This is a genomic window from Streptomyces sp. NPDC042100, assembly GCF_055582325.1.
In genome coordinates this window covers 1-110,819 of the sequence record NZ_JBVJDK010000008.1, presented here as the reverse complement: position 1 = coordinate 110,819, position 110,819 = coordinate 1, and the positions used below count along the sequence as shown (strand labels likewise).

The window sequence follows — 110,819 nt, the reverse complement described above, 5'->3', positions numbered from 1 at the left end:
CAAGCCGCTGCTCGACGTCCGGCCGGAGTACCTGAACGCCAGCCTCGACGAGGTGGAGCGGAACTACGGCTCCTTCCGCGCCTATCTGCGCCAGGGCCTCGGCGTGGACCACCAGGAGCTCAAGGAGCTCAAGCGCGAGCTCCTGGTGGGCTGACCGGGGCTCAGTCCTGGACGAGCGGCAGCAGCTCGGGCAGGTGTCCGTCCGACGCCCGCGCCGTGCGCTGCCGTTCGTCCGGCACCTCCCCGTACAGCGTCGTACGGGGCTTCGCCGGGCGGCCGGCGGTCTCCGCGATGGCCTCCAGGTCGCGGATCGAGCGGTAGGAGCCGTAACTCGACCCGGCCATGCGGGAGATGGTCTCCTCCATGAGGGTGCCGCCGAGGTCGTTGGCGCCCGAGCGGAGCATCTCGGCCGCGCCCTCCGTGCCCAGCTTCACCCAGCTGGTCTGGATGTTCGGGATGTGCGGGTGGAGCAGCAGCCGGGCCATCGCGATGACGGCCCGGTTGTCGCGGACGGACGGGCCGGGGCGGGCGATGCCCGCGAGGTAGACCGGCGCGTTGGTGTGGATGAACGGCAGGGTCACGAACTCGGTGAAGCCGCCGGTCTGCCGCTGGATGCGGGAGAGCGTGCGGAAGTGCCCGAGCCAGTGCCGGGGCTGGTCGACGTGCCCGTACATCATCGTGGACGAGGAGCGCAGGCCCAGCTCGTGCGCGGTGGTGATCACCTCGATCCAGGTGGCCGTGGGCAGCTTGCCCTTGGTGAGCACCCAGCGGACCTCGTCGTCGAGGATCTCGGCGGCGGTGCCGGGGATCGAGTCGAGCCCCGCCTCCTTCGCCGCCGTCAGCCACTCGCGGATCGAGAGCCCGGTGCGGGAGGCGCCGTTGACGACCTCCATCGGCGAGAAGGCGTGCACGTGCATCCCGGGGACGCGCTCCTTCACGGCCCGCGCGATGTCGAAGTAGGCGGTGCCGGGCAGGTCCGGGTGGATGCCGCCCTGCATGCACACCTCGACCGCGCCGACCTCCCACGCCTGCTGGGCCCGGTCGGCGACCTGGTCCAGCGAGAGGGTGTACGCGTCGGCGTCGGTGCGGCGCTGGGCGAAGGCGCAGAAGCGGCAGCCGGTGTAGCAGACGTTGGTGAAGTTGATGTTCCGCGTGACGACGTACGTGACGTCGTCGCCGACGGCGGCGCGGCGGACGTCGTCGGCGATCCGGGTGAGCGCGTCGAGGGCCGGGCCGTCGGCGTGCAGCAGGGCCAGCGCCTGGGGGTCGGTGAGCCGGGTGGGGTCGTCGGCGGCGACGGCGAGGGCCTCGCGGACGTCGGTGTCGATCCGCTGCGGCACCATGCCGGGCGCGGCGGCCTCGCGGAGCGCGTCCCAGTCCCCGTAGACCTCGTCGAAGTCCTCGCGGCGGTCGCCGGTGCGGCCCTCGGTGTCGATGGTGCGGTGCAGCTCGGTGCGGCCGGCGGCGGTGAACGCCTCGTCGGGCTCCTGCCAGGGCAGGCCCCGGACGACGGCGTCCGGGTTCGCGAGGCCGGTCTCCGGGTCGGCGAGGGCGCGGACGTGCGGCAGCAGCCGGGGGTCCAGCCAGGGCTCGCCCCGGCGGACGAACTCGGGGTAGACGCAGAGGCGTTCGCGCAGCTCGAAACCGGCGGCGCGGGAGCGTTCGGCGAGCTCCTCGATCTGCGGCCAGGGGCGCTCGGGGTTGACGTGGTCGATGGTGAGCGGGGAGACACCGCCCCAGTCGTCGACGCCGGCCGCCAGGAGCCGCTCGTACTCGGCGTCCACCAGGTTCGGCGGCGCCTGGAGGCAGGCGCTCGGGCCCATGATGAGGCGGGCGACGGCGACGGTGGCGACGAGGTCGTCGATCTCGGCGTCGGGCATCGCGCGCATCGCGGTGTCGGGCTTGGCGCGGAAGTTCTGGATGATCAGTTCCTGGACGCCGTGGTAGGCGCGGGCGACGCGGCGCAGCGCGAACAGGGACTCGGCGCGCTCCTCGTAGGTCTCGCCGATGCCGAGCAGCAGCCCCGAGGTGAAGGGGACGGAGGAGCGGCCGGCGTCCTCCAGGACCCGCAGCCGGACGGCGGGCTCCTTGTCGGGCGAGCCGTGGTGGGGGCCGCCGGGCTCGCTCCACAGGCGCTCGGCGGTGGTCTCCAGCATCATCCCCATGCTGGGGGCGACGGGCTTGAGCCGCTGGAAGTCGGTCCAGGACAGGACGCCGGGGTTGAGGTGCGGCAGGAGTCCGGTCTCCTCCAGGATCCGGATCGCCATGGCGCGGACGTACGCGAGGGTGTCGTCGTAGCCGTGCGCGTCGAGCCACTCGCGGGCCTCGGGCCAGCGGTCCTCGGGCTTGTCGCCGAGCGTGATCAGCGCTTCCTTGCAGCCGAGTTCGGCGCCTCGGCGGGCGATGTCGAGGACCTCGTCGGGGGTCATGAACATCCCGTGGCCGGCGCGGCGGAGTCTGCCGGGCACGGTGACGAAGGTGCAGTAGTGGCACTTGTCCCGGCAGAGCCGGGTGAGGGGTATGAAGACGCTCTTCGAGTACGTCACGATGCCGGGCCGCCCGGCGGCTTCGAGCCCGGCGTCCCGCACCCGCCCGGCCACGCCGACCAGCTCCGCGAGCTCGGCCCCCCGCGCCTGGAGCAGCACCACGGCCTCGGCGACGTCGAGCGCCACCCCGTCCCTGGCCCGCCGTAGCGCGCGCCGCATCGCGTTCTCGGTGGGTCCTGCGGTGCGTCGTGCCTGGTGATCCGTCATGGACCGAGCATACGAGCGGGGGCGGTGGGGGGACATGGGCCGTGGGGGGCGGGGCGGGGGCGGGGCCTGGCGGACCGGGCGGGGCGGGGCCAGGCTGGGCCGGGCCGGCCCGGCAGTCAGTCGGTGTCCTTCGGGTGCCGGGGGGACGCGTACACCAGGTGGACCGTCCGGCGGGGCTCGTCGACGAGGCAGCGCACCCGGCCGCCCGCCGTGACCTCGTACTCCCACTGGGGATGCTTCGGCGTCACGGGGCGGGCACCTCGCCATGGTCCTCGTCGGGGAGGGCGCGGGTGAGCTGGACGGTGAGGGCCGGGTCGGCGAGGACGCGGGCCGCCGCCCGCCATTCCACGATCGTGCGGTGGAGGGTGGCGTGCACGTCCAACTGCGCGGCGTCGTGGGTCGCGTCCACGAGGTCCCCGACGAACTCCCCCAGCTCCTCGGCGGACAGGTGCCGCACCCACGGGAAGACCGCGGGGAGGGCGCGCCCTATCACCCGGGCGCCACCGTCGGCGGCGAGGAGCCGCGCCGTGACGTCGGCGGTCTCCTCGCGGTCCTGGTCGTAGCCGGCGGTGGTGAGGTAGAGGTCCTGGCCGTCGCGACGGGTGACGAGCAGGCGGTCCGCGCTGTCGAGCCTCTCGGCGACCCGCTTCGAGTTCCTGGAGAGCTCGGAGAAGGAGACAGTGGGGGTCAGCATGGACCGACCGCACTTCGGAACGTATTCCGAAGTCAATCGCTCACAGGAACGCCGCGTACGCGTCCAGCGCCCGCAGCACCTCCCCCTCCCCGCCCGGCGGGAGCTGGACCACGACCTCCTCGCAGCCCAGGTCCGCGTAGTGGGCGAGCTTGCCGGGGTTGGGGTGGATGGCGAACGGGACCGTCTGGAGGGCCTTCGGGTCGCGGCCCGCCGCCTCCCACACCTCGCGCAGCCGCGGCAGGGTCTCGGTGAGGCCGCGGCCCCCGATGGGCATCCAGCCGTCCGCGTAGTCGGCGATGTGCGCGAAGAGCTTGGGTCCCGCCGCCCCGCCGACCAGCACGCGGGGCGCGCCGCCCGCCGGTTTCGGCCAGGCGTGGGAGGCGCGCACGGAGAGGCCCGACTCCCCGGCGTACGCGGTGGGTTCGGGTGCCCACAGGGCCCGCATCAGGTGCACGGCCTCGCGGGTGCGCTCGCGCCGGGTGGACCAGGTCACGCCGTGGTCGTCGGCCTCCTCGCGGTTCCAGCCGAAGCCGACGCCGAGGGTGAAGCGCCCGCCCGACAGGTGGTCGAGGGTCGCGATCCGCTTGGCGAGCGCGATCGGGTCGTGCTCGGTCACCAGCGTGACGCCCGTCCCGAGCAGCAGCCGCTCGGTGACGGCGGCGGCCTGCCCGAGCGCGACGAACGGGTCGAGCACCCGCCCGTACTCCGGCGGCAGCGGCCCGCCGGCCGGGTACGGCGTGGTCCGCTCGACGGGGATGTGGGTGTGCTCGGGCAGATAGAGCCCGGCGAAGCCGCGCCGCTCCAGCTCGCGGGCGAGCCGCACGGGGGTGATGGTCTCGTCGGTCAGGAAGATCGTGGTCGAGATCCGCATGACGGCACGGTAGGGGCTGCCGCCCGGAATTCCGAGGGGCGCGACGGGACGCCTTCGGGGGGCGGGGAGGGGCGGCTCTGGGAGGGGGCGGCTCTGGGGAGGGGCGGCTCTGGGAGGGGGCGGCTCTGGGGGGGGCGGCTCTGGGGGGGCGGCTCTGGGGGGGGCGGCTCTGGGGGCGGCGGCTCCCCGGCGGATCCCCGGGGGGACTCCCGGGCGCGGCAGGAGCCGGGTCCGGCATGAGCCGGGTCCGGCCGGGCACCCGGCCGGCAGGCCGCCCGGCTTCGTTCGGCCGTGACCGTTTCTCGTTGTTCCGCCGTTCACCGGAGCGGAGGACAGTCGGGGGCATGACGGAGACGACCAGACGCGCGCTCCTCGTGACGGGGGCCGCGGGCGCGCTTACCTTGGGGACCGTGAGCTTCGCTCGGGCCGACGGCGGCGGGGGCCTCGACCGCACCGTGACCGGGAGCCTTCCGCCGGGCTCCCCCGACTACGTGTACCTGCCCGTCGAGCTGCCGCGCGGCGTGCGCGAGCTGCGCGTGGCGTACACCTACGACCGGCCGCCCGTGCCCCCCGGCACCCAGGGCAACGCCCTCGACATCGGGCTCTTCGACCAGCGCGGCACCGCGCTCGGCGGCCGGGGCTTCCGCGGCTGGTCCGGCGGCGCGCGCAAGGAGTTCTTCGTACGGGCCGACGACGCCACCCCCGGCTATGTCGCGGGGCCGCTGCGGCCCGGGCTGTGGCACGTCGTCCTCGCCCCCTACACCGTCGCCCCGCAGGGCCTCGCGTACACCGTGACCGTGAGCCTGACGAGGGGGGCGGACGCGCCCGCCGTCCCCGCCGCCTACCCGCCCGAGCGGGCCCGGGGGCGCGGCCGGGCCTGGTACCGGGGCGACTGCCACCTGCACACCGTGTACTCCGACGGGCGCCGCACCCCGGCCGAGGTCGCCGCCCTCGCGCGCGCGGCGGGGCTCGACTTCCTCACCGCCACCGAGCACAACACCCATGCCGGGCACGGCGCCTGGGCCCCGCACGCCGGGGACGACCTGCTGGTCCTGCTCGGCGAGGAGGTCACCACCCGCAACGGGCACGTCCTCGCCCTCGGCACCGATCCCGGCACCTTCGTCGACTGGCGCTACCGGGCCAGGGAGAACCGTTTCGGTCACTTCGCCCGCGAGATCCGCCGCTCCGGCGGCCTCGTCGTCCCCGCCCACCCGCAGGCCACCTGCGTCGGCTGCGCCTGGAAGTTCGGCTTCGGCGACGCCGACGCGGTGGAGGTGTGGAACGGCCCCTACACCCCGGACGACGAGGTCGCCCTGGCCGGCTGGGACGCGGCCCTCGCGCGCGGGCGCTGGACGCCAGCGATGGGCAACAGCGACGCGCACCGCGACCCCGACCGGGTCGGCACCCCGCAGACCGTGGTCCTCGCGGAGGAGCTGAGCCGGGCGGCGGTCCTGGACGGGCTGCGGGCCGGGCGGAGTTACGTCGCCGAGTCCTCGGCCGTCTCCCTCGACTTCGGCGTCACCGACGGGCGCGGGCGCACCGCCGGGATCGGCGAGCGGCTCCCGGTCCGCGCCGACGAGCCCGTCACCGTCCGCCTCCGGGTCACCGGCGTCCCGCCCGGCGGGACGCTGCGCCTCGTCACGGACCAGGGCGTCCTGCACACCGTCCAGGACACGGACACCGCCGAGTGGACGACGACCGCCGCCTACGCCACGTACGTCCGCGCCGAGGTCCGCCATCCGGCCACCGCCCCGCCCCTGCCGGGCGCGCTCGCCGCCTTCACCAACCCGGTCTTCCTGGGCCGGGCGGGGGCTACCGGCCGGTGACGGGCCGCCGCGCCGCCATCGGCCCGTAGCCGCCGCGCTCCCACACCCGCTCGCGGAAGCCCTGGAGGGAGAGCGGGACCCGGTCCTCGCCGGGCACGCCGTGGAAGGTGACGGTGCCGCAGCGGTGGCAGTACCAGCCGTGCGACCACAGCTCCTCGGCCCGGCCCCGGCCCCGGGTCCGCAGGGCGAACGCCGCCTCGCGGCCCAGCAGCACGACCGCGACGAAGACGACGACGCCCAGGGCGGCGGCCGCGACGGTGCCGAGGAAGGCGAGGTCGGGGCCGGTGTCCTGGGGGAAGCCGGCCCCGGCGCCGTCCCCCTCGGCGCTCTCGGCCAGCCGCCCGCCCAGGAACGCGCCGAGGCCGACGACCGCGGCGAGCATCCCGAGGCCGCCGAGCGCGCGGCTCGGGCGCCTCGGCAGCGGTGCGAGCGCGTCGGCGAGCGCGGTGGTGGCGGTGCGGCTCACGGTGTGCGGGTCGCCGTCGGCGTCGCGCTCGCGGCTGGTGACGGTGGTGCGGCCGGCCAGGTACACGGCGGGCACCGCCTGCGTCAGGTCGTCTCGCCCGCAGCCCGGGCAGGTGTGCGTGGTCCCGTTCATGGCTCCCCCTCGGTCCGCGCCGTTACCGCGAGGGTGACGGGTCCCTGTCACCCTCGGGTCGCCGTCGGGTCACCGTCCGGTACCGCCGCCCGTAGCGCCCTCAGGCGCGGTACTCGGTGAGGTCGATCGAGTGGATCCGCAGCGCGTGGCCGAACTCCGGGTGGACCGTCTCCCGCTCCAGCGTCATGCCCAGCTTGCGCATCACGTTCTCCGAGGCCGTGTTCGCGGGGCGCGCGATGCTGATCACCCGCTCCAGGCCGCGGTCCTGGAGGGCGAACTCCAGGGCGGCGTGCGCGGCCTCCGAGGCGTAGCCCTGGCCCCAGTACTGGCGGCCGAGGCGCCAGCCGATCTCGACCTCGTGCTCCGCCTCCGGCAGGAAGTGCGGGACGGACAGGCCGGTGAAGCCGATCAGTTCGCCCGAGCCGAGGAGCTCGACGGCGAAGAGCCCGAAGCCCTCGTCGTCCCACTCCTCCTCCCAGCGCTCGATGTTCCCCGCCGTCGTCTCCAGATCGCGTACGGAGCCGTCGCCGATCCACTGCATGACCTCCGGGTCCGCGTTGATCTCGGCCATGGGCACGAGGTCGTCGTCGGTCCAGCGGCGCAGCAGCAGGCGGGGGGTGAGGATCTCGGTCATGGCTCCATCATCCCGCGCGGCCCCGCCCGTACGACATCCTGGGCCCATGCTGACGCTCCTGGAGACCTACTACGACGCCGTTCCCCGCTCCGCCGCCCGCGCGGAGGCGTTCGGGCCGCTGACCCTCTTCGTACGGGACGGGGCCGGGTGGCCGTACTACGCGCGGCCCGCGCTCGGCCACGAGGGCCCGGTGCCCGTGGCCGCCGTGGACGCGGTACGGGCGCGGCAGCGGGAGCTGGGCGCGCCCGAGGCCTTCGAGTGGGTGGCGGAGACGACGCCGGGGCTGCGGGCGGCGGTCGAGGCGAGCGGGCTCGTGGTGCGGGAGCACCCGCTGATGGTCCTCACGGAGGGCGCCGAGCCGCCGGGCGCGCTGCCCGAGGGGGTCGTCGTGCGCATGGTCGGCGCGGCCGATCCCGCCCTGGAGAGCGCGGTGGCCGCCCCGTACGCCGCGTTCGGCGCCACGCCCACGCCAGGTGCGGCCGGTCAGGTCGGGGAGCGGATCGCGGCGGGCCTCACCCGGCTCGCGGCGGCCTTCGACGCCTCCGGCACCGCGCTGGCCGCGGGGCAGCACCAGGCGGTCGGCGCGGTCTCGGAGGTCGTCGGGGTCGGCACCCGTCCGGAGGCCCGGCGCCGGGGGCTCGGGCTCGCGGTCACGGCGGCGCTCGTCGCCGACGCGCGCGCGGCGGGGGTGACGACCGTCTTCCTGAGCGCCACGGACGCCTCGGTGGCCCGGATGTACGCCCGCGTCGGCTTCCGCACGGTCGCGACGGCGCTCATCGCCGAGCCGGCGGAGGAGGAGCCGCAGGAGGAGCAGCAGGAGCAGCACGAGCAGGCGCGTGCGGAGGGCTGATGCGGCCGCTCCGAAAGAGATCTCCCGGGGCGTGTCACATTCCCCGTCCCCCGATCCGTCACTGCGGTGAAGGCAACGGAGGGACCGGCCCCGCCGGTTCCGTGGACTCCCAGGAGCGGACCATGCAGCACGCGATCAAGCCCCGGATGACCAACCCCGCCCACCTGCTCTCCGACACCGGACCGGCCATCGCGGGCCTGCTGAAGGCGACCCGGGCGGGCAGGGTGCCGGAGTCCACCCTGGAGCTCGTGCACCTGCGGGCCAGCCAGATCAACAACTGCGGGTTCTGTGTGGACTACGGGGCGAAGAGCGCCCGGAAGAACGGGGTGAGCGACGAGAAGCTGTTCGCGGTCGCCGCCTGGCGCGAGGCCCCGTACTTCTCCGACGAGGAGCGGGCCGCGCTCGCGCTCGCCGAGTCGGCGACCCGGCTCGCCGACAGCCCGGACGCGGTGCCGGACGCCGTGTGGGACGCGGCGGCCGACCACTTCGACGAGCAGCAGCTCGCCTCGATCGTGCTGATGGTCGCGCTCACCAACTTCTTCAACCGGATCAACGTCACGACCCGGCAGCCGGCGGGCGCGGCGTTCTGAGGGCCGGTTCGCGCACCATCCGCACGTCGATCGGGTCCTCGGACTCGACCGTGAAGCCCGCCCGCTCGTAGAGCCGGCGGGCGGGGCTGCCCTGGACGACGGTCAGCCGGACGGGGGCGCCCTCGCGGTCCGCCCGGTCGAGCAGCGTCCGCAGCACCGCCGTCCCGAGGCCCCGGCCCTGGGCCTCGGGGGCGAGGTAGAAGTGGAAGAGGCGGAAGGGCCGCCGGCCGGGGCCGGGCTCGTCGGGGGCGAAGGCCACGCAGCCGGCGAAGGCGCCCGCCACCTCGATGACCGAGGTGTGCTCGGGCCGGAACTCGTCGCGCAGCCGCTGCCGGACCCGGTGCTCGTCGTAGCGGCCGAGCCGTTCCAGGTCGGCGCGCATCACGACGGCCTTGAGCTCGGCGACGGGCTCCCGGTCCGCCGCCGACGCGGGGCGCGTCCGCCAGGCCCGGTCCCCGTCGCCGTCCCCGTACCGCTCCCCGTCCATGCCCGTGCCCGCACCCGTGCCCGTTCTCATGCGCGCATCCTAAGGACGGGCCCGGCGGGGCCTCGGGGCCGCCCCCGGCCCGTAACCGGACCCTGTCCGTCCGCGTTGGAGCGGACATGAAGAAGATCCTCACCGCAGCCGCCCTGACCGGACTCGCCGTGGCCGGCGGTCTCACCGCCGCCGCCGGGACCGCCGCCGCCGACACCGGGGGCGCCAACCTCCCCTCCGTGATCCCGCTCAGCGGGGTCCTGATGCCGCAGGGCAAGGGCGGCGCCCCGGCCGAGATGCCGGCGCCGAACAAGCTGGTCTCGGGGCTGCTGCCCGGCGGCCACTGACCGCCCCCGGGAACGACGAAGGTGGCGGGACCCCCCACGGGCCCGCCACCTCGTCGTTTCCGTCAGCCGACGGTCGCGGAGTCCATCAGTCCGCGACCACCAGCGACGGGGTCTCCTTGGTGAGCACCTCGCCGCGGAAGAACGCGGGGCTGCGGCGCTGCATCACCAGCATGATCACCACGCCGAGCAGCAGCAGCCCGACGCCGATGACGAAGACGGAGCCGACGCCGAAGACCGCGGAGCCGGAGCCGTAGGCCGGGTCCCACATGTCGTACAGCGTCTTGGCGAAGACGGCGGTCAGCATCAGGCCGCCGAGGGCCGGCATGAGCCCCTTGAAGGCGAAGTCGCGCACGGAGCGGAAGAGCTCGCCCCGGAAGTACCAGACGCAGGCGAAGGCCGTCAGCGCGTAGTAGAAGCAGATCATCAGGCCGAGCGCGTAGATCGTGTCGACCAGGACGTGCTCGCTGACCAGGGTCATCACGGTGTAGAACACGCCGGTGGCGACACCGGCCACGATCGTCGCCTTGCCCGGGGTCTTGAAGACCGGGTGCACCTTGGTGAAGGACTTCGGCAGGGCCTCGTAGGTGGACATGGCCAGCACCGTGCGGGCGACCGGGATGAAGGTCGTCTGGAGGCTGGCGGCGGCCGAGGCGAGCACGGCGACGAAGAGCAGGATGCCGAGGGCGGGGCCCATCACGGGGCCGGCCAGGGCGGCGAAGACGTTGTCGGAGGTCTCCGGGTTGGCGAGGCCGAGGCCCTCGCCGCCGGAGCCGACGGCCATCTGGGCGGCGATGCCGGTGGCCAGGTAGGAGCCGACCAGGACGACCATCGCGATGAGCGCGGCGCGGCCGGGGGTCTTCTCGCTGCCGGTGGTCTCCTCGTTGGAGGCCATGCAGGCGTCCCAGCCCCAGTACATGAAGATCGACAGGGAGAGTCCGGCGGTGAACGCGGCGAAGGACTGCACCGCGAAGGGGTTCATCCAGGACCAGGAGAAGTCGACCGAGGTCTCGAAGGAGCCGGCCTTCGACAGCGCCATCGCCACGAACAGGCCGAGAACGACGAGCTGGAGGCCGACGAGGGTGTACTGCAGGCCCTTGGTGGCGGTCATGCCGCGGTAGCTGATCGCGGTGGCGGTGGCGATCAGGGCCAGGCAGGTCAGGATGTGGACGGCCTTGTTGTCGTCCAGGGCGGCGATCGACGGATCGCCCGTGATCTCGCCGGCGAGCAGCCAGAAGTACGAGGTGGCGACGCCGGCCAGGTTGGACAGCACGATGATCGTCGCGATCACCAGGCCCCAGCCGCACATCCAGCCGACCTTGGGCCCGAAGGCCTTCACGGTCCAGGTGAAGGAGGTGCCGCAGTCGGGCATGACCTTGTTCAGCTCGCGGTACGCGAACGCGACGAGGAGCATCGGCAGGAAGCCCGCGAGGAAGACGGCGGGCATCTGGAGGCCGACCTCGCCGGCGGTGGAGCCGAGGGTCGAGGTGAGGCAGTAGACGGGGGCGACGGTGGAGATGCCGATGACGGCGCTGCCCATCAGCCCGACGGAGTTTCCGCCGAGGCCCTTGGTGCGCACCGCTGGGGTGTCGGCGGTGCCGCCCGAGGTCGCGGCGCCCCTTACCGTGTCTCCGGCCTGGGGCCGTACATCCACCTGAGTCATGAACAGGACGTTAAATGCTGCGGTTTCCACATCCGGAAGATCGTCGTCCGCTCATTTGATCGATCATCGCCTTGCAATCTGAGGGCGAATCCCGGCGGTCGCCAATGATTGAAAGATCGACCACCCGGCCGGACCGACCAAGCGGTAGGTCCGGCCCGAGTGTCCGATATGCGGGAACCGCAGCACTGTCCGAAATGTCCGATTCAAAAATTTCCCGAGGAATTTTCCGAAGGTCTCCGGAAACGGGAAGGTGCCGGAAGACCCCCGGTCCGCCCCGAAGGTCCCGGATCCGCCCGGACGGCACCGGAACCGGGGGATCCGGCCCCGCCCGGACGGCGCCGGAGCCCCGCTCAGCCCGGCCAGACCACCGCCTGCGTCTCGCTGTACGCGTGCAGCGCGTACGAGCCCACGTCCCGGCCGACCCCGCTCTTCTTGAAGCCGCCGAACGGCGCCTCCATGTTCCGGCCGATGGTGTTCACCCCGACGCCGCCCGCCCGCAGCCGGGCCGCGACCCGGAAGGCACGGGCCACGTCACCGGACCAGACGTAGTCGATCAGCCCGTAGTCGCTGTCGTTGGCGAGCGCGATCCCCTCCTCCTCGTCGTCGAAGGGCACCACCACGACCACCGGGCCGAAGATCTCCTCCCGGACCACCCGCATCTCGTTGGTGCAGTCCGCGAGCAGCGTCGGCGCCACGTAGAAGCCCCGGTCGAGCCCCGGGCCGGACGGGCGCTCGCCGCCCGCCACCACCGTGGCCCCCTCCTTGCGGCCCAGTTCCACGTACGCCTCGATCCGGTCCCGGTGCGCCGCCGAGATCACCGGGCCGACCACCGTGCCCCGCTCCGCCGGGTCGCCGACCTTCATGAAGCCGAGGTAGCCGGTCAGCTTCTCGACCAGCCGGTCGTGGATCCCGCGCTGGGCCAGCACCCGGGTCGGCGCGGTGCAGATCTGCCCGCTGTAGAAGGAGAAGGTCGTGCCGATCCCCATGACCGCCGCGTCCAGGTCGGCGTCGTCGAAGACCAGCGCGGCACCCTTGCCGCCGAGCTCCATCAGCTGCCGCTTCAGGCCCCGGCCGCAGACCTCGCCGATCGCCTGGCCGACCGCCGTGGAGCCGGTGAAGGAGACCATGTCCACCGCCGGGGAGTCCACGGCCGCCTCGCCCACCGCCGGGGCGGAGCCGGTGACCAGGTTGACCACCCCGTCCGGCACCCCCGCCTCCGCCAGCGCGCGGACCATCGCGAACACCGACAGCGGGTCCTGCGGGGCCGGCTTCACCACCACCGTGTTGCCCATGGCGAGCGCCGGGGCGATCTTGCCCGCCGGGTTGGCCCAGGGGTTGTTGTACGAGGTGATGCAGGTGACCACGCCGACCGGGCGGCGCACCGCGACCGCCCCGAACACCCCGGCCTTCCCCATCGGGCCCGCCTCGTTGATCTGCGGCGGCAGCGCCTGCTCGACCGGCTCCAGGGCGCCGCGCGCGTACCGCCGGAAGCGCGAGGCGCCCACCGCCACCTGCATCCCGCGCGCGGTCGCGGTCGTCGCCCCGGTCTCCGCGCGGGCCAGCAGCGTGTTCGCCTCGGCGTCGCGGGCCATCAGGTCGGCGGCCCGGTCCAGGATCGCGGCCCGCTCCTCCGGCCGCGTCCGCGACCAGGTGCCGAAGGCCTCCCGGGCCGCCTCGGCCGCCGCGTACACCTGCGCCCGGGACGCCTCCGGGGCGAGGCCGACCAGCCCCTCGGTGGCCGGGTCGGTCACCTCGTAGTGGCCGCCGTCGGGCTCGACCCACTCGCCCCCTATGTACAGCCGCTCCGTGATCGTCACCTGGTGCTCACCGTCCTCGTGTCGCGGCCCGAGCGCAGCACCCGGCCCGGGATGGCGCCCGTCACCTCGTCGTCGCGTACCGTCTCGACCCCGTTGACCCGCACCGACACGATCCCGACCGCCCGCGAGTCCAGCCGAGGGCTGTCCCCGGGCAGGTCGTGGACCAGGGTCGCCGGGCCCGCGTCGATCCGCTCCGGGTCGAAGAGGACCAGGTCGGCGTGGAAGCCCTCGGTGATCCGGCCGCGCTCCACCAGCCCGAAGAGCCGGGCCGGGTCGTCGCTGAGCATCCGCACCGCCCGCTCCAGCGGCACCAGCTTCCGGCCGCGCAGGCAGTCGCCGAGGAAGCGGGTGGTGTACGGCGCCCCGCACATCCGGTCCAGGTGGGCGCCCGCGTCGGAGCCGCCGAGCAGCACGTCCTCGTGCTCCCAGGTCGTGCGGCGCAGCTCCCAGGAGGCCGGGTCGTTGTCGGTGGGCATCGGCCACAGCACGGTGCGCAGCTCGTCGTTGGCGCAGATCTCGACCAGGCACTGGAAGGCGTCCTGGCCGCGCTCGGCGGCGATGTCCTTGACGACCCGCCCGGTCAGGCCCGCGTTCTCCTTGCTGTACGTGTCGCCGATGACGTACCGGCCGAAGTCGGCCAGCCGCCGGAAGACCCCCGCCTCCTTGGAGTCGGCGCGGCGCAGCAGCTCGGCCCGGACGGCGGGGTCGCTCAGCCGCTCGATCCGCTCGGGCACCGGCAGGCCGAGGACCTCGCCCCAGCCGGGGATGAGGTTGAGGGCGCAGAAGGTGCCGAGCGACATGTTCATGGGGGTGAGGATCGGCATGGTGAGGGCGACGATCCGGCCGCCGGCGGCGCGGGCCCGCTCGGAGGCGAGGAGCTGGCGCGGGACGCGCTCGGGGACGGCGGCGTCGACGGTGAGGACGTTCCAGTTGAGCGGGCGTCCGGCGGCGGCCGTCATCGCGACGAAGAGGTCGATCTCGGCGTCGGAGAACTGGTCGAGGCAGCCCGCGAGGATGGCCTCGATCTGGGTGCCCTCGTGCTCGCCGACGGCCCGCGACAGCGCGACCAGCTCGGCGGGCAGGGCGTGCCGGGAGGCGACCGGGGCGCCGTCGCCGTCGGAGTGGGTGGCCGACTGGGTGGTGGACAGGCCCCAGGCGCCGGCGGCCATGGCCTCCTTGAGGAGGGCGACCATCCGGGCCAGCTGCTCCTCGGTGGGCTGCCCGCCGACCGCGTCCGGGCCCATCACGTACCGGCGCAGGGCGCAGTGGCCGACCATGAAGCCCGCGTTGACGGCGGTGCGCCCGTCGAGGGCGTCGAGGTACTCGGAGAAGGAGGACCAGCTCCAGTCGACACCCTCCTCCAGGGCCTTGAGGGCCATGCCCTCGACCTTGGACATCATCCGGCGGGTGTAGTCGGCGTCCTCGGGCCGGTCCGGGTGGAGCGGGGCGAGGGTGAAGCCGCAGTTGCCGCCGGCGACGGTGGTGACGCCGTGGTTCATGGAGGGGGTGGCGTAGGGGTCCCAGAAGAGCTGGGCGTCGTAGTGGGTGTGCGGGTCGACGAAGCCGGGGGCGAGGACGAGTCCGGTGGCGTCCTCGCTGGTCCTGGCCTCTTCGGCGACGGTGCCGGGCTCGGCGACGACGGCGATGCGTCCGTCGCGGAGGCCGACGTCGGCGGTGAAGGCGGGGGCGCCGGTGCCGTCGACGACGGTGGCGCCCTTGATGAGGTGGTCGAGCATGACCGTCCTTTCTGGAACGCGGGCGCGCCCCGGTCGGGGGCCGCGCAGCCGGCCGCGGCTGCGATCACCTCCGGCCGGGGCCGGTACGGGGCGGCGGTCCGGGAAGACGCCGCCCCGCGCTGGGCGTGCCGGTCGCGGTCTAGGAGCCCGCGCCCTGCCGGAAGCGGGTGGTGCGGTGGACCGGGTCCGTGTCGATCTGGGGGATCACGTGCTCGCCGATGAGCTTGATGGAGTTCATCGTGTCCTCGTAGGAGATCCCGATCGGCAGGCCGAAGGAGAGCTGGTCGGCGCCGGCCCGCTCCCAGCGGCGGCACTGGGCGAGCACCTCCGACGGGTCGCCGCAGATCATCAGCTCCTCGGCGATGAGGAGTTCGATGATCTCGGCCGAGTACTCGGGCAGCAGCTCGGGCCACTCCGGGACGCCCTCGGGGCGCGGGAAGGTGTCGTGGTAGCGGAAGAGCAGCGACTGGAGGTAGTTGAGGCCGCCGCCGACGGCGATCTCGACGGCCTTCTCGTGGGTCTCGGCGCAGATGGCGGTGGAGGTCACCATGACGTTGTCGTTGACGAAGTCGCCGACCGCCTTGGCCTCCTTGATCGCGTTCTTGTAGGACTCGACGACCCACTCCATGTCGGAGACCTTCTGCACGCTGAAGCCGAGGACGCCGAGCCCCTTCTTCCCGGCCATGGCGTACGAGGCGGGGGAGCCGGCCGCGTACCACATGGCGGGGTGGGACTTGCCGTACGGCTTGGGGAGGATCTTGCGCGGCGGCAGCGACCAGTGCTTGCCCTGGAACCCCTCGTACTCCTCCTGGAGCCACATCTTGGGGAACTCGGCGATGGTCTCTTCCCAGATCTCCTTGGTGTGGTTCATGTCCGTGATGCCCGGGAAGAAGCCGAGGATCTCGTGGGAGCCGGCGCCGCGCCCGGAGCCGAACTCGAAGCGCCCGCCGGAGAGGTGGTCGAGCATGGCGACCTTCTCGGCGACCTTCACCGGGTGGTTGACCTGGGCGAGCGGGTTGAAGATGCCGGAGCCGAGGTGGATGCGCTCGGTGGCGTGGGCGAGGTAGCCGAGGTAGACGTCGTTGGCGGAGAGGTGCGAGTACTCCTCCAGGAAGTGGTGCTCGGAGGCCCAGGCGTACTTGAAGCCGGACTTGTCCGCCTGGATGACGTACTCGGTCTCCTCGATGAGGGCCTTGTGCTCGGCTTCGGGATCGGTCTCGGCCCGCTTGCCGACGTATCCCTGTACGAAGATCCCGAATTCCACGGAAGTTCACCGTCCTCGTGAGTTTCTGACGCATCGTCAGATCAGCGATGTGCCCGACTGTCGCACCGCTCGGTGGGTGCGTCAATACCTGATGGTGCGTCAGAAAAGGCTGACCCCGGCCAGCCAGCCGCCGTCGATGACGAAGGGCTGGCCGGTGATGTACGCGGAGTCCGGGCCGGTCAGGAAGAGCGCCAGGTCCGCCACCTCCTCCGGCTTCCCGATCCGCCCGAGCGGCACGAGCGTGCGGTAGAGCTCGGCGGTGGCCGCCGGATCGACGCCCTCCGGGTTGCTCATGGCGGTGTCGATGGCCCCCGGGCAGACCGCGTTCACCCGGATCCCCTTCGCCGCCAGCTCCAGCGCGGCCACCCGGGTCAGCCCCAGCACCGCGTGCTTGCTGGCCGCGTAGGCGCCGACCCCGGCCATGCCGGTCACCCCCGTGTACGAGGCGGTGTTGACGATCGTGCCGCCGCCGGCCGCCGCGATCCGCGGCGCCACCGACTTGATGCCCAGGAAGCAGCCGGCCTGGTTGACCCGCACGATCGCCTCGAACTCGTCCAGCGGCGTCGTCACCAGCTCGTTGAAGCGCAGGATGCCCGCGTTGTTCACCAGGCCGTCGATCCGCCCGAAGCGCTCCTCGGCCGCGGCCACCGCCGCCGCCCAGCCCGCCTCCTCGGTCACGTCCAGGTGGACGTAGAGCGCCCGCTCCTCCCCCAGCTCCTTGGCCAGCGCCTCGCCGGGGCCGTCCAGCACGTCCCCGAGGACCACCCGGGCCCCCTCGGCGGCGAACAGCCGCGCCTCCTGCTCCCCCTGCCCACGCGCCGCGCCGGTGATGACGACGACCCGCCCGTCCAGCTTGCCCATGTGATGGCCCCTCCCGGATCACTAGGTGAGGTGCGGTGCGACCTCCGTGGCGAAGGCCCGCATCTGGTCGATCAGTTCGGACCGGCTCCGGCAGCGGAAGCGGACCTGGAGCTGGTCCACGCCCATCTCCCCGTAGGCGCGCAGCGACTCGGCGAGCGCCTGCGGCTTGCCGGTCAGGGTGCGCCGGCCGGTGTCCCAGGCGGGCTGCCCCACGTACAGCGGCTCGGCGATCGCGCCCACCGTGAGCGGCGCCCCGATCCCGGCCGCCGCCCGCAGCTCCCGCAGCCGCGCGATCTGCTCGGCGAGCTTGCCGCGCGGGTCGCCCTGGGGCAGCCAGCCGTCGCCCTTGAGCGCGGCCCGGCGCACCGCCGCGGGCGAGGAGCCGCCGACCCAGACGGGGATCCGCTCCTGCGCGGGCCGGGGCCGCTGCCCCAGGTCCCGGAAGGAGAAGCGCTCACCCTCGAACACGGGGAACTCCTCGGGCCCGAGCGCGGCCCGCAGCGCGTCCAGGGTCTCGTCGAGCACCCCGCCGCGCCCGGCGAAGTCCACCCCGAGCGTCTCGAACTCCTCCTGGAGGTGCCCGGCGCCGACCCCGAGCACGAGGCGCCCGCCGGAGAGGTGGTCCAGGGTCGCGTACGCCTTCGCCGAGACCAGCGGGTGGCGCAGCCCGACCAGGGCCACGTGCGAGAGCAGCCGGACCCGCTCGGTGGCCGCCGCGAGGAACGAGAGGGTGGCCACCGGGTCGTACCAGACCGTGCTCATCGCCCCGGCCATCCGGCGCGGCACGGCGACGTGCTCGCAGCTCGCGATGTAGTCGAAGCCGAGCTCGTCGGCGGCGCGGGCGACCGCGAGGAGGTCGGCGGGGCCCGCCGCCGCCTCCCAGGGCTCGGCGTAGATCGTGCTCTGGGACTGGACGGGCAGCTGCATCCCGTAGACCACCATGGGGGCTCCTTCATCCGGTCCCGGCCGGTCTCGTCCGGGCCTCGTCGGGTCGATCTGACGACTCGTCAGTTGCAATGCCGGGGCCCATGCTGGCTTCTGACGCTTCGTCAGGCAAGGGGTGCGACGACCGGTCCGCGCCGGACCGCCGCCGGGTGCGCTTTTGTCCAAGACCCCGCGCGGGCCCGGGCCGCACGCTGGACACGGCGGTCCCCCCGCCCCTGTCGCGGCCGCACCCGGCCCGCCCCCAGCCCCCGCCCGGTCCGCCTCCCTCGGCGGGCCGGGCGGGCCCTTGTCCGGACCCGGCGGGAATTGCCAGACACCCCCTAAGGGCGCCAGAGGCCGTCCGGGGTGAGCCCCAGCAGGTCGATCGCGTTGCCGCGCACGATCCGCTCGACCACGTCCGGCGCCAAGTGGCCCATCTGCGCCTCGCCGACCTCGCGGGACTTGGGCCAGGTGGAGTCCGAGTGCGGGTAGTCGGTCTCGTAGAGGACGTTGCCGACCCCGATGGCGTCCAGGTTGCGCAGCCCGAAGGCGTCGTCGAAGAAGCAGCCGAAGACGTGCTCGGCGAAGAGCTCCGACGGCGGGCGCAGCACCTTGTCGGCGACCCCGCCCCAGCCCCGGTTCTCCTCCCAGACCACGTTCGCGCGCTCCAGGATGTACGGGATCCAGCCGATCTGCCCCTCGGCGTACATGATCCGCAGGTTGGGGAAGCGCTCGAACTTGCCGCTCATCAGCCAGTCGACCATCGAGAAGCAGCAGTTGGCGAAGGTGATGGTGGAGCCGACGGCGGGCGGGGCGTCGGCGGAGGTGGACGGCATCCGGCTGGAGGAGCCGATGTGCATGGCGATGACCGTGCCGGTCTCGTCGCAGGCGCGCAGGAAGGGGTCCCAGTGGTCGGTGTGCACCGAGGGCAGCCCGAGGTGCGGGGGTATCTCGGAGAAGGCGACCGCGCGCACGCCCCGGGCCGCGTTGCGGCGCACCTCGGCGGCGGCGAGCTCCGGGTCCCAGAGCGGGATCAGGGTCAGCGGGATGAGCCGGCCCGCCGCCTCGGGGCCGCACCACTCCTCGACCATCCAGTCGTTGTAGGCCCGCACACCGAGCAGACCGAGTTCACGATCGGCGGCTTCTGTGAAGGTCTGGCCACAGAATCGGGGGAAGGTCGGGAAGCAGAGCGCCGACTGGACGTGGTTGACGTCCATGTCGGCGAGCCGCTCGGGCACGGAGTACGAGCCCGGCCGCATCTGCTCGTAGGTGATGACCTCCAGCCGGATCTCGTCGCGGCCGTAGCCGACGGCGGTGTCGAGCCGGGTCAGCGGACGGTGCAGGTCCTCGTAGACCCACCAGTCGCCAATGGGCCCTTCGTCCCCTTTGGCGCCCATGACGGGGGCGAACTTTCCGCCCAGAAAGGTCATTTCCTTCAACGGGGCGCGGACGATCCGGGGGCCGGTGTCGCGGTAGCGGGACGGGAGCCGGTCCTGCCAGACGTGCGGGGGCTCCACGGTGTGGTCGTCCACCGAGATGATCTTGGGAAAGCTCTCCATGCGTTTCACGGTAGCGTCGATCTGACGGTTCGTCAGCTCCCGGGGCTCCGTCCGCCCGTGGATCGGCCGCCCCGATGCTGACGCGCGCCCCGCGGACAAGGCAGACTGTCTTGGGCGAAACCAGCGGTACGGGCAGGGGGAGCTAATGGACCGTGAGGACGGGCCGCGGGTTCCGGAGCAGCGCACTCCGGCGACGGGTTCCGACGGGACCGGCACCGGGCCGGCCGAGGAACCTCGCTCCCGCGTGCCCGGAGACGGGCGGGCGGGCGCCGGGGCGACCGGTACGAACGGCGCAGACGGCACGGACAGCGCGGCCAGCGCGGACGGCGCAGAGGGCACGCACGGCGTAGGCGGCACGCACGGCGCGGCGGCCGGGACCAGCGGCGGTGCGGGCGGCGTGCCCGTCCCCGCCCCCGTCCCCGCCTCCCTCCGCTTCGGCGTGCTGGGGCCCGTGCGGGCCAGCCGGGGCGGGGAGGCGCTGGCCACCGGCTCGCCGCAGCAGCGGGCCCTGCTCGCCGCGCTGCTGCTGCGCGACGGGCGCACCGCCACCGCGGGCGAGCTGATCGACGCCATCTGGGGCGAGGAGCCGCCCTCCCAGGCGCTCGCCGCCGTCCGGACGTACGCCTCCCGGCTGCGCAAGATCCTCGACCCCGGCGTGCTCGTCAGCGAGTCCGGCGGCTACGCCCTGCGCACCACCGTGCCGGGCCTCACCCTCGACCTCACCGAGGCCCACGAGCTGGCCGCCGAGGCCGAGAAGCTGCGCGGCGCCGGCGACCGGTGCGCCGCCCGCGAGCGGCTCGACGAGGCCCTCGGGCGGTGGGAGGGCGAGACCCTCGCCTCCGTGCCCGGACCGTACGCGGAGACCCAGCGCACCCGCCTGGAGGAGTGGCGGCTCCAGCTCCTGGAGACCCGGCTCGACCTGGACCTGGAGGTCGGCGCCCACGCGGAGGCCGTCTCCGAGCTGACCGCGCTCACCGCCGCGCACCCGCTGCGCGAGCGGCTGCGCGAACTGCTGATGCTCGCGCTCTACCGCTCCGGGCGGCAGGCCGAGGCGCTCGCCGTCTACGCCGACACCCGCCGGCTCCTCGCCGACGAGCTCGGCGTGGACCCGAACCCGGAGCTCTCCCGGCTCCAGCAGCGCATCCTCCAGGCCGACGCCGAGCTGGCCCGGCCGGTGGAGGAGCAGCCCCCGGCCGCCGCGCCGCTCGCCCGGCCCGCCCAGCTGCCCGCCACCGTGCCGGACTTCACCGGCCGCGCCTCCTTCGTACGGGAGCTGGGCGGCCGGCTCGCCAGCGCCGAGGGGCACGTCATGGCGGTGTCGGCGCTCGCCGGGATCGGCGGCGTCGGCAAGACGACCCTCGCCGTGCACGTGGCCCACGAGGCCCGGCCGCACTTCCCCGACGGGCAGCTGTACGTGGACCTCCAGGGCGCCGGTTCGCGCGCGGCGGCGCCGGAGACCGTCCTCGGGGCCTTCCTGCGGGCGCTCGGCACCCCCGACTCCGCGATCCCCGACTCGCTCGACGAGCGGGCCGCGCTCTACCGTTCCACGCTCGACGGGCGCCGGGTCCTGGTGCTGCTGGACAACGCCCGGGACGCGGCCCAGATCCGGCCGCTGCTGCCCGGCACGGCGGGCTGCGCCGCGCTCGTCACCAGCCGCATCCGGATGGTGGACCTGGCGGGGGCGCACCTGGTCGACCTGGACGTGATGTCGCCGGAGGAGGCGCTCCAGCTCTTCACCCGGATCGTCGGCACCGAGCGGGTGCAGTCCGAGCGGGAGGCCGCGCTCGACGTGGTCGCCGCCTGCGGCTTCCTGCCGCTCGCCATCCGGATCGCCGCCTCGCGGCTGGCCGCCCGGCGCACCTGGACGGTCTCGGTGCTGGCCGCCAAGCTGGCGGACGAGCGGCGCAGGCTGGACGAGCTCCAGGCGGGCGACCTCGCGGTGAAGGCCACGTTCGAGCTGGGCTACGGACAGCTGGAGCCGGCCCAGGCCCGCGCCTTCCGGCTGCTCGGTCTCGCCGACGGGCCCGACATCTCGCTGGCCGCCGCGTCGGCCGTCCTGGACCTGCCGGAGTGGGAGACCGAGGACCTCCTCGAAGCCCTGGTCGACACCTCCCTCGTGGAGTCCGCGGCGCCGGGCCGCTACCGCTACCACGACCTCGTGCGCCTCTACGCGCGCGCCTGCGCCGAGCGCGACGAACAGCCCCCGGCGGAGCGCGAGCTGGCGATGTCGCGGCTGCTGGACTTCTATCTGGCCACGGCCTCCCGGGTGTACGCGCTGGAGCGCCCCGGCGACCGGCTGGTGGACCACCTGGAGGCCACCGCCTACGAGGGCCTGGTCTTCACCGACCGGCACGCCGCGCAGGACTGGCTGTACGCCGAGGCCAACTGTCTGCTGGCCTGCGTCCGCCAGTCGGCGGCGTCGGCGGGGACGGTGCGGCGGGCGGTGGACCTGCTGTGGGCGGCGCTCGACCTGGGCGAGTCCGGGACCAACGCGCGGGAGTTCGAGGCCATCGCCTCGGGCGTGCGGGACGCGGCGCGCGGCTTCGGCGACGCGCGCGCCGAGGGCCGGGCGCTGATGGCGCTGGCGGGCGTCCACCACACGGCGGGCCGCTTCGAGGAGGCCGACCGCGACGCCACGCTGTCGCTGCCGCTCGCGGAGGCCGCCGGGGACCCGCTGCCGGCCTGCTGGTCGGCGAACGCCCGGGGCATCATCGCCCTGTACCAGAGCCGCTTCGAGGAGGGCGAGGTCCATCTCGCCCACGCCATCGAGCGGTTCCGCGGCATCGGGGACCGGCCGGGCGAGGCCAGCGCCCTGTGCAACCTGTCCCGCATCCAGCTGGCCACCGGCCGGACCGCGCGGGCCATCGCCCTGGCCGAGGAGGGCACGGCGATCTACGACTCGATCGGGCACTCGCTGCGCGGCGCCAACGGGCGGTACGCGCTGGGTCTCGCGCTCACCGAGGCCCGGCAGCTCGGCCCGGCGGTGGACCGGCTGCGGGAGGCCCTGGAGGTGTTCCGGGACAGCCGGCAGCGCCTGTGGGAGGGCATGACGCTGTTCCGGCTCGCCGAGGTGGACATCGCCGCGCGCCGGCCGGCGCAGGCGGCGTCCAACGCCGAGATGGCGCTCACGGTGCTGCGGGGCATCGGCGGGGAGTGGCGCCGCGCCAACGTGCTGACCGTGCTCGGGCGGGCCCTCAACGGCATCGGCCAGCAGGGGCGCGCCCAGGTCTGCTGGCGGGAGGCGCTGGAGGTCTTCGACGGGCTCCGCTCCCCCGAGGCGACCGAGGTCCGGGCGCTGCTGGACCTGATCAACGCGGCCTGACCGAGCCGCCCGCCGCGCGCCCCGCCGGGCGCGCGGAACCGTCCGCACCGCCCCGGCCTGCGCGTTCATCGTTCGTTTATCGCCGAACGGCAGTCTTGCCCTGTCGATCCGTCGCGTCGGGGGGCAGACGGGTCACCGGCAAGGCCGTCACCGCTGGGAACTAGGGTGCGGCCATGAAGGATCCGTCCGGCTGGTTTCACGGGGGAACGGCCGGACGGATCACGTGCCGCGTCCCCACCCTTCAGGCAGGAGCAGACGAGATGAGCAACCCGATAGAGAAGAACCCGGTCGCCAAGCCTCAGGACATGCACGCCACGGGCGGCACCGAGAGCGGGATCGTCACGAAGGACATGCACGCCACGTCCGAGCCGGCGGTCGACGCGATCACCGCCAAGGTGACGGCCAAGCCCGAGGGCGAGATCACGACCATGGACATGCACGCCACGTCCGAGCCGGCCAAGCCGGCCCTCTAGACCGCACGCCACGGGGACGGTTCCGGCGACGCCATCGGGGGAGTCGCCGGGGCCGTGGTCGTCCGCAGAGCAAGGCCGCACCGGTTCGGGGGACGCCCCCGGGTCGGGGGGATCCGTGGGGCACGGTCCGGTGCGGCAGGGGGGCGGACGACCAGGGCGGAGGGGCCGGGCCACCGGTCCGGTCCCTCCGTCGCACGTCACGGGGGACGCGCGGACGTCCGACCTGACGAAGTACGCGAGCGCACCTCGTACTCGCGTTCGACGTCCGCGATGATCGATCACGTCCGGGACGACAGGCGGTGGGGACCGCCCGACCGCCCGGACGAGGCACGCCACGCGCGCGCAGGGGGGAGGGCCCGGCCCGGTCACAAACCGGGCCGGGCCCCTTTGCGTTCCCGTCGCGCTCCCGGCCGCCGCGGGGCCCCGCCCCACCAGCGCCCCGTCAGCGCCCCCGCAGCACCCCCTTCAGGACCTTGCCGCTCGCGTTGCGCGGGAGTTCGCGGACGAACTCGACCTCGCGCGGGACCTTGTAGTTGGCCATCTCGCGGCGGGACCAGGCGATCAGGTCGTCCGCCGTCAGGGTCGAGCCGGGGCGGCGGACCGCGTAGGCCTTGCCGACCTCGCCGAGGCGGGGGTCGGGGACGCCGACCACGGCCACGTCGGCGATGTCCGGGTGGAGGTCGATCAGCTGCTCGATCTCCGCGGGGTAGGCGTTGAAGCCGCCGACGATGAACATGTCCTTGATCCGGTCGGTGATGCGCAGGTTGCCCGCCTCGTCCAGGACGCCCACGTCGCCGGTGTGCAGCCAGCCGTCCGCGTCGACGGCCGCCGCCGTCGCCGCCTCGTCCTCGAAGTAGCCGCGCATCACGTGGAAGCCGCGCACCAGCACCTCGCCCGAGTCGGACAGGCGCAGCTCGGTGCCGGGGACGGCCCGGCCCGAGGTGCGCGCGATCACCTCCGGCGGGTCGCCCCGGCGGCACATCGAGACGAATCCGCTCGCCTCGGAGAGGCCGTACGCGGTGAGGACCGTGCCCACGCCCAGCTCGCCGCGCAGCCGCTCCACGAGCTGGAGCGGGACCACCGCCGCGCCGGTGACGACCAGCCGCAGCGAGGACAGGTCGTGGCCGCCGCGGGCCGGGTGGTCGAGCAGCGACTGGTGGAGGGTGGGCGGGCCGGGCAGGACGGTGATCCGCTCGGCGGCGATGTTGGCGAGGACGGTGTCCACGTTGAAGACCGGCTGCGGGACCATCACCGCGCCCCGCAGCAGGCAGGCGATGACGCCGGCCTTGTAGCCGAAGGTGTGGAAGAAGGGGTTCACGATGAGGTAGCGGTCGCCCTCGCGCAGCCCGACCAGCTCGCTCCACAACGCGTAGCAGCGCAGGGTCTGTTCATGGGTGATGACGGCGCCCTTGGGACGGCCGGTGGTGCCCGAGGTGTAGATGATGTCGGAGGGGTCGGAAGGGGCGATGGCGGCGGCCCGGGACCACACCTCGGCGGCCGGGACGTCGTTCCCCTCCGAGAGGAAGGACTTCCAGGTGGCGTAGCCGGGGTCGTCGGGGGCGGTGTCGCCGAAGACCACCACCCGCTCCAGGTCCGGCAGGGCCACCCCCGAGCGGCGCAGCGAGGCCACGTACGAGGTGCCCAGGAAGGTGCCGGTGACGAAGAGCAGCCGGGCCCGGGAGCGGGCCAGCACGTCGGCGGCCTCGGCGCCCTTGAAACGGGTGTTCAGCGGGACCAGGACGGCGCCCGCGGTGACCGCGCCGAGCGCGGAGACGATCCAGTCCAGGGTGTTGGGCGCCCAGATCCCGACCCGGTCCCCGGACCGGATCCCGGCGGTCAGGCAGGCGGCCGCCGCGCGTTCGACGCGCTCGCCGAGTTCGGCGTACGTGATCCGCGTGCGGCCGTCGACGACCGCCTCGCGCTCCGCGTACCGCCCGGCCGCCCCGCGCACCAACTCCGGTATCGAGCCCCACTCCATCGCCCACCCCTCCCGTAGCTGACTATCCGTCAGATTAGCTGTAGCCTGACGCGCTGTCAGCAGTGCTGCCGGGCCGGGAGGACCACGTGCTCAAGGACGCAACAGCCATCGTCGGCATAGGCCAGACCCCCTTCGCCAAACAGCTCCCGGAATCGGAACGGACGCTCGCCTGCCGGGCGATCCTCGCCGCCCTCGACGACGCCGGCATCGCCCCCTCCGAGGTCGACGCCTTCGCCTCGTACACCATGGAGGAGACCGACGAGGTCGAGGTCGCCAAGGCCATCGGCGCCGGCGACGTCACCTTCTTCTCCAAGGTCGGCTACGGCGGCGGCGGTTCCTGCGCCACCGTCGGGCACCTCGCCGCCGCCGTCGCCACCGGACAGGCCACCGTCGGCGTCGCCTGGCGCTCCCGCAAGCGCGGCAGCGGCCCCCGCCCCTGGAAGAACACCGCCGTCCAGCTCCCCACCCCCGGCCAGTGGACCCGCCCCTTCGGACTGCTGCGCCCCGCCGACGAGATCGGGATGCTCGCCCGCCGCTACATGCACGAGTACGGCGCCACCCGCGACCACCTCTTCAACGTCGCCCTCGCCTGCCGCAACCGGGCCAACCAGAACCCCGCCGCGATGATGTACGAGCGCCCGCTGACCCGCGAGATGTACATGACCTCCCGCTGGATCAGCGAGCCCCTCTGCCTCTTCGACAACTGCCTGGAGACCGACGGCGCCCTCGCCTGCGTGATCGTCTCCGCCGAACGCGCCCGCGACTGCCGCCAGAAGCCCGTCTACGTGCACTCGGTCGCCCAGGGCCTGCCCGCCCAGCACCACGGCATGGTCAACTACTGGAACGACGACCCGCTCTCCGGACCCGCCTGGACCGCCGCCCGGCACCTGTGGAAGCAGGCCGACTTCGGCCCCCAGGACATCGACGTCGCCCAGATCTACGACGCCTTCACCCCGCTGATCCCGCTCTCCCTGGAGGGCTACGGCTTCTGCGGCCGGGGCGAGGGCGCCGCCTTCACCGAGGGCGGCGCCCTGGAGATCGGCGGCCGCCTCCCCCTCAACACCGGCGGCGGCGGGCTCTCCGAGGCGTACGTGCACGGCTTCAACCTCATCAACGAAGGCGTCAAGCAGCTCCGCGGCGTCTCCACCGCCCAGGTCCCCGACGCCGCCACCTGCCTGGTCACCGCCGGTGAGGGCGTCCCCACGTCCGCGATCCTGCTGAGGAGCTGACCCCATGGCCCTGCTCACCCCCGTCACCGACGACGACGGCGCCCCCTTCTGGGAGTACGCGGCCCTAGGCGAACTGCGCGTCCAGGCCTGCGCCGCCCCCGACTGCGGCGAACTCCGCTTCCCGCCCCGCCCCTGCTGCCCGCACTGCCAGTCCTTCGACAGCGAGTGGCGGCTGATGTCCGGGCGCGGCCGGATCTGGTCCTACGTCCTGCCCCACCCGCCGCTGCTGCCCGACTACGCCGAACTCGCCCCGTACAACGCGGTCCTCGTCGAGCTCGCCGAGAGCCCGCGCATCCGCCTCGTCGGCAACGTCGTCGCCTCCCCCGGCGCCCCGCTGAACTCCGTGGACCCGGCGCGGCTGCGGATCGGGGCGGCCGTGAAGGTGGCGTTCACCGAGACCGACGGCGTCAGCGTGCCGCGCTGGCTGCTGGAGCGCGGATGAGCGGCGGCCCCGGGATCCTCGTCGAGCGCGACAAGGAGACCGGCGTCGCCGTCGTCACCCTCGACCGGCCCGAGAAGCACAACGCGATCACCCTGGAGATGGCCCGGACCCTCGCCGAGACCTGGCGCGGCTTCCGCTACGAGGACGAGGTCCGGGCGATCGTCGTCACCGGCGCCGGCGGCCGGGCCTTCTGCACCGGGATCGACCGCACGGCCGCCGCCGACGTCCCGCAGCCCTCCTCCCCGTACACGATCGACGACCCGCTGCTCGCGATCGGCCCCAAGGCCAACGACCTGTGGAAGCCGGTGATCGCCGCCGTGGAGGGGATGGCCTGCGGCGGGGCCTTCTACCTGCTCGGCGAGGCCGAGTTCCTGGTGGCCGGCGAGGACGCCGCCTTCTTCGACCCGCACACCACCTACGGAATGGTCTCCGCCTTCGAGACCATCCACATGGCGCAGCGGATGCCGTACGGGGAGATCGCCCGGATGGCCCTGATGGGCGCCGCCGAGCGGATCTCCGCCCGACGGGCCTACGAGACCGGGCTGGTCTCCGAGCTGACCGCGCCGGGCGGGGCGCTCGCCGCCGCCCGGGCCGCCGCGGCCGTCGTCGCGGGGCACCCGACCGAGGCCGTCCAGGGCACCGTCCGGGCCCTGTGGTCGGCCAAGGAGACCGCCCGCGCCCAGGCCCTCGCCCACGCCCCGCACCTGGTGGCGCTCGGCAACCTGCCGCCGGAGCGGCAGGCCGGGCTGTTCACCGGGCGGGCTACGGGGTACCGGACGCGGTAGGGGTCGGGGCCGGGGCCGGGGCGGCGGACTTCGGCACCTCGGTCACCTCCCGCACCTCGCACTCCTTCACCCGGCCGACGGCCTTCGGGTCGCGCATCGCGACCTCGAAGGTCTCCTTCCCCCGCCGCTCGACGGTCACCACGGCCTCGGCCCGGTCCGCCTCCTTCCCCGACGCGTCCAGGAAGTCCACCTCGACGCGGAAGGTCTTCGTCTCCCACTCGTCCGAGGTGAGCTCGACCGTGGCCGTGGTGTCCGCCGTGCGGGCGGGCCTGCCCTTGGCCTTGCGCCGCGCGGGCTCCACGCAGTCGGTGACGGTGGCGTAGACGTCCGGCGTCGGCGAGGAGCTCGGCGTCGGGGTGTCCGTGGCGGCGTCCGAGCCGTTCGAGCCGCCCGGACCGCTCCCCTGGTCGTGGTCGTAGTCGTCGTTGCCCTTCTTGGAGCTGGAGCAGCCGCCGCCCCCGCCACCGCTGCCGCCACCGCCGCTGCGGCTCTTGCCGGACTTGCCGCTGCCACCCCCGTGGCCGCCGCCGCTGCTCGTCTGGAACCCGGTCAGCGCGAGCACCACCACCGTGAGCGTCGCCGCCAGTTTCACGCGCGTGCGGACCATGTCCCCACTCCCCCGTTGTCGTTCGCCGTGTCCGCGTCACCCTAATGCCGGGCCCGGTGCCGCATGGCAGGGCTCCCGCACCCGGCGTAGCGTCGACAGCGAGAGCCGGAGTACCGAGGAGGCCGATCGATGATCCGCAACGTCGTCGGCTCGGTGCTGGCCCTCGCCGGAGCGACGGCCGCCGTCCTGAGCCCCTTCCGTGCCTGGTACGACGGCCGTCACGGGCGCGACTACGCGATCGGCGAGCTCTTCACCGGTGTCACCGGCGCCACGTCCGCGCTCGTCTCCTCGATCCTGCTGCCCTTCGCCTTCGCCGCGCTGCTCACCCTCCTCGGCGTGCTGCTGCGCTCCCGGCTGCTCGTCGCCCTCGCGGGCCTGGTCGTGCTCGGCTTCACCGTGCTGTGGATGGTGCGGGTCGCGCAGGCCGAGGACGGCCTCGTCGTCGGCGCCGACGGGCGCGGGCTCGGCGAGGGGGTCGCGAGCGCCCTGGGCGGCGGGGCGCTGCTGCTGCTCGGCGCCGTCGTCATGTCGGGCCGCCGGCGCCGCACCGCGCGCCTCGGCCGCGCCGACCGCACGCCGGAGCCGGCCGCGCCCGAGGCGGCGTACGGGCCGGAGGCCGGGCAGCCGTACGCGTACGGCCCCCCGGACACCGCCCCGCCGCCCTCCACGGACGTGCCCTGGGACCCGGCGCGCGACGAGACCCCGCCGCCGCCGGGACACCGGGCCTGAGGCCCTCCCGGCTCAGGCTCCCCGGTTGGTCGCCGTGCCCTTGACCGCGTCCAGCGCGTAGACGCAGCGGTCCTTGCTGCACGCGTACACGACGCCGTTCCTGGCCACCGGCGAGCCGGTGATCTCGCCGCCCGTGGCGAGCTTCCAGCGGAGCTGGCCGCCCGTCGCGTCCAGCGTGTACAGGACGTGGTCGGCCGAGCCGAAGTGCACCCGGCCGTCGGCCACGACGGGGGCGCCGATCAGCTCGCCGCCCGCCGCGAACCGCCACTTCGGGGTGCCGGTGACCGCATCGAGCGTGTAGAGCGCGCTGCCGCTGCCCACGTGCACGTTGCCCGCGGCGACCAGGACCGGCTCGGTGGACTGGCGGGGCTCGGTGGCGATCCGCCAGCGGTCCTTGCCGGTGGTCGCGTCGAGCGCGTACACCGTGCCCAGGTGGTCGACCAGGTAGACCCCGCCGCCGGTGACCGCCGGGCCGGGCGCGAAGGCGGGCGGCGCCAGGAAGACGGCGGGCGCCTCGAAGTGCCAGCGGACGTGGCCGGTCGCGATGTCCACGCACAGCACCCGGGTGCCGGCCGCGACGTACACGCAGCCGTCCTCGGCCGGGGCCACCCGGACCGGGACCTGCGCGCAGGAGGCCGTGTCGCCGACCGGGTACGACCAGCGCTCCGCGCCGCTGCGGGCGTCGAGCGCCTGGAGCCGGGCGTCCCGCCACACGTACACGGTGTCGCCGTGCAGGGCGGGCCCGCCCTCCGGCGTCTCGAAGTCGGTCTGGGCGCCGGTGATCTCCCAGAGCCTGGCGCCGCTGGACGCCTCCCAGCCCTGGACGCCGCCGCCCCGGGTACCGGTGACGACGGTGCCCCGGTCCACCTGGAGGGAGTACACCCAGGCGTCCGTGTGCAGCCGCCAGCGCTCCGAGCCGTCGAGGGCGTCGAGCGCGTACAGGGTGGGCCCGTCGGAGGCGTGGATCCGGCCGCCGGCGACCGCCATGGACCAGGCCACGTCGCGGGTCTTGAACTGGCGCCGGCCGCTCGCCGTGTCCAGGGCGTGCACCTCGAAGGAGGTGACGTAGAGCAGGTCGCCGTCGACGACCGGGGTGCCCCACACGTCGTTGGACATGCGGAAGCGCCAGGGCCGCCAGTGGCCGGGCGCCTCGGGCGCGGGCGGGGCCGGCGGGGCCTCGGGCGCGCGGGCGGGGCCGGGCAGCGGGCGGGAGCCGGGCGGCGGGCCGGGCTCGGTGCCCGTGCCGCCGCCGGGCGGGCGGATCCAGCCGGTGGCGGTGCCCGCGGCGGCGCCGAGGCCGACGCCGACGGCCGCGCGGGTGTCGGCGACCCGGGGACCGGGCCCGATCGGGACGGGGGCGGCACCGAGCCGCACCGGCCCGGCGTCGGGCACCGGGGCGGCGGGTCCGGCGTGCCGCCCGCCGCCGGGCCGGTCGCCGTACGGGTCCGAGGGCCGGTCCGCGCGCGGGTCGCCGCCCCAGTCGGCGGGCCCGCGGGGCGGGCGCGGCGGCATCGGCGGCCCGGCCGGGGGCCTCGGCGGGTTGGGGCGGCCGCCCCGGCGGGCCTCGATCATGGCGGTGGCGCTCTGCGGCAGCCAGGCCGCGGCGGTGCCGCTGTCGTCGCCGCCGGCGCCGAAGAGGTGCGGGGCGAGCTGTGCCTGGAGGTCGGCCGGGGTGGGGCGCTGGGCGACGTCCATCTTCATGCAGGAGTCGATCAGCGGACGCAGCTCGTCCGGCAGGCCCGCCAGGTCGGGGCCCTCGCGCAGCAGCATGAAGACGGTCTCCACCGGGTTGGCGCCGTGGAAGGGGGCGTGGCCGGTGGCGGCGAAGACCAGCATGGAGCCCAGCGAGAAGACGTCGCTGGCGCCGGTGACGCTGCGCGAGTCGCGGGCCTGCTCGGGGGACATGTAGGCGGGGGTGCCGACGGCGACGTTGGTCATGGTCAGGCGCGTGTTGGAGACGCCGGACGCGATGCCGAAGTCGATCACCCGGGGGCCGTCCTCGACGACGAGCACGTTGGAGGGCTTGAGGTCGCGGTGGACGAGCCCGGCGCCGTGGATGGACTGGAGGGCCTCGGCGACGCCCGCGGCGAGCCAGCGCACCGCCTGGGCCGGGAGCGGCCCGCACTCGTTCACTATCTCTTCGAGGGAGGGCGCCGGCACGTAGGCGGTGGCGAGCCACGGCACGGCGGCGCGCGGGTCGGCGTCGACGACGGCCGCCGTGTAGAAGCCGGAGACCGCCCGCGCGGCCTCGACCTCGCGGGTGAAGCGGACGCGGAACAGCTGGTCCTCGGCGAGCTCCGTCCGTACGGTCTTGATCGCCACGCGCCGGCCGGACGCCGAGCGGGCGAGATAGACGAGGCCCATTCCGCCCGCGCCGAGCCGGCCCAGCACTTCGAAGGGCCCGATCCGTCTCGGGTCGTGCTGCGTCAGCTGCTCCACTTGCCTGCCACCTCCCCGTAGGGCCATGAGGGTACGGCCCCGTGGAACCTGATTGTTCCTGTCCGAGGCGGTGGTGGCGAACCCGGGGGCGGATCGGGGTGTCCCCGGTCATATCACCGCGCACGCGGGCACGCGGGCCGGCGCCCGAGCGGGCGCGTCGGCCGGCGGGTCCGGCGGTGGTTCCGGCGGCGGATCAGGCGGTGGTTGCGGGGGCGGACCCGGCCGCCGGTTCGGCGAGGACGGCGAAGCGGGCGCCCTGGTTGTCGTGGAGGACGGCGATCCGTCCGTGCGGGGTGTCGAAGGGCGCCGTGGCGACCCGGCCGCCGAGCCGGACGGCGGTGGCGCAGGCCGTGTCGCAGTCGTGGACGGCGAAGTAGGGCAGGACGTGTCCGGGCAGCTCGGCGGGGAAGGCGCCGGTCATCAGGGCCCGGCCGCCGAAGGCGCTGTCGTCGCCGGGGCGGGAGCCGGGCGGGGACCAGACGCGGTAGTCGAAGGCGCCGTCGCGGCCCTCGGCGGCGGGGTCGGCCTGGCGGCCGAGCCAGCCGAAGACGGTGGCGTAGAAGGTGTCGACCGCCTCGGGGACCCGGGTGTACACCTCCATCCAGCAGAAGGCGCCGGGCCGGTTCACGGCCTCGAAGCCGTCGTCGGCGGCGCCGTCACCGGGCTGGCGCAGTCCGAAGACGGCGCCGCCGGGGTCGGCGGCGAGCGCCCGGACGCCGGAGCGGCCGACGGGGTAGGGCGCCATGACGAGCTGCCCGCCGGAGGCCGCGACGCGGGCGGCGACGGCGGCGGCGTCGCGGGTGGCGAGGTGGACGGTCCAGGTGGTGGGCATCCGGCCGTCGCGCTTGGGGAGCAGTCCGGCGACCCGGGCGCCGTCGAGGAGGGCGTCGGCGGCGAGGGCGTCGTCGCGGCCGGGGCGGAAGGTCCAGCCGAAGAGCTCTCCGTAGAAGCGCTTGCCCGCTTCGAGGTCGGAGAGCTGCGCGTCCACCCAGCAGGGGGTGCCCTGTGTGAATACGGCCATGGCCCCACGCTAGGGTCCGCCCCCGCGTCCCGCCTGTCCCCCATCCGCCCGAATTAGCACATACGTGCGCTTATGGGGCCGGGAACCCTTGTCCCGCAAGGGCTCCGGGGCCGTTGTCCACCGAAGTTGTCCACAGGCTGTTAATAAGCCTATCGGGGACGGAGCCGCCGATCCGGGGCCTGATACCCATTTGCAGTCGGCCGAATCGCGCCCCGATCACCCCTCGGTAAGCTGACGGCATGACAGGACAAGTACGCACCGTCGACGGCCGCGTGGCCGGACGACGCGGCCAGGCGACGCGGCAGAAGCTGCTCGACTGCCTCGGCGAGATGCTCAGCTCCTCGCCCTACCGGGACGTCAAGGTCATCGACGTGGCCCGGAAGGCGGGTACTTCACCCGCGACGTTCTACCAGTACTTCCCTGACGTCGAGGGCGCCGTCCTCGAAATCGCGGAGGAAATGGCCAAGGAGGGCGCGGGATTGACCGAACTGGTCGCCGGCCGCTCCTGGGTCGGCAAGGCCGGCTGGCAGACCTCCGAGGAACTCGTCGAGGGATTCCTGGACTTCTGGCGCAAGCACGACGCGATCCTGCGGGTGGTGGACCTCGGGGCGGCGGAGGGCGACAAGCGCTTCTACAAGATCCGCATGAAGATCCTGAACTCGGTCACCAACTCCCTGACGGACGCGGTGAAGGAGCTCCAGGCGAAGGGCAAGGTCGACAAGGACGTCAGCCCCGCGGCGATGGCGGGCTCCCTGGTGGCGATGCTGGCCTCGGTCGCCGGCCACCAGAAGGGCTTCCAGACCTGGGGCGTGAAACAGGCCGAACTCAAGCCGAACCTCGCCCTGTTGGTGCACCTGGGGATCACGGGCAAGAAGCCGACGAAGTAGCCCGCACGAGCCCGCGGGGCTCGCCTTCACCCGTCCTGTCGCGCCGGCGGCGGCCCGGAGCTCGTTCCCGTACGAGCCCCGGACCGCCGCCGTCGTCCTGTCGGCGGCGGGTCAGCCCGCGGGCGGGGCCGCCGGGGTCCGGGTCAGCCGGAAGAGCCGGATCTCCCGGTCGATCCGGGCCTGGTAGGCCGCGTACGGCGGCCAGAACTCCAGCGCCGCCCGCCAGGCCGCCGCCCGCTCCTCACCGGAGAGCAGCCGGGCCCGTACGGGGAAGCTCTCGCCCCGCCAGCTCACCTCGGCGTCCGGGTGGGCCAGCAGATTGGCGGTCCAGGCCGGGTGCCCCGGACGGCCGAAGTTGGAGCCGATCAGCAGCCAGGTGCCATCGGCCCCCTCGGGCATACAGGCCAGCGGGGTGACCCGGGGCTGCCCCGACTTCGCGCCCTTGGCCGTGAGCACCACCCCCGGCAGCATCCGCGCGCTCAGCATCACCTTGCCCCGGGTCAGCCGGTGCACGGCCTTGTCCATGGCCGGGATGAAGTGCGGGGCGACCTTCGCGAAGGTCCGGGTCGACGAGACCTTCTGCATCATCCGCAGTCCGATCGGCATCTAGGCCACCTCTCCGAAGAGTCCGCCGCGTTCGGCGGCGCGGGCGCGCAGCCGGTGCGCGGGGCCGAAGAGGAGCTCGTCGGCCGCCGCGCGCTTGAAGTAGAGATGGGCGTCGTGCTCCCAGGTGACGCCGATGCCGCCGTGCAGCTGCACGGTCTCGGCGGCGGCGGCCCGCAGCGCGTCGAGGGCCTGCGCCAGGGCCAGCGCGGCGGCCTCCGGCTCGGCGTCGTCGAGCAGCGCGCAGAGGGTGAGCGAGCGGGCCGACTCGACCTGCACCAGCAGGTCGGCCAGCCGGTGCTTGACCGCCTGGAAGGAGCCGACCGGGCGCCCGAACTGCTCGCGGGTGCCGACGTACTCGACGGTGCGGTCCAGGGCGGCGCGGGCGGCCCCGACCGCCTCGGCGGCGAGCGCGACGGCGACGGTGCGCCCGAGGGCGGCGAGCGCGGCGAGGACGGACACCCCCGGGCCCGCACCCGCGCCCTCCCCGGCCTCCCGCCCCGCCTCCGCCGGGTCCTCCCACTCCCCCAGCAGTTCCCCGGGCACGTCCCTGAGCTGGACGGTGGCCTGGGAGCGGGTGAGGTCGAGGGCGGGCTGGCGGCGGCGGACCAGGCCGGGGCCCGCGTCCGCCGCGTGGACCAGGAAGAGCAGGGTGCGGCTGCGCGGGAAGCCGCCGGCGTGCGCGGCGACCAGCAGCAGCCCGGCGCTGTGCCCGTCGAGGACGTGCACGGCCTCCCCGTACAGCGACCAGCCCTCGCCCCCGGCGGGCCGGGTGGCCTGGACGCCGCCGGAGCGCCCGCCGCCCGCCCAGGGCTCGGCCGCGTTGTCCCCGGTGAGCCCGAGGGCCAGCGGCAGCGCGCCGCCCGGCACCGCGAGGGCGCAGGTCAGCGAGCCGTCGGCGATCCGGGGCAGCAGCTCGGCGCGCTGCCGTTCGGTGCCGAGGGCGGCGATCAGCGGGGCCGCCAGGACGGCGGTGGCGAGCAGCGGGGAGGGGGCGAGCGCGCGGCCGGTCTCCTCGCAGGCGAGGGCGAGTTCGGCGGGGCCGCAGCCGACTCCCCCGTACTCCTCGGGCAGGGCGAGTCCGGGCAGGCCGAGGGTGCCGGCCATGGTGGCCCAGAGCCCGGTGTCGTACCCCTCGGGGGTGGTGACGGCGGCGCGGATCTCGGCCGGTCCTGCCCGCTTGGCGAGGAGTTCGCGCAGGGTCCTGCGGATCTCCTGCTGCTCTTCGGTGACGGCGGCGGTACGCATGGGGCTCCCCTCCGTAACTGACGGGGCGTCATGTTAGAGCGACGAGCCCGAGAAGCACAGCCCGCGAGGGTGCGCGACCCAGGCCGGATCCAAGAAATCTGATGTACCGTCAGATTCATGCCCACCACTCCAGGGGACCGCCGCCGCGTCGCCGTCGTCGGCATATCCCTCTCCGACTGCGGCCGGGTCGACGAGGCCACGCCGTACGCCCTGCACGCCCAGGCCGCCCGCCGCGCCCTCGCGGACAGCGGGCTCGACCGCTCCGTCATCGACGGCCTCGCCTCGGCGGGGCTCGGCACCCTCGCCCCGGTGGAGGTCGCCGAATACCTGGGGCTGCGGCCCCGCTGGGTGGACTCGACCGCCGTCGGCGGCGCCACCTGGGAGGTGATGGCGGCGCACGCCGCCGACGCCATCGCCGCCGGGCACGCCAACGCGGTGCTGCTGGTCTACGGCTCCACCGCCCGCGCCGACATCAAGGCCCGGCGCCGCACCTCCAACCTCTCCTTCGGCACCCGGGGCCCGCTCCAGTTCGAGGCGCCGTACGGGCACACCCTGATCGCCAAGTACGCGATGGCGGCCCGCCGCCACATGCACGAGTACGGCACGACGCTGGAGCAGCTCGCCGAGGTGGCCGTGCAGGCGCGGGCGAACGCGGCGCTCAACCCGGAGGCGATGTTCCGGGACCCGGTCACCGTCGACGAGGTGCTCGGCGGCCCGATGATCGCCGACCCCTTCACCAAGCTGCACTGCTGCATCCGCAGCGACGGCGGCTGCGCGGTGCTGCTGGCCGCCGAGGAGTACGTGCCGGACACCGCGAAGGCCCCGGTGTGGATCCTCGGCACCGGCGAGCACGTCTCGCACACCACGATGTCGGAGTGGGAGGACTTCACGGTCTCCCCGGCGGCGGTCAGCGGGCGGCTCGCCTTCGAGCGGGCGGGCGTGACCCCCGCCGACATCGAACTCGCCGAGATCTACGACGCCTTCACCTACATGACCCTGGTGACCCTGGAGGACCTGGGCTTCTGCGCCAAGGGCGAGGGGGGCGCCTTCTTCCAGGACAAGGAGCGGCGCGAGCGGCTGCCGGTCAACACCGACGGCGGCGGGCTCTCCGCCTGCCACCCGGGGATGCGGGGCCTGTTCCTGCTCGTCGAGGCGGTGCGGCAGCTGCGCGGCGAGGCGCCGGGGCGGCAGGTGCGGCGGCCGGACGGCTCGCTGCCGGAGCTGGCGGTGGCCTCGGGGACGGGGGGCTGGTTCTGCTCCTCGGGGACGGTGGTGCTGGGGCGGGGCTGAGCCGGCCGGGCCCACTCGCCACGATCTATACAAGCGTCATAGACAAGCGTGTAGGACATCCGTATAGTCGGCGGTGCGGGGCCGCCACGGCCCCGCGCCCACCGACAAGGAGTCCGCCATGCGCGCTGCCCGTACGGTCCTGATCTCCGGCGCCTCGATCGCCGGCCCCGCCCTCGCCCTCTGGCTGCACCGCTACGGCTTCGCCCCCACCGTCGTCGAGCGCGCCCCCGCGCTGCGCACCGGCGGCTACAAGGTGGACCTGCGCGGCCACGCCATCGAGATCTGCGCCCGGATGGGCGTCCTGGACGAGGTCCGCGCGGCCTCCACCGACATGGCCGGCGGCTCCTACGTCGACTCCCGGGGCCGCACCGTGGGCGAGCTGCCCGCCGAGGTCTTCGGCGGGCGCGCCGAGGGCGACGACGAGATCATGCGCGGCGACCTCGCCCGGATCCTGTACGAGAAGACCCGCGACGACGTCGAGTACGTCTTCGGCGACTCGGTCGCCTCCCTGCACGACGACGGCGAGGGCGTGGACGTCGTCTTCGAGAGCGGGGACCGGCGCCGCTTCGACCTCGTGGTCGGCGCGGACGGGATGCACTCGCACACCCGGCGGCTGGTCTTCGGCGACGAGCGGCGCTTCCGCCGCCACCTCGGCGCGTACATCTCGATCTTCACCGGCCCCGACCGGCTCGGGCTCGACCGCTGGGAGACCTACCACGCCCGCCCGCACAAGCTGGTCTCCGTCTACAGCACGGCGGGCGAGGGAACCGGCACCGCCAAGAACCTCTTCGTCTTCGCCACCCCCGCCGAGCTCGCCTACGACCACCGGGACACCGCCGCCCAGAAGCGCCTGCTCGCCGACGCCTTCGCGGGCGACGACTGGGAGATCCCCCGGCTGATGGCGGACGCGGCGGACGCCGACGACTTCTACTTCGACGCCCTCGCCACCATCCACATGGACCGCTGGTCGCGCGGGCGGGTCGTGCTGCTCGGCGACGCCGCCCACTGCCCCTCCCCCGCCTCCGGCCAGGGCACCGGGCTCGCCCTCGCCGGCGCCTACGTGCTGGCCGGGGAGCTCGCGGCGGCGGGCGGCGACCACGTGGCCGGCTTCGCCGCGTACGAGGAGGTCATGCGGCCTGGTGTCGAGCTCAACCTGGCCTTCGCCGAGAAGATGGCGAAGGAGATGACGGTCGGCTCCCGCTGGAAGATCGCCCTGCGCATGTTCCTGGTGCGGACGCTGCCGAAGACCCCGTGGAAGAACCTGATCGCCCGCGCGATCCGCGAGGACGTCCAGCGCGCCTCGCGCGCGGTGCCGGTGAAGGACTACCGGGCACCCGTGGCGCACCCGGAGCGCATGGGTACGCCTACTCACTGAACCCGTTCGAAATACTCTCCTTCGCAGTTCGGGCCGCTGTTACGATCATGTCATCGGATGGGAAGAGCCGGAGGGGACCGCGCGGCGGACGCGCGGACGAAGGCCACCCGTCCCCGCCCGAACGGGCCTCACGGAGGGGACCTCTCTTGACCACACGCGCCCGCGCGCGCTCGCGCCGCACGCTCGCCGCCGCCACGGCCCTCGGCATCACGGCCGGCCTCGCCGCCGCGACCGCGCCGGCGGCCCTGGCCGCCGACAGCCCGACCGCCGACGAGGTCGTCCTGCCGAACCCGGGGGCGTACGCGCCGCGCTCGGAGACCATCCTCCAGGCGGGGCCCACCGGCTACGTCCACCGCCAGGGCGGCACGAACGGCCTGCTCTGGACGGACACCGCCACCGGGGCCACCACCTCGCTGACCGGCACCCCGCCGACCGGCCACTCCGGGCTCTACCTCGACAGCACCCAGAAGCCCGGCACCATCGTCGACATCGCGACCGGCACCAGGACCCCGGTGACCGTGCCCGAGGGCGAGACCTTCCTCGGCGCCTACACCGCCGACGGCTGGCTCACCTTCACCCGCGCGGAGGACACGACCACCGCGCTCACGCTGTACCGCGTCAAGGACGGCACCACCACCCGTACCCCGGTCACCGGGATACCGGCGGACATGGGCATACCGACCCTCCTCGGCACCGCCCCCCAGGACGCCAAGGGCGCCCTCCTGCGCGCCTCCGCCGACTCCACCCGCTACTACGTGGACTACGCGAGCGCCACCCTGACCGAGCTCCCCGAGGCGCTCCAGACGCCCTCGTCGCTGCGGCTCTCGGGCGAGCACGTACTCGTCTGGACCCCCGGCACCAGCACCCTCCTCACCGTGCCCCGCGCGGACGCCTCGGCCACCCCCGTCCGGACGGAAGCCCCGGGCCACGAGCAGCTGACCGCCATCTCCTTCGCCGTGGTCGGCGGCCAGGCGCTGTTCGCGCGATCCGCCCCGTCCTTCGACGACCGGGGCGTGCTCCAGCAGAAGCTCCGGTCCGTGCCCCTCGGCGGCGGCCCCGTGACGGACGTCCTGCCCGCCGCGACGACCTCCTTCTCCTACGGGACGGACGGCAGCGTCCTCGCCGTCGGCGGCTCCGGCTCCACCGACTGGGCGGTCCGGCGGATCACCGCCGCGGAGGACGGCACGCTCCGCCCGACCGTCCTGAAGACGGTGCCGCCGAACCCCGCCCTCTACCGGGGCATCGCGCTCGGCGGCGGCCGGCTCAGCTACCTCGCCGACGCGGCCAGGGGCTCCGAGCCCTCCCTGTTCGACGTGGACACCACCGCGACCGGCACCCCCTCGGCGACCGCGCCCAAGCTGCGCCAGCGGCTCATGAGCGCCCCGCTCGGCCTGCGCTCGCTCGGCGACGGCGAGAGCGTCTTCGGCGCGGGCCAGTGGGTCCAGGCGCCCACCACCGAGAACTCCTTCCGCTCCGCGCACCTGCCCGCCACGGCCACGGTCGTGGACGCCGGCGGCCGCTACGTGCTGGCGAAGAACGGTTCCACCACCTACGTCGCCGACCTCGACGTCACCAACGTCAACTACCCCGAGGTCCCGTACACCCTCACCGGCCCCGCCGCCCTCTGGGCCGACCAGGTGTGGAAGCCCGGCCCCGCGAAGGGCACGGTCAACGCGTACAACCTGACCACCAAGGCGACCTCCGCCGCCGTGAACCTCGGCTCCGGCTGCACCCCCTCCGAGCTCCAGGCCGTCGGCCGCTGGCTCTACTGGGCCTGCTCGGCGGAGGCGAAGGCCGGCGTCTACGACCGGACGGCGAAGAAGAACGTCCCCGTCGCCTTCGGCCTGTCCCTGCTCGGAGACGGCTTCGTGGTCCGCCACGACACCGCCGACCACAAGCTGCGGCTGACCGACGCGACGACCGGCGCGACCTCGGACCTCGCCGACGTCCCCGCCTGGGCCGACGCCGACGAGCGCGGCACCTCCTGGACCGTCGACAAGTTCGGCGCCAACGTCGCCTTCGTCGACGGCCAGCGGGCCGTCCACGTCAAGCGGGTCCCCGTCGCCCCGCAGCCGCTCACCCTGCTCGACACCCACTCCACCCAGTACGACGGCGGCACCACCCAGCTCCGCTGGCGCACCTCGCGCGCCGTCGGCGCCTGGACCGTCGAGATCAAGAACACGGCCGGCAAGACCGTCCGCACCTACCGCGGCGCCACCGGCAACGGCGCGGGCGTCGCGGTCGACTGGGACAGCCGCGACGACCTCGGCCGAGGCGTCGAGGACGGCCAGTACACGTACCACCTGACCGCGAAGCCCGCGAACGGCTCCGGCGCCGACGTCCGCGCCAACGGCACCCTGCGGGCCTTCGACGTCGGTGTCACCAGCCTCCCCGGCACCTACCACCCCGTCGCCCCCACCCGCCTCATGGACACCCGCTCCGGCCTCGGCGTCCCGAAGGGCAAGGTCGGCGCCGACAAGACGGTCACCCTCCAGGTCACCGGCACCGCCCCGGTCCCGGCCACCGGCGTGACCTCGGTCGTCCTCAACGTCACCGCGACCGACGCGACCACGGGCAGCTTCGTCTCCGCCTACCCCTCGGGCACCCGGCGGACCTCCGCCTCGAACCTCAACTTCACGGCGGGCCAGACCAGCGCCAACCTGGTCACCCTGCCCGTCGTCGACGGCAAGGTGCACTTCTACAACCGCTCCGGCGCGGTGAACCTGCTCGCCGACGTGGCCGGCTACTACACCGAGGGCACCAGCGGCTCGTCCTACCAGCCGGTCACGCCCAAGCGGCTCATGGACACCCGTGACGGCACCGGCGTGGCGAAGGGCAAGGTCGGCGCGAGCGGCACCGTCACGCTGCCCGTCACCGAGCCGGACGTGACCGCCGTGGCCCTCAACGTCACCGCCACCAACCCGACCGCGACGAGCTTCGTCTCCGTCTACCCGGCCGGCACCGACCGCCCCTCGGCGTCGAACCTCAACTTCACCGCCGGGAAGACCGTCCCCAACCTGGTCATCGTCCCGGTCCAGGACGGCAAGATCACCTTCTACAACCGCGCGGGCACGGTGGACCTCCTCGCCGACGTCGCCGGCTACTACAAGAAGGGCGCCGGCTCGGTCTTCACCGGCTCGCAGCCCCGCCGCCTGCTCGACACCCGCTCCGGCACCGGCCTCGGCGGCACGCCCGCCAAGGTCGGCGCGGGCAGGACCGCGGACGTCTTCGTCGACTCCCGCTACTCCGCGGTGGTCCTCAACGTCACCGTGACCAACCCGACCGCGACCGGCTTCGTCTCCGCCTACCCGTACGGCGCCGCCCGCCCGTCCGTCTCCAACCTCAACTTCACGGCCGGCCAGACCGTCCCGAACCTGGTCGTCGTCCCCGTGAAGGACGGCAAGGTCACCCTCTACAACCACACCGGCACCGTCGACCTCATCGCCGACCTCGCCGGCTACTACACCGGCTGACGCCGCCGCCGCTCACACGGAACGCCCCGGGACCCGCTCAAGGGACCCGGGGCGTTCCGTACATCTGCTCGATCTCCCGGGCGAAGTCCCGCAGCACCGCCCCCCGCCGCAGCTTCAGCGAGGGGGTGAGGTGCCCGCCCGCCTCCGTCCACTCCCGGGTGAGGACCCGGAAGGCGCGGATCGACTCGGCCCGCGACACCAGCCGGTTGGCCTCGTCGACGGCGCGCTGGACCAGGGCGGTCAGCTCCTCGTCGCCGGCCAGCTCCCACAGGGCCAGGTGGTCCTTGCGGCGCATGTGCCGCCAGTGCAGCAGCCCCTCGTGGTCGAGGGTGATGAGCGCGGTGACGTACGGGCGGCCCTCGCCGAGCACCATGCACTGGGCGACCAGCGGGTGGGCACGCAGCCAGTCCTCCAGCGGGCCGGGGGCCACGTTCTTGCCGGTGGAGGTCACGATGAGGTCCTTCTTGCGGCCGGTGATCCGCAGCCGCCCCGCCTCGTCCAGGGCGCCCAGGTCACCGGTGGGGAACCAGCCCCGGTCGGTGTACGGCAGGGCGACCCCGCGCTGGGAGTCCCAGTAACCGGCGAAGACGTGCCCGCCCTTGAGCCAGACCTCCCCGTCGTCGGCGATCCGGACGGCGGTGCCGGGCAGCGGGGCGCCCACGCTGCCCGGGCAGGGGGCGCCGAGCGGGGTGACGGTGGCGGCGGCGGTGGTCTCCGTCAGGCCGTACCCCTCGCAGACCTCGACCCCCGCCCCGGTGAAGAACGCGGCGAGCCGCGCGCCCAGCGCCGAGCCGCCGCACACCACGTGCCGGACCCGCCCGCCGAGCGCGGCCCTGATCCGGCGGTAGACCAGCGGCTCGTAGAGCGCGTGTGCGGCGCGCACGGCCAGCGGGGCTCCGCCCTGTCCGCACCGCTCGGCGATCCGGGCGGCGCGGTCGAAGGAGGCGGCCCGGCCCGCGCGTTCGGCGGTGGCGCGGGCGGTGTGGAAGACCTTCTCCAGGACGTACGGGATGGCGAGGAGGAAGGTGGGGCGGAACGCGGCCAGATCGGCGAGGAGTTCGTCGCTCTCCACGGACGGGCAGTGGCCGACCGTCACCCGGGCCCGGACGCAGCCGATGGCGACCATGCGGCCGAAGACGTGCGCGAGCGGCAGGAAGAGCAGGGTGGCGGCGGCTTCGCCGCCGGCCGCCGTGAAGACGGGGCGGAGCAGGGCGACGGCGTTGTCGGTCTCGGCGAGGAAGTTGCCGTGGGTCAGGGCGCAGCCCTTGGGGCGGCCGGTGGTGCCGGAGGTGTAGACGAGGGTGGCGAGGGTCTCGGGGGTGAGCAGCCCGCGCCGGGCGGTGACGGCCTCGTCGGGGACGTGCGCCCCGGCCTTGCGGAGCTGGTCGACGGCGCCGGTGTCGAGCACCCAGAGCTGGGCCAGGGCGGGGAGTCCGCGCCGTTCGGCGGAGACCAGCCGGGCCTGGGCGGTGTCCTCGACGACGCAGGCGGCGGCGCCGGAGTCCGCCAGGATCCAGCGGGTCTGGTGGGCCGAGGAGGTGGGGTAGACCGGGACGGTGATGAGTCCGGCGGCCCAGGCGGCGAAGTCGATCAGGGTCCACTCGTAGCGGGTGCGGGCCATCAGGGCGAGCCGGTCGCCGGGCCGCAGCCCCAGGGCGATGAGGCCCTTGGCGACGGAGTGCACCTCGGCCGCGAAGGCCGAGGCGGTCACGTCGGCCCAGGAGCCGTCGGGCCGCTTGCGGGCGAAGAGCACGGCCGACGGTTCCTCGCGGGCGGTGGTGTACGGCAGGTCGGCGAGCGAGCCGCGCCGTACGGGCGGTACGAGGGCGGGGACGGACGCCTCGCGGACGGTCCCGTCGACGCGGACCAGCGTGGGCACCGGCGGGGCCGGCGGAGCGGACGGCGACTGGGGGACGGGCACGTGCGGCTCCTCGGCTGTCGAGAACCGGTCAGTAACCTTACTTCCGAGTAAATCTAGGGCGTGGCAAGGGATTTGGACAGCTCCCCTACCGCGGGTCCTGGTTGAAGCGGGCGGTCGCCCAGACGTAGCCGAGGACCGTCAGGCCCACGCACCAGCCCACCGCGAGCCAGCCGTTCGCGCCGATCCCGCCGCCGAGCAGCAGCCCGCGCAGGGTCTCGATGGCGGGGGTGAAGGGCTGGTACTCGGCGATCGGGCGGAACCAGCCGGGCATCGAGTCGACCGGGGTGAACGCGCTGGACAGCAGCGGCAGCAGGATCAGCGGCATCGCGTTGTTGCTCGCCGCCTCCGCGTTCGGGCTGACCAGGCCCATGCCGACCGCGATCCAGGTGAGCGCGAGGGCGAACAGGACCAGCAGCCCCAGGGCGGCCAGCCACTCCAGGGCGGTGGCGTCCACGGACCGGAAGCCGAGGGCCACGGCGACACAGCCGACCAGGACCACGCTCGCCACCGACTGGAGCACGCTGCCGGCGACATGGCCGACCAGCACGGACGGGCGGTGGATGGCCATGGTGCGGAAGCGGGCGATGATCCCCTCGCTCATGTCGTTGGAGACGGAGACCGCGGTGCCGATCGTGGTGCTGCCGATGGTCATCAGGAGCAGCCCGGGGACGAGGTAGGCGAGGTACGCGGAGCGGTCCGGGGCGCCGCCGGTCAGGCCCGCGCTCATCGCGTCGCCGAAGATGTAGACGAAGAGGAGCAGCAGCATGATCGGGGTCAGCAGCAGGTTCAGCGTCAGCGACGGATAGCGGCGCGCGTGCAGCAGGTTGCGGCGCAGCATCGTGGCCGAGTCGCGTACGGCGAGGGAGAGGGAGCTCATCGGACGTCCTCCTCGGACGGGGCGGGGCGGGTGGCGGTGGCGGGGGCCGGAACGGCCGCGGCGGCGGGGGCGGTCAGGGCGAAGAACACGTCGTCGAGGTCGGGGGTGTGCACGGTCAGCTCCTCCGCCTCGATGCCGGCGGCGTCCAGCCGGTCGAGCAGCAGGCGCAGGGCGCGCTGGCTGCCGTCGCTGGGCACCCGGAGGGTCAGCGACTCCTCGTCGCGCACGGCCCCGTCCAGGACGAGGGCGGCGGTGCGGTGGAGCGCCGGGTCGGTGAAGCGGAGCCGGACGTGCCCGCCGGGGACGAGCCGCTTGAGCTCCTCGGCGCTGCCCTCGGCGGCGATCCGGCCGTCGTGCAGGACCGCGATCCGGTCGGCGAGCTCGTCCGCCTCCTCCAGGTACTGGGTGGTGAGGAAGACGGTGACGCCCTCGGCGACGAGGCCCCGGATGATCCGCCACATGGTGTGCCGCGAGCGCGGGTCGAGGCCGGTCGTCGGCTCGTCGAGGAAGATGATCCGCGGGTCGCCGACCAGGGTCATCGCGATGTCCAGGCGCCGCTTCATGCCGCCGGAGTAGGTGGCGGCGGGCTTCCTCGCCGCCTCGGTGAGGTCGAAGCGCTCCAGGAGGTCGGCCGCGACCCGGCGCCCCTCGCGCCGGGAGAGGTGGTGCAGGTCGGCCATCAGGAGCATGTTCTCCTCGCCGGTGATCAGCCCGTCGACGGCGGAGAACTGGCCGGTGACGCCGATCGCGGCGCGCACCTTCCGGGGGGCGGCGGCCAGGTCGTGGCCGCCGATCCGGACCGGCCCGCTGCCGGGGCCGGCGGAGATCAGGGTGGAGAGGATCTTCACGGCGGTGGTCTTGCCCGCGCCGTTCTGGCCGAGCAGGGAGAAGACGGTGCCGGCCGGGACGGCCAGGTCGACGCCGTCGAGGACGAGCTTGTCCCCGTAGGACTTGCGCAGGCCCTGCGCCGCGATGGCGAGGTCGCTCATGGGTGGTGCTCCTTCGGGATCTCGGGGAGGCGGGTGGGCGGGGTCAGTTGCTGCGGGCGGTGATGTCGCCGTAGGCGGTGGTGGCGCGGACGGCGAGGGCCGCGGCGGCGCCCTCGGCGTTGCGGAAGGCGTTGGCGACGCGCCCGTGGCCGGTGCCGGCGTCGAGGGTGGCGGAGACGCCCGGGGCGGCGCCGATCACGAGGTCGCCCTGCTCGGTGCGCAGCTCGACCGCGCCGCGCACGGCCTCGGCGACGGTGATGTCGCCCTGGCGGGTGCCCAGTTCGGCCGGGCCGGTGAGGCGGCCGACGGTGATGTGCCCGTCCTGGACGCGGATCCGGGCGCTCGCGGCCTCCTCCAGCGCGACCGGGCCCTGCGCGGTCTCCAGGACCACGTCGCCGAGGCGGCCGGTGCCGAGCAGTTCGCCGGCGGCGACCTCGGCCTCGACCCGGGAGCCGGCCGGGAGGTGGACGGTGACCTCGACGGTGCCGGAGGAGCCGAGGAGCTTGCGCTCCGGCTCGGGGGCGGCGACCCGGAGGATCCCGCCGGCGAAGGAGACCTCGACCCGCTCGGCGGCCCTGACGTCCTGGCCCTTGGCGGCGTTGGCCGGGCGGACCTCGACGGTGGCGTCGTCGCGGTCGGCGGCGACGAGGCGGACGCGGCCGGCGGGGATGTTCAGGACGGCGGTGACGGGGGCGGTGGCGGCGAAGCTCTGCATGACGTTCTCCTGGGGCCTCTTGGCGTTCCGTCGGTGTTTCCGACAACGGAAAAGCTACGTTGCGTTCGAGATCCCGGCAACGACTTCGTTGCGCACAAAACACATAACTCCAGCTCAGACAAGCAAAATCGTTGCACCGGAGATGGATCTAACGCAACGTCATCGACCGCACTCGTTGCAATGAATGACCCGCGAACGCTATGCTGGGGCCACCAGAGGGCCCGGCAGCACCCAGGCAGGCCCAGACAGGCACAGACAGGCACAGACAGGCCCAGACAGCGCCGCACCGAGGGAGACCGTGATGCCGGGAGGCAGACTCACCCAGCAGGAACGTCAGCAGATCGCGCTGGGACTGGGCGACGGCCTCGCCTACGCGGAGATCGCCCGGCGCCTGGACCGCCCCACCTCGACCGTGACCCGCGAGGTCATGCGCAACGGCGGCCCCGGCTCCTACCGCGCCGACCTGGCCCAGCGCGCCACCGAGCGCCGCACCCACCAGCGCCGGCAGCCCGCGCCGCAGGGACGGGCGGCGGCCCCGCGGGCGCACGGGCGCGACCCCGAGGCCGTACGGGAGTACGAGGAGACGTTCACGACCCTGCTGATGGCGCAGGGCCTGCCCAAGATGATGGCCCGGGTGCTGATGGCGCTCTACACCAGCGACTCGGGCAGTCTCACCGCGGCCGAGCTCTCCCGGCACCTCCAGGTCAGCCCGGCGTCCGTGTCGAAGGCCATCACCTTCCTCGACGCCCAGGGCCTGGTCCGGCGCGAGCGCGACGAGCGCCGCCGGGAGCGCTACACGGCCGACAACGACGTCTGGTACCACGGCACCGTGGCGGGCGCCCGCGCCAACCTCAAGCTCGCCGAGACGGCCCGCCAGGGCATCGCCGTCCTCGGCCCGGACACCCCGGCCGCCGCGCGCCTGGAGACCATCGCGCGCTTCGTCGACTTCATCGGCGAGAGCATCATGCGCGCCGCCGAACAGGCCCGCGACATCCTCTACTCACAGCCGGGCACGGGCCCGGGAGAGCCGCCGGAGCCGGCCGGGGCCGGGCCGGAGCCCCGGGAGCCGTCCGCCCCGTGACGGGAAAGCCGTGAGGCCCGCACCCCCTGCGGCGAATTCCAGGGGGTGCGGGCCTCACGTACGGGGTGCGGCGGCGCGGTGTCAGGCGGCGGCCGGGACCGCGACCTTCTGCTCCGCCTCGCGGGCGTCGACGAGCTCGTCGACCGGGGAGCCCGAGGCCGAGTTGTACTTGGCGAGGTCGAGGATCTTCTCGCGGGAGGACACGAGCACCGGGACGAGCGCCTGGCCGGCGACGTTGGTGGCGGTGCGGATCATGTCGAGGATCGGGTCGATCGCCATCAGCAGGCCGACGCCCTCCAGCGGGAGGCCCAGCGTGGAGAGGGTCAGGGTCAACATGACCGTCGCGCCGGTGAGACCGGCGGTCGCCGCCGAGCCGATGACCGAGACGAAGGCGATCAGCAGGTACTCCTTGACGCCGAGCTGGACGTCGAAGATCTGCGCGATGAAGATCGCGGCGAGCGCCGGGTAGATCGCGGCGCAGCCGTCCATCTTGGTGGTGGCGCCGAACGGCACGGAGAAGGAGGCGTACTCCTTCGGGACGCCGAGGCGCTCGGTGACGCGCTGGGTGACCGGCATGGTGCCGACCGAGGAGCGGGAGACGAAGGCCAGCTGGATGGCGGGCCAGGCGCCCTTGTAGAACTGCAGCGGGTTGACCTTGGCGACGGTCGCGAGGAGCAGCGGGTAGACGCCGAAGAGGACCAGGGCGCAGCCGATGTAGACGTCGGCGGTGAAGGTGGCGTACTTGCCGAGCAGGTCCCAGCCGTAGTTCACGATCGCCTTGCCGATGAGGCCGGCGGTGCCGATCGGGGCGAGCCGGATGACCCACCACAGGGCCTTCTGGAGCAGCTCCAGGACCGACTCGGAGAGGGAGAGGATCGGCTGGGCCTTCTCGCCGAGCTTCAGGGCGGCGATGCCGGCGACGGCGGCCATGAAGACGATCTGGAGGACGTTCAGCTCGGTGAAGGGCGTGATGACGTCCGTCGGGATGATCCCGGTGAGGAAGTCGATCCAGCTGCCCTGGTGCTCGGGGAGCTTGCCGTCCTTCGGCGTGAGGCCGGTGCCGGCGCCGGGGTTGGTGAGCAGGCCGATGGCGAGGCCGATGCCGACCGCGATCAGCGAGGTGATCATGAACCAGAGCAGGGTCTGGGCGGCCAGCCGGGCCGCGTTGTTGACCTTGCGGAGGTTGGTGATCGACACCAGGATCGCGAAGAAGACGAGCGGGGCGACGGCCAGCTTCAGGAGCTGGATGAAGATGCCGCCGACCTGGACCAGGGTCTCCTTCAGCCAGCCGATGTCCTGGCTGCGGGCCAGCCAGCCGAGCAGGACGCCGAGGACGAGACCGGCGACGATCTGGGCCCAGAACGGGACCTTGGGTATGCGGGACTTCGCCACGGGCGCGGACGAGGACGCGGACACAGACACACTCCAGCGGTGCGTATCGGGAAATACGGGGACGGGGGTGCGGCACACCGCGCTCGACGCGCGGACCGCTGCATGATGCCGGGTTCGGACCTAGCGGCAACAGACCGCGGACATACAGCGGCACAGGTCGACATGCAGGCGCGCCACGAGCGGGGTGCCCGCGGCATGGAGGTGGCGCACTGCTGTCTTCATGTCGAACACGTTAACACTTGAACTTTGAGATCCTCAAAGGGGTTCTTTGGGATAGGCGTCGCCCGAATCCCTTGGAAACACAGAAAACCCCAGGCAGGGGCCTTGGAAGCTCCCGCCCGGGGCGAGGATGTGAGGTGCCTTACGCGGCCCTTATGCCGCGCGGGGCACGGCTCAGAGCGCGTCCTCCTGGGACCGGTTGGCCGCGAGGCGGGCCTTGCCCCGGTCCACCTTCGCCACGATCTCGGCGCTCGCCTCGTCGCGGACCTTGCGCAGCAGCACGAAGCTCAGCGGGGCGGAGACGACGACCGCGAGCAGCAGGACCCACAGCAGGTTGGAGTCGCCGAGGCCGCGCGGCAGGACGCCGACGTAGACCAGGCCCCAGAGTGCGAGGAAGCTGCCGGCGAAGATGCCGAGGCGCATCAGGGTGTAGCGGAGCATGAATGTTCCCTCCCATACCGGACGAGCGTCCCTCCAGTGAAGCACGGGGAGGGACGCTCGTCGGGACCGGGGTCGGGGTGGGCCCGGGGTGGACCGGGGGTGGCCCCGGAGGGGGTCAGATCAGCCAGCGGTGCTCGCGGACCAGGCGCTGCTGGGCCCACCAGCCGCCGAGGCCGTAGTAGCTGCCCGCGCCGGTGGCGGCGGTGATGAGCAGCACCAGGGCGATCATCCAGTGACTGTCCATGAAGGGGTTGCTGTCCGGCCACAGGGTGACCATCCACATGAAGCCCATCATCAGCGTTCCCGAGACGGCGGCGACGCGCATCCCGATGCCGAGGATCATCGCCAGGGCGACGCCGAGCAGGCCGACCATGAAGAGGGTGTCCAGCCACCAGGTGCCGGCGACCGAGTCAAACATGTGGGCGAAGGGGCCCTTGGTGCCGTGCAGCAGGAAGCCCTCGGTGGGGTGCCCGCCGTTGATCCAGGCTCCGGCCGACGGGGTCGTCCTGCCGAGTCCGAAGGTCTTGTCCAGGAACGGCCACAGGAAGAAGAAGCCGACGAGGACGCGCGAGGCGCCGAGCAGGGCGCGGGTCGGGCCCGAGCGGACGAGCACGTCGTCCTGGCTTCCGGGCCGGCCGGCGATGCCGCGGGCGGTGTGACGTTCCGGCGTGTGGACAGCCATGACTACAGCCTTTCTTCCCTGTTCAGGAGCCCCGGGCGGAGCTCGTGAATACATTCACAAACTACGCCCGCCCTTATCCCCAACAGACGGCCGAAGGTCCCGAACCGGACGTCCAAAAGTTGGAGATCCTTGAGCGCTCTACTAAGTAATAGATAGAGTGCCCCTATGACCCTTACTTTCACCTTGGATCCGTCCGTCGGCCCCGAGCTCCGCGACGAGGTGCTCGCCCTCTGGGCGGACGTCTCCAACGCGGGCGGCTCGGTCGGCTTCGTCCCGCCGGTGACCCCGGAGGACATCCGGCCCGCGCTGCTGAACCACCTGACCGGGATGGCGCAGGGCACCACGCGGCTGCTGGTAGGCCGCGACGCGGCCGGGAAGGTCGCCGCGACCGCCTTCTTCACGCACAACAGCCACCCCCTGATGACGCACTGGGTGTGGCTGTACACGGTGATGGTGCACCCCCGGCACCAGGGCCGGGGGTACGGGCGCGAGCTGATGGCCGCCGCCGAGCGCGCCGCCCGCACCGCCGAGGGCTTCGGGCACATCGAGGCGATCCGGCTCACCTGCCGGGGCGGCATGGGGCTGGAGGCCTTCTACGCGCGCGCCGGCTACAAGGAGGTGGGCCGCGTCCCGGGCGCCATCCGGGTGGCCCCGGGCGACGACCGCGACGACGTCGTCATGCTGCTGCCTCTGGACTGAGACCGGGTCAGAAGCGCATCGGCTGCGGGGCCTCGCGGCGCTCGGCGTCCGGGCCCGGGTACTCCCGGATGACCTCGTAGCGCGTGTTGCGCTCCACCGGCCGGAAACCGGCGTCCCGGATGAGCTCCAGCAGGTCCTCACGGCCCAGCTTGTTCGGCGTGCCGTAGTTGTCGGCGTCGTGCGTGATCTTGTACTCGACGACCGAGCCGTCCATGTCGTCCGCGCCGTGCTGGAGCGCGAGCTGCGCGGTCTGGACGCCGTGCATCACCCAGAAGACCTTGACGTGCGGCACGTTGTCGAAGAGCAGCCGGGAGACCGCGAAGGTCTTCAGGGCCTCGGCTCCCGTCGCCATCGTCGTCCGCGCCTGGAGCTTGTTGCGGATCTTGCCGTCCTTCATGTCCACGAAGTCGTGCTGGTACCGCAGCGGGATGAAGACCTGGAAGCCGCCGGTCTCGTCCTGGAGCTCGCGCAGCCGCAGCACGTGGTCCACGCGGTGGCGCGGCTCCTCGATGTGCCCGTACAGCATCGTCGCCGGGGTCTTGAGCCCCTTCTCGTGCGCGAGCCGGTGGATCCGGGACCAGTCCTCCCAGTGGGTGCGGTGGTCCACGATGTGCTGCCGGACCTCCCAGTCGAAGATCTCGGCGCCGCCGCCGGTCAGCGACTCCAGGCCGGCCTCGATCAGCTCGTCGAGGATCTCGGAGGCCGACAGGCCGGAGATGGTCTCGAAGTGGTGGATCTCGGTCGCGGTGAACGCCTTCAGCGAGACGTCCGGCAGGGCCTTCTTCAGCTCGGAGAGCGAGCGCGGGTAGTAGCGCCAGGGCAGGCTGGGGTGCAGCCCGTTGACGATGTGCAGCTCGGTGAGGTTGTCGTTCTCCATCGCCTTCGCGAGGCGCACGGCCTCCTCGATGCGCATGGTGTACGCGTCCTTCTCCCCCGGCTTGCGCTGGAAGGAGCAGTAGGCGCAGGAGGCGGTGCACACGTTCGTCATGTTCAGATGACGGTTCACGTTGAAGTGCACCACGTCGCCGTTCTTGCGGGTCCTGACCTCGTGGGCCAGTCCGCCGAGCCAGGCGAGATCGTCCGACGCGTACAGCGCGATGCCGTCCTCACGGCTCAGCCGCTCACCGGCGAGGACCTTCTGCTCCAGCTCCCGCTTGAGCCCCGCGTCCATACGGCTGCCTCCTCTTTCTCCGAAACCAAGGCCCGCCCACCGTACTCCCCCGCCCCCCGGGCGGGAGGGGCCCCCATGTCGCTACGGCTCAGCCCTCGTCCGGCAGGTCCCCGACCCGGTTCTCCCACTTCGTGGAGAGCACGATCGTGGTGCGCGTGCGCGAGACGCCCTTGGTGCCGCTGAGCCTGCGGATCGTCTTCTCCAGGCCGTCCACGTCGCTGACGCGGACCTTGAGCATGAAGGAGTCGTCGCCGGCGATGAACCAGCAGTCCTCGATCTCGGCCAGGTCCTTCAGCCGGCGGGCCACGTCCTCGTGGTCGGCGGCGTCGGAGAGCGAGATGCCGATGAGGGCGGTGACGCCGAGGCCGAGCGAGGCGGCGTCGACGGTGGCGCGGTAGCCGGTGATGACCCCGGCGGCCTCCAGGCGGTTGATGCGGTCGGTGACGGAGGGGCCGGAGAGCCCGACGAGGCGGCCGAGCTCGGCGTACGAGGCCCTGCCGTTCTCGCGCAGAGCCTGGATGAGCTGCCTGTCCACGGCGTCCATAGGTATGAAGCCTTCCATTGTCCAGCGATACCGCGAGTATAGGTATAGAATCTAAGGCACACAGGGACGACACCCTGTGAATCTTTCAGTGGATCAAAGACGATCTTTCAGGAGTGGTGATCACCGTGTACACGATCGAGATGGCCTACGCCCGTATGCGCGAGCTGCAGGAGATGGCCAACCGCTCGCGTGCCCACCAGTCGAACCCCGCCTCGAAGCGCGCCGCGAAGAAGCGCGCCAAGAAGCGCTAATCAGCGGGACGGAGGGCTCCACCGAGCTCTCCCTCCCAACGGCGGTACAACGCGTGCGGCACGCCCGCCGCGTCCAGTACCCGCCCGGCGACGAAGTCCACCAGATCCTGGATGTGCGTCGCCCCCGCGTAGAACGCCGGAGAGGCGGGCAGCACCACGGCGCCCGCCTCGTCCAGCGTCACCATGTGCCGGAGGGTCTGTCCGTTCAGCGGGGTCTCCCGCACCGCGACGACCAGCGGCCGCCGCTCCTTGAGCGTCACGCTCGCGACCCGCTGCAGCAGGTCCTTCGAGAGCCCCAGCGCGACCCCCGCCACCGCGGCCGTCGACGCCGGCACGATCAGCATCCCCTTCACGGCGTACGAGCCGGAGGACGGCCCCGCCGCCAGGTCCCCGGCCGGCCAGTACCGCACGTCGTCCAGCGCCCCGTCCGGCAGCGCGAACGTGCCGGGCTTCCCGTCCGCGCCCCGGGCCAGCCAGGCCGCCAGGTCCTCGCGCCAGCGCGCGTCCCGGAAGGGCAGCCCCGTCTCGTCGAGCAGCGTCAGCCGCGAGGCCCGCGACACGACGAGGTCCACGCTCTCCCCGGCCGCGAGGAGCCCTCGCAGCACGGCGGCGGCGTACGGCGTCCCCGACGCCCCCGACACCCCGACGACCCACGGACGACGCTGCTGCTTGTTCACCTGCTCCACGCCGACGAGCCTAGCCGCCCCTTACAGGGACAGCCCGCGCACCAGCAGGTCGAGCAGCGCGCACACGAACAGGGCGATCCCGATGAAGCCGTTGACGGTGAAGAAGGCCCGGTTCAGGCGGGACAGGTCGTTCGGCTTGACGATCGAGTGCTCGTAGCAGAACGCCGCCGCGACGATCACCAGACCGGCCCAGAAGAACACGCCCGCGTCGGTGGCCAGCGCGTACCAGACCAGCAGGCCCGTGGTGACCACGGCGGAGGCGCGGGCGCCCCACAGGGCGGCCGGGACGCCGAAGCGGGCCGGGACCGACATCACGCCGTGCGCGCGGTCCGCCCGCACGTCCTGGCAGGCGAAGATCAGGTCGAAGCCGCCGATCCAGATGCCGACCGCGAGCCCCAGGATCACCGCGTCCCAGGACCACTCGCCGCTGACCGCGAGCCAGGCGCCGATGGGGCCGATGGACTGCGCGAGACCCAGGATCGCGTGCGGGAAGTTGGTGAACCGCTTGCCGTACGGATAGACCACCATCGGGATCACGGCGAGCGGCGCGAGCGCCAGGCAGAGCGGGTTGAGCAGGGCCGCGGCGCCCAGGAAGACGACGACGGCGACACCGGCGCCGGTCCACGCCGAGCGCACCGAGACCGCGCCGGTGACCAGCTCGCGGCCCGCGGTGCGCGGATTGCGGGCGTCGATCTCCCGGTCGATGATCCGGTTGCAGGCCATCGCGAAGGTGCGCAGCCCCACCATGCAGACCGTCACCAGGAACAGGGTCCCCCAGTGGATCTCCTTGTCCAGCTGGTACATCGCGGTCAGCGAGGCGATGTACGCGAAGGGCAGCGCGAAGACCGAGTGCTCGATCATCACCAGCCGCAGGAAGGCTTTCGTCCGCCCCGGCTGGGCGCCGGGGACCGCGGCGGTGGTCACAGCCCGTACTCCTTCCAGCGGCGGTCCACCAGGGCCGCCGTCGCCGGGTCCGACTCGACCATGTCGGGCCAGCCGCCGTCGCGGGTGTAACCCTCCTCGGGCAGCTTCTTCGTGGCGTCGATGCCCGCCTTGCCGCCCCAGAACTGCTGGTAGGAGGCGTGGTCGAGGTGGTCGACGGGGCCCTCGACGACGGTCAGGTCGCGGGCGTAGTCGGTGTTGCCGAGGGCGCGCCAGGAGACCTCGTGCAGGTCGTGCACGTCGCAGTCCTTGTCGACCACGATGATCAGCTTGGTGAGCGACATCATGTGGGCACCCCAGATGGCGTGCATCACCTTCTGCGCGTGCTTCGGGTACTTCTTGTCGATCGAGACGATCGCGCAGTTGTGGAAGCCGCCCGACTCCGGCAGGTGGTAGTCCACGATGTCCGGGACGATGATCTTGAGGAGCGGCAGGAAGAAGCGCTCGGTGGCCCGGCCCAGCGGGCCGTCCTCGGTCGGCGGGCGGCCGACCACGATCGACTGGATCAGCGGACGCTTCCGCATCGTCACGCAGTCGATCTTCAGCGCCGGGAAGGGCTCCTGCGGCGTGTAGAAGCCGGTGTGGTCGCCGAACGGGCCCTCCGGCAGCATCTCGCCCGGCTCCAGCCAGCCCTCGATCACGACCTCCGCCTGCGCGGGGACCTGGAGCGGAACGGTCTTGCAGTCGACCATCTCGATCCGCTTGCCCTGCACGAAGCCGGCGAACAGGTACTCGTCGATGTCCCCGGGCAGCGGCGCCGTCGAGGCGTACGTCACGGCCGGCGGGCAGCCGAAGGCGATCGCGACCGGCAGCCGCTCGCCCTTCGCGGCGGCGACCGCGTAGTGGTTGCGGCTGTCCTTGTGGATCTGCCAGTGCATCCCGATGGTGCGCTTGTCGTGCCGCTGGAGGCGGTAGAGGCCGAGGTTGCGGACCCCGGTCTCGGGGTGCTTGGTGTGGGTGAGGCCCAGGTTGAAGAAGGAGCCGCCGTCCTTGGGCCAGGTGAACAGCGCCGGCAGCAGGTCGAGGTCGACGTCGTCGCCGGTCAGGACCACCTCCTGGACCGGGGCGTCCTTCACCTTCTTCGGCGGCACGTGGACCATCGAGCCCAGCTTGCCGAAGGCCTCCCGGACCCCGACGAAGCCGTGCGGCAGCTCCGGCTTGAGCAGCCCGCCGATCTTCTCGGAGATCTCCCCGTACGACTTCAGGCCGAGGGCCTTGAGGAGGCGGCGGTCGGTGCCGAAGACGTTCATCGCGAGGGGCATGGCGGAGCCCTTCACGTTCTCGAAGAGCAGCGCCGGGCCTCCCGCCTTGTTCACCCGGTCGACGATCTCCCCGACCTCCAGGTACGGGTCGACTTCGGCCTTGATGCGCTTGAGGTCGCCTTCGCGCTCCAGCGCCCTGAGCAGCGAGCGGAGATCGTCGTAAGCCATACGGGCAAGTATCGGGCACCGGCTACGCTGGCTGTGTCACCGGGGCCGTCGAACGCGCTCCCGCCGCTGCTTCCAGGGGGCTGTCCCACATGCTCAGGGCGTTGATGTTCATCCTGCCACTGGCGCTGACGATCTACGCCTTCATCGACTGCCTGAACACGTCCGAGGAAGACACCAAGCACCTGCCCAAGGTGGTCTGGGTCATCATCATCCTGCTCTTCTGGATCGTCGGCCCGGTCGTCTGGTTCGCCGCGGGCAAGCGCCGCCGGACCGCCGCGGGCCGCTCCGGCGGCGGCTGGGTCGCCCCCGACGACAACCCCGAGTTCCTGAAGTCGCTCCGCGACGAGAAGCGGGACCGGCCGGCGCCTGCCGAGCGGCCCGAGCGGGCCGAGAAGGCCGACGACGCCCACCTCAGGGACTGGGAGGCCGATCTGCGCCGCCGCGAGGAGGAGCTGCGCAGGCGGGAGCGCGGCGAGGACGCCGAGGGCTGATGGAGCCCCGGCTCCTGGTCACCTTCGAGAAGGTCGCCACCGTCCTCTCCTTCACCCGCGCCGCGGCCGAGCTGGCCTACGCGCAGTCCAGCGTCACCGCCCAGATCAGAGCCCTGGAGTCCTCCCTGGGCGTCGAGCTCTTCGAGCGGCTCGGCTCCCGCATCCGGCTCACCGAGGCCGGCGAGCGCCTGGTGCCGTACGCCCGGCAGCTCATCGAGCTCACCGAGGAGGCCCGTGCCGCGGTCACGGCGGCCGGCGAGCCCTCCGGCACCCTCGCGCTCGGCACTGTGGAGTCGCTCACGTCCTACCGGCTGCCACCGCTCCTGGAGCTCTTCCACCACCGCTACCCCGGGGTGCGGCTGAGCCTGCGCCCCACGCTCGGCGACGCCAACCGGCGGGCGCTCCGGGACGGCACCTACGACCTGGGGTTCCTGCTGGAGCGGGAGACCGTCCACGAGGGCCTGGAGAGCGAGGTGCTCGGCGAGGAGCCGCTGGCGCTGGTCGCCGCCCCGGGGCACCCGCTGGCCGGGCGGACCGGGCTGGGCCCGGCGGACCTCGCGGCGGCGAGCCTGGTCGGCACCGAGCCGGGCTGCGCCTACCGGGACCTGTTCGAGGCGGAGCTGCGGCCGTGGGCGCCGGAGTTCCTGGAGTTCGGCACCATCGAGGCGTCGAAGCGGGGCGTGGCCGCGGGCCTCGGGATCGCGCTGCTGCCCCGGATCGTCGTCGCCGCCGAGCTGGCGGCCGGGGAGCTGACGGCGCTCGACTGGGAGCCGCCGTTCACCCTCTTCACGCAGATCGCGTGGCGGCGGGGGAAGCGGCTGCCGCCGCACGCGCGCCTGTTCGTGGAGCGGGCGCGGCGGCTCGTGGCCGAGTCACCCTGAGCCCGGCCAGCACGATCAGCGGGACGCCGAGCGCCTGCACGAGGCCGATGTGGTGCCCGTACACCAGCCAGTCGGCGAGCATCGCGACGGCCGGGTAGACGAAGGCGAGGACCGCGATCCGGGCGGTCGGCAGCTTGGCGTAGGCCGCGTACATGAGGACGTACATCACCCCGGTGTGGATCAGCCCGAGCCCGGCGAGCCAGCCCCACCCGCTCCCGAGCCCGGCCGCCTCGCCGAAGCCCGCGAAGGGCAGCAGCAGCGGGATGCCGACGGCGACCTGGACGAGGGCGATCAGATGCGGGCGGACGCCGGTGATCCGCTTGGTCAGCACGGTCGCCGCCGCGTAGAGCACGGCGGCGACCAGCGCGAGGCCGAGCCCGGCGAGCGAGGCGGTGTCCCCGGGCCGCACGCCGGAGACGAGCACGAGCCCGGCGAAGGCGACGCCGAGCCAGCCGAGCTGTGCCGCGCGGATCCGCTCCCGCAGCACGACGGCGCCGAGCAGCACCAGGAAGAACGGCTGGGTGTGGTAGACGACGGTGGCGAAGGAGATCGAGGTGGCCTCGTACGCCTCGAAGAGCAGCACCCAGTTCAGCACGACGAACGCGCCGGCGAGGGCGGCGAGCCCCAGGGTCCGCGGGGTGAAGCCGTGCCCGGTGAGGAAGCCGCGGGCCAGGCTGTAGGCGCCGAGGGCCAGGGCGCCGAACAGGCAGCGGAAGAACACCACGGTGAAGGGCGAGGCCCCCGACTCCACGACGAAGATCCCCAGGGTGCCGGAGAGCACCATGGCGAGGGTCAGTTCGAGGGTTCCCCTGGTCTCGTTTCTCATGCCGCCGACGCTACGAACGCCCGCCCGCCCCGGTCCACGGGCCGGTGGGGCGTCCTGCCGATGGGCCCATCGGGGCCGCCGATGGGGGCGGGCGCGCATCGGAGGCCCCCCTCCCCCGCCCGGGGCGTGAGAGGCGCCCCCGGACGGGGAAGCCTCCCCGTATGGACAGCGGACAGGCCCGGGAGTGGCTGGCGGTCGCGGCCGAGGAGGCGCGGGGCGGCTTCGCCGAGGGCGGGATCCCGGTCGGGGCCGCCCTGTACGGGGCCGACGGCGGGCTGCTCGGGCGGGGGCGCAACCGGCGGGTGCAGGACGGGGACCCCTCGGCGCACGCCGAGACCGAGGCGTTCCGGGCGGCGGGGCGGCAGCGCTCGTACCGGGGGACGACGATGGTGACCACGCTGTCGCCGTGCTGGTACTGCTCCGGTCTGGTGCGGCAGTTCGGCATCTCGCGGGTGGTGATCGGCGAGGCGCGGACCTTCCCGGGCGGGCGGGAGTGGCTCGCGGCGCACGGGGTGGAGATCGTGCTGGTCGACGACCCGGGGTGCGAGGCGCTGCTGCGGGAGTTCGTGGCGCGGAACCCCGGGCTGTGGCACGAGGACATCGGCGAGGAGTGAGCCGGCCCGACCGGTCCGGAAATCGGGGGAAATCCGGGACGCAAACCCTGCGCATTTCCCAACACCCGCTCGATATCCTGGACTTCAGGATGTGACGGGGCACGTCTGGTGGGATGCGGGGGTGGCGGGTGGACAGAGTCCTCTACGGTCGCGAGGCGGTGTTCCACGAGACGGGACTCGCGGCGCGGCTCATCGGGCTCCGCGGCGAGGACTTCGCCCGCGTCCCCTACGAGCACGGCGAGGATCCGCCCGTCGTCGTCTTCACCGGCGGGCGCGGCATGGGCAAGACCGCCCTGCTCAAACAGCTCCGCTCCACCTACAAGGGCGCCACCCCGCTCGCGATGATCGACTGCGCCCGGATCGAGCCGCCCGCCGACCACGGGCCCGGCTGGACCGAGCTCACCGGCGCGCTCGCCGAGCTCGCCGTGCAGCTGTCGCCGCGGGTGACCGGCGCCAAGTCCGTGCAGTTCCCGCGCCTTTCGCTGGGCCTGGTCGCGGTCGCCTCCATCAGCTGGAGCCACGAGGACGAGGAGCGGGCCCAGCGCGACCTCCAGCGGCTCGGCCCGGTGCTCTCCACCGTGGACGCCACCAAGGGCGCCGCCACCAACTGGGTCACCAAGGTCCTCACCAAGCTGGCCGCCACCTTCGCCGACGCCGCCGTCCCGCTGGCCGGGCTGCTCGCCGAGGCCACCGTGGAGACCGTCCTGGAGGAGGTGTTCGGCCGCTTCCACCAGAAGTCCGAAAGCTGGTACGGGAGTTACCGCAACGCCGGCGGCCGGGGCAAGGCCGGGCTCCAGCAGCTCGCCATCGACTTCGAGCAGGGCGGCCGACGCCGCCAGGAGGCCGAGGGCTTCCTGGTCGGCGCCCTCGTCGAGGACCTCGGCCAGGCCTACAAGGGGCTCACCCGGGTCGGCACCCGCCGCGGCCGGCCGGTGCTGCTCCTCGACAACGCCCACGTCGAGCTCGGCCGCCGGCTGGTCGAGCCGGTCCTGCGGGCCCGCCACGAGGGGCGCCGCGACAGGCTCGTCATCCTCGCCGCCTCCCGGCTCCGGCAGCACGAGGGGCTGCGGCACGCCCGCCGGCTGCGGCTGCCCGAGACCGCCCACCGGGCGCCCTGCGAGCGCGGCGGCGACATCACCTCCGGCATCCTCGCCGTCGAGCTCACCCCGCTCTCCGCCGCCCAGACCCAGGCCGCCTTCGACCGGCTCGACCCCTCCGGGCTCACCCCCGCCGACCTGGCCCGGGGCGTGCACCGGCTGACCGGCGGCCGGCCGCTCGGCGTGGCCCTGCTCGGCCTGGCCGCCGCCGAGACCCCGCGCGCCCGGCGGCCCCACCTCACCCCCGGCGCCCTGCTCGACCTGGACGTCGAGCTGCGCGAGGACGCCCACCCGGTGCCGGTCGCCCCGGCACTGCTCGCCGCGCTGCTCCCGCAGCCGCGCCTGGAGCCCTTCACCGTGCTGGCCGCCGCCCACGACGAGGCCTCGGCCCGGCTGCTCGCCCGGACCCGGCTGCACACCGAGTCCCGCGACGGCGACATGGCGCTGCGGGTCCGCGACCAGCTGCGCGCCGAGGACTGGCCGGAGGGCCCCGAGCACTTCGTCGCCGACCCGCTGCTGCGCGCCCTGCTGCTGCACCGGCTGCGCTTCGCCGACGGGGACCCCCGGCACGGGGCCTGGCGCGCGGTCCACGAGACCCTGCACCGGCACTACGACACGGCCGCCGTCCTGCCGTACCGGCTCTACCACGAGCTCGCCCTGGGCCGGGCCGAGGACGCCGTGGCCCATCTGCGAACCACCTTCCACGAGCCCGACGTGGTCGGCTGGCTGGGGCGGCTGCGGTTCATCGCCTCCGCGCCCCGGCCGCGCGACGCCGGGGCCGAGGGCCCCGACCCGCGCCGGGACGCCGCGCTCGGGCGGCGGACGCCGGACCGGCTGCCCGCCGGTCTCGACGCCGACACCACCGAACTCCACCTGTCCGTACGGCGCCTGCTGCACGCCGTATGGCTGCTCACCGATCCGCTCGCCCTGCCGGACGAGGACGTCACCGAGAAGCTGGCGCACGAGCTGCGCCAGCTGTCGGGGCGCCATCTGACCGGCAACAGCCCGCTGTGGGACGCGGCCACCTCCTGGCCGCGGGACATTCACGCCTGGCGGCGGCCCTCGCTGCCGCCCGGCCGCGAGGACGGAGTCTGAGGCCATGGCCAACCGGCTGCGCAACCGTTACCTCTACACCCCGAGACAGAAGCTGCTCGCCCTGCTGGTCGCGCTGGTCGTCCTCGGCGTGCCCCTGGGCTACGGGATCAACTCCTGGCTCACTCCGCAGGACCGTTCCTGCGCGGCGGGTGTCGCGCGCCCCGACGGTTCCGACGAGTGCGTCGGCGTCAACGGCGACGGCTACGCCTTCGGGGTCGCCGACCTCGCCGAGATCGCCGGGCTGATCCGGCGCGAGAACGAGACCCTCAAGCCCGACACGTACGCCACCGTCGCCGCCCTGCTCCCGCTGACCTCGACCGACCCGGGGATGCGGATCAAGGTCCTGCACGAGCTCCAGGGCGCCTACGCCCGCCAGTACCGGGCCAACCACGAGTCCAACAGCGAGACCCCGAAGATCCGCCTGGTGCTCGCCAACACCGGCAAGGGCAACGCCCACTGGGAGAACGCCGTCGACCGGCTCAAGCTCATGACCGGGGCGCCCGACCGGCTGCGCGCGGTCACCGGCGTCGCCACCTCCTCCACCGAGATACGCCAGGCGGTGGCGGCACTGACCGGCGCCGGCATCGCCGTCGTCGGCACCACCATCACCGCCGACGACATCGCCAACGGGCCCGGCGCCAACCGCTACCCCGGACTGGCCCGGGTCTCCCCCACCAACAGCGACGAGGCCAAGGCGCTGGCCCACTTCGGCCGGGTGAACGCCGCCAAGGCGCTGCTCGTCCAGGACACCCGCACCGGCGACCACTACACCGACACCCTGAAGGCGGCGTTCGCCGCCTCCCTCAAGGGCGCCCCCTACGAGCCGCAGCTGTTCACCTCGCCGCCGGACCCGACCGACGAGGGCACCACGGCCAACACCTTCCGGCAGATCACCCATCTCATCTGCGACACCCGCGCCGAGACGGTCTTCTTCGCCGGACGCCACACCCAGCTGCGCCAGTTCATCAACGCCCTGGGGGCCCGCGGCTGCGCCGAGCGGCCGTTCACCATCCTGACCGGCGACGAGGGCTCCTACCTGGGCGCCGACGCGCAGCTCAACCGCGCCGCCCTCAAGGGCCGGCTGACCGTGCGCTACGCCGCGCTCGCGCACCCCGACGCCTGGCGCCCCGCGCCCGGTCGGCCGGTCCCGGCGACGGGCGGCTCGACGGTCGCGTACCAGACCTTCACCGGCGACGTCGCGCGCGCCTCCGCGAAGCCGGTGGCGCTGGCCGACGGGCAGGCGATCGTCGCGTACGACGCGATGGCGACGGCCGTCCACGCGATCCGGCAGGCGACCCCGGACAAGGCCGCCTACCCGGAGCTCGCCGACGTCGTCTCGCAGTGGCCGCAGGTGAAGGGATCGCTGCGGGTGGAGGGCGCCGGCGGCTGGATCTGCCTGGACAACTACGGCAATCCGTACAACAAGGCGGTCCCGATCGTCGAGCTCGCCCAGGACGGCAGCCAGCGCTTCGTGGAGATCGCCTGGCCGGAGGGGAAGCCTCCGGCCGCCAGCTGCCTGCCGCCCCGGACGAACTGATCAGACGCCCGCGTAGGAGTGCTTGCTGGTGACGAAGATGTTCACGCCGTAGTAGTTGAAGAGGAAGCAGCCGAAGGCGATGAGCGCGATGTAGGCGGCCTTGCGGCCCTTCCAGCCGGCGGTCGCCCGCGCGTGCAGGTAGGCGGCGTAGCCGACCCAGGTGATGAAGGCCCAGACCTCCTTGGCGTCCCAGCCCCAGTAGCGGCCCCACGCGTCGCCGGCCCAGATCGCGCCGGCGATGATCGTGAAGGTCCACAGCGGGAAGGTCGCCGCGTTGACCCGGTACGCGAACTTGTCCAGGGTCGCCGCGGAGGGCAGCCGCTCCATCACCGAGGTGGTGAAGGCGCTCGGCTTGCCGCCGCCGGCCAGCTTGTTCTCGTAGGAGTCGCGCAGCAGGTACGCCGCCGTGGCGACGGCGCCGAGGAAGAGCACCGCGCCGCAGATGATGGCGGTGGAGACGTGGATCCACATCCAGTACGAGTGCAGCGCGGGCACGAGCTGGTCGCTGGAGGTGTACAGCACCGTGGTGGCCAGGCCGAGGTCCAGGAGGACGACGGTGACCAGCGGGAGGCCGATCCAGCGGACGTTCTTCTTCGCCGCGAGGAAGCCGAGGAACGCGCCGACCGCCACCGTGGAGAAGGTGGTGGAGAACTCGTACATGTTGCCCCAGGGGGCCCGCTGCACGGCCAGCGCCCGGACGACGACGCTGGTCGCCTGGATCGCGAAGGCGAGCACGGTCAGCGAGATCGCCATCCGGCCGTACAGGTCGCCCTTGACGGTGCCGCCGGCCGCGCCGGGGCCGTCCGGCACGTCCCGGGCGCCGGCCGCCGAGCGGACGACGACCTTCGGACGGTCCAGGACGGCGGTGCCGCCCGCCGCCGACCGCTCGGTGACCGACGGGGCCTTCCCGGCCTCGGGTCCGGTCAGCGCGGCGGCCGTGCGGGCCACCTTGCTGCGGCTGCCGAGCACCCACTCGGCGATGTAGAACAGGAAGGCCAGGGTGTAGACGGCCATCGAGGAGTAGATGAGCGTGTTGCTCAGCTGCGCCATGCTCTCGTTGGTGGTGGCGGCGAGATTCACTTCTCAGCCCCTTCGGCAGGTTCTTCGGAGGTGGGTTCCGGCGCGGTCGGCGCCTCGGTGGTGAGCGTGACCGCGAGCTCGGCCAGCTCCTCGGGCAGCTTGGCGGACTCGCTCCGGCCAAGACCTGCCATCTCGACGACGGTGACGCCGTCCTCGCCCCGGACGGCCCGCACCCAGACCCGGCGGCGCTGGATGAACAGCGAGCCGCTGAGGCCGAGGATCGCGGCGACCGCGCCCGCGAGGGCGAGGCCGTTGCCGGGCTGCTGGGTGATGGAGAAGCTGGCCCATTCCTTGATCTCCTTCTCGAAGGTGATCGAGCCCGCTCCGTCCGGCAGCGTCATGGTCTCCCCGGGCAGCAGCCGGTTGGCGCTGCCCGTACCGCCCTGGACCTTGAACTGCTTCATCTTGGAGGTGTCCAGCTGGTACACGTTCTGCGGCAGCCCGGAGTCCACGCGCAGGTCGCCGTGGTAGCCGGTGACGGCCATCACGGGGAAGTCGAGCGCCGGGAACTGCGAGAACATCTGCCCCTTGCCGGCACCGGCGAAGGTCGGCACGAAGAAGGCGTTGAAGCCGAGCTGCTCCTTCTTGCCGTTCTTGTCGCGGTAGCCGTCCATGACCTTGATCGCGCCGGTCGAGGTGACGTTGTTGTCGAAGGGCAGCAACGGGACGGCGCCGTGGTAGACGACCTTGCCCCGGCCGTCCTTGACGGTGACGACCGGCGCGTAGCCGTGGGCGATGAGGAAGACCTTGGCGTCGCCGACCTTCAGCGGCTCGTTGACGCGGATGATCGCCTTCTTCTCCGGCGAGCCGACCTCGGACCAGCGCACGGCCGCCTCGAAGGTGCGCGGGGTGCCGCGCTGGGGGCCGCTCTTCTCGTACGTGCCGGTGAAGCTGTCCAGGGTGAAGCTGAACGGCTCCAGCTCGTCGGTGCCGAACTGCGAGCCCGACTTGAAGTCGTCGTACTGGGTGAGCGTGTTGGAGAAGCCGTCGCCCTCGACGATCAGCTTGCCGCCCTCGGACTTGAACATCACGCCCCAGGCGAAGGCCACCAGCATGACGATCAGGGCGACGTGGAAGACCAGGTTGCCGGCCTCGCGCAGATAGCCCTTCTCGGCGGCGACGGCGTCCCCGGCGGCGTGCGCCCGGTAGCGGCGCTTCCTCAGCATCGCCAGCGCGGCCTCGCGGACCCGCTCGGGCTCGGCCTCGGTGCGCCAGGTCGTGTACGCGGGCAGCCGGGTGAGGCGCTTGGGGGCGCCCGGCGGGCGGCTGCGGAGCTGGCCGACGAACTGCCAGGTGCGGGGCACGATGCAGCCGATCAGCGAGACGAACAGCAGGATGTAGATCGCGGAGAACCACACCGAGCCGTAGACGTCGAAGAGCTGGAGCTTCTCGTAGATCGGCGTGAGCGTCTCGTGCGCCTCCTTGAAGGTGCGCACCTTCACCTCGTCCGCGCTGGTCTGCGGAATGAGGGAGCCCGGGATGGAGCCGAGCGAGAGCATGAAGAGCAGGATCAGCGCGACCCGCATGGAGGTGAGCTGGCGCCAGCACCAGCGGACCCAGCCGAGTGGGCCGAGGGAGGGACCGCCGATGACGGTCTCCTCCTTGGGAGCGGTGGAGAGCTGGGCCCCGGCCTCGCCGAGGGACTCCCGCTGCTCCGTCGTTTCGGTGTTGCTCATGTCGAAAACCCTCAGATCCCCACCGTGAAGCCGCTGGACCAGCCCTGCATGTCGGCCACCATGCTGTCCCACACTCCTGTGAGCAGCAGCAGACCGGTGACGATCATCATCGCGCCGCCGATCCGCATCACCCAGGTGTAGTGCTTCTTGACCCAGCCGAACGCCCCCAGCGCCTTGCGGAAGGCGACGGCGGTCAGGATGAACGGGAGCCCGAGACCGAGGCAGTACGCGACGGTCAGCAGCGCCCCGCGACCGGCGCTGGCCTCGTTGGCGGCGAGCGCGGTGACGGAGGCGAGGGTCGGGCCGATGCAGGGCGTCCAGCCGATGCCGAAGAGCGCGCCGAGCAGCGGGGCGCCGACGAGCCCGGTGACGGGCTTGCGGTGGAAGCGGAACTCGCGCTGGGTGAACCAGGGCATGAGGCCGATGAAGAAGACGCCCATGAGGATCATGAGCACGCCGAGGACCGTGGTGAGCGTCCCGCGGTACTCCTGGAGGGTGGAGCCGAAGTAGCCGAAGAGCGCGCCGCCGGAGACGAACACGATGGTGAAGCCGAGCACGAAGAGGCCCGCGCCCGCGGCCATCCGGCCGCGCCGGGCCTCGGCGAGGTCGGTGCCGGTGACGCCGGTGACGTAGCTCAGGTAGCCGGGGACGAGCGGCAGCACGCACGGCGAGAAGAAGGAGATCAGACCGCCGAGCACGGCGATGGGCAGGGCCAGCGGAAGGGCTCCGCTGAAGACCGTCTCGTTCACGTCGTCCCTCTCACTTCTCCGCGATCAAGGGGTCGATCATGGAGCGGAGCTTGGCCTCGTCGAGGGCCATCAGCGAGCGCGCGGCGACCTTGCCGTCCTTGTCCAGGACGACGGTGGAGGGGATGGCCTGCGGGTTGAGCGTGCCCTTGGGGAAGCCGCTCACGATGAGCTTGCCGGCCGGGTCGTAGAGGCTCGGGTAGGGCACCCCGTAGTCCGCCTCGAAGGCGAGCGCGGGCTGCTTGTTGGGGTCGCGGGTGTTGATGCCCACGAACTCCACGCCCTTCGGCTTGAGCTCCTTGGCGACCTTGGCGAAATGCGGTGCCTCGGCCCGGCACGGCGGGCACCAGGAGCCCCAGACGTTGAGGACGACGACCTTGCCCTTGAGGTCGGCGACGTCGAGCCGCTTGCCTTCCAGGGTCTCGCCGGCGAGGTCGGAGACCGGCTTGCGCTCGCCCTTCGCGACGGTGGAGACACCGCCCGTGTTGGTCACGAACCCGGTGTCGCCCCCGCCCCCGGACTTGCCGTTGGTGTCCGAGCTGCAGGCCGAGAGGACGAGGGCGGTCGTCACGGCTCCGACGGCGAGCAGGGTGCGTCGAGAGGCACGGCTAAGACTCATGTGAAAAAGTTTCGCATGGGCGTTTCGCGGATCTTGGGCACCCCCCTACGTGCCCAAGATGCCCCTTGTCAAGATCGCTTAAGCCGGCCTGAGGAACTCGTTCCAGCCGCCCGCCGGGGCCTTGCCGACCTCCAGGGTACGCAGCTTGGCGAGGATCTTCGGGTCCTGGACGTCCAGCCAGTCGCAGAACTGGCGGAAGGAGACGAGCCGGACGTCCTTCTTGCCGGCCATGCCCTTGAGGGCCTCCTCGACGGCGTCCATGTAGATGCCGCCGTTCCACTGCTCGAAGTGGTTGCCGATGTAGAAGGGGGCGCGGTTGGTCTCGTAGGCCCGCCGGAATCCGGACAGGTACGCCTCGGTGGCCTGCTTGCGCCAGCCCGGGTAGCGGGAGGGCATCCCCTTGGTGGAGTTCTTCGACTGGTTGGCCAGCATGTTGTAGTCCATCGAGAGGACCTCGAAGGAGTGCCCGGGGAAGGGCACGGCCTGGAGCGGCAGGTCCCACAGCCCGCCGCGCTTGACCGGCCACATCTGGCGCCCGCCCGGGGAGCTGGCGTCGTAGCGCCAGCCGAGCCGCTTGGCGGTGGGCAGCAGGTTGTCCTGGCCGAGCAGGCAGGGGGTGCGCCCGCCGACGAGCTCCTTGGTGTAGTCGAAGGGCAGCGGGTCGAGGTCGGTCCAGCCGGTGTTCGTCTTCCACTTGGTGACGAAGCCGACCGCCTGGTCGATCTCGCTCTGCCACTGGGCGGGGGTCCAGCGGGCGACGGTGCCGGAGCCGGAGCAGAAGTGCCCGTTGAAGTGGGTGCCGATCTCGTGGCCTTCGAGCCAGGCCTGGCGGACGTACTTCAGGGTCTGCTTGACGTGGTCGTCGGTGAGGTAGCCGATGTCGGAGGCGCCGACGCGGTTGTTCGGCGGGCGGTAGAGCGTGGCCTTCGACTCGGGCAGGAGGTAGAGCCCGGAGAGGAAGAAGGTCATCGCCGCGTCGTGGCTCTTGGCCAGTTCGAGGAAGCGCGGGAAGAGGCCGTTGCCGACCTCGCCGGCCCCGTCCCAGGAGAAGATCACGAACTGCGGCGGGGTCTGACCGGGTTCGAGCGGCACGGGCGCGTCGGGCTGGTTCGGCTGCTTGCCGGTGTCGGAGGTGGAGCCGTCGCCGATCAGCCGGCCCTGGTCCCTCGTGGGCGCGGGGGTGTCCGGGCCGCCCGAGACGTCGCCGCCCTTGCCGGGTCCGGAACGTCCGCCCTTGCCCTCGTCGTTACTCGTACATCCGGCGATACCGAGCGCGGCCGCGACACCCACCCCGGCCCCCAGCAGACCCCTTCGACTGATCCCGCGCATGACATCCCCATTCGCGCTGACGTATGACCTGACGTCATTCCAAACCGACAAACAGTGAGATGTCAGGAGGAACACGAAGGTTCCGGAAAACAGAACAAATATTTCAGGGCGGTCCGTGTGGTTGATCACTCCGGACCGCCCCGAACAATAGAGCGGAAAGGCTACGCCCCGAAGGCCTTGGCCTTACCCTTCACAGGCTTCGCACCGGCGCGCAGGTGCACCGGCACCAGATCCAGCGCCGGCTCGCTGTAGCCGACCGACACGATCGTGTCCCCTCGGTACGTGAACGAGGTCAGCGAGGCCAGCGTGCACTGCCGGCGCCGCGGGTCGTGCCACAGCCGGCGCTTCTCCACGAAGCTGCGCACGATCCAGATCGGCAGCTGGTGGCTCACGCACACCGCCTCGTGCCCGCGCGCCGCGTCCTTCGCCGCGTCGAGGGCGCCCATCATCCGGACCACCTGCTCCACGTACGGCTCGCCCCAGGACGGCTGGAACGGGTTGGTCAGGTGCTTCCAGTTGCCCGGCTTGCGCAGCGCGCCGTCGCCGACGCCGAAGGTCTTGCCCTCGAACACGTTGGCCGCCTCGATCAGGCGCCCGTCCGTGGCCAGGTCCAGGCCGTGGGTCTTGGCGATCGGCGTGGCCGTCTCCTGCGCCCGCTCCAGCGGCGAGGCCACCACGTGCGTGATGTCCCGGCCCGCCAGGTGCTCGGCGACCCGGTCGGCCATCTGCCGGCCCAGCTCGGACAGGTGGTAGCCGGGGCGGCGCCCGTACAGCACCCCGTCCGGGTTGTGGACCTCGCCGTGCCGCATCAGGTGCACGACGGTGATGTCGTCGGCGCTCACGTTCTCCTCGGGGCGGACGTCGCTCATGCCGTGGCCTCCGCGGCGGCGCGGGCGGCGGCGGGCAGCGCGGCGGCGATCCGCTCGACGGCCCGCTCGTCGTGGGCGGCCGACACGAACCAGGACTCGAACGCCGACGGCGGCAGGTAGACCCCGTCCGCGAGCATCGAGTGGAAGAAGGCGTTGAAGCGGAACGCCTCCTGCTTCTTCGCGTCCTCGTAGTTCCGCACCTCGGCGGAGGCGAAGAAGACCGAGAACATGTTGGAGGCGGTCTGGAGCCGGTGCGCCACGCCCTCCTTGGCCAGCGCGTCCGTCACCAGGCCCTGGATCTCGGCGGAGACCGCGTCCACCTTCGCGTACGCGGCGTCGTCGAGCAGCCGCAGCTGCGCGAGGCCCGCGGCGGTGGCGACCGGGTTACCGGACAGGGTGCCCGCCTGGTAGACCGGGCCCGCCGGGGCCAGGTGCCCCATCACGTCGGCGCGGCCGCCGAAGGCCGCCGCCGGGAAGCCGCCGCCCATGACCTTGCCGAAGGTCATCAGGTCCGGCCGCACCCCGTCCACGCCGTACCAGCCGGCCCGCGAGGTGCGGAAGCCGGTCATGACCTCGTCGGAGATGAACAGCGCGCCGTTCTTCTCGCAGGCGTCCTTCAGCCCCTGGTTGAAGCCCGGCAGCGGCGGGACCACGCCCATGTTGCCCGGCGACGCCTCGGTGATCACACAGGCGATCTCGCCCGGGTACCGGTGGAAGGCCTCGTGCACGGCCTCCAGGTCGTTGTACGGCAGCACGATCGTGTCGCCCGCCTGCGCGCCCGTCACCCCGGGCGTGTCCGGCAGGCCGAAGGTGGCGACACCCGAGCCCGCCGCGGCCAGCAGCGCGTCCACGTGCCCGTGGTAGCAGCCGGCGAACTTGACGACCTTGGCGCGGCCGGTGAAGCCGCGGGCCAGCCGGATCGCCGACATGGTCGCCTCGGTGCCGCTGGACACCAGCCGGACCTGCTCGACCGGCTCGACCCGCGCGACGATCTCCTCCGCCAGCGCGACCTCGCCCTCGCCCGGCGTGCCGAACGAGGTGCCGCGGGCCACCGCGTCCTGCACCGCCGCCGTCACCTCGGGGTGCGCGTGGCCGAGGATCATCGGCCCCCACGAGCACACGAGGTCGACGTACTCACGCCCGTCGGCGTCGGTGAGGTACGGACCGGTACCCGACACCATGAACCGGGGCGTACCGCCCACGGCACGGAAGGCGCGCACCGGTGAGTTCACGCCGCCGGGCGTCACGAGGGACGCGCGGTCGAAAAGCGTCTGTGAGACTGGGGCTTCGTATGAATACGGCACTGGGATCCTGACCTGCGAGTACGGAGGGATGGAGTGAGCATCCCCGGAATTACGCCGGGGCGGCGGTCCTCCGCGTCTGCGAAACTGGGGCGTCATAGGGATGGCTCACGGAATCCATGGTGTCAGAGGCCACGGCGTTCTTGCGGACAGGTGTTTCACCGTACGAACGTGGGGGAGGTCATTGTCACGATGATCGGGTCGCGCCGCGGAGACGCGCGGCCCGGAACAGCAGTCGGGTGGAGATATGCATCGCGGTGGCGGACCGGGCGAGGGGACTGACGACCTGGGTCCCGATCCTGTCCGGCGGGGGCGGCACCGGCGCAGGCGGGCCGAGGAGCCGAGGGCGAACGAGCCGCGGACCGGACAGCCCGGGGAGCAGGGAGCGGCCGAACGGAAGGCCGGGGAATCGCGGGGTGGCCGCTTGGGGGTGACGTACAAGTACTTCGGCGCGCCCGACGGCGCCACGGCGGCGCGGGTGCCGATCTCGATGCGCCCCGAGGAGCTCGGCGGCGACGAGCTCGGCATGGGCGGCATGTTCACCAAGATCAAGCCGGAGACCATAGCCGCGATGGTGCTCACCGGCATCCAGGGGATGCCGCTGCACAAGGTGCCCCCGCTGGAACTGGTCGTGCTGCACCCCGACTACGCGGTGGTGAAGCTGCCGATGACCGTGGTCGATCCGCTGCGCGCCATCGGCGAGGAGTCGGTCGGCGCCGCCGCCTTCATCTGGTCCACCGTCCCCGACCGCGGCGGCCCCCGGGACGCCTTCAACGTCTACCAGCTCCTGCACGAGTGGCAGGACTTCTCGGTACGGCTGCACGAGGCGGGCCACCAGCCGTACTGCCTGGTCTGGCCGTGACGCCGGTCCGGCCCTGACGCCGGTCGGGCTCTGACGCCGGTCGGGCTCTGACGCCGGTCGGGCCCTGATCCCTCGGCCCCTCGCTCGGGACCGGCCCCTCGGGACCGGTCGCTCAGGGTGTCCGGCGCGCCGCCTCGGCGGCGGCCCTCGCGCGCTCGGCCGCCAGCTCCCGGGCCGAGGCGAGCCGGTACGGCACGTCGACGACCACGACGTTCTTCATGAACAGCAGCCGGGTCTTGAGCCGCAGCGCGCTCTGGTTGTGCAGCGGCTGCTCCCACCAGCGCCCCACGACGTACTCGGGGATGACGACGGAGAGCACCGCGTCGGCTGACCGCTCGGGCGCGTCGCGGATGTACCGCAGCAGCGGCTGCACGATCGAGCGGTAGGGCGAGTCCAGCACCCGCAGCGGTACGTCGATGCCGTGGGCCTCCCAGGAGGCGCGCAGGGCCGCCGCCCGCTCGGCGTCCTCGGCGACGGTGACCGCCGTCAGCGTCGCCGGCTTGAGGGTCTTCGCGTACGACAGGGCGCGCAGGCTCGGCGCGTTGACCGAGGAGACCAGGACCAGGACGTGGTGGGCGGCGAGCGGCTGCGGCCGGGCGTCGGGGGCCACGGCCACCTCGGCGGCCACGGCGTCGTAGTGGCGGCGCACGCCCTTCATCCCGGCGAACAGCAGCGGCATCGCGATGACGACGATCCAGGCGCCGTGCGTGAACTTGGTGATCAGCACGATGACGAGGACGACCGCCGTCAGACAGGCCCCGAAGGCGTTGATGCCGAGCCGGCGCAGGATGTGCACCCGCTGGGCGGCCCCCTCGGGCGTGGCGAGTTCTCGCCGCCAGTGCCTGACCATGCCCGCCTGGGACAGGGTGAAGGAGACGAAGACGCCGATGATGTAGAGCTGGATGAGCCGGGTGAGGTTGGCGTCGAAGGCGATGATCAGGGCGATCGCGGCCAGCGCGAGCAGCAGGACGCCGTTGGAGTGGACGAGCCGGTCGCCGCGGTGCACGAGCTGCCGGGGCGCGAAGCGGTCGCGCCCGAGCACGGAGGCGAGCATCGGGAAGCCGTTGAAGGCGGTGTTGGCGGCCAGGATCAGCACACCGGCGGTGACGGCCTGGAGGGCGTAGAAGAGGACGTGCCAGTCGCCGAAGGTGGCGCGGCCGATCTGGGCGAGCGCGGTCGAGGTCGGGGTGCCGGGCGGCAGCCCGAGCTCCGTCGGGTCCTCGGCGACGTGCACCTGGTAGACCATCGCGAGCACGGTGATCCCGAAGAACATGGTCACCGAGAGGCCGCCCATCACCGCCAGCGTCGTGGCCGCGTTGCGGCTCTTCGGCTTCTCGAAGGCGGGCACGCCGTTGCTGATCGCCTCGACGCCGGTCAGCGCCGTGCAGCCGGAGGCGAAGGCGCGCAGCCCGAGCAGCAGGAGCGCGACGCCCGAGTAGGTGGACACCGCCTCGACGGGCAGGTCCGCCGACTCGGCGCGGATCGTCGCGCCGGTCGCCATGCGGGCCGCCGCGACCGCGAACATCACGTAGATCACGGTGATGAACGCGTAGGTGGGCAGGGCGAACCAGCGCCCCGACTCCCGCACCCCGCGCAGGTTGAGCCAGGCGAGCACGGCGACGAACACCACCGACATGAGGGTGGCGTGCCCGTCCAGCGAGGGCACGGCGGAGGTGATCGCGGCGACGCCGGAGACGACCGAGACGGCCACGGTCATCACGTAGTCGATGAGCAGCGCGCTGGCCGCGGTCAGCGCGGCGGTCGTCCCCAGGTTCTCGGCGGCCACGACGTACGCCCCGCCGCCGCCCGGATAGGCGTAGCAGGTCTGCCGGTAGGAGGCGACGACCACGAGCAGCAGGACGACGATCCCGATCGCCGCGTACCAGGCCAGATGGAGCACGGCGAGGCCGCCGAGGGCCAGGATCAGCAGGATCTCCTCGGTCGCGTACGCCACCGAGGAGAGCGGGTCGCTGCAGAAGATCGGCAGCGCCAGCCGCTTGGGCAGCAGGGTCTCGCCGAGCCGCGCGCTGTCCAACGGACGTCCGACCAGCAGGCGTTTCGCCACGCTTCCAGCTCTCATAAGTGCTGAAGTTAGGACGAATCGGATGTAATGCACGGAAGCCGCGCCCGCCGGCGCCCCGTACGAGGGGCCGCCGAAGGGCCGCCGCGCGACCGCCGAAGGACACGCAGGACCTCAGGACCTCAGCACCGCAGCACCGCAGCACCGCAGCACCGCAGCACCGCAGCACCGCAGCACCGCAGCACCGAAGGACTGAAGGACTGAAGGACCGCCGAACGACCCGCCCGAGGAAGGACCCGACACCGTGAGCACCACGCGCACCGCCCCCCGCCCGCCCGGCGAGCCCCTGCAGATCGGCGAGGTCGCCGCCCGCACGGAACTGCCGCTGCGCACCATCAGGCAGTACGAGGACAGCGGCCTCGTCGTCCCCTCCGCCGCCTCCGAGGGCGGCTTCCCGCTCTACACGGACGCCGACGTGGCCCGCCTGATGGTGATCCGCCGGATGAAGCCGCTCGGCTTCACCCTCGACGAGACCCGCGACCTGCTCACCGCCGTCGACCGCCTCGCCGCCGACGCCCCGGACACTCCCGACGAACTCGACCCGCCGACCCGCGCCGCCCTCGTCGCCCGCGTCCGCGGCTACGAACGCGCGGCGACGGAACGCGTGGCGGAGCTCCACGCCCAGCTGACCAGGGCGGAGGAGTTCGCGAACTCGCTGCGGGCGCGGCTGCCGTAGGGGCGGGGACTCGGGCGCGCCGGCTCAGGGCGCGCGGGGAGCGCCCAGGCGCTCGGGAAGCGCGGGCGCCCGGGAAGCGCGGGCGCCGGGCGCTCGGCGCTCGCGTTCGCGCCTCGGGCGCGCTCACGCGCGGGGCGGCGCCGGGTTTACGGCTCGCGGTCCTCCAGAGCCGCCGCCAGGTCCCGCAGGAAGCGGGCGCAGGCCGCCGGGCTCGGCGGGGTCTCCGGGTTCCAGGGCGCGAGCCGGGCGCCCGGCGGGACCGCGTGCGGCGGCACCGCGTTGGCCCGGCTGTCGAACAGCACAAGACCCGGCGCCAGCCCCACGGCGTGCTCCCAGTCGGTCGTCAGCCAGTTCGCGCCCGGCCCCGGACCCGGGTCCACGAACCGCACCCCCAGCTCGGCGAGGAGCGCCAGCTCCGGCCAGGCGTGCGGGCGCGCCAGGTGCACCTGCTCGGGCCCCGCACCGGACAGCGCCAGCACCGTCACATCCGCGCGGCCCGCCGCCGCCCGCACCGCCGCCTCCGCGTCGCCCACCCGCCCGGTGCCCCCCGGCGGCGCGCCCAGCGCGGACGCCAGCTCCCCGAAGCGGCCCACGATCGCCGGCAGTGACAGCTCCCCGCTCACCGAGAGCGCCGCCAGCGCCGTCCCCGACTCCGCCGCCAGGGCCTCGTCGACCGCGTACGGGCTCTTCCCGTCGTACGTCACGTCCACCAGCAGGTCCACCCCGCCCAGCGCCCGCAGCCGCGCCGCGTCCAGCGCCCGACCCGGCCCCAGGTACGGCACGCCCGCCGCCGCCAGACCGCCCGCCTTGACCGGATCGAGCGCCTCGCCGTCGTGCCCCGAGCCGTACACGGCGAGCGGCCGGACCCCCAGGTCCAGCAGCGCCGCCCCGGCCCGCACGTACGCCACCACCCGCTCCGGGGCCCGCCCCGCCGCCAGGGCCGCGCCCCGGTCGTCGGTGAACCCCCAGCCGCCCGTACCGTCCGCGTCAGCCATAGGACCGCTCCCTCCCCGGCCGGAAACCTCCGTCCCCGCCACCTTGAGACGGTTCCGGCGCGCGCACAAGAGGGCCTCCCGCCCCGGACCGCCCCGGGACTTTGGTCCCGGACCCCCCTGCCGAAAGACCCCCAGGGTGGTGTTAACTGAACGGGTCGGGAGGAAGCAGTAGGAATCGACAGCGCCGCGCGGGCGCGCACCCCCTGCCAGGGGCACGCCGCCGTCCGGCGCCCTCCGCCCTGGAGTCAGCCATGACGTTGCCCGGCCAGTTCTCGGACCCCCGCGTCCTCACCCTCTTCGGCCTGCTCGCCCTCTCCGCCGCCGTCTGGGTCGCCGTCGGCCTGCGCGCCCGCGCCCGGCGCGAGCGGGCCCGCACCCCGCTGGAGCGGATCTGGCACCCGCAGGAGACGGTCGCCCTCACCCCCGCCGAGGAGCTCGCCTTCGGCCAGGTCGTCTCCCGCCTCTCCCTGGGCTCGGCCGGCCGCCTCCGCTGAGCCCCCGACTGCCCGGCACTGAGCCCCCGACCGGCCCGCCCGAGCCCCGGTCGGCCCGCACCAGCCCTTGATCGGCCCGCCCGGACCGGCCACCATGCCCGGCATGACCGACGCCACCGGCCCGCGCCGGGACACCCGGGGCATCGTGGACGCCGCCGAGCTGCTCACCCGGGTCCGCTTCCGCCGCCGCTCCCCCGCCCCGCCGCTGCGCCCGTACCTGGAGCACTACTGGCTGATCGACTGGGACCTGAGCGCGCCGTACGCCTCCCGCGTCGTCCCCCACCCCTCGGTGAACGTCGTCTGCGAACGCGGCCCGGACACCGGCGACTCCGCCGTCCTGTCCGGCATCGGGACCGGCCTCTTCACGAAGACGCTGACCGGCACCGGCCGGGTCTGCGGCGCCCAGTTCCGCCCGGGCGGCTTCCGGCCCTTCGCCCCCGCGCGGCCGGCCGCCGAGTGGACCGGCCGGATCGTCCCGCTCGCCGAGGCGTTCCCGCTCGACGGGACCGCCGCGGCCGGCGCCGTCCTGTCCCCCGCCGACGACGACGCGCGCGTGGCCGCGCTCGACGCCCTCCTGCTGGCCCACGGCCCCGCCCCCGACCCGGCCGCCGACGAGGCGATGGCCCTGGTCGACCTGGTCCGCTCCGACCGCACGATGCGCCGCGTCTCCGCGCTCGCCCGCGCGGGCGGGCTCTCGCCGCGCTCGCTGCAGCGCCTGTTCGCCGCGTACGTCGGCGTCGGCCCGAAGTGGGTCATCCTGCGCTACCGCATCCACGAGGCCCTGGAACAGGCCGAGTCCGGCGCCGGGTCCGGGACGGGTGCCGGGCCCGGCACCGACTGGTCCCGGCTCGCCGCCGAGCTCGGCTACAGCGACCAGGCCCATCTCGTACGGGACTTCACGGCGACGGTCGGGGTGCCGCCGAGCACGTACGCCAAGGCGCTGTCAGTGGCGTGACCTAGGGTGCGCGCATGAGCGAACACAACGGCGGCACGGTCCGTCTGGAAGCCTGGTCGGACGCGGACTTCGACCTCCTGAAAGCCATGAACACGCCGGAGCTGATGGAGCATCTGGGCGGCCCGGAGACCGACGAGCAGCTCGCGGCCCGCCAGTTGCGCTACGAGCTGCTGAGCGCCGACCCCGGGCGCCCCGGGACCATGTTCCGGATCGTGCTCCTCCCGGAGGAGGTCCCGGCGGGCGCGATCGGCTTCTGGGAGCACCGCGAGGGCCCCTCGGAGCCGCCGGTGTACGAGACGGGCTGGACCGTGCTGCCCGGCTTCCAGGGCCGGGGCGTCGCCACGGCGGCGACCCTCGCGGTGGTGGAACGGGCCCGCGCGGAGGGCCGTTTCCCCCACCTGCACGCCTACCCGTCCACGGAGAACGCGCCGTCGAACGCGGTGTGCCGCAAGGCCGGCTTCACGCTCCTCGCGGAGCGCGAGTTCGAGTACCCCCCGGGCCGCACGATGCGCTGCAACGACTGGCGCCTGGAGCTCACTCCCCCCGGTGCTTCAGCGACCGGCTGAAGTGGAAGGCGACGATGTCGAAGCGCTCGCGCAGGTAGAAGCGGTGGGCCCCGGTGCGGTGGGTGCCGGAGTCCAGGTTGAGCTCGAAGCAGCCGGCCGCGCGGGCGTGCCCCTCCAGGTGCTCGACCAGCGCGTGCCCGACCCCGGACGACCGGCTGCCCTCGGCGGTCACCAGGTCGTCCACGTACAGCATCCGCACCGCGCTGGTGTTGTCGACGATCCGCCACCCGGCCACGCCCACGCAGGCCCCGCCCCCGTCGTACGCGGCGGTGAACCGCAGCCCCTGCGCGTGCCCCCGCGCGTACACGTCCCGGAAGAGCTCGGGCGTCAGGTGCGGCCGGAGCTCGCGCAGCACCGGCAGGACCTCGGTCTCCAGGCGGGGGTCGCCCGGCTCCACATCGATGATCTTCATGCCGGGACCGTACCCCGAGGGCCCCGCGGCGCCCCGGGACCGGCCGGAATTCCCTGGCCGAGCGGCCGCCCCGGTGCCATCCTGTCCCCGTGAACGGACCGGAGATCCAGATCAGTTTCGCCCCCGCCCTGCGCCTGTTCGTCGCGGCGGACCGCCGCGCGGGACACACCGCCGTGGCGACCGACGGCTCCTCCTCCCTCGGCCACGTCGTCGAGTCGCTGGGCGTGCCGCTCACCGAAGCCGGGCGGCTGCTCGTGGACGGACGCCCGGTCGACCCCTCGCACGTCCCCGCGGCCGGCGAGACCGTCGCCGTCGAGGGCGTCGCGCGCCCCCAGCCGGTCCCCGGTGCCCCGCTCCGCTTCCTGCTCGACGTGCACCTCGGCACCCTCGCCCGGCGGCTGCGCCTGCTCGGCGTCGACGCGGCCTACGAGAGCACCGACATCGGCGACCCGGCGCTGGCCGCGCGGTCGGCGAAGGAGCGCCGGGTGCTGCTCTCCCGCGACCGGGGGCTGCTGCGGCGCCGGGAGCTGTGGGCCGGCGCGTACGTCTACAGCGACCAGCCCGACGCCCAGCTCCGGGACGTGCTCGGCCGCTTCGCCCCGCCGCTGGCGCCCTGGACCCGCTGCACCGCCTGCAACGGGCCGCTGACCGAGGCCGACAAGGACTCCGTGCGCGAGCGGCTGGAGCAGGGCACGCAGACCACGTACGACGTCTTCGCCCAGTGCACCGCGTGCGACCGGGTGTACTGGCGGGGCGCCCACCACGCGCGCCTGGAGGCGATCGTCGCGGCCGCGCTCGCCGAGTTCGGCGCATCCGGCGAGCCCGGCGACTCCGGCGACCCGGCGCGGGGCCTCCCGGCGGCAGGGTGACGGGACGGGCCGGGGCCCGCGCGGCGCGCGCCGGACGGCGGCCCGGTCAGGGCCGCTCGGCGGTCAGATAGCGCTGGACGGTCGGCCCCAGCCAGGCGGCGACCTCCTCGCGCGACATCTCCACGGCGGGCGGCAGCCGCAGCACATAGCGGGCGAGCGCCATGCCGAGGATCTGCGAGGCAGCGAGCGCGGCCCGGCGCGGCGCCTCGGCGGGGTCGGGGCAGACGCCCCGGGTGATCGGCCCGAGCTGCTCGGCGAAGATCTCCTGCATCCGCTCGGTCCCGGCGGGGTTGGTGACGCCGACCCGCAGCAGCCCGGTGAGCACGTCGTCGCGCTCCCAGCGGTCCAGGAAGTGCTCGACGAGCACGGTCCCGACGTGCCGGGCGGGCAGCGAGCCGAGCTCGGGGAGCTCCAGCTCGAAGTCGGAGGCGGCGGCGAACAGCCCCTCCTTGTTGCCGAAGTAGCGCATGACCATCGACGGGTCGATCCCGGCGTCGCGGGCGATGGCGCGGATGGTCGCGCGCTCGTACCCCTCGCCGGCGAAGTGCTCGCGGGCGGCTTCGAGGATCGCGGCGCGGGTGGCGTCGGAGCGCCGGACGGTCGTCATGTCAACGACTGTAGGCCAACAGCCGTTGACACACCATCCCGGCCGGGTCCAGAATTGCCAACAAGCGTTGACCAACACGCGTTGGCCAACCGACGTTGACGTGCGCGAGCGGACTTCGACGGAGGCCCCCATGACCACCCGACCCCAGGACCAGCCCCGACCCCAGGACCAGCCCGACCCCGCCGACCCGGACGCCCTCGTCGTCGGCGCGGGCCCCACCGGCCTCCTCCTCGCCGGCGACCTCGCCGAGGCGGGCCTGCGGGTCACACTCATCGAGCGCAGACCCCCCGGCATCAGCAACCTCACCCGCGCCTTCAGCGTCCACGCCCGCACCCTGGAGCAGCTCGACGCCCGCGGCCTCGCCGACGAGCTGACCGCCACCGGCACCCCCGTCACCGATCTCCGCCTCTTCGGCCGCCTCTCCCTCGACCTGTCCGCCCTCCCCAGCCGCTTCCCCTACCTCCTCCTCACCCCGCAGTACGAGGTCGAGCGACTCCTCGAACGCAGGGCACGCGCCGCGGGCGTGGACTTCCGGTACGGGACGGAGCTCACCGCCCTGCGCCAGGACGCGCAGGCGACGACCGCCGACCTCGCCGACACGGAGACGGGCAGGGTCACGACCCCCCTCCGCGCCCGCTACCTGATCGGCACGGACGGCGCCCGCAGCTCCGTGCGCACCGCACTCGGACTCCCCTTCCCCGGCGCCTCCGTGATCCGCTCCATGGTCCTCGCCGACGTCCGCCTCACCGAGGACCCCGGCACCCTGCTCACCGTCACCGCCGCCGACGACGCCTTCGCCTTCATCGCCCCCTTCGGCGACGGCTGGTACCGGGTGATGGGCTGGGACCGCACCCACCAGGCACCCGACGACGCGCCCGTCACCCTCGACGACGTCCGCGCGATCACCCGCCGGGCGCTCGGCAGCGACCTCGGCATGCACGACGCCCGCTGGATCTCCCGCTTCCACAGCGACGAGCGCCAGTCCCCCGCCTACCGCGCGGGCCGCGTCTTCCTCGCCGGAGACGCCGCCCACGTCCACTCCCCCGCCGGCGGCCAGGGCATGAACACGGGCCTCCAGGACGCCGCCAACCTCTCCTGGAAACTCGCCGCCGTCCTGCGCGGCGAAGCCCGCGACCCCGAAGCGCTCCTCGACAGCTACCAGGCCGAACGGCACCCGGTCGGCGCCACGGTGCTGCGCAGCAGCGGCGCCCTGGTCCGCCTCGCCATGGCCCGCACCCCGCTCCAGCGCACCGCCCGCGCCCTCGCCACCCGCCTGCTCGGCGCCCTCCCGCCCGTCGCCGCCCGCGCCATGGGCCAGATCAGCGGCATCGGCATCGACTACCCGGCCGGAGCGCGCCGCGTCCCCGACGCGCCCTTGCGCGAGGGCCGCCTGTACGAGGCGCTGCGCGCCGGCGCGTTCGTCCTGGTCACCCCCGCGGGCCACCCGGACGCCCCGCTCCCGCCGACCGCACCGGTCACCGGCGCCCGCCTGGTCCGCGCCACCTGGGCCGACCCGACCCGCCAGGACACCGCCCTGGTCCGCCCGGACGGCTACGCGACCCCCCTACGGAACCGGAGGCCCCTGAAGACACCAGAAGACGCCTAGGGCCTGTCGTCAGACTCCCGCCTGAGAAGGGCATCCGCTGGGGCGGACGCCCCGCTGCCGCGTGACCAGTCGTCCAAGAAGTCCGGGCCGGTCAGGTTGACGAGGCCATCTCCTTAGGGCCGTAGAGGGCTGCGGTCTCGCCGGTCATCAGGGCCCAGTAGCGGTCGCCAAAGGACCAGTGCCACCACTCGGTGGGGTAGTTCACGAGCCCCACGGCGGTGAGCACGGAACCAAGCAGCTCCCGATGGGCACGGGCCTCCGTGCTGATGTTGGCGGCGTGGGTATAGCAGGCGCCCTCGCTCTCCTCGGGGTCCGCGTTCATCCGGGTGCCCAGGTCCAGCTCGCGCCCCTCGGCGTCAGCCAGGGTGAGGTCCACGGCCGCGCCGGCGCTGTGCGGAGCGATCCCGGGCGGTGATACGTACCGACTCGCCGCCGAGTGGATCTGTTCGGCGGACCAGTCAGCGTGGATGGCCCGCAGCTGACTGGCGTACTCCTCGAAGTACACGAGCTGGAGCGAGGGCGGCCGGTATCCCTCGACGAACAGCAGCCGCAGGCCCTGCGGGAGCAGCTCCTGGGCCTTCTTCAGCCGCTCCAGCACACCTTCCCGCAGATAGGCGAAGGCATCCGCTGGGTCCTGCTTGCGCGAATCGACCAGCAACGAGCCGTCCCGGCGCACGTCTACGAGACGTTCACCGCACTCCGCGACGGGTATGGCGGCGACCTTCGGATCCGACATCAAGACGATCTCACTCATGACGCCATGATCTCGCGGCACTCACCCGGAGAACCTCTCCGGTCACAGCACTAGAAGACGTACGGATCCCCCGTGGCGAGCACCAGCACCCGGTGCCGGTCGTTGCGCGGGTTCCGGTCGGCGACACCGTCCCGCCAGGCGGTCCGGATGTCCACGGTCAGCTCGTCCGGACGGCCCGCCGTGCGCAGGTCCAGGGCGAGCTCGCCGACCGCGCCCGCCGCCCGCAGCGCGCCCGTACGGCAGGACACCACCCGGTCGCTGCTCCACAGACAGGCCGGCGGCAGCTCCTGGCCGCCCGCCATGGGCTCCGAGAAGGCGAGCCGGACGGTCGCCTCGGGCACGTTCGCCGGACCGTGGTTCTCGCTGACCAGCCACACCCCCAGCCGCCCGTCCCACAGCGAGACATGCCCGTGGTGGGCCAGGTCCGCCTCCGCCTCGGGCCCGGCGGCGCCGGCGCCGCCGCCCGTACCGACCACCAGGGCAGCGGCGAGAGCCGCGCCCAGCAGGGCCTTGCGCATCGCACTCATGCCCAGAAGATACCGAGAAATACCCTTATATTCTGATTAACCGTCAGCCGCGTGTCCCGTGACACCCTTCCCCCATGCTCCTCGCCCGCTCCGCCGCCCTCTTCCTCGTCGCCGCCCTCTTCGAGATCGGCGGCGCCTGGCTCGTCTGGCAAGGCGTCCGCGAACACCGCGGCTGGATCTGGATCGGCGCCGGCGTCCTCGCCCTCGGCCTCTACGGCTTCGTCGCCACCCTCCAGCCCGACGCCGAGTTCGGCCGCATCCTCGCCGCCTACGGCGGCGTCTTCGTCTCCGGCTCCCTCGCCTGGGGCATGGTCGCCGACGGCTACCGCCCCGACCGCTGGGACGTCATCGGCGCGCTCATCTGCCTCGCCGGCATGGCCGTCATCATGTACGCCCCGCGCGGACGCTGACCCCGCCCCGCCTATCCTGACCGGGCGATCGACCCGCAATCGACCACACGCGCGAGGAGCACGTCATGACTGCCGCCGGTACCCCCATCGCCGTCGTCACCGGAGCGAGCAGCGGAATCGGCGCCGCCACCGCCCGGCAGCTCGCCGCCGCCGGCTACCGCGTGGTCCTCACCGCCCGCCGCAAGGACCGCGTCGAGGCCCTCGCCGCCGAGATCAACGACGCCGGCCACCAGGCCACCGCCTACGCCCTCGACGTCACGGACCGCGCCGCCGTCGACGAGTTCGCCACCGCCTTCCGCACCCTCGCCGTCCTCGTCAACAACGCGGGCGGCGCACTCGGCGCCGACCCCGTCGCCACCGGCGACCCCGAGGACTGGCGCCGGATGTACGAGGTCAACGTCCTCGGCACCCTCCACATCACCCAGGCCCTGCTCCCCGCCCTCACCGCGAGCGGCGACGGCACCGTCGTCGTCCTCTCCTCCACCGCGGGCCACGCCACCTACGAGGGCGGCGGCGGCTACGTGGCCGCCAAGAACGGCGCCCGCGTCCTCGCCGAGACCCTCCGCCTGGAGATCGTCGGCACCCCGGTCCGGGTCATCGAGATCGCCCCCGGCATGGTCAAGACCGACGAGTTCGCCACCACCCGCTTCCGAGGCGACACCGAGAAGGCCGCCAAGGTCTACGCGGGCGTGGCCGAACCCCTCACCGCCGACGACGTCGCCGACACCATCACCTGGGCCTGCACCCGCCCCCCGCACGTGAACATCGACCTCCTGGTCGTCCGCCCCCGAGCCCAGGCCTCCAACACGAAGGTCCACCGCGACCTCTGACGGGCCCGGCCCACCCGCACGAGCGAGCCGCCCCGCTCAGCCCTTCACACAGATGACCTGCTTCAGCTTCGCGACCACCTCGACGAGATCCCGCTGCTGCTCGATGACGCGCTCGATCGGCTTGTAGGCCCCCGGGATCTCGTCCACGACACCGGAGTCCTTGCGGCACTCCACGCCCCGGGTCTGCTCCTCCAGGTCCCGTGTCGAGAAGTGCCGCTTGGCCGCGCTCCGGCTCATCCGGCGACCAGCGCCGTGCGAAGCCGAGTTGAAGGAGGCCACGTTGCCCAGGCCCTTCACGATGTACGAACCGGTGCCCATCGAGCCCGGGATGATCCCGAACTCCCCGGAGCCGGCCCGGATCGCGCCCTTACGGGTCACGAGCATGTCCATGCCCTCGTACCGCTCCTCCGCCACGTAGTTGTGGTGGCAGGAGATGACCGGCTCGAAGGCCACCTTCGCCTTGCGGAACTCGCGCCGCACGACCTCCTGGAACAGCGCCATCATGATCGAGCGGTTGTGCGTGGCGTACTCCTGCGCCCAGAACAGGTCGTTGCGGTAGGCCGCCATCTGCGGGGTGTCCGCGACGAAGACCGCGAGGTCGCGGTCGACCAGACCCTGGTTGTGCGGCAGCTTCCGCGCCTCGCCGATGTGGTACTCGGCGAGCTCCTTGCCGATGTTCCGGGATCCCGAGTGCAGCATGAGCCACACCGAATCGGATGAATCGATACAAAGCTCCACAAAATGATTGCCGGATCCCAGCGTCCCCAGTTGCTTCTCCGCCCGCTCCCGCCGGAACTTCACCGCGTCCGTCACCGTGTCGAAGCGCGACCACAGCGCGTCGAACCCCGCCGTCGGGAACTGGTAGAGCCGGCCCGGGTCCACCATCTCGCGGTGCAGGCCACGGCCCACCGGGATGGCCTGCTCGATCTTCGAGCGGAGCCGGGACAGGTCGCCCGGCAGGTCGTTCGCGGTCAGCGAGGTCTTCACGGCGGACATGCCGCAGCCGATGTCCACGCCGACCGCCGCCGGACACACGGCGCCCTGCATCGCGATCACCGAGCCGACCGTCGCGCCCTTGCCGTAATGCACGTCCGGCATCACCGCCAGGCCCTTGATCCACGGCAGCGTCGCCGTGTTGTGGAGCTGCCGCATCGCGCCCTCGTCGACCGACGCCGGGTCGGTCCACAGACGGATGGGGACCTTCGCGCCCGGCACCTCTACATACGACATAGCCCCTCAATTCAACGATAAAGTCTGATAGCGCAAAAACCGGAGCACAAGCCCGTACAGGTGACTACGGACCGGCATCAACAGCGGCGCGTGCGATAGACATTGTGTTCATCGCCCCGTGCGGAGCGACAAACGGTTTTCCGGGGATGCCTCCGGGAGAAGGGAGCTGGGATCGTGCAGCGGAAGGCGTACGGATCCGGCCGGACCAGGCCCGCCGTCCTCACCGCGACCGCCGTCGTCCTCGGTCTCGGCCTCGGCCTCGGGCTGAGCGGCTGCACCTCCGGGCCCGCCGCGGACGTGGCGGCCGTCGACTCCAAGGCGGGGCCCGCCTCCGCCGTCGCGCCCCCGGGCCGCTACCGCACCCTCTTCGAGCCCTGCGGCGCCGTCCCCCAGGCCACCCTCAAGGACCTGCTCCCGGGCGCCGCCGCGCTGCCGGAGGCCGAGCGCGAGCGGGCCTACCGGGGCACCGCCGCCGTCACCTTCGACACCGACCGCCGCGTCGGCTGCGCCTGGAAGGCCGACTCGCCGGACGTGGCGCACCGCCTCACCCTCGACATCGAGCGGGTCGTCTCGTACGACCCCGCCGTCAGCGACGACGACCGGGCGCAGGAGGTGTACGCGAAGAAGCAGACGGCGGCGGGGGTTCCGCTGACCGCCCCGACGACGCCCCCGGCGACCACGCCGGCGACGGCCCCGCCCGCGACGGCCCCGCCGGGCGGCGCGCACGGTCCGTCGTCGCTGGCCGCGTCGGGGAAGCCGCCGACGGGTCCGGCCACGGCCGCCACGAACGCCGCGGCCCCGCCGACGACCCCCGCGACGCCGCCGCCCGCGACGTCGACGACCGGTCTGGAGCCGCGGATGCTGAGCGGTCTCGGGGATGTGGCGTTCGTCGACGACGTCCTGACGACGACCGGTCCGGCGGGCTCGAAGCGGCTCGTGAGCGTGGTGTTCCGCACATCGAACGTGATCGTGACGGTCACGTACGAGGAGCAGTCGACGTCGTCGGCGGAGCCGCCGGACAGCGGGGAGCTGCAGGAAAAGGCCCGGAATCTGGCTCGGCTGCTCGCGGAGCGGCTGGAGGAGTAGCGGTCCGGACCCGCTCCGTGAGCGGGTCCGGACCACGTAACGTGTCGGGGTACCCCGGCCGCCGGCCGCCCGGTCCGTGTGCGCGTCCGCGTGCGTGCGGGCCCGTACGACAAGCGACTGAAGGAACCATGCAGCGATCCGCCTCGCGCCTCTCCCGTGTCCTCGCCTGTGCCGCCGTCCCGGTGATGCTGGTCGCCGCGGGCTGTTCGTCCGGTTCGGACTCCGCCGACAAGGGGTCCGGTTCGTCGGGGGCGGGCGAGTCCTCGTCCTCGGCGTCCGCGACGCCGAAGCCCACGCCGACGAAGACGGTGGAGGCGGCGCGGTTCGCGAAGCTGCCGGACGTGTGCAAGGCGGTGTCGGCGAAGACGGCGGCGAGCCTGGTGCCGAAGGCGAAGGCGAAGAACGGCACGGCGGCGGAGTCCAGCGACGTGGCGAGCCGGGGCGGCTGTTCGTGGAACGGTCTGGACGACAAGGGCGTGAAGGGTTCGCAGTACCGCTGGCTGGACGTGTCCTTCTACCGTTACGAGTCGGATGTGACGCTGGGCAGCGGTCAGGACCGGGCGGCGGAGAACTTCGCCAAGGAGCTGGCCAAGGTGCAGGGCACCCAGGGCGCGAAGAAGCTGGCGACGGCGGAGACCGCCGGGGTCGGCGACCAGGCGAGCACGGTGACGTACCAGCTGCGGAAGACCGACGAGGACTTCACGTACGCGTCGGTGGTGGCGCGGACGGGCAATGTCGTGGTGCTGCTGTCGTACAACGGTGCCGGGTACGCGGGCGCGGACGCCCCCTCGGGGAAGACGATCTCCGAGGGTGCGGTGCGGGCGGCGAAGGAGGCCGTGGCGGCGGTCGCGGCGGCCAACAAGTAACGATTCAGACGGTTTTATGACGGGTCCGGCCCTCCCCAGGGGGTCGGGCCCGTCGTGCGTGTGCCACGCTGTGCCCGCGAGTTGTCGTTCGACGGGAGGGGATCGCGGGTGGCCGCGATGCAGCTGACACGGACGCACCGAATACTCATCGGCATGGTCGTGGCCGGTGCGGTGCTCATCGCCGGGATCGGTTTCGCCGGCTCGTACGCCGCCGTGCGCGAGCTCGCGATCGACAAGGGCTTCGGCACCTTCTCGTACTTCTTCCCCATCGGTATCGACGCGGGCATCTGTGTGCTGCTGGCGCTGGATCTGCTGCTGACGTGGCTGCGGATCCCGTTCCCGCTGCTGCGGCAGACGGCGTGGCTGCTGACGGCGGCGACGATCGCGTTCAACGGTGCGGCGGCGTGGCCGGATCCGCTGGGTGTCGGGATGCACGCGGTGATCCCGGTGCTGTTCGTGGTGGCGGTCGAGGCGGCGCGGCACGCGGTGGGCCGGATCGCGGACATCACGGCGGACAAGCACATGGAGGGGGTGCGGCTGACGCGTTGGCTGCTGTCCCCGGTGCCGACGTTCCGGTTGTGGCGGCGGATGAAGCTGTGGGAGCTGCGGTCGTACGAGCAGGTGATCAAGCTGGAGCAGGACCGGCTGATCTATCAGGCGCGGCTTCAGGCGCGGTACGGGCGGGCGTGGCGGCGGAAGGCGCCGGTGGAGGCGCTGATGCCGCTGCGGCTGGCGAAGTACGGGGTGCCGCTGGCGGAGACGGCGGCGGCGGGTCTGGCGGCGGCGGGGGTGGAGCCGGTGCTGTTGCCGCCGGCGCCGCAGCCGCTGCCTCAGCAGTTGCCGCAGCACTTCCCCCAGCCGCTTCCCCAGACCGCGCCCCCGACCCAGCCCCAGCAGGGGCACGTGCAGCCGGTTCCGCAGGCGGAGGCCGCCGCTCCGGTGCAGCAGGCGCAGGGTCCGCAGCAGGCGCTGGGGCCCCAGCAGGCGCCGGGTCCGCAGCAGGCGCAGCAGCCCCAAGGGCCGCAGGAGAGCCAGTGGTTCGCGGCACAGCACGTGTCGCCGGAGGCGTACCAGGGTTCGTACAACCCGCAGATCGTGGAGGGGCTGGAGCCGACGGCGGTGCCGATCCCGCAGGGCCCTGAGGACGTTCCGCCGCCGGGTCCGGAGGAGTTCGAGGAGTACTCGGAGTTCGTGGACGAGGAGCCTTCGGGTGTCGGGTCCGACGAGCCCGACGAGCCCGAGGAGTTCGTGGACTCCGACGCGTTCACGGAGGCCGCGTACAAGGCGATGTGGGACTTCCTGGAGGAGAACCAGGAGTTCCCGACCTCGGAGCAGCTCGACATAAGGCTGAGCGACTTGTACGGGGTGACGCATCCGCGGAGCGCGTCGCTGCTGCGGGAGCTGACGCCGCGGCTGCGGCAGCGGATCGAGCAGGAGTGGGCGGAGACGCACACCCCGTAGGCGCACACCCTGTGGGCGTACACCTCGTAGGCGTACACCCCGTAGGCGCACACCCCGTAGCCGTACGCGCCGTCAGCTCCGCGCCTTGCGGCGGGCCTTCACGGTCTCGCCGTATCCGGCGAGGACGGCGCCGAGGGCGAAGAGGACGAGGTAGCCGGCGGTGGGGATGTCCCACCAGTTGTGGAGGAGGCCCCAAGGGCGGTCTCCGAAGAGGCGTCCTCCGGCGCCGAGTCCGCCCTGGGCGAGGGTGATCCAGCCGATGACGGTGAGGGCTTCGTTCTTCATGGCTCCACGGTCTCGTGGCGGGTGGTGGTTCTCGTCGTGCGCGCGGTGGATCCGGCCCTCCGCCGAAGGATGCAGAGGAAGACGCGGAGGGCGCGAAGGAGACGTGGCCCGGGACGCGCGAAGGCCGCCGCCCCGTGGTGCGGGCGGCGGCCTTCGCGCGTGCGTCAGGCGCCGAGGAGCTTGCGCACCCGGTCCGCGCCGACGGCGAGGAGCAGGGTGGGCAGGCGCGGGCCGGTCTCGCGGCTGACGAGCAGCTTGTAGAGCAGGGCGAAGAAGGCGCGCTGGGCGAGCTTCAGCTCGGGCGTCGGCTTGGCCTCGGGGTCGAGTCCGGCCATGACCTTCGGGACGCCGTAGACGAGGGTGGTGAGCCCGTCGAGCGACCAGTGGGTGTCGAGGCCCTCCAGGAGCAGGCGCAGCGACTCGCGGCCGTCGTCGTCGAGGGAGCCGAGGAGCTCGGTGTCGGGCTCCTCGCGGACGATGGTGCGCTGGTCGGCCGGGACCTGGTTGGTGATCCAGCTCTCGGCGCGGTCGAGGCGCGGGCGGACCTCGTCGAGCGAGGCGACCGGGTTCTCCGGGTCGAGCTCGGTGAGGATGCGCAGGGTCTGCTCGTCGTGTCCGGCGGTGACGTCCACGACGGAGGCCAGCGTCCGGTACGGCAGCGGGCGGGGCGTCCGGGGCAGCTCGCCGGCGGCCGTGCGGGCGGCGCGGCTGTGCGCGGCGGCGTCGGCGGGGAGCACGGTGCCGTCGGCGACCTTGGCCTCCAGCTTGTCCCACTCGTCGTAGAGCCGCTGGATCTCCTGGTCGAAGGCGATCTTGAAGGACTGGTTGGGCTTGCGGCGGGCGTAGAGCCAGCGCAGCAGCTGGGGCTCCATGATCTTCAGGGCGTCGGCCGCGGTGGGGACGCCGCCCTTCGAGGAGGACATCTTGGCCATGCCGCTGATGCCGACGAAGGCGTACATGGGGCCGATGGGCTGGACGCCGTCGAAGACCTCGCGGACGATCTGGCCGCCGACGACGAAGGAGGAGCCGGGCGAGGAGTGGTCGACGCCGGAGGGCTCGAAGATGACGCCCTCGTAGGCCCAGCGCATGGGCCAGTCGACCTTCCAGACCAGCTTGCCGCGGTTGAACTCGCTGAGCTTGACGGTCTCGGCGAAGCCGCAGTTGGTGCAGGTGTAGGCGAGCTCGGTCGTGTCGTCGTCGTAGGACGTGACGGTGGTGAGGTCCTTCTCGCACCGGCCGCAGTAGGGCTTGTACGGGAAGTAGCCGGAGGCGCCGCCGGAGCCGTCGTCCTCGGCGGCGGCGCCGGAGCCCTCCTCGGCCTCCAGCTCGGCCTCGTCGAGGGGCTTCTGCGACTGCTTCTTCGGGGCCTTCTTCGTCCGGTACTGGTCGAGGATGGCGTCGATGTCGCCGCGGTGCCTCATGGCGTGCAGGATCTGCTCGCGGTAGGCGCCGGCGGTGTACTGCTCGGTCTGGCTGATGGGGTCGTAGTCGACGCCCAGCTCGGCGAGCGACTCGACCATGGCGGCCTTGAAGTGCTCGGCCCAGTTGGCGTGGGGCGAGCCGGCGGGGGCCGGGACGGAGGTCAGCGGCTTGCCGATGTGCTCGGCCCAGGACTCGTCGATGCCCTCGATGCCGTTCGGCACCTTGCGGTAGCGGTCGTAGTCGTCCCAGGAGATGAGGTGGCGGACCTCGTGGCCCCGGCGGCGGATCTCGTCGGCGACCAGGTGCGGGGTCATGACCTCGCGGAGGTTGCCGAGGTGGATGGGGCCGGACGGGGAGAGGCCGGAGGCGACGACGACCGGTTTGCCAGGCGCACGTCGCTCCGACTCGGCGATGACCTCGTCCGCGAAACGGGAGACCCAGTCGGTCTCGGTGCTGCTCTGAGCCACGGTCGGTACGTCCTTCTTCCTGGATTCCTGGATTCTCTGATGCCTGAGAACGCCTTGCAGCCTTGCTTCAGTCATTGTCCCAGACGGAACGGCGCGCTCCGAGGTTGTCCACAGGCGTGGAAAACACGTTGCTGCCCCGTGGGACACTTGACAAGCGAAATAGTCCACCGGACGTCCTCCGGACAGCCCCTACAGGAACGGAAGCTCATGGCCTCGGTCCCTTCCCTCGCTTCGACCGTGCAGCAGCGCCTCGCGGACGGCCTCTCGGCGGCTCTGCCGGACGCCGGGTCCGCCGACCCGCTGCTGCGACGAAGCGACCGGGCCGACTTCCAGGCCAACGGGATCCTGGCGCTGGCGAAGCGGCTGAAGGGCAATCCGCGTGAGCTGGCGACGCAGGTCGTGGCGGCGATCCCGGAGAACGACGTGCTGAAGGAGATCGAGGTCTCGGGCCCCGGCTTCCTGAACATCACGGTGACGGACGAGGCGATCGTCCGGACGCTGGCCGCGCGCGCGGCGGACGCCCGGCTGGGCGTGCCGTTCAACCCGGCGGCGGGCACGACGGTGATCGACTACGCGCAGCCGAACGTGGCGAAGGAGATGCACGTCGGGCACCTGCGGTCGGCGGTGATCGGCGCGGCGATGGTCGAGATCCTGGAGTTCACGGGCGAGACCGTGGTCCGGCGCCACCACATCGGCGACTGGGGCACCCAGTTCGGGATGCTGATCCAGTTCCTGATCGAGCACCCGCACGAGCTGGACCACGCGGCGGACGGCGAGGGCGCGGAGGTCTCCGGCGAGGAGGCCATGTCGAACCTGAACCGGCTGTACAAGGCGTCCCGCGCGCTGTTCGACTCCGACGAGGAGTTCAAGGCGCGGGCGCGGGCGCGGGTCGTGGACCTTCAGGCGGGCGACGAGGAGACGCTGGCGCTGTGGCAGCGGTTCGTCGACGAGTCGAAGATCTACTTCTACTCGGTCTTCGACAAGCTGGACATGGACATCCGGGACGTCGACGTGGTCGGCGAGTCCGGGTACAACGACATGCTCCAGGAGACCTGCCGGCTCCTGGAGGAGTCGGGTGTCGCGGTGCGCTCGGAGGGCGCGCTGTGCGTGTTCTTCGACGACGTGAAGGGCCCGGACGGCAACCCGACGCCGCTGATCGTGCAGAAGTCGGACGGCGGCTTCGGCTACGCGGCGACGGACCTGTCGGCGATCCGCGACCGGGTGGGCAACCTGAAGGCGTCGACGCTGCTGTACGTGGTGGACGCGCGCCAGTCGCTGCACTTCAAGATGGTGTTCGAGACGGCCCGCCGGGCCGGCTGGCTGAACGACGAGGTGAAGGCCGTGCAGCTGGCCTTCGGCACGGTCCTCGGCAAGGACGGCAAGCCGTTCAAGACCCGTGAGGGCGAGACGGTGCGGCTGGTGGACCTGCTGGACGAGGCGATCGACCGCGCGTCGGCCGTGGTCCGCGAGAAGGCCCAGGACCTGTCGGAGACGGAGATCGCCGAGCGGGGCGCCCAGGTGGGCATCGGCGCGGTGAAGTACGCGGACCTGTCGACGTCGGCGGCGCGGGACTACAAGTTCGACCTGGACCAGATGGTCTCGCTCAACGGCGACACCTCGGTGTACCTGCAGTACGCGTACGCGCGGATCCAGTCGATCCTGCGGAAGGCGGGCGAGCGCGAGCCGGCCGCCCACCCGGAGCTGGAGCTGCACGCGGCGGAGCGGGCGCTGGGCCTGCACCTGGACTCGTTCGGCGAGCTGGTCCAGGAGACGGCCGCGGAGTACGCGCCGCACAAGCTGGCCGCGTATCTGTACCAGGTGGCGTCGCTGTACACGACGTTCTACTCGGAGTGCCCGGTCCTGAAGGCCGACACCCCGGAGCAGGTGGAGAACCGCCTGTTCCTGTGCGACCTGACCGCCCGCACCCTGCACCAGGGCATGGCCCTGCTGGGCATCCGGACGCCCGAGCGCCTCTGACCTGACGGGCCCCGGGCCCCCGCCTGGGCCCGCCGGGGCCTGGGGCGTCACTGGTTGACGACCCAGGCCCCCTTCTCCGGCCAGTAGCCGAAGACGGGGCGCCCGGCGATGGCGGTGGTGCGGAACAGCTGCCCGCCGTCGTCCACCCGGATCGTCCCGTGCCGCTCGCCGCTGCTCCAGGCGAGCTCCAGGTACCAGGAGGCGGCGGTCTCCTCGGTGTGCACGTCCAGGTTGAGGACCTGCGGGTCGCCGGTGGACACCTTGTACGGGAAGTCCTTCGCGGGCACCACCCGGTCGCCGTCCTGCCCGGCGACGGGCTTGAGGTAGGGGCGCGGGGCGTCGAGGTCGACGTCGAAGGTCTGCGGGGTGACGCCGCTGCCGCAGCCGTCGCCCATGGAGTACACGGTCCCGGCCTGCGGTTCGCCGCGCTGGGCGACCCGCACGTGCAGTCCGGTGAGGACGACGGGCGCCTGGGTGCCGCCGGTCACGGTGAGCTGGAGCTGCATGTGCCCGCCGTCGGTCCCCCCGAGCGCGCGGGCCCAGGCGCGGCTGTCCTGGGGCGGGGGCGGCGGCGGCACGTGGCCGGGCCGCTGGTCGAGCACGTAGTACTCGCCGCAGGGCTCGGCCCAGTTGTACGAGCTGATGCCGACGCTCAGCGGCGCGGGCGACGCCCCGGTGTCCGGGGGCCCCGCCGCGCCGGCCGTGCCGCCCGTGTCGTCGCCGCGGTCGACGAGGAGGGCGACGGGGACGGCGAGCGCGACGACCCCGAGGGCGGCGAGGGCGACGAGCAGCCGCTTCCGCGCCCGGGAGGGAGCTTCGGCCCCACCGGCCACATCCGCATCAGCGACCGCGACCGCGACCGCGTCCGCAGCCGCGTCCGTACGCACATCCGACCCGGCCTCGGCCCCCGCTTCCGCCTCGGCGTCGCCGCCCACGGCCTCGACCGCGTCCCCGTCACGCTCACCGTCCCGCTCACCGTCCCGCCCCCGCCCCCGCCGCGCCTCGTCCGCGAGGATCCAGGCCCGGTGCAGCGCGACGAGCTCCTCGCGACCGGCGCCGCAGAGCCGCCCGAGGCGCTCGACGGGGGCGAACTCGGTCGGGACGGCGTCTCCGTTGCAGTAGCGGTGCAGGGTCGAGGTGCTGACGTGCAGCCGCTTCGCGAGGACGCCGTAGCTGAGTCCGGACCGTTCCTTCAGTGCGCGCATAAGCTCCGCGAAGCCGTCCGCCGGCGCCCCCATCCGTATCCCCTCACCTCTCGCGCGTCCCGGGAACGCGTTCCAGGGAAGGGTCGTTTCCCCAGGTCACAGCAGGTGTTGGCGTTCCAGCGTCTCTCATTGTCCCGTGCCGATTGCGCGGGGAGCGCCGCGACCCGCAGCGTATGAGCCATGCCGAACAGCCGCGTCGTCGACGCCTTGGCCGTAGCGGTGCTGATCGCCTGCACGGCGGTCGTGATCGCGCTGCTGCACCAGCACTGACCCGCACCACTCGCCACCACCCACGGGGACCCGCCATGCGTACGCTCGCCCTGCCCGTCACCGCCTTCGCCGCGGTGCTCGCCCTGACCGCCTGCCAGTCCTCGGACCCGGCCCAGGCCGACGGGAAGCCGCTCCCGACCACCCAGCCCGCCGCCGCGACCCGCACCAGCGCCCCGCCGGCCGGCTCGGCCCCGTCCTCGCGGCCCCCGGCGGCGGAACCCTCGGCCACGCCGGCCACGCCGGCCACGACGTCCCCGGCCGCCCGCCCCGCCCGCACGACGAAGCCGCCCACCGCGCCGGCCGCCGCCATCCGCCCCTGCACGGCGCCCGGCACGAAGATCGTGGCGAGCAGGGTCAGCCGCCCCGTCAACCACCTGGCGCTCACCGTCACCAACGTGGGCAAGCGCCCCTGCGACGCCCTGGGCGCGCCCTTCGTGGGCTTCGACGAGCCGCAGGCCGCGATCCGGGTCGTGGAGGACAGCAAGCCGCAGGCGGTGGTGACGCTGCTGCCGGGCGAGTCGGCCTACGCCTCGCTGATCCTGACCGGCGAGCCGGGCCCGGACACCCACGGCCGGACCGTCCGCACCATCAAGGTGAGCCTGACCAGGGACGACAGCACGACGGTGGCGGCACCGGGCGGCACCTTCGCCGACGACGGCGCCGCCGTGTCGTACTGGCAGCGCACCCTGGAGGAGGCGCTCATGTACTGAGGGGCCGGTTCGGGCCCGCGTCCTCAGCGGTTGATCGGGTAGGAGCTCCGCCCCGAGGCGTCGTCGATCTCGGCGTGGGCCTTCTGCAGCAGCTGCGAGGCGAGGTCCATGAGCGCGCGGGCCCCCGCGATCTCCTCGCCGACCCGCAACTGCTCCGGGTCGGAGGGGTGCCGGCTGGCGTTGCCGTGGGCACGGAACTCGGTGCCGTCACCGAGCCGCACCATGGCCGCCGCCCGCGTCCGGTCGCCCTCCTCCCGGAACTCCATCTCGACGTGCCATCCGACGAGCGTGTTCATCATGAGGACCACCTCCGCGGGGGACCGGTCGGCTACCTATCCAGAGTGCGCCGCCCCCAGCTTCCGCGCGACCTCCGTCGCCCAGTACGTGAGGATCATCTGGGCGCCGGCCCGGCGAATGCCGGTCAGGGTCTCCAGGATGGCCTTGTCGCGGTCGATCCAGCCCTTCTCGGCCGCGGCCTCGACCATCGCGTACTCGCCGCTGATCTGGTAGGCGGCGACGGGCACGTCCACGGACTCGGCGACCTTGGCGAGGACGTCCAGGTAGGGCCCGGCGGGCTTGACCATGACCATGTCCGCGCCCTCCTCCAGGTCGAGGGCGAGCTCGCGCATCGACTCGCGAAGGTTGGCGGGATCCTGCTGGTAGGTCTTGCGGTCGCCCTGGAGGGAGGAGCCGACGGCCTCTCGGAAGGGGCCGTAGAAGGCGGAGGAGTACTTGGCGGTGTACGCCAGGATCGACACGTCCTCCTTGCCGATGGTGTCGAGGGCGTCGCGGATCACGCCGACCTGGCCGTCCATCATCCCGGAGGGGCCGACGACGTGGACGCCGGCGTCGGCCTGGACCTGGGCCATCTCGGCGTACCGCTCCAGAGTGGCGTCGTTGTCGACGCGCCCGTCGATGTCGAGGACGCCGCAGTGGCCGTGGTCGGTGTACTCGTCCAGGCACAGGTCGGACATGATCACGAGCTCGTCGCCGACCTCGGCGCGCACGTCGCGGATGGCGACCTGGAGGATGCCCTCGGGGTCGGTGCCGGCGGTGCCCTCGGCGTCCTTCTTGGCGTCCTCGGGCACGCCGAAGAGCATGATCCCGGAGACCCCGGCGGTGACGGCCTCGACGGCGGCCTTGCGGAGCGTGTCGCGGGTGTGCTGGACGACGCCGGGCATGGCACCGATCGGCACGGGCTCGGAGACGCCCTCGCGGACGAACGCGGGCAGGATCAGATCGGCAGGGTGCAGCCTCGTCTCGGCGACCATGCGGCGCATGGCGGGAGTCGTCCGCAGCCGGCGCGGTCGCGCACCGGGAAAGGATCCGTACGAGTTCATCCCCCGAGGCTACGCCCGCCCGTCCGGTGCGGTTACCGACACCGTGTTGCCGCCGGTACGCGCGAGGGGCGCGGATCCCGGGGAGGATCCGCGCCCCTTTTCCGGCACCGGTCGGCTCAGGTGGTGCGGCGGCGCCGCGCCCCGGGCCGGCGTTCGCTGGGCCGGGTCACCGGGTCGCCGGCCTCCAGAGCCGCGGCGCGGCGGCGGAGGCCGAAGTCGGCGAGGGCCTCGGCCAGCTTGTGGACCGACGGCTCGGGCGACAGGACGTCCACGCGCAGGCCGTGCTCCTCCGCCGTCTTGGCGGTGGCGGGGCCGATGCAGGCGATGACGGTGACGTTGTGCGGCTTGCCGGCGATGCCGACGAGGTTCCGCACGGTCGACGAGGAGGTGAAGAGCACGGCGTCGAAGCCGCCGCCCTTGATCGCCTCGCGGGTGTCGGCCGGCGGCGGCGAGGCCCGTACGGTCCGGTAGGCGGTGACGTCGTCGACCTCCCAGCCGAGCTCGATGAGCCCGGCGACGAGGGTCTCGGTGGCGATGTCGGCGCGCGGCAGGAAGACGCGGTCGATCGGGTCGAAGACCGGGTCGTACGGCGGCCAGTCCTCCAGGAGCCCGGCGGCGGACTGCTCGCCGGAGGGCACCAGGTCGGGCTTGACGCCGAAGTCGACGAGGGCGGCGGCGGTCTGCTCGCCGACGGCGGCGACCTTGATGCCGGCGAAGGCGCGGGCGTCGAGCCCGTACTCCTCGAACTTCTCCCGGACGGCCTTGACGGCGTTGACCGAGGTGAAGGCGATCCACTCGTAGCGCCCGGTGACCAGGCCCTTGACGGCCCGCTCCATCTGCTGCGGGGTGCGCGGCGGCTCGACGGCGATGGTCGGCACCTCGTGCGGCACCGCGCCGTAGGACCGCAGCTGGTCGGAGAGCGACGCGGCCTGCTCCTTGGTCCGCGGCACGAGGACCCGCCAGCCGAAGAGCGGCTTGGACTCGAACCAGGACAGCTGGTCGCGCTGCGCGGCGGCGCTGCGCTCGCCGACCACGGCTATCGCCGGGCGGTGGCCCTCGGGCGAGGGGAGCACCTTGCCCTGCTTGAAGACCTGGGCGATGGTGCCGAGGGTGGCGGTCCAGGTCCGCTGGCGGGTGGTGGTGCCCGCGATGGTCACGGTGAGCGGGGTGTCCGGCTTACGGCCAGCCGCCACCAGTTCACCGGCCGCCGCGGCCACCGAGTCGAGGGTCGTGGAGACGACGACGGTGCCGTCGGAGGCGCCGACCTCGGACCAGCAGCGGTCGTCGGCGGTGCGGGCGTCGACGAAGCGGACGTCGGTGCCCTGCGCGTCGCGCAGCGGGACGCCGGCGTACGCGGGGACGCCGACGGCGGTGGCGACGCCGGGGACGACCTCGAAGGCGATGCCCTCGGCGGCGCAGGCGAGCATCTCCTGACCTGCGTTTCCGTCGAGGCCGGGGTCGCCGGTCACCGCACGGACGACCCGCTTGCCGCCGCGTGCGGCCTCCATGACAAGATTGGTCGCGTCCCTCAACACGGGGACTCCGACGGTTGTTGACGCGTCGTCAAGAACCGTCAGCTCAGGCGTGCTCACACCTGCGCGCGCATGACCGCGAACGACTTCGAGCACCTCCGGCTCGGCGATCAGGACGTCCGCGCCGGCCAGGGCTTCGACGGCCCGGAGCGTCAGGAGCCCGGGGTCGCCCGGGCCTGCGCCGAGGAAGGTGACGTGACCGTGGCCGAAGACGGCGGCGGACGCGGGGCTGGTGGTCGGGCTGGTGGGGTTCAAAGTGCTCGCTCCCCCATAAGACCGGCCGCACCCTTGGCGAGCATCTCGTCCGCGAGTTCGCGTCCGAGCGCCACCGCCTCGTCGTGCGAGGTGGGTACGGGACCGGTGGTGGACAGCTGCACCAGCGTCGAGCCGTCGGTGGTGCCGACGACGCCGCGCAGGCGCATTTCGGTGACAACCTGCCCGTGACCGGGGTCGTCGGCCAGCAGGTCGGCGAGCGCACCCACGGGTGCGGAACAGCCGGCCTCCAGGGCGGCGAGCAGGGATCGCTCGGCGGTCACGGCGGCCCGGGTGAGCGGGTCGTCGAGCTCGGCGAGCGCGGCGACGAGTGCGGCGTTCGACGCCGGGCACTCGACGGCCAGGGCCCCCTGGCCGGGGGCGGGCAGGACCGAGTCGACCGACAGGTGGTCGAGCGACAGGGAGCCGGTGAGCTCCTCGGTCCCGCCGATGCGGTTGAGCCCGGCCGCGGCGAGTACCACCGCGTCCAGCTCTCCGCTGCGTACATAGCCGACGCGGGTGTCGATGTTGCCCCGGATCGGTACGGTCTCGATGGTCAGGCCGTGGCTGCGCGCGTACGCGTTGAGCTGGGCCATACGGCGCGGGGAGCCGGTGCCGACACGGGCGCCCGAGGGCAGCCGGTCGAGCGTGATCCCGGGCCCGGCGACGAGGACGTCGCGCGGGTCCTCGCGGCGGGGGATCGCGGCCAGCACCAGGTCGGGGTGCTGGGCGGTCGGCAGGTCCTTGAGGGAGTGCACGGCGAAGTCGACCTCGCCGGCGAGCAGCGCGTCGCGGAGCGCGGCGACGAAGACGCCGGTGCCGCCGATCTGCGCGAGGTGCTCGCGGGAGGTGTCCCCGTACGTCGTGATCTCCACGAGCTCGACGGGGCGGCCGGTCGCCTGCCGTACGGCGTCGGCCACGTGTCCGGACTGGGCCATGGCGAGCTTGCTGCGCCTGGTCCCGAGCCTCAGTGCCCTCTCGGTCATACTCGCCCTCGGTTCTTGACGTCGCCGTCGTTCAGGTCGGCCCGGCTGACAGAGGCAACCGTCTCCGGGTCGAGGTCGAAGAGTGTCCGCAGTGCGTCCGCGTACCCGGCGCCGCCGGGCTCGCTGGCGAGCTGCTTGACGCGCACGGTCGGCGCGTGCAGGAGCTTGTCGACCACGCGGCGCACGGTCTGGGTGATCTCGGCGCGCTGCTTCTCGTCGAGGCCGGGGAGCCTGCCCTCCAGGCGGGCGACCTCGCCGGCGACCACGTCGGCGGCCATGGCGCGCAGGGCGACCACGGTCGGCGTGATGTGCGCGGCGCGCTGGGCGGCACCGAAGGCGGCGACCTCGTCGGAGACGATGGTGCGGACCTGGTCGACGTCACCGGCCATGGGCGCGTCGGCGGCGGCCTCGGCCAGGGACTCGATGTCGACGAGGCGGACGCCCGGCATCCGGTGGGCGGCGGCGTCGATGTCGCGGGGCATCGCGAGGTCGAGCAGGTACAGCGGCGCGGTGCGGTCCCGCTGGGCGGCCTCGATCTCGTCGCCGGTCAGGACGAGGCCGGTGGCCCCGGTGCAGGAGACGACGATGTCGGCACGTGTCAGTTCGTCGCCGACGGCAACCATCTCGACCGCGCGCGCGGCCACGCGGCTTCCGCCGGGCTCGTTGAGGATCTCGACGAGCCGGTCGGCGCGGGCGGCGGTGCGGTTGGCGATGACGATCTCGGCGACGCCGGCCCGCGCGAGGGTGGCGGCGGCGAGCGAGGACATCGATCCGGCGCCGATGACGAGGGCGCGCTTGCCACGGGCCCAGGCCCCGACGTCGGCACCGTGGCCGTCGGTGCCGCCGGTGCCGTCGGCGAGCTGCTGGAGCCCGAAGGTCACGAGGGACTGCCCGGCCCGGTCGATGCCGGTCTCGCTGTGGGCCCGCTTGCCGACCCGCAGGGCCTGCTGGAACAGGTCGTTCAGGAGCCGGCCGGCGGTGTGCAGGTCCTGGCCGACGGCGAGGGCGTCCTTGATCTGGCCGAGGATCTGGCCCTCGCCGACGACCATGGAGTCGAGTCCGCAGGCCACCGAGAAGAGGTGGTGGACGGCCCGGTCCTCGTAGTGCACATAGAGGTAGGGGGTGAGCTCTTCGAGGCCGACGCCGCTGTGCTGGGCGAGCAGCGTGGACAGCTCGGCGACACCGGCGTGGAACTTGTCCACGTCGGCGTAGAGCTCGATGCGGTTGCAGGTGGCCAGCACGGCGCCCTCGGCGGCCGGTTCGGCGGCGAGGGTGTCGTGGAGCAGCTTGGCGCGGGCGTCGGTGGAGAGGGAGGCCCGCTCCAGGACGCTGACCGGGGCGCTGCGGTGGCTGAGGCCGACGACGAGGAGGCTCATGCCGGCATCACGGCGGGCATGTCCCCGTCAGGTCCCTTGCGCTCGCCCTCACCGGCGGCGCGGCCGGCGGACGGCGCGGCGGCGGGGGCCTCGGCCGTGTCGGCGCCGGAGTCCTCGCCGGCCTTGCGCTGCTCGTGGAAGGCGAGGATCTGCAGCTCGATGGAGAGGTCCACCTTGCGCACGTCGACGCCGTCGGGCACGGACAGGACGGTCGGGGCGAAGTTCAGGATGGAGGTGACCCCGGCGGCGACGAGCCGGTCGCAGACCACCTGGGCGACCCCGGCGGGGGTCGCGATGACACCGATGGAGACGCCGTCCTCGGTGACGATCTTCTCCAGCTCGTCGGTGTGCTGGACGGGGATCCCGGCGACCGGCTTGCCGGTCATGGCGGGGTCGGCGTCGATCAGCGCGGCGACGCGGAAGCCCCGGGAGGCGAAGCCGCCGTAGCCGGCGAGCGCGGCGCCGAGGTTGCCGATGCCGACGATGACGACGGGCCAGTCCTGCGTCAGACCGAGCTCGCGGGAGATCTGGTAGACGAGGTACTCGACGTCGTAGCCGACACCACGGGTGCCGTACGAGCCGAGGTAGCTGAAGTCCTTGCGCAGCTTCGCGGAGTTGACTCCGGCGGCGGCCGCGAGCTCTTCGGAGGAGACCGTGGGCACGGAGCGCTCCGACAGCGCCGTGAGGGCACGCAGATACAACGGAAGACGGGCGACGGTGGCCTCGGGAATGCCTCGGCTACGGGTCGCCGGTCGGTGAGTTCGGCCAGTTGCCACGGTGCTCCTGCGGGATGAGCGGGGCTGCAGGCGGCCGTGTGTCCCAGGACCGCCCCGTCGAATGCAGGCTATGTCTTTGTGAACGCGTGCACAAAGATGGTGTCCGTTTTGTCTGGCCAAAGTGACCGGGGTCACGCGGCCGGTTCGCGATGGTACGGAACCACGGACGGCGTCAGAGCGTTGGGAACCCGAAGGGGGCAAAACCGCACACTCTCCTCACGACGCCGCCCCCGAAACCCAACAAAACGTCCATGATGGTAGCCGTCTTTCGGTCACGCACCCAGTTCGCGCCGGAGCCGCTCGGCATCCACCCGCCAGAACGTGTGCTGTTCACCGTCCACCAGGACCACGGGGATCTGCTCCCAATACGCCCGGTAGAGCTCCTCGTCCTGACTGATGTCCTTCTCCTCCCAGAGTGTCCCGGTCTCGGCGCAGACCGCCTCCACCACCACCCTGGCGTCCTCGCACAGATGACATCCCGGCTTCCCGATCAGCGTCACCGTGCGCGGGCCGGTCTTCTTCTTCGCTCGTCCGAACATGGCGTCCATTGTGCGCGGCCCTCGGCGGCCGGGTCACACACGCGGCGCCCAGTGTTCACACCACGGCATCCCCACAAGTCGGGAAGTACCGAACAGACTGGCTATGCTCAACGACATGGCCGCTCTGGGATGGCTCACCCCCCGTAGGCGCTCCGCCACCGCGCGCAGCGTCCTGGCAGGCGAGGCCGCCGCCGAGGCGGCCCGCAAGACCTCGCAGCAGCTGGAGCGCGAGAGAGAAGAGGAGCAGCGGGAGGCCGCCGCCGCCGAATCCGCGCCCGCCGAGCCCGAGTTCCCCGTCCCCGGCGACACCCGCGCCGCCGCCTTCTTCGACCTCGACAACACCGTCATGCAGGGCGCCGCGATCTTCCACTTCGGCCGCGGCCTGTACAAGCGCAAGTTCTTCCAGCGCCGCGAACTCGCCCGCTTCGCCTGGGCGCAGGTCTGGTTCCGGCTGGCCGGGGTCGAGGACCCCGAGCACATGCAGGAGGCCCGCGACAGCGCCCTGTCGATCGTGAAGGGCCACCGGGTCTCCGAGCTGATGTCGATCGGCGAGGAGATCTACGACGAGTACATGGCCGACCGCATCTGGCCCGGCACCCGCGCGCTCGCCCAGGCCCACCTGGACGCGGGCCAGAAGGTCTGGCTGGTCACCGCCGCCCCGGTCGAGACCGCCACGATCATCGCCCGCCGGCTCGGCCTCACCGGCGCGCTCGGCACGGTCGCGGAGTCGGTCGACGGCGTCTACACCGGGCGCCTGGTCGGCGAGTTGCTGCACGGCCCCGCGAAGGCCGAGGCGGTCCGCGCCCTGGCGGCGGCCGAGGGCCTGGACCTGGCCCGCTGCGCCGCGTACAGCGACTCGCACAACGACATCCCGATGCTCTCGCTGGTCGGGCACCCCTACGCGGTGAACCCGGACACCAAGCTGCGCAGGCACGCCCGGGAGCGCGACTGGCGGCTGCGGGACTACCGGACCGGCCGCAAGGCCGCCAAGGTCGGCATCCCGGCCGCCGCCGGTGTCGGCGCCCTCGCCGGCGGCACGGCCGCCGCGCTCGCGATCCACCGCCGCCACCGCCGCTGAGGCGCCCGCCGCCCCGCCCGCCCGACACGCCCACCGGGCCCGCCGGGCCCACCGAGGAGCGCCCCGGCGTGTCGTGGCGGCTGCCGATACGTTTCGGCTGAGATCATCCGGGACAACCCGGGACCAAACCGGCTCACCCGTACGTGGTCGAACACCCACGCGCGCACGGCCCCCCGGGCCGCCCCGGCCCCCTACCCGGCAGCGGCCTCGATCACTCACAGGTCCCGTACTTGAGCACAACCCAACTCGCCCCCGGTCACACTCGGAAGCAATCCGATCAACAACCGGTCACGAAGTGCGACTCTTTCCGCCTGTAAGCGGTAACAGATACGACGGAATCGATGATTTGAGCAACTGGGTGTAGCGCTGCCTGTACGAAGCGTTATTCTCCTCAGACGCACAAGGGACCCCACACGTCGCCACGACGAGTGAACGGTCCCGCACTGCACGTGATGGAAGCTCTGCCTCTGGGAGTCCCGTGTACCCACACGTCGGGGTTGACGCCTCGGGCCTGGCTACGCTGCGCGCAACGGTCCTCGACCACTTGCGCGGCTTCGTCCCCACCGCGTACGCCGGCCTCGCACCCGCATTCGCCTTCGCCGGACCGGCACCCGTCGGTCCCTGCTACGCCCTGGCCGAGAGCGGTGCCGCTGTCGGCAGACGCGGCACCCGGAGCGGCGCGGGGACCTCGACCACCGCGCGCCGGCCCACCGCCGACAGCGACAGCGCCCGCATGATGGACCTGGTCGAACGCGCCCAGGCCGGCGAGGCCGACGCCTTCGGCCGGCTCTACGACCAGTACAGCGACACCGTCTACCGCTATATCTACTACCGCGTCGGCGGCAAGGCGACGGCGGAGGACCTCACCAGCGAGACGTTCCTGCGCGCCCTGCGCCGGATCTCCACCTTCACCTGGCAGGGCCGCGACTTCGGCGCCTGGCTCGTGACGATCGCCCGCAACCTCGTCGCCGACCACTTCAAGTCCAGCCGCTTCCGGCTGGAGGTGACCACCGGCGAGATGCTCGACGCCAACGAGGTGGAGCGCAGCCCCGAGGACTCCGTCCTCGAATCGCTCTCCAACGCGGCCCTCCTCGACGCGGTCCGCCGTCTCAACCCGCAGCAACAGGAGTGCGTGACGCTGCGCTTCCTCCAGGGCCTGTCGGTCGCCGAGACCGCCCGGGTCATGGGCAAGAACGAGGGCGCGATCAAGACCCTCCAGTACCGGGCCGTCCGCACCCTGGCCCGGCTCCTCCCGGACGACGCCCGCTGAGCGCCGCGCGCCCCCCACACGCGCGGCCCCCAGGGCGCTCCCCCTCCCCCCACATCCCCACTAGCCGAGACCAACTCACAGTCGGTGACGCCTCGATGACGCACTGGTCCGATCATCTTTCGCGCGTAACCCAAGTGCCGCGCCGCTCGTTGTGCGGAATGCAGGCTCCCTGTGGTCACGCCGTGGCCGCCTCCACTCACTCTTTCGTGTGGATGCGCTCAAGGTGTGCAACCTCCCGAACCCCCCGGGGAGTCGACCGTCATGACGAGAGGAGGTGCCGCCAGTGATCGCGAACGTATCGGCGCACCGGCGGGCGAGCGCCTTCGCCCAGGCCCTGGACGACCGGACGCCCGAGGGCGCGGCGGCCGAGCCGTCCGAAGCGACCGCCGAGCCGGCCGAGCAGGGACGGCTCCTGGCCCTGGCGAACGGCCTCGGCGAGCTGCCCAAGCCGGTGCTGGACCCCGAGGTCAAGGTGGTGCAGCGAGCCCAGCTCGTCGCCGCCATGGAGGCGATGTTCGCGGAGGGGACCGCTGCCGCGGGACCCGTCGTGCCCGAGCAGCGGACGGCCGGCGGCCGGGGAGCCCACCGGGCCTCCCCGCTCCGCAAGCTCCGCCCGCGATCCCGCTGGACCAAGGGGCTCGCCGCCGGCGGGCTCACCGTCGGCGTGGCCGCGGGCGCCTTCAGCGGCGTCGCCGCGGCCAGCTCCGACGCCCTCCCCGGCGACTCCCTGTACGGGCTGAAGCGCGGCATGGAGGACCTCAAGCTGGGCATGGCCGACGACGACGCCGACCGAGGCGGGATCTACCTGGACCAGGCCTCCACCCGCCTGAGCGAGGCCCGCAGGCTCATGGAGCGGGGCCGCCTCGGCGACCTCGACCACGAGTCGCTGGGCGAGATCCGGCGCGTGCTCAGCGGCATGGAGCACGACGCCTCCGAAGGGCACCGGCTGCTCCGCCAGGCCTACGAGCGGGACGGCGAGATCGGCCCCATGGCCCGGCTGAACTCCTTCGCCCAGTCCCACCGCGCCACCTGGGACGGCCTCCGCGACCGGCTCCCGGTCCAGCTCACCGACGTGGGCAACCAGGTGAACGACGTCTTCGACGCCATAGACGAAGAGGTCGAGCCACTCCAGTCCGTCCTCCCGCGCACCCCCGAGCGCGGCGCCATCGGCTCCGGCGGCCCGAGCACGCCGCGACACGCCAAGCCCACGGACCCGCAGCACCAGCGCACCACCCCGGCCGCACCCCCGACCGCGGGCGACACCGGCACGCCCCACCCCTCGGGCTCCAGCACCGGGACCGGCACGCCTCCGGACGAGGGCCTCCTCGGCGGAAGCACGGGCGGCCTGCTCAACCCGCCCCAGGGCGGCCAGCACGGCACCCCGTCCGACGACCCGACCCCGCCGACCCCGGACGTCACGATCCCGCCGATCCTCCCGGGCCTGCTGCCCGGTCTCGGGATCAACAGCGAGGACGTGAAGTAACCCCGGAGCCACGGGGAAGGGGGCGCCGCCCGGTCTGGGCGGCGCCCCCTTCCCCGTACCCGCGGACTCAGAAGAACACCGACCGCCGCTGCACCAGCAGCTTGTACAGCGTGTGCTGGATCTGTTCGCGGACCTGGTCGGTCAGGTTGAACATCAGCATCGGGTCCTCCGCCGCCTCCTGCGGGTACGAGTCCGTCGGGATCGGCTCGCCGAACTGGATCGTCCACTTCGTCGGCAGCGGCAGCGCCCCCAGCGGCCCCAGCCACGGGAAGGTCGGCGTCAGCGGGAAGTACGGCAGGCCCAGCACCCGCGCCAGGGTCTTCGCGTTCCCCAGCATCGGGTAGATCTCCTCCGCGCCCACGATCGAGCACGGCACGATCGGCACGCCCGCCCGCAGCGCCGTCGACACGAAGCCGCCCCGCCCGAAGCGCTGCAGCTTGTACCGCTCGGCGAACGGCTTCCCTATCCCCTTGAAGCCCTCCGGCATCACCCCGACGATCTCCCCGGACCGCAGCAGCCGCTCCGCGTCCTCCGCGCACGCCAGCGTGTGCCCGGCCTTGCGGGCCAGCTCGTTCACCACCGGCAGCATGAAGACCAGGTCCGCCGCGAGCAGCCGCAGGTGCCGGCCCGCCGGATGGTGGTCGTGCACCGCCACCTGCATCATCAGGCCGTCCAGCGGCAGCGTCCCGGAGTGGTTGGCCACCACCAGGGCGCCGCCGTCCTTCGGGATGTTCTCGACGCCCTTCACCTCCACCCGGAAGTACTTCTCGTACACCGGGCGCAGCATCGACATCAGGACCTGGTCGGTGAGCTCCTCGTCGTAGCCGAACTCGTCGACCTCGTAGTCACCCGTCACCCGCCGCCGCAGGAACGCGAGCCCGCCCGCCAGCCGCCGCTCCCAGCCGCCCGCACCCGCCCCCGGGACCGCGCCCGAGGCCGTCTCCGGAGCCGCCTCCGGGGTCACCGGAGGCTCCGCTGCCTCCGGCGGCCCGGCGGAGGGCTGCTGCGCCGGAAGTGCCCGTACGGCCGCCTCGCCGCCGCCGCGGGCCGGGGGCCTGCGGCGGGCCCGCGAGCGGTCGTCGTCGAACGGGATGACCTTGGCGTCCGCCATCGGGATCTGGCTCCTATTCCGCGCGCTGGGAGGTCGAGGCGGGCGCGAGCCGCCCGGCGAGCCGGTCCACGGCCCCCGCGAGCAGCTCCGGCGGCAGCAGACCGGGCCCCCGGGCCGCCGCGAAGTCCGCGAACGCCCCCGCCGTCGAGTACCGGGGGTCGAAGCCGAGCGTCTCGCGCATCTGGACCGTGGAGACCACCCGGCCGTGGGTGAGCAGCCGGATCTGCTCCGGCGAGAAGTCGGTGATCCCGACCGTGCGCAGCGCCTGCCCGACCCAGGTGACCGCCGGCAGCAGCACCGGCACCGTCGGCCGGCCCAGCCGCCGCGCGCACTGGGAGAGCAGCAGCACCCCGTCCCCGGCCACGTTGAACGTGCCGCTGTTCAGGGTGGCCCGGCGCGGCTCGCGCGAGGCGAGCTCCAGCACGTCCATGACGTCGTCCTCGTGGACGAACTGCAGCCGGGGGTCGTAGCCGAGGACGGTCGGCAGCACCGGCAGGTCCAGGTACTCGGCGAGCGGGGAGTCCACCCTCGGCCCGAGGATGTTCGCGAAGCGCAGCACGCACACCGCCACGTCCGGGCGGCGCCGGGCGAAGCCCCGTACGTACCCCTCGACCTCGACCGCGTCCTTCGCGAAGCCCCCGCTCGGCAGGGACTTCGCCGGCGTCGTCTCGGTGAACACCGCCGGATCACGGGGCGCGGCCCCGTACACGCTGGTGCTGGACTTCACCACCAGCCGCTTGATCCTCGGCGACTTCTGGCAGGCGCCGAGCAGCTGCATGGTGCCGATGACGTTGGTCTCCTTGACCGACGTCCGGCCGCCGGAGCCGAGGGCCGTCCCGGTGACGTCCATGTGGACCACCGTGTCGACGTCGTGCTCGGCCAGGACCTTGGCGATCGCGGGCTGCCGGATGTCCGCCCGGACGAAGTCCGCGCCGTCGAGCGGATGCGGGGAGTCGACCGCGTCGACGGCGATCACCCGGCCGACCTCGGGATCCCGCCGCAGGCGCCTTACGAAACGGGCGCCGAGGTGGCGGGCCGCACCGGTGACGAGCACGACCTTGCCCAAGACGAGCGCCTTCCGTCGGTCTTCCATCGGTGTTCCGCTGACCGCCACCGTAGCGCCTCGACATTTCGGCACGATAAAAGCGTGGCCCCCCACCGGAGAACCGGTGGGGGGCCACGCCGACGCGAAACGCCGTCGTTACAGCTGTCGCTTACTTCTTGTTGCGACGCTGAACACGGGTGCGCTTAAGCAGCTTGCGGTGCTTCTTCTTAGCCATCCGCTTACGCCGCTTCTTGATAACAGAGCCCACGACTACCCTCGCTCACTTCTCGGAACATCCCCGCGCCAGCGGGGATCGGTGCGGGGCGTCTGGGCCCACACGACCTACGAGGGGCTAGCCTACCGCCCCGAACGACCCGCTCGTAATCCGAGGGCGAAACCGGACTCCGGACGCGCGCTCGCTACGCGGTCGCCACCCCCACGAAGGACTCCCTGAGGTACTCGTGAACCGCCTGTTCCGGCACCCGGAAGGACCTGCCCACCCGGATCGCCGGCAGATGACCGCTGTGCACCAAGCGGTACACGGTCATCTTCGAGACGCGCATCACCGAGGCGACCTCCGCCACGGTCAGAAACTTCACCTCGTTGAGAGGCCTGTCGCCAGCAGCCATGACCCACCTGTACCTTCCGCACACGACGCGCACCGGCTTCCCCTCCGGTGACTCTTCGTCGCTGAGCGCTCACGCCCAGACTAGGGGCGGGTGGTACGAGTGGGGAAGAGGAGCTGCCACTGACCGTTTACCGTGACAGACACGCTCGATTGAGTACATAGCGAGTGAGTGGACGGTAGTAGTCCGCGCGCACCGCGTCATCAAGCGGAACGGTCACGGACACCTGCCCCTCGGCCTCCCCGACGAACAGCGCGGGATCATCCGTATCGGCAAGCCCGATGGCCTCGATACCCAGCTGACCTGCCCCGCAGACCCAGCCGTGGTCCCCCACCACCAGCTCCGGCAACGGCCAGCCGCCCTCGGCCGCGCCCTCCAGGACCGCCCTAACCGGCAGCGGCGAGTGCGAGTGCGCCCCGGTCTCACGCCCTGCGCCGGACAGCTCCCGTTCTCGCACCATCGCGACCCCCCGTACGTAGTCCACGAGGTACGTACGTACGCCGAACCGGGTCGTTATGTCGACACATCTCCCCTGCGCCGGGGTGAGAACAAGACAGCCAGCCGCCGACAAAGCGTCTGCGAGCGTGGCGTAGAAACCGAGCAGCCGGTGCGGATGCCCCGTACCGAACAGCACCGGAGCCCGCCGCCCCGCCGCCTCCCCGAGCCGCGCCGCGAACGCCTCCAGCGCCCCGAGCGTCCGCTCCGGATCGATCTCGTCGGGCCCCGACCGGTGCGCCGGATCCCCCGACACCCCGCACCGCTCCGCCATCAGCCGCAGCAGCTCCGCCTCGCCCCAGCCCCGCCCCGGCTCGATCCCCAGGGTCACCCGCGGATCGCCCGCCGCGAACAGCCGATAGCTCCGCAGACTCGTCTCCCGGGAGGTCGCCACCGTCCCCGCCAACCCCGCCGCCAACAGATGCGCCCGCAGCGCCCCGGTACTCAACACCCTCCCGATGCTGCCGGAACGCTCCTGCCACCGAGCGAAAACCCCGTGCACACCGCACAGTTGGCGTAACACCCACACACCGGTCCGCACACGGGCCGCGACCGGCACCCGGGGCTCAGACCAGCAGCCCGCGCAGCGGGAACACCGCCCGCCGCGTCGCCAGCACCGCCTGGTCCAGCCGGTCCGCCGGGTCGTAACCCGCCGCCCAGTCACGCCAGTCCACCGGCCACCGCCCGTCCGTCATCCGCGCCGGCGCCAACTGCCGCGTCCGCGCGTACGCCTCGTCCCGCCACGAGGACGGGATCACCGACTCCGGCTCCACCGGCGCGTGCGCGGCGATCCCCACCAGATGCGTCCACGACCTCGGCACCACGTCCACGACCGCGTACCCGCCCCCGCCGAGCGCCACCCACCTGCCCCCGTCGACGTACTCGTGCGCCAGCCCGTGACAGGCCTCCTGCACCGCCCGCTGCGCGTCCAGCGACACCGCCAGATGCGCCAGCGGATCCTCGAAGTGCGTGTCCGCCCCGTGCTGCGTCACCAGCACCTGCGGCCGGAAATCGGCGATCAGCTCCGGCACCACCGCGTGGAAGGCCCGCAGCCACCCCGCGTCCCCCGTCCCCGCCGGCAGCGCCAGATTCACCGCCCCGCCCTCGCCCGCGCCCGGCGCGCCCGTCTCCTCCGGCCAGCCCGTCTGCGGGAACAGCGTCCGAGGGTGCTCGTGCAGCGAGATCGTCAGGACCCGAGGATCCTCCCAGAACGCCGCCTGCACCCCGTCCCCGTGGTGCACGTCCACATCCACGTACGCGACCCGCTCCGCGCCCAGCTCCAGCAGCCGCGCGATCGCCAGCGAGGCGTCGTTGTAGATGCAGAAGCCCGCCGCGGCCCCCGGCATCGCGTGGTGCAGCCCGCCCGCGAAGTTCACCGCGTGCGCCGCCTCCCCGCGCCACACCGCCTCCGCCGCCGCCACCGACTGCCCGGCGATCAGCGCCGACGCCTCGTGCATCCCCGCGAACGCCGGATCGTCCACCGTCCCCAGCCCGTACGCCTGGTCGGCCGCCCGAGGATCCGCCGACGCCGCCCGCACCGCGGCGACGTAGTCCTCCCGGTGCACCAGCCGCAGCGTCGACTCCCCCGCCGGCCTGGCCGCCACCACCTCCACGGCCCGGTCGAGCCCGTACGCCCGCACCAGCCCCATGGTCAGCGCCAGCCGCACCGGGTCCATCGGGTGCTCCGGACCGAAGTCGTAGCCCGTGACCGCCTCATCCCACATCAACAGTGCGTGACCGCTCATGCGAGCCACCGTAGCGGGCCTTCTCCGAGCCGAACGACGTGGCGTACACCACCGTCACCAGAACCAGCGCCATCGGCACCACCATCGCCCCGCGATAGCTCCACGCGTCCCCCAGCGCGCCCACCAGCGGCGAGCCGACCAGGAAGCCCACGTAGTTGAAGACGTTCAGCCGCGCCACCGCCGCGTCGCTCGCCGCCGGGAACATCCGCCCCGCCGCCGCGAAGGTCTGCGGCACGATCACGCTCAGCCCGAGCCCCAGCACGGTGAACCCGGCCATCCCCGCCCACGGCCCCGGCGCCACCGCCACCACCGCGAACCCCAGCGCGGCCAGCACCGCCCCGCACCGCACCATCAGCACCGCGCCGAACCGCCGCACCCCGAAGTCCCCGACGGCCCGCCCGAGCAGCGTCGTCACCATGTACGCGTTGTACGGCACGGTCGCCAGCTCCTCCGAGGAGCCGAGCACGTCCTGGAGGTACTTCGCCGACCAGTTGGAGACCGTCGAGTCCCCGATGTACGCGAAGGTCATCACCAGGCACAGCGGCAGCAGCATCCGGAACACCACGCCCCCGCCGGCCGCCGCACCTCCCTCGGGCTGCCCGGCCGCCCGCTCCGGCTCCGGCCCCCCGGCCACGTACCAGCGGCTCCCCACCAGCACCACGGGCAACAGAGCCACCACCGCCGGCAGATAGGACACGAAGAGCGACAGGTGCCAGTGCGCCCCCACCCAGGCGAGCGAGGCGCCCACGATGCCGCCCAGGCTGTACGCGGCGTGGAAACCGAGCATGATGCTCCGCCCGTACGCCCGCTGGAGGCTCACCCCCAGCATGTTCATGGAGGCGTCCAGCGCGCCGACCGCGAGCCCGAACACCCCGAGGGCCACCGCCGCCTGCCACAGCTGGGAACCCGCCCCCACGCCGAGCAGCGCCAGCAGCACCACCGGCTGGGCCCAGCGCAGCACCACGGCGGGCCCGACCCGGGCCACCAGCTTCTCCGTGAGCACACTGGACACACCGGCCAGCACCGGCACCGCCGCCAGGAACAGGGGCAGCAGCCCGTCGGAGATCCCGTACCGGTCCTGGATCGCCGGTATTCGGGTCACGAGCAGGGCGAAGGTGACCCCCTGCACGAAGAAGCCGACCGTCAGAGATCCCCGCCCACGCCGCAACCGCGCATCTGTCATGGCGGCACAGCGTAGGGCCGGGACCTACTCAGCGGTAGATGGATCACATCCCCAATGTGGCGGGCAACTCGTCCATCGCCCCGAAATACCCGGTGGCCCCGGCCAGCCGCTCCCGAGGCGTCATCGCCGTGTACCCGTATACGTCCATCCCGGCGGCCACGGCGGCCTGGACGCCGAGCGCGCTGTCCTCGACGACCGCGCACCGCTCCGGGGGCACGCCCATGCGCGCGGCGGCGTGGAGGAAGAGGTCGGGCGAGGGCTTGCCTCGGCCGACGTCCTCGGAGCTGAACACGATCCCGTCCCGGAACCACACGTCGAGCCCGGTCTTCCGATGCCCGATCCGGATCCGCTCGTGGCTCCCGGAGGAGGCCACGCAGTACGGCATGCCCGCCTCGGCCAGTCCCTTCAGCACCTCGGCGGCGCCGGCGACGGGCTCCAGCTCCCGCTGGAAGCCGTCGAAGACCCGCTGGTGGAAGACCTGGTCGAACTCCGCGGGGAGCCGCTGCCCGGACCGCTCCTCGACCAGCTCGTGGATCCGGTGCATCGCCGACCCCATGAAGTCCCGGATCGATTCCTCGTACGTGGTGGGGTGCCCGAGCTCGGTGAGGTAGCCGGCCAGGATCGTGTTGGAGATCGGCTCGCTGTCCACGAGCACACCGTCGTTGTCGAAGATGATCAGGTCATAGCCCATGACAACCACCCTAAACGCAGAAAAGCCCCGCACCATAAGGTGCGGGGCTTTCCCACAATGATTGTTCGGCGGCGTCCTACTCTCCCACAGGGTCCCCCCTGCAGTACC

Annotated in this window: 105 protein-coding genes (1 of these 105 running past the window's edge); 40 read left to right on the top strand and 65 right to left on the bottom strand. The window is 73.0% G+C overall.

Annotation, left to right across the window (positions count from 1 at the left end; all coding sequences use genetic code 11):
• Nucleotides 1-154, top strand: the 3' portion of a protein-coding gene (locus ACZ6J5_RS19460) for a tyrosine-protein phosphatase (protein ID WP_469393075.1). Its footprint begins 926 nt before the window's first position; the window shows 154 of its 1,080 coding nt (coding positions 927-1,080); the start codon falls outside the window, past its left edge; its stop codon occupies nt 152-154.
• A gap of 7 nt (nt 155-161) precedes the next feature.
• Here the strand turns inward: ACZ6J5_RS19460 and ACZ6J5_RS19455 are convergent, their stop codons facing one another.
• From ACZ6J5_RS19455 to ACZ6J5_RS19440, 4 genes are all read right to left on the bottom strand, one after another.
• On the bottom strand, nt 162-2,753 hold the full coding sequence (locus tag ACZ6J5_RS19455) for a bifunctional FO biosynthesis protein CofGH (protein ID WP_469393073.1): 2,592 nt from the start codon (nt 2,751-2,753) through the stop codon (nt 162-164).
• A gap of 116 nt (nt 2,754-2,869) precedes the next feature.
• Nucleotides 2,870-3,001, bottom strand: a complete 132-nt coding sequence (locus tag ACZ6J5_RS19450; RefSeq protein ID WP_469393071.1) for a hypothetical protein — start codon at nt 2,999-3,001, stop codon at nt 2,870-2,872.
• Nucleotides 2,998-3,447 carry a prevent-host-death family protein gene (locus ACZ6J5_RS19445; protein WP_469393069.1) on the bottom strand — a complete coding sequence of 150 codons (450 nt, stop codon included), beginning with the start codon at nt 3,445-3,447 and terminating at the stop codon, nt 2,998-3,000. Before ACZ6J5_RS19445 ends, ACZ6J5_RS19450 begins: the two co-directional genes overlap by 4 nt.
• A 40-nt stretch (nt 3,448-3,487) precedes the next feature.
• A complete protein-coding gene (locus tag ACZ6J5_RS19440; RefSeq protein WP_469393067.1) occupies nt 3,488-4,318 on the bottom strand; it encodes an LLM class F420-dependent oxidoreductase in 831 nt (276 codons plus the stop codon).
• A gap of 344 nt (nt 4,319-4,662) precedes the next feature.
• Here ACZ6J5_RS19440 and ACZ6J5_RS19435 point away from each other — a divergent pair, with 344 nt between their 5' ends.
• On the top strand, nt 4,663-6,144 hold the full coding sequence (locus tag ACZ6J5_RS19435; protein WP_469393065.1) for a CehA/McbA family metallohydrolase: 1,482 nt from the start codon (nt 4,663-4,665) through the stop codon (nt 6,142-6,144).
• Here the strand turns inward: ACZ6J5_RS19435 and ACZ6J5_RS19430 are convergent.
• Together ACZ6J5_RS19430 and ACZ6J5_RS19425 are read right to left on the bottom strand one after the other, a co-directional pair.
• On the bottom strand, nt 6,131-6,742 hold the full coding sequence (locus ACZ6J5_RS19430; protein WP_469393064.1) for a hypothetical protein: 612 nt from the start codon (nt 6,740-6,742) through the stop codon (nt 6,131-6,133). The genes ACZ6J5_RS19435 and ACZ6J5_RS19430 overlap by 14 nt on opposite strands.
• Before the next feature lie 100 nt (nt 6,743-6,842).
• A complete protein-coding gene (locus ACZ6J5_RS19425; RefSeq protein ID WP_469393062.1) occupies nt 6,843-7,376 on the bottom strand; it encodes a GNAT family N-acetyltransferase in 534 nt (177 codons plus the stop codon).
• 46 nt (nt 7,377-7,422) lie between these two features.
• On the opposite strand from ACZ6J5_RS19425, the gene ACZ6J5_RS19420 reads away from it, so the two are divergent.
• Both ACZ6J5_RS19420 and ACZ6J5_RS19415 read left to right on the top strand, forming a co-directional pair.
• Nucleotides 7,423-8,226 carry a GNAT family N-acetyltransferase gene (locus ACZ6J5_RS19420; protein ID WP_469393060.1) on the top strand — a complete coding sequence of 268 codons (804 nt, stop codon included), beginning with the start codon at nt 7,423-7,425 and terminating at the stop codon, nt 8,224-8,226.
• Nucleotides 8,227-8,360: 134 nt separating this feature from the next.
• On the top strand, nt 8,361-8,816 hold the full coding sequence (locus tag ACZ6J5_RS19415) for a carboxymuconolactone decarboxylase family protein (protein ID WP_469393579.1): 456 nt from the start codon (nt 8,361-8,363) through the stop codon (nt 8,814-8,816).
• On the opposite strand, the gene ACZ6J5_RS19410 is transcribed toward ACZ6J5_RS19415, so the two are convergent.
• Nucleotides 8,782-9,303 (bottom strand): GNAT family N-acetyltransferase, encoded by a 522-nt coding sequence (locus ACZ6J5_RS19410; RefSeq protein ID WP_469393577.1) that lies wholly within the window; start codon nt 9,301-9,303, stop codon nt 8,782-8,784. The two genes, ACZ6J5_RS19415 and ACZ6J5_RS19410, sit on opposite strands and share 35 nt — an antisense overlap.
• A 116-nt stretch (nt 9,304-9,419) precedes the next feature.
• Between ACZ6J5_RS19410 and ACZ6J5_RS19405 the strand changes: the two genes are divergently transcribed.
• Nucleotides 9,420-9,638 carry a hypothetical protein gene (locus ACZ6J5_RS19405; protein ID WP_362476067.1) on the top strand — a complete coding sequence of 73 codons (219 nt, stop codon included), beginning with the start codon at nt 9,420-9,422 and terminating at the stop codon, nt 9,636-9,638.
• 85 nt (nt 9,639-9,723) lie between these two features.
• Here the strand turns inward: ACZ6J5_RS19405 and ACZ6J5_RS19400 are convergent, their stop codons facing one another.
• The 7 genes from ACZ6J5_RS19400 to ACZ6J5_RS19370 all read right to left on the bottom strand — a co-directional run bounded on the left by ACZ6J5_RS19400 (nt 9,724) and on the right by ACZ6J5_RS19370 (nt 19,459).
• Nucleotides 9,724-11,298 carry an APC family permease gene (locus tag ACZ6J5_RS19400; protein WP_469393057.1) on the bottom strand — a complete coding sequence of 525 codons (1,575 nt, stop codon included), beginning with the start codon at nt 11,296-11,298 and terminating at the stop codon, nt 9,724-9,726.
• Nucleotides 11,299-11,648: 350 nt separating this feature from the next.
• The gene (locus ACZ6J5_RS19395) at nt 11,649-13,115 is read right to left on the bottom strand and encodes an aldehyde dehydrogenase family protein (protein ID WP_469393055.1); all 1,467 of its coding nucleotides are present in this window, start codon (nt 13,113-13,115) and stop codon (nt 11,649-11,651) included.
• Nucleotides 13,112-14,851: an N-acyl-D-amino-acid deacylase family protein gene (locus ACZ6J5_RS19390; RefSeq protein ID WP_469393053.1), complete on the bottom strand. Its 1,740-nt coding sequence runs from the start codon at nt 14,849-14,851 to the stop codon at nt 13,112-13,114. The genes ACZ6J5_RS19395 and ACZ6J5_RS19390 overlap by 4 nt, the downstream gene beginning before the upstream one ends.
• Before the next feature lie 139 nt (nt 14,852-14,990).
• Entirely contained in the window at nt 14,991-16,115 is a 1,125-nt protein-coding gene (locus ACZ6J5_RS19385; protein ID WP_469393051.1) for an LLM class flavin-dependent oxidoreductase, read from the bottom strand.
• Between the two features lie 99 nt (nt 16,116-16,214).
• Nucleotides 16,215-16,976, bottom strand: a complete 762-nt coding sequence (locus ACZ6J5_RS19380; protein WP_469393049.1) for an SDR family NAD(P)-dependent oxidoreductase — start codon at nt 16,974-16,976, stop codon at nt 16,215-16,217.
• Between the two features lie 21 nt (nt 16,977-16,997).
• Entirely contained in the window at nt 16,998-17,918 is a 921-nt protein-coding gene (locus ACZ6J5_RS19375) for an LLM class F420-dependent oxidoreductase (protein ID WP_469393047.1), read from the bottom strand.
• Between the two features lie 323 nt (nt 17,919-18,241).
• On the bottom strand, nt 18,242-19,459 hold the full coding sequence (locus ACZ6J5_RS19370) for an amidohydrolase family protein (protein ID WP_469393045.1): 1,218 nt from the start codon (nt 19,457-19,459) through the stop codon (nt 18,242-18,244).
• Between the two features lie 145 nt (nt 19,460-19,604).
• On the opposite strand from ACZ6J5_RS19370, the gene afsR reads away from it, so the two are divergent.
• On the top strand, nt 19,605-22,781 hold the full coding sequence (gene afsR, locus ACZ6J5_RS19365) for an SARP-family global regulator AfsR (protein ID WP_469393043.1): 3,177 nt from the start codon (nt 19,605-19,607) through the stop codon (nt 22,779-22,781).
• 260 nt (nt 22,782-23,041) lie between these two features.
• On the top strand, nt 23,042-23,254 hold the full coding sequence (locus ACZ6J5_RS19360; protein WP_469393041.1) for a hypothetical protein: 213 nt from the start codon (nt 23,042-23,044) through the stop codon (nt 23,252-23,254).
• 442 nt (nt 23,255-23,696) lie between these two features.
• Here ACZ6J5_RS19360 and ACZ6J5_RS19355 read toward each other — a convergent pair whose 3' ends face one another.
• Nucleotides 23,697-25,232: a FadD3 family acyl-CoA ligase gene (locus ACZ6J5_RS19355; protein ID WP_469393039.1), complete on the bottom strand. Its 1,536-nt coding sequence runs from the start codon at nt 25,230-25,232 to the stop codon at nt 23,697-23,699.
• An 86-nt stretch (nt 25,233-25,318) separates the two neighbouring features.
• On the opposite strand from ACZ6J5_RS19355, the gene ACZ6J5_RS19350 reads away from it, so the two are divergent.
• The 3 genes from ACZ6J5_RS19350 to ACZ6J5_RS19340 are packed head-to-tail and all read left to right on the top strand — an operon-like array spanning nt 25,319 to nt 27,688.
• On the top strand, nt 25,319-26,461 hold the full coding sequence (locus ACZ6J5_RS19350) for a lipid-transfer protein (RefSeq protein WP_469393037.1): 1,143 nt from the start codon (nt 25,319-25,321) through the stop codon (nt 26,459-26,461).
• A gap of 4 nt (nt 26,462-26,465) precedes the next feature.
• On the top strand, nt 26,466-26,903 hold the full coding sequence (locus ACZ6J5_RS19345) for a Zn-ribbon domain-containing OB-fold protein (RefSeq protein ID WP_469393035.1): 438 nt from the start codon (nt 26,466-26,468) through the stop codon (nt 26,901-26,903).
• Complete coding sequence (locus ACZ6J5_RS19340) at nt 26,900-27,688, top strand: enoyl-CoA hydratase/isomerase family protein (RefSeq protein ID WP_469393033.1); 789 nt, start codon at nt 26,900-26,902, stop codon at nt 27,686-27,688. The genes ACZ6J5_RS19345 and ACZ6J5_RS19340 overlap by 4 nt, the downstream gene beginning before the upstream one ends.
• Here the strand turns inward: ACZ6J5_RS19340 and ACZ6J5_RS19335 are convergent.
• The gene (locus ACZ6J5_RS19335; RefSeq protein ID WP_469393032.1) at nt 27,666-28,295 is read right to left on the bottom strand and encodes a hypothetical protein; all 630 of its coding nucleotides are present in this window, start codon (nt 28,293-28,295) and stop codon (nt 27,666-27,668) included. The genes ACZ6J5_RS19340 and ACZ6J5_RS19335 overlap by 23 nt on opposite strands.
• A 129-nt stretch (nt 28,296-28,424) precedes the next feature.
• On the opposite strand from ACZ6J5_RS19335, the gene ACZ6J5_RS19330 reads away from it, so the two are divergent.
• Nucleotides 28,425-29,024 carry a hypothetical protein gene (locus ACZ6J5_RS19330; protein ID WP_469393030.1) on the top strand — a complete coding sequence of 200 codons (600 nt, stop codon included), beginning with the start codon at nt 28,425-28,427 and terminating at the stop codon, nt 29,022-29,024.
• 12 nt (nt 29,025-29,036) lie between these two features.
• On the opposite strand, the gene afsK is transcribed toward ACZ6J5_RS19330, so the two are convergent.
• Together afsK and ACZ6J5_RS19320 are read right to left on the bottom strand one after the other, a co-directional pair.
• Nucleotides 29,037-31,463 carry a protein serine/threonine kinase AfsK gene (gene afsK / locus ACZ6J5_RS19325; protein ID WP_469393028.1) on the bottom strand — a complete coding sequence of 809 codons (2,427 nt, stop codon included), beginning with the start codon at nt 31,461-31,463 and terminating at the stop codon, nt 29,037-29,039.
• Nucleotides 31,464-31,656: 193 nt separating this feature from the next.
• Nucleotides 31,657-32,484 carry a VOC family protein gene (locus ACZ6J5_RS19320; protein WP_469393026.1) on the bottom strand — a complete coding sequence of 276 codons (828 nt, stop codon included), beginning with the start codon at nt 32,482-32,484 and terminating at the stop codon, nt 31,657-31,659.
• A gap of 239 nt (nt 32,485-32,723) precedes the next feature.
• On the opposite strand from ACZ6J5_RS19320, the gene ACZ6J5_RS19315 reads away from it, so the two are divergent.
• A complete protein-coding gene (locus ACZ6J5_RS19315) occupies nt 32,724-33,371 on the top strand; it encodes a TetR family transcriptional regulator (protein ID WP_362476037.1) in 648 nt (215 codons plus the stop codon).
• Between the two features lie 111 nt (nt 33,372-33,482).
• Here the strand turns inward: ACZ6J5_RS19315 and ACZ6J5_RS19310 are convergent, their stop codons facing one another.
• Together ACZ6J5_RS19310 and ACZ6J5_RS19305 are read right to left on the bottom strand one after the other, a co-directional pair.
• Nucleotides 33,483-33,977 carry a nitroreductase family deazaflavin-dependent oxidoreductase gene (locus ACZ6J5_RS19310; RefSeq protein ID WP_469393024.1) on the bottom strand — a complete coding sequence of 165 codons (495 nt, stop codon included), beginning with the start codon at nt 33,975-33,977 and terminating at the stop codon, nt 33,483-33,485.
• Nucleotides 33,978-35,222 (bottom strand): acyl-CoA dehydrogenase family protein, encoded by a 1,245-nt coding sequence (locus tag ACZ6J5_RS19305; RefSeq protein ID WP_469393022.1) that lies wholly within the window; start codon nt 35,220-35,222, stop codon nt 33,978-33,980. It lies immediately after the preceding gene.
• Nucleotides 35,223-35,339: 117 nt separating this feature from the next.
• On the opposite strand from ACZ6J5_RS19305, the gene ACZ6J5_RS19300 reads away from it, so the two are divergent.
• The 3 genes from ACZ6J5_RS19300 (at nt 35,340) to ACZ6J5_RS19290 (ending at nt 41,360) form a co-directional block, all read left to right on the top strand.
• On the top strand, nt 35,340-36,512 hold the full coding sequence (locus tag ACZ6J5_RS19300; protein ID WP_469393020.1) for a thiolase C-terminal domain-containing protein: 1,173 nt from the start codon (nt 35,340-35,342) through the stop codon (nt 36,510-36,512).
• Between the two features lie 118 nt (nt 36,513-36,630).
• Complete coding sequence (locus tag ACZ6J5_RS19295; RefSeq protein ID WP_469393018.1) at nt 36,631-37,887, top strand: FAD-dependent monooxygenase; 1,257 nt, start codon at nt 36,631-36,633, stop codon at nt 37,885-37,887.
• A 146-nt stretch (nt 37,888-38,033) separates the two neighbouring features.
• Nucleotides 38,034-41,360, top strand: coding sequence for a FlgD immunoglobulin-like domain containing protein (locus ACZ6J5_RS19290; protein ID WP_469393017.1), 3,327 nt, complete (start codon nt 38,034-38,036; stop codon nt 41,358-41,360).
• A gap of 37 nt (nt 41,361-41,397) precedes the next feature.
• Here ACZ6J5_RS19290 and ACZ6J5_RS19285 read toward each other — a convergent pair whose 3' ends face one another.
• The 4 genes from ACZ6J5_RS19285 to ACZ6J5_RS19270 all read right to left on the bottom strand — a co-directional run bounded on the left by ACZ6J5_RS19285 (nt 41,398) and on the right by ACZ6J5_RS19270 (nt 45,862).
• The gene (locus ACZ6J5_RS19285) at nt 41,398-43,281 is read right to left on the bottom strand and encodes an AMP-dependent synthetase/ligase (protein ID WP_469393015.1); all 1,884 of its coding nucleotides are present in this window, start codon (nt 43,279-43,281) and stop codon (nt 41,398-41,400) included.
• 85 nt (nt 43,282-43,366) lie between these two features.
• A complete protein-coding gene (locus ACZ6J5_RS19280; RefSeq protein WP_469393013.1) occupies nt 43,367-44,158 on the bottom strand; it encodes an ABC transporter permease in 792 nt (263 codons plus the stop codon).
• Nucleotides 44,155-45,147, bottom strand: a complete 993-nt coding sequence (locus ACZ6J5_RS19275; protein ID WP_469393011.1) for an ATP-binding cassette domain-containing protein — start codon at nt 45,145-45,147, stop codon at nt 44,155-44,157. The genes ACZ6J5_RS19280 and ACZ6J5_RS19275 overlap by 4 nt, the downstream gene beginning before the upstream one ends.
• A 43-nt stretch (nt 45,148-45,190) precedes the next feature.
• Nucleotides 45,191-45,862, bottom strand: a complete 672-nt coding sequence (locus ACZ6J5_RS19270) for a DUF4097 family beta strand repeat-containing protein (protein ID WP_469393009.1) — start codon at nt 45,860-45,862, stop codon at nt 45,191-45,193.
• Nucleotides 45,863-46,163: 301 nt separating this feature from the next.
• On the opposite strand from ACZ6J5_RS19270, the gene ACZ6J5_RS19265 reads away from it, so the two are divergent.
• Nucleotides 46,164-46,943: a GbsR/MarR family transcriptional regulator gene (locus ACZ6J5_RS19265; RefSeq protein ID WP_469393007.1), complete on the top strand. Its 780-nt coding sequence runs from the start codon at nt 46,164-46,166 to the stop codon at nt 46,941-46,943.
• Between the two features lie 81 nt (nt 46,944-47,024).
• Here ACZ6J5_RS19265 and ACZ6J5_RS19260 read toward each other — a convergent pair whose 3' ends face one another.
• The 3 genes from ACZ6J5_RS19260 to ACZ6J5_RS19250 all read right to left on the bottom strand — a co-directional run bounded on the left by ACZ6J5_RS19260 (nt 47,025) and on the right by ACZ6J5_RS19250 (nt 49,677).
• On the bottom strand, nt 47,025-48,365 hold the full coding sequence (locus ACZ6J5_RS19260; protein ID WP_469393005.1) for a dicarboxylate/amino acid:cation symporter: 1,341 nt from the start codon (nt 48,363-48,365) through the stop codon (nt 47,025-47,027).
• A gap of 363 nt (nt 48,366-48,728) precedes the next feature.
• Nucleotides 48,729-48,995, bottom strand: coding sequence for a DUF4229 domain-containing protein (locus tag ACZ6J5_RS19255; RefSeq protein ID WP_469393003.1), 267 nt, complete (start codon nt 48,993-48,995; stop codon nt 48,729-48,731).
• 115 nt (nt 48,996-49,110) lie between these two features.
• Nucleotides 49,111-49,677: a hypothetical protein gene (locus ACZ6J5_RS19250; protein WP_469393001.1), complete on the bottom strand. Its 567-nt coding sequence runs from the start codon at nt 49,675-49,677 to the stop codon at nt 49,111-49,113.
• 165 nt (nt 49,678-49,842) lie between these two features.
• On the opposite strand from ACZ6J5_RS19250, the gene ACZ6J5_RS19245 reads away from it, so the two are divergent.
• Complete coding sequence (locus tag ACZ6J5_RS19245; protein ID WP_469392999.1) at nt 49,843-50,376, top strand: GNAT family N-acetyltransferase; 534 nt, start codon at nt 49,843-49,845, stop codon at nt 50,374-50,376.
• 7 nt (nt 50,377-50,383) lie between these two features.
• Here the strand turns inward: ACZ6J5_RS19245 and mqnE are convergent, their stop codons facing one another.
• Together mqnE and ACZ6J5_RS19235 are read right to left on the bottom strand one after the other, a co-directional pair.
• The gene (gene mqnE / locus ACZ6J5_RS19240) at nt 50,384-51,547 is read right to left on the bottom strand and encodes an aminofutalosine synthase MqnE (RefSeq protein WP_469392997.1); all 1,164 of its coding nucleotides are present in this window, start codon (nt 51,545-51,547) and stop codon (nt 50,384-50,386) included.
• A gap of 88 nt (nt 51,548-51,635) precedes the next feature.
• Entirely contained in the window at nt 51,636-52,091 is a 456-nt protein-coding gene (locus ACZ6J5_RS19235) for an Lrp/AsnC family transcriptional regulator (RefSeq protein ID WP_469392995.1), read from the bottom strand.
• Between the two features lie 113 nt (nt 52,092-52,204).
• On the opposite strand from ACZ6J5_RS19235, the gene ACZ6J5_RS19230 reads away from it, so the two are divergent.
• Entirely contained in the window at nt 52,205-52,342 is a 138-nt protein-coding gene (locus ACZ6J5_RS19230) for a hypothetical protein (protein ID WP_165590983.1), read from the top strand.
• On the opposite strand, the gene ACZ6J5_RS19225 is transcribed toward ACZ6J5_RS19230, so the two are convergent.
• From ACZ6J5_RS19225 to ACZ6J5_RS19215, 3 genes are read right to left on the bottom strand one after another with little or no spacing between them, the layout of a single operon-like run.
• A complete protein-coding gene (locus ACZ6J5_RS19225) occupies nt 52,339-53,019 on the bottom strand; it encodes a UbiX family flavin prenyltransferase (RefSeq protein WP_469393575.1) in 681 nt (226 codons plus the stop codon). The two genes, ACZ6J5_RS19230 and ACZ6J5_RS19225, sit on opposite strands and share 4 nt — an antisense overlap.
• Before the next feature lie 30 nt (nt 53,020-53,049).
• Nucleotides 53,050-53,952, bottom strand: coding sequence for a menaquinone biosynthesis prenyltransferase MqnP (gene mqnP / locus ACZ6J5_RS19220; RefSeq protein ID WP_469392993.1), 903 nt, complete (start codon nt 53,950-53,952; stop codon nt 53,050-53,052).
• On the bottom strand, nt 53,949-55,400 hold the full coding sequence (locus ACZ6J5_RS19215; RefSeq protein ID WP_469392991.1) for a menaquinone biosynthesis decarboxylase: 1,452 nt from the start codon (nt 55,398-55,400) through the stop codon (nt 53,949-53,951). The genes mqnP and ACZ6J5_RS19215 overlap by 4 nt, the downstream gene beginning before the upstream one ends.
• An 89-nt stretch (nt 55,401-55,489) precedes the next feature.
• On the opposite strand from ACZ6J5_RS19215, the gene ACZ6J5_RS19210 reads away from it, so the two are divergent.
• Both ACZ6J5_RS19210 and ACZ6J5_RS19205 read left to right on the top strand, forming a co-directional pair.
• Complete coding sequence (locus ACZ6J5_RS19210; RefSeq protein WP_469392989.1) at nt 55,490-55,891, top strand: PLD nuclease N-terminal domain-containing protein; 402 nt, start codon at nt 55,490-55,492, stop codon at nt 55,889-55,891.
• On the top strand, nt 55,891-56,772 hold the full coding sequence (locus ACZ6J5_RS19205; protein WP_469392987.1) for a LysR family transcriptional regulator: 882 nt from the start codon (nt 55,891-55,893) through the stop codon (nt 56,770-56,772). Before ACZ6J5_RS19210 ends, ACZ6J5_RS19205 begins: the two co-directional genes overlap by 1 nt.
• Here the strand turns inward: ACZ6J5_RS19205 and ACZ6J5_RS19200 are convergent.
• Nucleotides 56,678-57,598: a DMT family transporter gene (locus tag ACZ6J5_RS19200; RefSeq protein WP_469392986.1), complete on the bottom strand. Its 921-nt coding sequence runs from the start codon at nt 57,596-57,598 to the stop codon at nt 56,678-56,680. The two genes, ACZ6J5_RS19205 and ACZ6J5_RS19200, sit on opposite strands and share 95 nt — an antisense overlap.
• A 161-nt stretch (nt 57,599-57,759) precedes the next feature.
• Between ACZ6J5_RS19200 and ACZ6J5_RS19195 the strand changes: the two genes are divergently transcribed.
• From ACZ6J5_RS19195 to ACZ6J5_RS19185, 3 genes are all read left to right on the top strand, one after another.
• Nucleotides 57,760-58,212 carry a nucleoside deaminase gene (locus tag ACZ6J5_RS19195; protein ID WP_469392985.1) on the top strand — a complete coding sequence of 151 codons (453 nt, stop codon included), beginning with the start codon at nt 57,760-57,762 and terminating at the stop codon, nt 58,210-58,212.
• A gap of 128 nt (nt 58,213-58,340) precedes the next feature.
• Nucleotides 58,341-60,404 (top strand): hypothetical protein, encoded by a 2,064-nt coding sequence (locus tag ACZ6J5_RS19190; RefSeq protein WP_469392983.1) that lies wholly within the window; start codon nt 58,341-58,343, stop codon nt 60,402-60,404.
• 4 nt (nt 60,405-60,408) lie between these two features.
• Nucleotides 60,409-61,941 carry an ABC transporter substrate-binding protein gene (locus tag ACZ6J5_RS19185; protein WP_469392981.1) on the top strand — a complete coding sequence of 511 codons (1,533 nt, stop codon included), beginning with the start codon at nt 60,409-60,411 and terminating at the stop codon, nt 61,939-61,941.
• On the opposite strand, the gene ccsB is transcribed toward ACZ6J5_RS19185, so the two are convergent.
• From ccsB to hemL, 7 genes are all read right to left on the bottom strand, one after another.
• Nucleotides 61,942-63,021, bottom strand: coding sequence for a c-type cytochrome biogenesis protein CcsB (ccsB, locus tag ACZ6J5_RS19180; protein WP_469392979.1), 1,080 nt, complete (start codon nt 63,019-63,021; stop codon nt 61,942-61,944).
• Nucleotides 63,018-64,697, bottom strand: a complete 1,680-nt coding sequence (gene resB, locus ACZ6J5_RS19175) for a cytochrome c biogenesis protein ResB (RefSeq protein WP_469392977.1) — start codon at nt 64,695-64,697, stop codon at nt 63,018-63,020. Before resB ends, ccsB begins: the two co-directional genes overlap by 4 nt.
• A gap of 11 nt (nt 64,698-64,708) precedes the next feature.
• Nucleotides 64,709-65,446: a cytochrome c biogenesis CcdA family protein gene (locus ACZ6J5_RS19170; protein ID WP_469392975.1), complete on the bottom strand. Its 738-nt coding sequence runs from the start codon at nt 65,444-65,446 to the stop codon at nt 64,709-64,711.
• 10 nt (nt 65,447-65,456) lie between these two features.
• The gene (locus ACZ6J5_RS19165; RefSeq protein WP_469392973.1) at nt 65,457-66,062 is read right to left on the bottom strand and encodes a TlpA family protein disulfide reductase; all 606 of its coding nucleotides are present in this window, start codon (nt 66,060-66,062) and stop codon (nt 65,457-65,459) included.
• Between the two features lie 78 nt (nt 66,063-66,140).
• Nucleotides 66,141-67,391: a polysaccharide deacetylase family protein gene (locus tag ACZ6J5_RS19160; RefSeq protein WP_469392971.1), complete on the bottom strand. Its 1,251-nt coding sequence runs from the start codon at nt 67,389-67,391 to the stop codon at nt 66,141-66,143.
• Between the two features lie 161 nt (nt 67,392-67,552).
• Entirely contained in the window at nt 67,553-68,260 is a 708-nt protein-coding gene (locus tag ACZ6J5_RS19155; RefSeq protein WP_469392969.1) for a histidine phosphatase family protein, read from the bottom strand.
• Nucleotides 68,257-69,564, bottom strand: a complete 1,308-nt coding sequence (gene hemL, locus ACZ6J5_RS19150; RefSeq protein WP_469392967.1) for a glutamate-1-semialdehyde 2,1-aminomutase — start codon at nt 69,562-69,564, stop codon at nt 68,257-68,259. The genes ACZ6J5_RS19155 and hemL overlap by 4 nt, the downstream gene beginning before the upstream one ends.
• Before the next feature lie 244 nt (nt 69,565-69,808).
• Here hemL and ACZ6J5_RS19145 point away from each other — a divergent pair, with 244 nt between their 5' ends.
• Nucleotides 69,809-70,423, top strand: coding sequence for a hypothetical protein (locus ACZ6J5_RS19145; RefSeq protein ID WP_469392965.1), 615 nt, complete (start codon nt 69,809-69,811; stop codon nt 70,421-70,423).
• A gap of 112 nt (nt 70,424-70,535) precedes the next feature.
• Here the strand turns inward: ACZ6J5_RS19145 and ACZ6J5_RS19140 are convergent, their stop codons facing one another.
• Nucleotides 70,536-72,503 carry an APC family permease gene (locus ACZ6J5_RS19140; RefSeq protein WP_469392963.1) on the bottom strand — a complete coding sequence of 656 codons (1,968 nt, stop codon included), beginning with the start codon at nt 72,501-72,503 and terminating at the stop codon, nt 70,536-70,538.
• 244 nt (nt 72,504-72,747) lie between these two features.
• Between ACZ6J5_RS19140 and ACZ6J5_RS19135 the strand changes: the two genes are divergently transcribed.
• Nucleotides 72,748-73,179: a MerR family transcriptional regulator gene (locus tag ACZ6J5_RS19135; protein WP_469392961.1), complete on the top strand. Its 432-nt coding sequence runs from the start codon at nt 72,748-72,750 to the stop codon at nt 73,177-73,179.
• 146 nt (nt 73,180-73,325) lie between these two features.
• On the opposite strand, the gene ACZ6J5_RS19130 is transcribed toward ACZ6J5_RS19135, so the two are convergent.
• Nucleotides 73,326-74,174 (bottom strand): ABC transporter substrate-binding protein, encoded by an 849-nt coding sequence (locus tag ACZ6J5_RS19130; protein ID WP_469392959.1) that lies wholly within the window; start codon nt 74,172-74,174, stop codon nt 73,326-73,328.
• Nucleotides 74,175-74,425: 251 nt separating this feature from the next.
• On the opposite strand from ACZ6J5_RS19130, the gene ACZ6J5_RS19125 reads away from it, so the two are divergent.
• From ACZ6J5_RS19125 to ACZ6J5_RS19115, 3 genes are all read left to right on the top strand, one after another.
• Nucleotides 74,426-74,668 (top strand): hypothetical protein, encoded by a 243-nt coding sequence (locus tag ACZ6J5_RS19125; protein ID WP_469392957.1) that lies wholly within the window; start codon nt 74,426-74,428, stop codon nt 74,666-74,668.
• Nucleotides 74,669-74,771: 103 nt separating this feature from the next.
• Nucleotides 74,772-75,623 carry a DUF6597 domain-containing transcriptional factor gene (locus ACZ6J5_RS19120; protein WP_469392955.1) on the top strand — a complete coding sequence of 284 codons (852 nt, stop codon included), beginning with the start codon at nt 74,772-74,774 and terminating at the stop codon, nt 75,621-75,623.
• Nucleotides 75,624-75,637: 14 nt separating this feature from the next.
• Entirely contained in the window at nt 75,638-76,189 is a 552-nt protein-coding gene (locus ACZ6J5_RS19115) for a GNAT family N-acetyltransferase (RefSeq protein ID WP_469392953.1), read from the top strand.
• Here the strand turns inward: ACZ6J5_RS19115 and ACZ6J5_RS19110 are convergent.
• Nucleotides 76,158-76,601, bottom strand: coding sequence for a GNAT family N-acetyltransferase (locus ACZ6J5_RS19110; protein WP_469392951.1), 444 nt, complete (start codon nt 76,599-76,601; stop codon nt 76,158-76,160). The genes ACZ6J5_RS19115 and ACZ6J5_RS19110 overlap by 32 nt on opposite strands.
• Before the next feature lie 89 nt (nt 76,602-76,690).
• Here ACZ6J5_RS19110 and ACZ6J5_RS19105 point away from each other — a divergent pair, with 89 nt between their 5' ends.
• A complete protein-coding gene (locus ACZ6J5_RS19105) occupies nt 76,691-77,470 on the top strand; it encodes a Mut7-C RNAse domain-containing protein (RefSeq protein WP_469392949.1) in 780 nt (259 codons plus the stop codon).
• A gap of 46 nt (nt 77,471-77,516) precedes the next feature.
• Here ACZ6J5_RS19105 and ACZ6J5_RS19100 read toward each other — a convergent pair whose 3' ends face one another.
• Nucleotides 77,517-78,077 (bottom strand): TetR/AcrR family transcriptional regulator, encoded by a 561-nt coding sequence (locus ACZ6J5_RS19100; protein WP_469392947.1) that lies wholly within the window; start codon nt 78,075-78,077, stop codon nt 77,517-77,519.
• Nucleotides 78,078-78,207: 130 nt separating this feature from the next.
• Between ACZ6J5_RS19100 and ACZ6J5_RS19095 the strand changes: the two genes are divergently transcribed.
• Nucleotides 78,208-79,683 (top strand): FAD-dependent monooxygenase, encoded by a 1,476-nt coding sequence (locus tag ACZ6J5_RS19095; protein WP_469392946.1) that lies wholly within the window; start codon nt 78,208-78,210, stop codon nt 79,681-79,683.
• A gap of 91 nt (nt 79,684-79,774) precedes the next feature.
• On the opposite strand, the gene ACZ6J5_RS19090 is transcribed toward ACZ6J5_RS19095, so the two are convergent.
• A complete protein-coding gene (locus ACZ6J5_RS19090) occupies nt 79,775-80,437 on the bottom strand; it encodes a M15 family metallopeptidase (protein ID WP_469392944.1) in 663 nt (220 codons plus the stop codon).
• 50 nt (nt 80,438-80,487) lie between these two features.
• Nucleotides 80,488-80,964, bottom strand: coding sequence for a hypothetical protein (locus ACZ6J5_RS19085; protein WP_469392942.1), 477 nt, complete (start codon nt 80,962-80,964; stop codon nt 80,488-80,490).
• A gap of 74 nt (nt 80,965-81,038) precedes the next feature.
• Between ACZ6J5_RS19085 and ACZ6J5_RS19080 the strand changes: the two genes are divergently transcribed.
• Both ACZ6J5_RS19080 and ACZ6J5_RS19075 read left to right on the top strand, forming a co-directional pair.
• Nucleotides 81,039-81,374: a YnfA family protein gene (locus ACZ6J5_RS19080; protein WP_469392940.1), complete on the top strand. Its 336-nt coding sequence runs from the start codon at nt 81,039-81,041 to the stop codon at nt 81,372-81,374.
• Nucleotides 81,375-81,439: 65 nt separating this feature from the next.
• A complete protein-coding gene (locus ACZ6J5_RS19075; RefSeq protein ID WP_469392938.1) occupies nt 81,440-82,204 on the top strand; it encodes an SDR family NAD(P)-dependent oxidoreductase in 765 nt (254 codons plus the stop codon).
• 36 nt (nt 82,205-82,240) lie between these two features.
• On the opposite strand, the gene ACZ6J5_RS19070 is transcribed toward ACZ6J5_RS19075, so the two are convergent.
• Nucleotides 82,241-83,434 (bottom strand): RtcB family protein, encoded by a 1,194-nt coding sequence (locus ACZ6J5_RS19070; RefSeq protein ID WP_469392937.1) that lies wholly within the window; start codon nt 83,432-83,434, stop codon nt 82,241-82,243.
• Nucleotides 83,435-83,608: 174 nt separating this feature from the next.
• On the opposite strand from ACZ6J5_RS19070, the gene ACZ6J5_RS19065 reads away from it, so the two are divergent.
• The 3 genes from ACZ6J5_RS19065 to ACZ6J5_RS19055 all read left to right on the top strand — a co-directional run bounded on the left by ACZ6J5_RS19065 (nt 83,609) and on the right by ACZ6J5_RS19055 (nt 86,847).
• The gene (locus ACZ6J5_RS19065) at nt 83,609-84,520 is read left to right on the top strand and encodes a DUF3558 domain-containing protein (protein WP_469392935.1); all 912 of its coding nucleotides are present in this window, start codon (nt 83,609-83,611) and stop codon (nt 84,518-84,520) included.
• 128 nt (nt 84,521-84,648) lie between these two features.
• Nucleotides 84,649-85,386, top strand: coding sequence for a DUF3558 domain-containing protein (locus ACZ6J5_RS19060; protein ID WP_469392933.1), 738 nt, complete (start codon nt 84,649-84,651; stop codon nt 85,384-85,386).
• Nucleotides 85,387-85,494: 108 nt separating this feature from the next.
• Nucleotides 85,495-86,847 carry a DUF2637 domain-containing protein gene (locus ACZ6J5_RS19055; protein ID WP_469392931.1) on the top strand — a complete coding sequence of 451 codons (1,353 nt, stop codon included), beginning with the start codon at nt 85,495-85,497 and terminating at the stop codon, nt 86,845-86,847.
• A gap of 72 nt (nt 86,848-86,919) precedes the next feature.
• Here ACZ6J5_RS19055 and ACZ6J5_RS19050 read toward each other — a convergent pair whose 3' ends face one another.
• Together ACZ6J5_RS19050 and lysS are read right to left on the bottom strand one after the other, a co-directional pair.
• Entirely contained in the window at nt 86,920-87,132 is a 213-nt protein-coding gene (locus ACZ6J5_RS19050; RefSeq protein ID WP_469392929.1) for a hypothetical protein, read from the bottom strand.
• 164 nt (nt 87,133-87,296) lie between these two features.
• Nucleotides 87,297-89,021: a lysine--tRNA ligase gene (gene lysS, locus ACZ6J5_RS19045; RefSeq protein WP_469392927.1), complete on the bottom strand. Its 1,725-nt coding sequence runs from the start codon at nt 89,019-89,021 to the stop codon at nt 87,297-87,299.
• A 207-nt stretch (nt 89,022-89,228) separates the two neighbouring features.
• Here lysS and argS point away from each other — a divergent pair, with 207 nt between their 5' ends.
• A complete protein-coding gene (gene argS / locus ACZ6J5_RS19040) occupies nt 89,229-90,998 on the top strand; it encodes an arginine--tRNA ligase (protein WP_469392925.1) in 1,770 nt (589 codons plus the stop codon).
• A gap of 47 nt (nt 90,999-91,045) precedes the next feature.
• Here argS and ACZ6J5_RS19035 read toward each other — a convergent pair whose 3' ends face one another.
• Complete coding sequence (locus tag ACZ6J5_RS19035) at nt 91,046-92,203, bottom strand: helix-turn-helix domain-containing protein (RefSeq protein ID WP_469392923.1); 1,158 nt, start codon at nt 92,201-92,203, stop codon at nt 91,046-91,048.
• Between the two features lie 305 nt (nt 92,204-92,508).
• Between ACZ6J5_RS19035 and ACZ6J5_RS19030 the strand changes: the two genes are divergently transcribed.
• A complete protein-coding gene (locus tag ACZ6J5_RS19030; RefSeq protein WP_469392921.1) occupies nt 92,509-93,183 on the top strand; it encodes a DUF4232 domain-containing protein in 675 nt (224 codons plus the stop codon).
• Between the two features lie 23 nt (nt 93,184-93,206).
• Here the strand turns inward: ACZ6J5_RS19030 and ACZ6J5_RS19025 are convergent, their stop codons facing one another.
• The 7 genes from ACZ6J5_RS19025 to ACZ6J5_RS18995 form a co-directional block, all read right to left on the bottom strand.
• On the bottom strand, nt 93,207-93,479 hold the full coding sequence (locus ACZ6J5_RS19025; RefSeq protein ID WP_469393573.1) for a DUF1876 domain-containing protein: 273 nt from the start codon (nt 93,477-93,479) through the stop codon (nt 93,207-93,209).
• 36 nt (nt 93,480-93,515) lie between these two features.
• Nucleotides 93,516-94,523 (bottom strand): porphobilinogen synthase, encoded by a 1,008-nt coding sequence (hemB, locus tag ACZ6J5_RS19020; RefSeq protein WP_469392919.1) that lies wholly within the window; start codon nt 94,521-94,523, stop codon nt 93,516-93,518.
• A 116-nt stretch (nt 94,524-94,639) separates the two neighbouring features.
• Entirely contained in the window at nt 94,640-96,310 is a 1,671-nt protein-coding gene (locus ACZ6J5_RS19015) for a bifunctional uroporphyrinogen-III C-methyltransferase/uroporphyrinogen-III synthase (protein WP_469392917.1), read from the bottom strand.
• Nucleotides 96,307-97,293, bottom strand: coding sequence for a hydroxymethylbilane synthase (gene hemC, locus ACZ6J5_RS19010; protein ID WP_469392915.1), 987 nt, complete (start codon nt 97,291-97,293; stop codon nt 96,307-96,309). The genes ACZ6J5_RS19015 and hemC overlap by 4 nt, the downstream gene beginning before the upstream one ends.
• Entirely contained in the window at nt 97,290-98,669 is a 1,380-nt protein-coding gene (locus ACZ6J5_RS19005; protein WP_469392913.1) for a glutamyl-tRNA reductase, read from the bottom strand. Before ACZ6J5_RS19005 ends, hemC begins: the two co-directional genes overlap by 4 nt.
• Complete coding sequence (locus tag ACZ6J5_RS19000) at nt 98,666-99,445, bottom strand: redox-sensing transcriptional repressor Rex (RefSeq protein WP_469392911.1); 780 nt, start codon at nt 99,443-99,445, stop codon at nt 98,666-98,668. Before ACZ6J5_RS19000 ends, ACZ6J5_RS19005 begins: the two co-directional genes overlap by 4 nt.
• A 272-nt stretch (nt 99,446-99,717) precedes the next feature.
• Nucleotides 99,718-99,993: a glutaredoxin family protein gene (locus ACZ6J5_RS18995; RefSeq protein WP_469392909.1), complete on the bottom strand. Its 276-nt coding sequence runs from the start codon at nt 99,991-99,993 to the stop codon at nt 99,718-99,720.
• Between the two features lie 106 nt (nt 99,994-100,099).
• On the opposite strand from ACZ6J5_RS18995, the gene ACZ6J5_RS18990 reads away from it, so the two are divergent.
• The 3 genes from ACZ6J5_RS18990 to ACZ6J5_RS18980 all read left to right on the top strand — a co-directional run bounded on the left by ACZ6J5_RS18990 (nt 100,100) and on the right by ACZ6J5_RS18980 (nt 103,815).
• Nucleotides 100,100-101,062: an HAD family hydrolase gene (locus ACZ6J5_RS18990; protein ID WP_469392907.1), complete on the top strand. Its 963-nt coding sequence runs from the start codon at nt 100,100-100,102 to the stop codon at nt 101,060-101,062.
• A 478-nt stretch (nt 101,063-101,540) separates the two neighbouring features.
• Nucleotides 101,541-102,332, top strand: coding sequence for an ECF subfamily RNA polymerase sigma factor, BldN family (locus ACZ6J5_RS18985; protein ID WP_362475924.1), 792 nt, complete (start codon nt 101,541-101,543; stop codon nt 102,330-102,332).
• A gap of 283 nt (nt 102,333-102,615) precedes the next feature.
• Nucleotides 102,616-103,815, top strand: coding sequence for a DUF5667 domain-containing protein (locus ACZ6J5_RS18980; RefSeq protein ID WP_469392904.1), 1,200 nt, complete (start codon nt 102,616-102,618; stop codon nt 103,813-103,815).
• A gap of 67 nt (nt 103,816-103,882) precedes the next feature.
• On the opposite strand, the gene ACZ6J5_RS18975 is transcribed toward ACZ6J5_RS18980, so the two are convergent.
• The 8 genes from ACZ6J5_RS18975 to ACZ6J5_RS18940 form a co-directional block, all read right to left on the bottom strand.
• Nucleotides 103,883-104,926 carry a lysophospholipid acyltransferase family protein gene (locus ACZ6J5_RS18975; RefSeq protein ID WP_469392902.1) on the bottom strand — a complete coding sequence of 348 codons (1,044 nt, stop codon included), beginning with the start codon at nt 104,924-104,926 and terminating at the stop codon, nt 103,883-103,885.
• Between the two features lie 13 nt (nt 104,927-104,939).
• Nucleotides 104,940-105,992, bottom strand: a complete 1,053-nt coding sequence (locus ACZ6J5_RS18970; protein WP_469393571.1) for an NAD-dependent epimerase/dehydratase family protein — start codon at nt 105,990-105,992, stop codon at nt 104,940-104,942.
• 148 nt (nt 105,993-106,140) lie between these two features.
• The gene (locus ACZ6J5_RS18965; protein ID WP_003948845.1) at nt 106,141-106,239 is read right to left on the bottom strand and encodes a 30S ribosomal protein bS22; all 99 of its coding nucleotides are present in this window, start codon (nt 106,237-106,239) and stop codon (nt 106,141-106,143) included.
• A gap of 151 nt (nt 106,240-106,390) precedes the next feature.
• Nucleotides 106,391-106,600, bottom strand: a complete 210-nt coding sequence (locus tag ACZ6J5_RS18960) for a helix-turn-helix domain-containing protein (protein WP_046910004.1) — start codon at nt 106,598-106,600, stop codon at nt 106,391-106,393.
• A 127-nt stretch (nt 106,601-106,727) separates the two neighbouring features.
• Nucleotides 106,728-107,543 carry a phosphatase gene (locus tag ACZ6J5_RS18955; RefSeq protein ID WP_469392900.1) on the bottom strand — a complete coding sequence of 272 codons (816 nt, stop codon included), beginning with the start codon at nt 107,541-107,543 and terminating at the stop codon, nt 106,728-106,730.
• A 115-nt stretch (nt 107,544-107,658) separates the two neighbouring features.
• Complete coding sequence (locus tag ACZ6J5_RS18950) at nt 107,659-108,837, bottom strand: acetoin utilization protein AcuC (protein WP_469392898.1); 1,179 nt, start codon at nt 108,835-108,837, stop codon at nt 107,659-107,661.
• Nucleotides 108,806-110,020, bottom strand: coding sequence for an MFS transporter (locus ACZ6J5_RS18945; RefSeq protein WP_469392896.1), 1,215 nt, complete (start codon nt 110,018-110,020; stop codon nt 108,806-108,808). Before ACZ6J5_RS18945 ends, ACZ6J5_RS18950 begins: the two co-directional genes overlap by 32 nt.
• A gap of 43 nt (nt 110,021-110,063) precedes the next feature.
• Nucleotides 110,064-110,711 carry an HAD family hydrolase gene (locus tag ACZ6J5_RS18940; RefSeq protein WP_469392894.1) on the bottom strand — a complete coding sequence of 216 codons (648 nt, stop codon included), beginning with the start codon at nt 110,709-110,711 and terminating at the stop codon, nt 110,064-110,066.
• Nucleotides 110,712-110,819 lie beyond the last annotated feature (108 nt).

Bases quoted from the DNA above. Each gene is read 5' to 3' on its own strand.
- ACZ6J5_RS19455 (WP_469393073.1), bottom strand. From the start codon at position 2,753: ATGACGGATCACCAGGCACGACGCACCGCAGGACCCACCGAGAACGCG.
- ACZ6J5_RS19445 (WP_469393069.1), bottom strand. From the start codon at position 3,447: ATGCTGACCCCCACTGTCTCCTTCTCCGAGCTCTCCAGGAACTCGAAG.
- ACZ6J5_RS19440 (WP_469393067.1), bottom strand. From the start codon at position 4,318: ATGCGGATCTCGACCACGATCTTCCTGACCGACGAGACCATCACCCCC.
- ACZ6J5_RS19435 (WP_469393065.1), top strand. From the start codon at position 4,663: ATGACGGAGACGACCAGACGCGCGCTCCTCGTGACGGGGGCCGCGGGC.
- ACZ6J5_RS19430 (WP_469393064.1), bottom strand. From the start codon at position 6,742: ATGAACGGGACCACGCACACCTGCCCGGGCTGCGGGCGAGACGACCTG.
- ACZ6J5_RS19425 (WP_469393062.1), bottom strand. From the start codon at position 7,376: ATGACCGAGATCCTCACCCCCCGCCTGCTGCTGCGCCGCTGGACCGAC.
- ACZ6J5_RS19420 (WP_469393060.1), top strand. From the start codon at position 7,423: ATGCTGACGCTCCTGGAGACCTACTACGACGCCGTTCCCCGCTCCGCC.
- ACZ6J5_RS19410 (WP_469393577.1), bottom strand. From the start codon at position 9,303: ATGGACGGGGAGCGGTACGGGGACGGCGACGGGGACCGGGCCTGGCGG.
- ACZ6J5_RS19405 (WP_362476067.1), top strand. From the start codon at position 9,420: ATGAAGAAGATCCTCACCGCAGCCGCCCTGACCGGACTCGCCGTGGCC.
- ACZ6J5_RS19400 (WP_469393057.1), bottom strand. From the start codon at position 11,298: ATGACTCAGGTGGATGTACGGCCCCAGGCCGGAGACACGGTAAGGGGC.
- ACZ6J5_RS19390 (WP_469393053.1), bottom strand. From the start codon at position 14,851: ATGCTCGACCACCTCATCAAGGGCGCCACCGTCGTCGACGGCACCGGC.
- ACZ6J5_RS19380 (WP_469393049.1), bottom strand. From the start codon at position 16,976: ATGGGCAAGCTGGACGGGCGGGTCGTCGTCATCACCGGCGCGGCGCGT.
- ACZ6J5_RS19375 (WP_469393047.1), bottom strand. From the start codon at position 17,918: ATGGTGGTCTACGGGATGCAGCTGCCCGTCCAGTCCCAGAGCACGATC.
- ACZ6J5_RS19370 (WP_469393045.1), bottom strand. From the start codon at position 19,459: ATGGAGAGCTTTCCCAAGATCATCTCGGTGGACGACCACACCGTGGAG.
- afsR (WP_469393043.1), top strand. From the start codon at position 19,605: ATGGACCGTGAGGACGGGCCGCGGGTTCCGGAGCAGCGCACTCCGGCG.
- ACZ6J5_RS19360 (WP_469393041.1), top strand. From the start codon at position 23,042: ATGAGCAACCCGATAGAGAAGAACCCGGTCGCCAAGCCTCAGGACATG.
- ACZ6J5_RS19355 (WP_469393039.1), bottom strand. From the start codon at position 25,232: ATGGAGTGGGGCTCGATACCGGAGTTGGTGCGCGGGGCGGCCGGGCGG.
- ACZ6J5_RS19345 (WP_469393035.1), top strand. From the start codon at position 26,466: ATGGCCCTGCTCACCCCCGTCACCGACGACGACGGCGCCCCCTTCTGG.
- ACZ6J5_RS19340 (WP_469393033.1), top strand. From the start codon at position 26,900: ATGAGCGGCGGCCCCGGGATCCTCGTCGAGCGCGACAAGGAGACCGGC.
- ACZ6J5_RS19335 (WP_469393032.1), bottom strand. From the start codon at position 28,295: ATGGTCCGCACGCGCGTGAAACTGGCGGCGACGCTCACGGTGGTGGTG.
- ACZ6J5_RS19330 (WP_469393030.1), top strand. From the start codon at position 28,425: ATGATCCGCAACGTCGTCGGCTCGGTGCTGGCCCTCGCCGGAGCGACG.
- ACZ6J5_RS19320 (WP_469393026.1), bottom strand. From the start codon at position 32,484: ATGGCCGTATTCACACAGGGCACCCCCTGCTGGGTGGACGCGCAGCTC.
- ACZ6J5_RS19315 (WP_362476037.1), top strand. From the start codon at position 32,724: ATGACAGGACAAGTACGCACCGTCGACGGCCGCGTGGCCGGACGACGC.
- ACZ6J5_RS19310 (WP_469393024.1), bottom strand. From the start codon at position 33,977: ATGCCGATCGGACTGCGGATGATGCAGAAGGTCTCGTCGACCCGGACC.
- ACZ6J5_RS19305 (WP_469393022.1), bottom strand. From the start codon at position 35,222: ATGCGTACCGCCGCCGTCACCGAAGAGCAGCAGGAGATCCGCAGGACC.
- ACZ6J5_RS19300 (WP_469393020.1), top strand. From the start codon at position 35,340: ATGCCCACCACTCCAGGGGACCGCCGCCGCGTCGCCGTCGTCGGCATA.
- ACZ6J5_RS19295 (WP_469393018.1), top strand. From the start codon at position 36,631: ATGCGCGCTGCCCGTACGGTCCTGATCTCCGGCGCCTCGATCGCCGGC.
- ACZ6J5_RS19280 (WP_469393013.1), bottom strand. From the start codon at position 44,158: ATGAGCTCCCTCTCCCTCGCCGTACGCGACTCGGCCACGATGCTGCGC.
- ACZ6J5_RS19275 (WP_469393011.1), bottom strand. From the start codon at position 45,147: ATGAGCGACCTCGCCATCGCGGCGCAGGGCCTGCGCAAGTCCTACGGG.
- ACZ6J5_RS19270 (WP_469393009.1), bottom strand. From the start codon at position 45,862: ATGCAGAGCTTCGCCGCCACCGCCCCCGTCACCGCCGTCCTGAACATC.
- ACZ6J5_RS19265 (WP_469393007.1), top strand. From the start codon at position 46,164: ATGCCGGGAGGCAGACTCACCCAGCAGGAACGTCAGCAGATCGCGCTG.
- ACZ6J5_RS19255 (WP_469393003.1), bottom strand. From the start codon at position 48,995: ATGCTCCGCTACACCCTGATGCGCCTCGGCATCTTCGCCGGCAGCTTC.
- ACZ6J5_RS19250 (WP_469393001.1), bottom strand. From the start codon at position 49,677: ATGGCTGTCCACACGCCGGAACGTCACACCGCCCGCGGCATCGCCGGC.
- ACZ6J5_RS19245 (WP_469392999.1), top strand. From the start codon at position 49,843: ATGACCCTTACTTTCACCTTGGATCCGTCCGTCGGCCCCGAGCTCCGC.
- mqnE (WP_469392997.1), bottom strand. From the start codon at position 51,547: ATGGACGCGGGGCTCAAGCGGGAGCTGGAGCAGAAGGTCCTCGCCGGT.
- ACZ6J5_RS19235 (WP_469392995.1), bottom strand. From the start codon at position 52,091: ATGGACGCCGTGGACAGGCAGCTCATCCAGGCTCTGCGCGAGAACGGC.
- ACZ6J5_RS19215 (WP_469392991.1), bottom strand. From the start codon at position 55,400: ATGGCTTACGACGATCTCCGCTCGCTGCTCAGGGCGCTGGAGCGCGAA.
- ACZ6J5_RS19210 (WP_469392989.1), top strand. From the start codon at position 55,490: ATGCTCAGGGCGTTGATGTTCATCCTGCCACTGGCGCTGACGATCTAC.
- ACZ6J5_RS19205 (WP_469392987.1), top strand. From the start codon at position 55,891: ATGGAGCCCCGGCTCCTGGTCACCTTCGAGAAGGTCGCCACCGTCCTC.
- ACZ6J5_RS19200 (WP_469392986.1), bottom strand. From the start codon at position 57,598: ATGAGAAACGAGACCAGGGGAACCCTCGAACTGACCCTCGCCATGGTG.
- ACZ6J5_RS19195 (WP_469392985.1), top strand. From the start codon at position 57,760: ATGGACAGCGGACAGGCCCGGGAGTGGCTGGCGGTCGCGGCCGAGGAG.
- ACZ6J5_RS19185 (WP_469392981.1), top strand. From the start codon at position 60,409: ATGGCCAACCGGCTGCGCAACCGTTACCTCTACACCCCGAGACAGAAG.
- resB (WP_469392977.1), bottom strand. From the start codon at position 64,697: ATGAGCAACACCGAAACGACGGAGCAGCGGGAGTCCCTCGGCGAGGCC.
- ACZ6J5_RS19165 (WP_469392973.1), bottom strand. From the start codon at position 66,062: ATGAGTCTTAGCCGTGCCTCTCGACGCACCCTGCTCGCCGTCGGAGCC.
- ACZ6J5_RS19160 (WP_469392971.1), bottom strand. From the start codon at position 67,391: ATGCGCGGGATCAGTCGAAGGGGTCTGCTGGGGGCCGGGGTGGGTGTC.
- ACZ6J5_RS19155 (WP_469392969.1), bottom strand. From the start codon at position 68,260: ATGAGCGACGTCCGCCCCGAGGAGAACGTGAGCGCCGACGACATCACC.
- ACZ6J5_RS19145 (WP_469392965.1), top strand. From the start codon at position 69,809: ATGCATCGCGGTGGCGGACCGGGCGAGGGGACTGACGACCTGGGTCCC.
- ACZ6J5_RS19140 (WP_469392963.1), bottom strand. From the start codon at position 72,503: ATGAGAGCTGGAAGCGTGGCGAAACGCCTGCTGGTCGGACGTCCGTTG.
- ACZ6J5_RS19130 (WP_469392959.1), bottom strand. From the start codon at position 74,174: ATGGCTGACGCGGACGGTACGGGCGGCTGGGGGTTCACCGACGACCGG.
- ACZ6J5_RS19125 (WP_469392957.1), top strand. From the start codon at position 74,426: ATGACGTTGCCCGGCCAGTTCTCGGACCCCCGCGTCCTCACCCTCTTC.
- ACZ6J5_RS19120 (WP_469392955.1), top strand. From the start codon at position 74,772: ATGACCGACGCCACCGGCCCGCGCCGGGACACCCGGGGCATCGTGGAC.
- ACZ6J5_RS19115 (WP_469392953.1), top strand. From the start codon at position 75,638: ATGAGCGAACACAACGGCGGCACGGTCCGTCTGGAAGCCTGGTCGGAC.
- ACZ6J5_RS19110 (WP_469392951.1), bottom strand. From the start codon at position 76,601: ATGAAGATCATCGATGTGGAGCCGGGCGACCCCCGCCTGGAGACCGAG.
- ACZ6J5_RS19100 (WP_469392947.1), bottom strand. From the start codon at position 78,077: ATGACGACCGTCCGGCGCTCCGACGCCACCCGCGCCGCGATCCTCGAA.
- ACZ6J5_RS19095 (WP_469392946.1), top strand. From the start codon at position 78,208: ATGACCACCCGACCCCAGGACCAGCCCCGACCCCAGGACCAGCCCGAC.
- ACZ6J5_RS19090 (WP_469392944.1), bottom strand. From the start codon at position 80,437: ATGAGTGAGATCGTCTTGATGTCGGATCCGAAGGTCGCCGCCATACCC.
- ACZ6J5_RS19085 (WP_469392942.1), bottom strand. From the start codon at position 80,964: ATGAGTGCGATGCGCAAGGCCCTGCTGGGCGCGGCTCTCGCCGCTGCC.
- ACZ6J5_RS19080 (WP_469392940.1), top strand. From the start codon at position 81,039: ATGCTCCTCGCCCGCTCCGCCGCCCTCTTCCTCGTCGCCGCCCTCTTC.
- ACZ6J5_RS19075 (WP_469392938.1), top strand. From the start codon at position 81,440: ATGACTGCCGCCGGTACCCCCATCGCCGTCGTCACCGGAGCGAGCAGC.
- ACZ6J5_RS19070 (WP_469392937.1), bottom strand. From the start codon at position 83,434: ATGTCGTATGTAGAGGTGCCGGGCGCGAAGGTCCCCATCCGTCTGTGG.
- ACZ6J5_RS19060 (WP_469392933.1), top strand. From the start codon at position 84,649: ATGCAGCGATCCGCCTCGCGCCTCTCCCGTGTCCTCGCCTGTGCCGCC.
- ACZ6J5_RS19050 (WP_469392929.1), bottom strand. From the start codon at position 87,132: ATGAAGAACGAAGCCCTCACCGTCATCGGCTGGATCACCCTCGCCCAG.
- argS (WP_469392925.1), top strand. From the start codon at position 89,229: ATGGCCTCGGTCCCTTCCCTCGCTTCGACCGTGCAGCAGCGCCTCGCG.
- ACZ6J5_RS19035 (WP_469392923.1), bottom strand. From the start codon at position 92,203: ATGCGCGCACTGAAGGAACGGTCCGGACTCAGCTACGGCGTCCTCGCG.
- ACZ6J5_RS19030 (WP_469392921.1), top strand. From the start codon at position 92,509: ATGCGTACGCTCGCCCTGCCCGTCACCGCCTTCGCCGCGGTGCTCGCC.
- ACZ6J5_RS19025 (WP_469393573.1), bottom strand. From the start codon at position 93,479: ATGAACACGCTCGTCGGATGGCACGTCGAGATGGAGTTCCGGGAGGAG.
- hemB (WP_469392919.1), bottom strand. From the start codon at position 94,523: ATGAACTCGTACGGATCCTTTCCCGGTGCGCGACCGCGCCGGCTGCGG.
- hemC (WP_469392915.1), bottom strand. From the start codon at position 97,293: ATGACCGAGAGGGCACTGAGGCTCGGGACCAGGCGCAGCAAGCTCGCC.
- ACZ6J5_RS19005 (WP_469392913.1), bottom strand. From the start codon at position 98,669: ATGAGCCTCCTCGTCGTCGGCCTCAGCCACCGCAGCGCCCCGGTCAGC.
- ACZ6J5_RS18995 (WP_469392909.1), bottom strand. From the start codon at position 99,993: ATGGACGCCATGTTCGGACGAGCGAAGAAGAAGACCGGCCCGCGCACG.
- ACZ6J5_RS18990 (WP_469392907.1), top strand. From the start codon at position 100,100: ATGGCCGCTCTGGGATGGCTCACCCCCCGTAGGCGCTCCGCCACCGCG.
- ACZ6J5_RS18975 (WP_469392902.1), bottom strand. From the start codon at position 104,926: ATGGCGGACGCCAAGGTCATCCCGTTCGACGACGACCGCTCGCGGGCC.
- ACZ6J5_RS18960 (WP_046910004.1), bottom strand. From the start codon at position 106,600: ATGGCTGCTGGCGACAGGCCTCTCAACGAGGTGAAGTTTCTGACCGTG.
- ACZ6J5_RS18950 (WP_469392898.1), bottom strand. From the start codon at position 108,837: ATGAGCGGTCACGCACTGTTGATGTGGGATGAGGCGGTCACGGGCTAC.
- ACZ6J5_RS18945 (WP_469392896.1), bottom strand. From the start codon at position 110,020: ATGACAGATGCGCGGTTGCGGCGTGGGCGGGGATCTCTGACGGTCGGC.
- ACZ6J5_RS18940 (WP_469392894.1), bottom strand. From the start codon at position 110,711: ATGGGCTATGACCTGATCATCTTCGACAACGACGGTGTGCTCGTGGAC.